Origin of the sequence: Marinobacter xestospongiae, assembly GCF_023156385.1 — a bacterium.
GTDB lineage: Bacteria > Pseudomonadota > Gammaproteobacteria > Pseudomonadales > Oleiphilaceae > Marinobacter > Marinobacter xestospongiae.
Genome location: NZ_JAKZAK010000013.1, coordinates 1 through 114623 on the forward strand (window position 1 = coordinate 1; position 114623 = coordinate 114623).

100 protein-coding genes (1 of these 100 running past the window's edge) are annotated in these 114623 nt (G+C 63.0%); 51 read left to right on the forward strand and 49 right to left on the reverse strand.

Going from position 1 to position 114623, the window contains the following annotated elements:
- The 3 genes from MLD24_RS10415 to MLD24_RS10425 form a co-directional block, all read right to left on the reverse strand.
- Positions 1 to 2237: DUF4347 domain-containing protein (locus MLD24_RS10415; protein ID WP_248166568.1), on the reverse strand; the 2237-nt coding region annotated here is incomplete at its 3' end.
- Between the two features lie 276 nt (positions 2238 to 2513).
- Positions 2514 to 4151 carry a ShlB/FhaC/HecB family hemolysin secretion/activation protein gene (locus MLD24_RS10420; protein WP_248166569.1) on the reverse strand — a complete coding sequence of 546 codons (1638 nt, stop codon included), beginning with the start codon at positions 4149 to 4151 and terminating at the stop codon, positions 2514 to 2516.
- 102 nt (positions 4152 to 4253) lie between these two features.
- Positions 4254 to 8936 carry a two-partner secretion domain-containing protein gene (locus MLD24_RS10425; protein WP_248166570.1) on the reverse strand — a complete coding sequence of 1561 codons (4683 nt, stop codon included), beginning with the start codon at positions 8934 to 8936 and terminating at the stop codon, positions 4254 to 4256.
- Between MLD24_RS10425 and MLD24_RS10430 the strand changes: the two genes are divergently transcribed.
- From MLD24_RS10430 to MLD24_RS10440, 3 genes are all read left to right on the forward strand, one after another.
- Positions 8935 to 9126: a hypothetical protein gene (locus tag MLD24_RS10430; RefSeq protein WP_227172868.1), complete on the forward strand. Its 192-nt coding sequence runs from the start codon at positions 8935 to 8937 to the stop codon at positions 9124 to 9126. The genes MLD24_RS10425 and MLD24_RS10430 overlap by 2 nt on opposite strands.
- Positions 9127 to 9210: 84 nt before the next feature.
- The gene (locus MLD24_RS21675; protein ID WP_248166571.1) at positions 9211 to 10638 is read left to right on the forward strand and encodes a GGDEF domain-containing protein; all 1428 of its coding nucleotides are present in this window, start codon (positions 9211 to 9213) and stop codon (positions 10636 to 10638) included.
- On the forward strand, positions 10635 to 12116 hold the full coding sequence (locus MLD24_RS10440; RefSeq protein WP_248166572.1) for an ABC transporter substrate-binding protein: 1482 nt from the start codon (positions 10635 to 10637) through the stop codon (positions 12114 to 12116). Before MLD24_RS21675 ends, MLD24_RS10440 begins: the two co-directional genes overlap by 4 nt.
- A 22-nt stretch (positions 12117 to 12138) precedes the next feature.
- Here MLD24_RS10440 and MLD24_RS10445 read toward each other — a convergent pair whose 3' ends face one another.
- On the reverse strand, positions 12139 to 13449 hold the full coding sequence (locus MLD24_RS10445) for an NAD(P)/FAD-dependent oxidoreductase (RefSeq protein ID WP_248166573.1): 1311 nt from the start codon (positions 13447 to 13449) through the stop codon (positions 12139 to 12141).
- Positions 13450 to 13860: 411 nt separating this feature from the next.
- On the opposite strand from MLD24_RS10445, the gene MLD24_RS21735 reads away from it, so the two are divergent.
- Both MLD24_RS21735 and MLD24_RS10450 read left to right on the forward strand, forming a co-directional pair.
- Complete coding sequence (locus tag MLD24_RS21735; protein ID WP_425562363.1) at positions 13861 to 14394, forward strand: CbrC family protein; 534 nt, start codon at positions 13861 to 13863, stop codon at positions 14392 to 14394.
- A gap of 89 nt (positions 14395 to 14483) precedes the next feature.
- Entirely contained in the window at positions 14484 to 14945 is a 462-nt protein-coding gene (locus tag MLD24_RS10450; protein WP_248166574.1) for a ClpXP protease specificity-enhancing factor SspB, read from the forward strand.
- Between the two features lie 18 nt (positions 14946 to 14963).
- Here the strand turns inward: MLD24_RS10450 and MLD24_RS10455 are convergent, their stop codons facing one another.
- Positions 14964 to 15455 (reverse strand): hypothetical protein, encoded by a 492-nt coding sequence (locus MLD24_RS10455; RefSeq protein WP_248166575.1) that lies wholly within the window; start codon positions 15453 to 15455, stop codon positions 14964 to 14966.
- A gap of 102 nt (positions 15456 to 15557) precedes the next feature.
- Here MLD24_RS10455 and MLD24_RS10460 point away from each other — a divergent pair, with 102 nt between their 5' ends.
- From MLD24_RS10460 to MLD24_RS10470, 3 genes are all read left to right on the forward strand, one after another.
- Positions 15558 to 16367: a DUF4198 domain-containing protein gene (locus MLD24_RS10460; protein ID WP_248166576.1), complete on the forward strand. Its 810-nt coding sequence runs from the start codon at positions 15558 to 15560 to the stop codon at positions 16365 to 16367.
- A gap of 70 nt (positions 16368 to 16437) precedes the next feature.
- Positions 16438 to 17061, forward strand: a complete 624-nt coding sequence (locus MLD24_RS10465; protein WP_227172864.1) for a YbhB/YbcL family Raf kinase inhibitor-like protein — start codon at positions 16438 to 16440, stop codon at positions 17059 to 17061.
- A gap of 127 nt (positions 17062 to 17188) precedes the next feature.
- Entirely contained in the window at positions 17189 to 17503 is a 315-nt protein-coding gene (locus MLD24_RS10470) for a glutaredoxin family protein (RefSeq protein WP_248166577.1), read from the forward strand.
- 1 nt (position 17504) lies between these two features.
- On the opposite strand, the gene MLD24_RS10475 is transcribed toward MLD24_RS10470, so the two are convergent.
- Positions 17505 to 17771 carry an anti-sigma factor family protein gene (locus MLD24_RS10475; RefSeq protein WP_227172862.1) on the reverse strand — a complete coding sequence of 89 codons (267 nt, stop codon included), beginning with the start codon at positions 17769 to 17771 and terminating at the stop codon, positions 17505 to 17507.
- Positions 17765 to 18385 carry an RNA polymerase sigma factor gene (locus MLD24_RS10480; protein ID WP_248166578.1) on the reverse strand — a complete coding sequence of 207 codons (621 nt, stop codon included), beginning with the start codon at positions 18383 to 18385 and terminating at the stop codon, positions 17765 to 17767. Before MLD24_RS10480 ends, MLD24_RS10475 begins: the two co-directional genes overlap by 7 nt.
- 126 nt (positions 18386 to 18511) lie before the next feature.
- Between MLD24_RS10480 and MLD24_RS10485 the strand changes: the two genes are divergently transcribed.
- From MLD24_RS10485 to MLD24_RS10515, 7 genes are all read left to right on the forward strand, one after another.
- The gene (locus MLD24_RS10485) at positions 18512 to 20725 is read left to right on the forward strand and encodes an FAD-dependent oxidoreductase (protein WP_282450593.1); all 2214 of its coding nucleotides are present in this window, start codon (positions 18512 to 18514) and stop codon (positions 20723 to 20725) included.
- A 51-nt stretch (positions 20726 to 20776) separates the two neighbouring features.
- Positions 20777 to 21739 (forward strand): radical SAM protein, encoded by a 963-nt coding sequence (locus tag MLD24_RS10490; RefSeq protein WP_248166579.1) that lies wholly within the window; start codon positions 20777 to 20779, stop codon positions 21737 to 21739.
- 25 nt (positions 21740 to 21764) lie between these two features.
- Positions 21765 to 23174 (forward strand): sodium:solute symporter family transporter, encoded by a 1410-nt coding sequence (locus MLD24_RS10495; RefSeq protein WP_248166580.1) that lies wholly within the window; start codon positions 21765 to 21767, stop codon positions 23172 to 23174.
- Positions 23175 to 23181: 7 nt separating this feature from the next.
- Positions 23182 to 24129: a metallophosphoesterase family protein gene (locus MLD24_RS10500; RefSeq protein ID WP_248166581.1), complete on the forward strand. Its 948-nt coding sequence runs from the start codon at positions 23182 to 23184 to the stop codon at positions 24127 to 24129.
- A gap of 150 nt (positions 24130 to 24279) precedes the next feature.
- A complete protein-coding gene (ectA, locus tag MLD24_RS10505; RefSeq protein ID WP_248166582.1) occupies positions 24280 to 24801 on the forward strand; it encodes a diaminobutyrate acetyltransferase in 522 nt (173 codons plus the stop codon).
- Between the two features lie 128 nt (positions 24802 to 24929).
- The gene (ectB, locus tag MLD24_RS10510) at positions 24930 to 26198 is read left to right on the forward strand and encodes a diaminobutyrate--2-oxoglutarate transaminase (protein WP_228752826.1); all 1269 of its coding nucleotides are present in this window, start codon (positions 24930 to 24932) and stop codon (positions 26196 to 26198) included.
- Between the two features lie 19 nt (positions 26199 to 26217).
- Positions 26218 to 27660: an aspartate kinase gene (locus tag MLD24_RS10515; RefSeq protein WP_227172855.1), complete on the forward strand. Its 1443-nt coding sequence runs from the start codon at positions 26218 to 26220 to the stop codon at positions 27658 to 27660.
- A gap of 169 nt (positions 27661 to 27829) precedes the next feature.
- On the opposite strand, the gene MLD24_RS10520 is transcribed toward MLD24_RS10515, so the two are convergent.
- The 5 genes from MLD24_RS10520 to pdxH are packed head-to-tail and all read right to left on the reverse strand — an operon-like array spanning position 27830 to position 30623.
- Positions 27830 to 28270 carry a DUF3429 domain-containing protein gene (locus tag MLD24_RS10520; protein WP_248166583.1) on the reverse strand — a complete coding sequence of 147 codons (441 nt, stop codon included), beginning with the start codon at positions 28268 to 28270 and terminating at the stop codon, positions 27830 to 27832.
- Positions 28267 to 28572, reverse strand: a complete 306-nt coding sequence (locus tag MLD24_RS10525) for a DUF6482 family protein (protein ID WP_248166584.1) — start codon at positions 28570 to 28572, stop codon at positions 28267 to 28269. The genes MLD24_RS10520 and MLD24_RS10525 overlap by 4 nt, the downstream gene beginning before the upstream one ends.
- A gap of 57 nt (positions 28573 to 28629) precedes the next feature.
- Complete coding sequence (locus MLD24_RS10530) at positions 28630 to 29220, reverse strand: DNA-3-methyladenine glycosylase I (protein ID WP_248166585.1); 591 nt, start codon at positions 29218 to 29220, stop codon at positions 28630 to 28632.
- Positions 29213 to 30019 (reverse strand): 4'-phosphopantetheinyl transferase family protein, encoded by an 807-nt coding sequence (locus MLD24_RS10535; protein WP_248166586.1) that lies wholly within the window; start codon positions 30017 to 30019, stop codon positions 29213 to 29215. The genes MLD24_RS10530 and MLD24_RS10535 overlap by 8 nt, the downstream gene beginning before the upstream one ends.
- Positions 29988 to 30623: a pyridoxamine 5'-phosphate oxidase gene (gene pdxH, locus MLD24_RS10540; protein WP_227172850.1), complete on the reverse strand. Its 636-nt coding sequence runs from the start codon at positions 30621 to 30623 to the stop codon at positions 29988 to 29990. The genes MLD24_RS10535 and pdxH overlap by 32 nt, the downstream gene beginning before the upstream one ends.
- Before the next feature lie 146 nt (positions 30624 to 30769).
- On the opposite strand from pdxH, the gene MLD24_RS10545 reads away from it, so the two are divergent.
- The 7 genes from MLD24_RS10545 to MLD24_RS10575 all read left to right on the forward strand — a co-directional run bounded on the left by MLD24_RS10545 (position 30770) and on the right by MLD24_RS10575 (position 41390).
- A complete protein-coding gene (locus MLD24_RS10545; RefSeq protein ID WP_248166587.1) occupies positions 30770 to 33688 on the forward strand; it encodes a DUF748 domain-containing protein in 2919 nt (972 codons plus the stop codon).
- Positions 33689 to 33768: 80 nt separating this feature from the next.
- A complete protein-coding gene (gene yfbR, locus MLD24_RS10550) occupies positions 33769 to 34380 on the forward strand; it encodes a 5'-deoxynucleotidase (RefSeq protein WP_227172848.1) in 612 nt (203 codons plus the stop codon).
- 286 nt (positions 34381 to 34666) lie between these two features.
- Positions 34667 to 35482 carry an SDR family NAD(P)-dependent oxidoreductase gene (locus MLD24_RS10555; protein WP_227172845.1) on the forward strand — a complete coding sequence of 272 codons (816 nt, stop codon included), beginning with the start codon at positions 34667 to 34669 and terminating at the stop codon, positions 35480 to 35482.
- Between the two features lie 108 nt (positions 35483 to 35590).
- Entirely contained in the window at positions 35591 to 36631 is a 1041-nt protein-coding gene (locus MLD24_RS10560; protein WP_248166588.1) for a GGDEF domain-containing protein, read from the forward strand.
- A gap of 12 nt (positions 36632 to 36643) precedes the next feature.
- Complete coding sequence (locus tag MLD24_RS10565; RefSeq protein ID WP_227172843.1) at positions 36644 to 37429, forward strand: class II glutamine amidotransferase; 786 nt, start codon at positions 36644 to 36646, stop codon at positions 37427 to 37429.
- 134 nt (positions 37430 to 37563) lie between these two features.
- Positions 37564 to 38652, forward strand: coding sequence for a DUF2156 domain-containing protein (locus tag MLD24_RS10570; protein ID WP_248166589.1), 1089 nt, complete (start codon positions 37564 to 37566; stop codon positions 38650 to 38652).
- A gap of 74 nt (positions 38653 to 38726) precedes the next feature.
- Positions 38727 to 41390 (forward strand): winged helix-turn-helix domain-containing protein, encoded by a 2664-nt coding sequence (locus MLD24_RS10575; protein ID WP_248166590.1) that lies wholly within the window; start codon positions 38727 to 38729, stop codon positions 41388 to 41390.
- 33 nt (positions 41391 to 41423) lie between these two features.
- On the opposite strand, the gene MLD24_RS10580 is transcribed toward MLD24_RS10575, so the two are convergent.
- Positions 41424 to 42338: a metal-dependent hydrolase gene (locus tag MLD24_RS10580; protein WP_227172840.1), complete on the reverse strand. Its 915-nt coding sequence runs from the start codon at positions 42336 to 42338 to the stop codon at positions 41424 to 41426.
- Positions 42339 to 42646: 308 nt separating this feature from the next.
- Here MLD24_RS10580 and MLD24_RS10585 point away from each other — a divergent pair, with 308 nt between their 5' ends.
- Together MLD24_RS10585 and MLD24_RS10590 are read left to right on the forward strand one after the other, a co-directional pair.
- Positions 42647 to 43753, forward strand: a complete 1107-nt coding sequence (locus MLD24_RS10585; protein ID WP_248166591.1) for an AraC family transcriptional regulator — start codon at positions 42647 to 42649, stop codon at positions 43751 to 43753.
- A gap of 113 nt (positions 43754 to 43866) precedes the next feature.
- Positions 43867 to 44271: an NINE protein gene (locus MLD24_RS10590; protein WP_227172838.1), complete on the forward strand. Its 405-nt coding sequence runs from the start codon at positions 43867 to 43869 to the stop codon at positions 44269 to 44271.
- Positions 44272 to 44308: 37 nt separating this feature from the next.
- Here the strand turns inward: MLD24_RS10590 and MLD24_RS10595 are convergent, their stop codons facing one another.
- From MLD24_RS10595 to MLD24_RS10635, 9 genes are all read right to left on the reverse strand, one after another.
- Positions 44309 to 45670 carry a WS/DGAT/MGAT family O-acyltransferase gene (locus MLD24_RS10595; protein ID WP_248166592.1) on the reverse strand — a complete coding sequence of 454 codons (1362 nt, stop codon included), beginning with the start codon at positions 45668 to 45670 and terminating at the stop codon, positions 44309 to 44311.
- 103 nt (positions 45671 to 45773) lie between these two features.
- Positions 45774 to 46145 carry a nitrite reductase small subunit NirD gene (gene nirD, locus MLD24_RS10600; RefSeq protein ID WP_227172836.1) on the reverse strand — a complete coding sequence of 124 codons (372 nt, stop codon included), beginning with the start codon at positions 46143 to 46145 and terminating at the stop codon, positions 45774 to 45776.
- Positions 46146 to 46163: 18 nt separating this feature from the next.
- On the reverse strand, positions 46164 to 48668 hold the full coding sequence (gene nirB / locus MLD24_RS10605) for a nitrite reductase large subunit NirB (protein ID WP_248166593.1): 2505 nt from the start codon (positions 48666 to 48668) through the stop codon (positions 46164 to 46166).
- Positions 48669 to 48700: 32 nt separating this feature from the next.
- Positions 48701 to 49939, reverse strand: coding sequence for an NAD(P)/FAD-dependent oxidoreductase (locus tag MLD24_RS10610; RefSeq protein ID WP_248166594.1), 1239 nt, complete (start codon positions 49937 to 49939; stop codon positions 48701 to 48703).
- A gap of 275 nt (positions 49940 to 50214) precedes the next feature.
- Positions 50215 to 51114, reverse strand: coding sequence for an ABC transporter ATP-binding protein (locus tag MLD24_RS10615; protein ID WP_248166595.1), 900 nt, complete (start codon positions 51112 to 51114; stop codon positions 50215 to 50217).
- Between the two features lie 15 nt (positions 51115 to 51129).
- On the reverse strand, positions 51130 to 52125 hold the full coding sequence (locus MLD24_RS10620) for an ABC transporter permease (RefSeq protein ID WP_248166596.1): 996 nt from the start codon (positions 52123 to 52125) through the stop codon (positions 51130 to 51132).
- Positions 52126 to 52138: 13 nt separating this feature from the next.
- Entirely contained in the window at positions 52139 to 53476 is a 1338-nt protein-coding gene (locus MLD24_RS10625) for a CmpA/NrtA family ABC transporter substrate-binding protein (RefSeq protein WP_248166659.1), read from the reverse strand.
- Positions 53477 to 53801: 325 nt separating this feature from the next.
- Positions 53802 to 54968, reverse strand: a complete 1167-nt coding sequence (locus tag MLD24_RS10630; RefSeq protein WP_227172831.1) for a CmpA/NrtA family ABC transporter substrate-binding protein — start codon at positions 54966 to 54968, stop codon at positions 53802 to 53804.
- A 9-nt stretch (positions 54969 to 54977) separates the two neighbouring features.
- The gene (locus MLD24_RS10635) at positions 54978 to 55610 is read right to left on the reverse strand and encodes an ANTAR domain-containing response regulator (RefSeq protein ID WP_248166597.1); all 633 of its coding nucleotides are present in this window, start codon (positions 55608 to 55610) and stop codon (positions 54978 to 54980) included.
- Between the two features lie 464 nt (positions 55611 to 56074).
- Here MLD24_RS10635 and MLD24_RS10640 point away from each other — a divergent pair, with 464 nt between their 5' ends.
- Complete coding sequence (locus MLD24_RS10640; RefSeq protein ID WP_248166598.1) at positions 56075 to 58747, forward strand: nitrate reductase; 2673 nt, start codon at positions 56075 to 56077, stop codon at positions 58745 to 58747.
- Here MLD24_RS10640 and MLD24_RS10645 read toward each other — a convergent pair.
- From MLD24_RS10645 to MLD24_RS10665, 5 genes are all read right to left on the reverse strand, one after another.
- Entirely contained in the window at positions 58744 to 59442 is a 699-nt protein-coding gene (locus tag MLD24_RS10645) for a hypothetical protein (protein WP_248166599.1), read from the reverse strand. The genes MLD24_RS10640 and MLD24_RS10645 overlap by 4 nt on opposite strands.
- Before the next feature lie 66 nt (positions 59443 to 59508).
- Complete coding sequence (locus tag MLD24_RS10650) at positions 59509 to 60282, reverse strand: energy transducer TonB (protein WP_248166600.1); 774 nt, start codon at positions 60280 to 60282, stop codon at positions 59509 to 59511.
- Positions 60279 to 60644 carry an ExbD/TolR family protein gene (locus MLD24_RS10655; protein ID WP_344816997.1) on the reverse strand — a complete coding sequence of 122 codons (366 nt, stop codon included), beginning with the start codon at positions 60642 to 60644 and terminating at the stop codon, positions 60279 to 60281. The genes MLD24_RS10650 and MLD24_RS10655 overlap by 4 nt, the downstream gene beginning before the upstream one ends.
- Positions 60645 to 60692: 48 nt before the next feature.
- Positions 60693 to 61094, reverse strand: coding sequence for an ExbD/TolR family protein (locus MLD24_RS10660; RefSeq protein WP_248166602.1), 402 nt, complete (start codon positions 61092 to 61094; stop codon positions 60693 to 60695).
- Positions 61081 to 61896 carry a MotA/TolQ/ExbB proton channel family protein gene (locus MLD24_RS10665; protein ID WP_344816995.1) on the reverse strand — a complete coding sequence of 272 codons (816 nt, stop codon included), beginning with the start codon at positions 61894 to 61896 and terminating at the stop codon, positions 61081 to 61083. The genes MLD24_RS10660 and MLD24_RS10665 overlap by 14 nt, the downstream gene beginning before the upstream one ends.
- 226 nt (positions 61897 to 62122) lie before the next feature.
- Between MLD24_RS10665 and MLD24_RS10670 the strand changes: the two genes are divergently transcribed.
- Positions 62123 to 64495 (forward strand): sensor domain-containing diguanylate cyclase, encoded by a 2373-nt coding sequence (locus tag MLD24_RS10670; RefSeq protein WP_248166603.1) that lies wholly within the window; start codon positions 62123 to 62125, stop codon positions 64493 to 64495.
- Here the strand turns inward: MLD24_RS10670 and MLD24_RS10675 are convergent, their stop codons facing one another.
- Together MLD24_RS10675 and MLD24_RS10680 are read right to left on the reverse strand one after the other, a co-directional pair.
- Positions 64496 to 65269, reverse strand: a complete 774-nt coding sequence (locus MLD24_RS10675) for a sulfite exporter TauE/SafE family protein (RefSeq protein ID WP_248166604.1) — start codon at positions 65267 to 65269, stop codon at positions 64496 to 64498.
- A gap of 37 nt (positions 65270 to 65306) precedes the next feature.
- Positions 65307 to 66416 carry a hypothetical protein gene (locus MLD24_RS10680; RefSeq protein ID WP_248166605.1) on the reverse strand — a complete coding sequence of 370 codons (1110 nt, stop codon included), beginning with the start codon at positions 66414 to 66416 and terminating at the stop codon, positions 65307 to 65309.
- A gap of 187 nt (positions 66417 to 66603) precedes the next feature.
- On the opposite strand from MLD24_RS10680, the gene MLD24_RS10685 reads away from it, so the two are divergent.
- Positions 66604 to 68091 carry an amidase gene (locus MLD24_RS10685; RefSeq protein ID WP_248166606.1) on the forward strand — a complete coding sequence of 496 codons (1488 nt, stop codon included), beginning with the start codon at positions 66604 to 66606 and terminating at the stop codon, positions 68089 to 68091.
- A gap of 158 nt (positions 68092 to 68249) precedes the next feature.
- On the forward strand, positions 68250 to 68858 hold the full coding sequence (locus tag MLD24_RS10690; protein WP_227172819.1) for a hypothetical protein: 609 nt from the start codon (positions 68250 to 68252) through the stop codon (positions 68856 to 68858).
- 86 nt (positions 68859 to 68944) lie between these two features.
- Here MLD24_RS10690 and MLD24_RS10695 read toward each other — a convergent pair whose 3' ends face one another.
- Both MLD24_RS10695 and MLD24_RS10700 read right to left on the reverse strand, forming a co-directional pair.
- The gene (locus MLD24_RS10695) at positions 68945 to 70423 is read right to left on the reverse strand and encodes a flavin-containing monooxygenase (protein WP_248166607.1); all 1479 of its coding nucleotides are present in this window, start codon (positions 70421 to 70423) and stop codon (positions 68945 to 68947) included.
- Between the two features lie 124 nt (positions 70424 to 70547).
- The gene (locus MLD24_RS10700; protein ID WP_248166608.1) at positions 70548 to 71981 is read right to left on the reverse strand and encodes an HDOD domain-containing protein; all 1434 of its coding nucleotides are present in this window, start codon (positions 71979 to 71981) and stop codon (positions 70548 to 70550) included.
- Between the two features lie 275 nt (positions 71982 to 72256).
- Between MLD24_RS10700 and MLD24_RS10705 the strand changes: the two genes are divergently transcribed.
- The 3 genes from MLD24_RS10705 to MLD24_RS10715 are packed head-to-tail and all read left to right on the forward strand — an operon-like array spanning position 72257 to position 74752.
- A complete protein-coding gene (locus MLD24_RS10705) occupies positions 72257 to 73264 on the forward strand; it encodes a methionine ABC transporter ATP-binding protein (RefSeq protein ID WP_227172810.1) in 1008 nt (335 codons plus the stop codon).
- A complete protein-coding gene (locus MLD24_RS10710; protein WP_227172809.1) occupies positions 73264 to 73929 on the forward strand; it encodes a methionine ABC transporter permease in 666 nt (221 codons plus the stop codon). The genes MLD24_RS10705 and MLD24_RS10710 overlap by 1 nt, the downstream gene beginning before the upstream one ends.
- Positions 73930 to 73969: 40 nt before the next feature.
- Entirely contained in the window at positions 73970 to 74752 is a 783-nt protein-coding gene (locus tag MLD24_RS10715; RefSeq protein WP_425562359.1) for a MetQ/NlpA family ABC transporter substrate-binding protein, read from the forward strand.
- 77 nt (positions 74753 to 74829) lie between these two features.
- On the opposite strand, the gene MLD24_RS10720 is transcribed toward MLD24_RS10715, so the two are convergent.
- Positions 74830 to 75483, reverse strand: coding sequence for a peroxiredoxin (locus MLD24_RS10720; protein WP_248166609.1), 654 nt, complete (start codon positions 75481 to 75483; stop codon positions 74830 to 74832).
- A 180-nt stretch (positions 75484 to 75663) separates the two neighbouring features.
- Positions 75664 to 77025, reverse strand: coding sequence for an alanine/glycine:cation symporter family protein (locus tag MLD24_RS10725; RefSeq protein ID WP_248166610.1), 1362 nt, complete (start codon positions 77023 to 77025; stop codon positions 75664 to 75666).
- A 275-nt stretch (positions 77026 to 77300) separates the two neighbouring features.
- Between MLD24_RS10725 and MLD24_RS10730 the strand changes: the two genes are divergently transcribed.
- Complete coding sequence (locus tag MLD24_RS10730; protein WP_248166611.1) at positions 77301 to 78230, forward strand: alpha/beta fold hydrolase; 930 nt, start codon at positions 77301 to 77303, stop codon at positions 78228 to 78230.
- A 125-nt stretch (positions 78231 to 78355) separates the two neighbouring features.
- Here MLD24_RS10730 and MLD24_RS10735 read toward each other — a convergent pair whose 3' ends face one another.
- Complete coding sequence (locus MLD24_RS10735) at positions 78356 to 78526, reverse strand: hypothetical protein (RefSeq protein WP_227172804.1); 171 nt, start codon at positions 78524 to 78526, stop codon at positions 78356 to 78358.
- 364 nt (positions 78527 to 78890) lie between these two features.
- Here MLD24_RS10735 and MLD24_RS10740 point away from each other — a divergent pair, with 364 nt between their 5' ends.
- Positions 78891 to 79319, forward strand: a complete 429-nt coding sequence (locus MLD24_RS10740) for a CBS domain-containing protein (RefSeq protein WP_248166612.1) — start codon at positions 78891 to 78893, stop codon at positions 79317 to 79319.
- An 86-nt stretch (positions 79320 to 79405) separates the two neighbouring features.
- Positions 79406 to 79663 (forward strand): DUF2798 domain-containing protein, encoded by a 258-nt coding sequence (locus MLD24_RS10745; protein WP_248166613.1) that lies wholly within the window; start codon positions 79406 to 79408, stop codon positions 79661 to 79663.
- Here MLD24_RS10745 and MLD24_RS10750 read toward each other — a convergent pair.
- Complete coding sequence (locus MLD24_RS10750) at positions 79643 to 80767, reverse strand: HD-GYP domain-containing protein (RefSeq protein ID WP_248166614.1); 1125 nt, start codon at positions 80765 to 80767, stop codon at positions 79643 to 79645. The genes MLD24_RS10745 and MLD24_RS10750 overlap by 21 nt on opposite strands.
- A gap of 247 nt (positions 80768 to 81014) precedes the next feature.
- On the opposite strand from MLD24_RS10750, the gene MLD24_RS10755 reads away from it, so the two are divergent.
- A complete protein-coding gene (locus tag MLD24_RS10755; RefSeq protein ID WP_227172800.1) occupies positions 81015 to 82016 on the forward strand; it encodes a GGDEF domain-containing protein in 1002 nt (333 codons plus the stop codon).
- Here the strand turns inward: MLD24_RS10755 and MLD24_RS10760 are convergent.
- A complete protein-coding gene (locus MLD24_RS10760; RefSeq protein WP_248166662.1) occupies positions 81977 to 83407 on the reverse strand; it encodes an MATE family efflux transporter in 1431 nt (476 codons plus the stop codon). The two genes, MLD24_RS10755 and MLD24_RS10760, sit on opposite strands and share 40 nt — an antisense overlap.
- Before the next feature lie 272 nt (positions 83408 to 83679).
- On the opposite strand from MLD24_RS10760, the gene folE reads away from it, so the two are divergent.
- From folE to MLD24_RS10780, 4 genes are all read left to right on the forward strand, one after another.
- Complete coding sequence (folE, locus tag MLD24_RS10765; RefSeq protein ID WP_248166615.1) at positions 83680 to 84321, forward strand: GTP cyclohydrolase I FolE; 642 nt, start codon at positions 83680 to 83682, stop codon at positions 84319 to 84321.
- 96 nt (positions 84322 to 84417) lie between these two features.
- Positions 84418 to 85284 (forward strand): carboxylate/amino acid/amine transporter, encoded by an 867-nt coding sequence (locus MLD24_RS10770; protein ID WP_248166616.1) that lies wholly within the window; start codon positions 84418 to 84420, stop codon positions 85282 to 85284.
- Between the two features lie 169 nt (positions 85285 to 85453).
- Positions 85454 to 87022, forward strand: coding sequence for a methyl-accepting chemotaxis protein (locus tag MLD24_RS10775; RefSeq protein WP_248166617.1), 1569 nt, complete (start codon positions 85454 to 85456; stop codon positions 87020 to 87022).
- 212 nt (positions 87023 to 87234) lie between these two features.
- Entirely contained in the window at positions 87235 to 88626 is a 1392-nt protein-coding gene (locus MLD24_RS10780) for a sodium-dependent transporter (protein ID WP_227172796.1), read from the forward strand.
- 56 nt (positions 88627 to 88682) lie between these two features.
- Here the strand turns inward: MLD24_RS10780 and MLD24_RS10785 are convergent, their stop codons facing one another.
- Entirely contained in the window at positions 88683 to 89264 is a 582-nt protein-coding gene (locus tag MLD24_RS10785) for a hypothetical protein (RefSeq protein ID WP_248166618.1), read from the reverse strand.
- A 152-nt stretch (positions 89265 to 89416) separates the two neighbouring features.
- Complete coding sequence (locus MLD24_RS10790; protein WP_227172794.1) at positions 89417 to 90337, reverse strand: LysR family transcriptional regulator; 921 nt, start codon at positions 90335 to 90337, stop codon at positions 89417 to 89419.
- A gap of 99 nt (positions 90338 to 90436) precedes the next feature.
- Between MLD24_RS10790 and MLD24_RS10795 the strand changes: the two genes are divergently transcribed.
- On the forward strand, positions 90437 to 92410 hold the full coding sequence (locus MLD24_RS10795; RefSeq protein WP_227172793.1) for a ligand-gated channel protein: 1974 nt from the start codon (positions 90437 to 90439) through the stop codon (positions 92408 to 92410).
- On the opposite strand, the gene MLD24_RS10800 is transcribed toward MLD24_RS10795, so the two are convergent.
- The 7 genes from MLD24_RS10800 to MLD24_RS10830 form a co-directional block, all read right to left on the reverse strand.
- The gene (locus MLD24_RS10800; protein WP_227172792.1) at positions 92407 to 92754 is read right to left on the reverse strand and encodes a hypothetical protein; all 348 of its coding nucleotides are present in this window, start codon (positions 92752 to 92754) and stop codon (positions 92407 to 92409) included. The genes MLD24_RS10795 and MLD24_RS10800 overlap by 4 nt on opposite strands.
- 60 nt (positions 92755 to 92814) lie before the next feature.
- Positions 92815 to 93483 (reverse strand): helix-turn-helix transcriptional regulator, encoded by a 669-nt coding sequence (locus tag MLD24_RS10805; RefSeq protein WP_248166619.1) that lies wholly within the window; start codon positions 93481 to 93483, stop codon positions 92815 to 92817.
- A 52-nt stretch (positions 93484 to 93535) separates the two neighbouring features.
- Entirely contained in the window at positions 93536 to 94462 is a 927-nt protein-coding gene (locus MLD24_RS10810; protein WP_227172790.1) for a branched-chain amino acid ABC transporter permease, read from the reverse strand.
- 44 nt (positions 94463 to 94506) lie between these two features.
- Positions 94507 to 95394 carry a branched-chain amino acid ABC transporter permease gene (locus MLD24_RS10815; RefSeq protein WP_227172789.1) on the reverse strand — a complete coding sequence of 296 codons (888 nt, stop codon included), beginning with the start codon at positions 95392 to 95394 and terminating at the stop codon, positions 94507 to 94509.
- 72 nt (positions 95395 to 95466) lie between these two features.
- Positions 95467 to 96669, reverse strand: coding sequence for an ABC transporter substrate-binding protein (locus tag MLD24_RS10820; RefSeq protein ID WP_248166620.1), 1203 nt, complete (start codon positions 96667 to 96669; stop codon positions 95467 to 95469).
- 62 nt (positions 96670 to 96731) lie between these two features.
- Entirely contained in the window at positions 96732 to 97442 is a 711-nt protein-coding gene (locus MLD24_RS10825) for an ABC transporter ATP-binding protein (RefSeq protein ID WP_227172787.1), read from the reverse strand.
- A complete protein-coding gene (locus MLD24_RS10830; protein ID WP_248166621.1) occupies positions 97439 to 98227 on the reverse strand; it encodes an ABC transporter ATP-binding protein in 789 nt (262 codons plus the stop codon). Before MLD24_RS10830 ends, MLD24_RS10825 begins: the two co-directional genes overlap by 4 nt.
- A 330-nt stretch (positions 98228 to 98557) precedes the next feature.
- Between MLD24_RS10830 and MLD24_RS10835 the strand changes: the two genes are divergently transcribed.
- A complete protein-coding gene (locus tag MLD24_RS10835) occupies positions 98558 to 98977 on the forward strand; it encodes a MerR family transcriptional regulator (RefSeq protein WP_248166622.1) in 420 nt (139 codons plus the stop codon).
- Positions 98978 to 99078: 101 nt separating this feature from the next.
- Here MLD24_RS10835 and MLD24_RS10840 read toward each other — a convergent pair whose 3' ends face one another.
- Both MLD24_RS10840 and MLD24_RS10845 read right to left on the reverse strand, forming a co-directional pair.
- A complete protein-coding gene (locus MLD24_RS10840) occupies positions 99079 to 99624 on the reverse strand; it encodes a hypothetical protein (protein WP_248166623.1) in 546 nt (181 codons plus the stop codon).
- A gap of 88 nt (positions 99625 to 99712) precedes the next feature.
- Entirely contained in the window at positions 99713 to 100372 is a 660-nt protein-coding gene (locus MLD24_RS10845; RefSeq protein WP_248166624.1) for a class I SAM-dependent methyltransferase, read from the reverse strand.
- Positions 100373 to 100553: 181 nt separating this feature from the next.
- Here MLD24_RS10845 and MLD24_RS10850 point away from each other — a divergent pair, with 181 nt between their 5' ends.
- Both MLD24_RS10850 and MLD24_RS10855 read left to right on the forward strand, forming a co-directional pair.
- Positions 100554 to 100967 (forward strand): MarR family winged helix-turn-helix transcriptional regulator, encoded by a 414-nt coding sequence (locus MLD24_RS10850; RefSeq protein WP_248166625.1) that lies wholly within the window; start codon positions 100554 to 100556, stop codon positions 100965 to 100967.
- A gap of 23 nt (positions 100968 to 100990) precedes the next feature.
- A complete protein-coding gene (locus tag MLD24_RS10855; protein WP_248166626.1) occupies positions 100991 to 101842 on the forward strand; it encodes an alpha/beta hydrolase family protein in 852 nt (283 codons plus the stop codon).
- 27 nt (positions 101843 to 101869) lie between these two features.
- Here MLD24_RS10855 and MLD24_RS10860 read toward each other — a convergent pair whose 3' ends face one another.
- Together MLD24_RS10860 and MLD24_RS10865 are read right to left on the reverse strand one after the other, a co-directional pair.
- Positions 101870 to 103756: a protein kinase domain-containing protein gene (locus tag MLD24_RS10860; RefSeq protein ID WP_248166627.1), complete on the reverse strand. Its 1887-nt coding sequence runs from the start codon at positions 103754 to 103756 to the stop codon at positions 101870 to 101872.
- A gap of 5 nt (positions 103757 to 103761) precedes the next feature.
- A complete protein-coding gene (locus MLD24_RS10865) occupies positions 103762 to 104052 on the reverse strand; it encodes a PAAR domain-containing protein (RefSeq protein WP_248166628.1) in 291 nt (96 codons plus the stop codon).
- A 286-nt stretch (positions 104053 to 104338) separates the two neighbouring features.
- On the opposite strand from MLD24_RS10865, the gene tagH reads away from it, so the two are divergent.
- The 8 genes from tagH to tssA form a co-directional block, all read left to right on the forward strand.
- Positions 104339 to 105559: a type VI secretion system-associated FHA domain protein TagH gene (gene tagH, locus MLD24_RS10870; RefSeq protein WP_248166629.1), complete on the forward strand. Its 1221-nt coding sequence runs from the start codon at positions 104339 to 104341 to the stop codon at positions 105557 to 105559.
- 2 nt (positions 105560 to 105561) lie between these two features.
- Entirely contained in the window at positions 105562 to 106026 is a 465-nt protein-coding gene (gene tssJ / locus MLD24_RS10875; protein ID WP_227172777.1) for a type VI secretion system lipoprotein TssJ, read from the forward strand.
- A gap of 62 nt (positions 106027 to 106088) precedes the next feature.
- Positions 106089 to 107411: a type VI secretion system baseplate subunit TssK gene (gene tssK, locus MLD24_RS10880; protein WP_227172776.1), complete on the forward strand. Its 1323-nt coding sequence runs from the start codon at positions 106089 to 106091 to the stop codon at positions 107409 to 107411.
- 31 nt (positions 107412 to 107442) lie between these two features.
- Positions 107443 to 108729, forward strand: a complete 1287-nt coding sequence (gene tssL, locus MLD24_RS10885; protein WP_282450594.1) for a type VI secretion system protein TssL, long form — start codon at positions 107443 to 107445, stop codon at positions 108727 to 108729.
- Between the two features lie 32 nt (positions 108730 to 108761).
- Positions 108762 to 112271 (forward strand): type VI secretion system membrane subunit TssM, encoded by a 3510-nt coding sequence (tssM, locus tag MLD24_RS10890; protein WP_248166630.1) that lies wholly within the window; start codon positions 108762 to 108764, stop codon positions 112269 to 112271.
- 30 nt (positions 112272 to 112301) lie between these two features.
- The gene (gene tagF, locus MLD24_RS10895; RefSeq protein WP_248166631.1) at positions 112302 to 112967 is read left to right on the forward strand and encodes a type VI secretion system-associated protein TagF; all 666 of its coding nucleotides are present in this window, start codon (positions 112302 to 112304) and stop codon (positions 112965 to 112967) included.
- A 2-nt stretch (positions 112968 to 112969) separates the two neighbouring features.
- Positions 112970 to 113755 (forward strand): PP2C family protein-serine/threonine phosphatase, encoded by a 786-nt coding sequence (locus MLD24_RS10900; protein ID WP_248166632.1) that lies wholly within the window; start codon positions 112970 to 112972, stop codon positions 113753 to 113755.
- 32 nt (positions 113756 to 113787) lie between these two features.
- A protein-coding gene (tssA, locus tag MLD24_RS10905; protein WP_248166633.1) for a type VI secretion system protein TssA crosses the window boundary here: on the forward strand, positions 113788 to 114623 show its 5' portion. It continues 310 nt past the right edge of the window; the window shows 836 of its 1146 coding nt (coding positions 1-836); the start codon lies at positions 113788 to 113790; the stop codon falls past the right edge of the window.

Sequence of the window (114623 nt, forward strand, 5' to 3'; positions counted from 1 at the left end):
GTGTTGGCGATGGTGGCGATTACGTTACCGCCAGCGGTCACGGTGCCACCGCCATTGGGGCCGCCGGCGACGGTCAAGTTGCCCCCCGTGACCACACTGAGCAGATCCGACGCATCGGCGCCGCCATTGCGCACCAGCGTCAAACTGGCACCGGAATAGTCGCCATTGCCCCCGTTTAAGGCATCCAGTTCCAGATCGCTGATGGTGGCGTTGGCATCCAGCGGCACCGCCGCAGCGCCTTCGGTATAGCTGGGGGTGTCATCCAGGCCAGTGAATACCGGTGCATCGTTAACGGCATTCACGGTCACACTGGCGGTGTCGGTGGCGCTGGAAAACGCACTGCTACCGCCACCACTGGAGGCATCCGCGGTGCCACCGGCGACACCGGATGAGGTATCCCAGGCGCGGAAGGTAAAGGTGGCGCTGCCGGTGTAATTGGCATCGGGCACAAATCGCACCAACTGCGTGCTGGCACCGCCCAGACTGCCATCGAGCAGCCGTGCAGCGGAGGTGATGTCGACACTGCTGCCCGTGGTGCCGGAAAAACTGCTCCAGCTGGCGCCGTTATCGGTGCTGTATTGCCACACGCCGTTGGTGTTATCCACTTGCGTCACGGCGATGGCTTCCACCGCACCACCGTCGACGTCGGTGATTGAGCCATCAACCACCAGATCGGCCACCGAGGTGCCGGTGTTATTGGCATTGTTCGAACCATCGTCATCGCCATCGGCGCCAGAGCCGTCATCATCCCCGGCGTCTTCATCGATGGCCGTTAACACCGGCGACTGCCCGGCATCCAGCACCGGCGCATCATTGGCGGGAGTAATCGTGATGGTGACGGTATCGGCCGTACCGTTGGAGGTGCCGTCGTTCGGCGTGACTGTAAGGGTGGCTGTCGCGGTATCGTCAGCGGAGGTGGTGAACTCAATATTGCTGGTATTGTCGAGGAAGGTATTTAAATCTCCTTCAGCGCCTGCCAGTGTCATGGTGCCGGTGCCAGAGTTGGTCACGGTTACACCACCAAATGAGCCATCACCAGTGACGGAAGCGATGGTGCCGCGATCTACGGCCAGCGTCAGGGTGATGGTGTCGCCATCGTCATCGGATACGTTGTAGGCGGATAGGTCAATGGCGGTAGCGACGTCTTCGGTTGCGGTATCGTCGGCGGGCGTGCCGCCTAAGTCCGGGGCGGTATTAGCGGGAGCTGCTGTAAAAGTTATATTGTCTATTACAAGGCGAGTGTCATTCGCATTAGCTTCGTTTGCTATAGTAAACCCGGTAACTCCTGTCCAATTTAAACCGGAGAAAGTCTCTATTCTACCGAATAGGCTATCGTCATTGTTGTTGTCGTTATTAGGGTCTTGGTTGTTAATGGTTAAAGTGCTTCCCGATCCACCAATCGGAGTCAAAACCCAATTAAAATCAATATTCAGAGCGCTCCCAAAATCAAGCTGAGTGATATTTATTGGCGAGTTGAATGTAACATTCCATTGCCCTGCGTTAGCGTTAGCGCTAGCAATGCCCGCTACGGCGATTCCACTGCCTCCATCAACGCCGCTTGCATCAAACAACGTAAGACTAGCTGAGTTGGCAGTGCTGATCGAAACTTCAATACCAGATTCGGTTTGCGTGACTGTTGTAGTTCCGCCACCTGAGGTGTTGCTCTCAAAGTCGTAGGCTGCCAACACTCCTTTGTAAGAGCGAATCGCACCACCTGAAAACCCAACGGCGGTGGCAATTGCACCAATCTGCACAGCAAAATCCCAGTCACCACCAAAATCGGCTGCACCGGTCAACGTACGTGATGCGGCGATGTTGGCGCCAGTTGCCTCAGCGAGGGCCACAACAAAAGACTTACCCTTAGCCGTTTTCGCCACTTCACAGCCATACAGCAGGATATCGCCGTCTTTCGCCAGCGCCTGGCCGATCCTGCAGAGCTCATCCTGATAGCGCTTCAGTGAATCCCTGGAAAGGGTAGCATCGCCCAATATCTGAACGCCGCTATAGCCATGTCCCAGAACATGAATAGCGCCAAAACCATGGTGGGTTCGTGCCCATTCGGCCATTACCCGAATACCATCCTGATCCGGGGCAACCAGCACCACCTCGATGCCTTCGGAGACTCCCTCAATCAGGGTTTGATAGTCGTAAAGCCCCGTGTCGATGAACGCGACCTGGCGGCTGGAGGCCGAAGTGGGGATAACGGTGCCATCGGTAGGCAAGGTTCGAACACTCATTCGGTTACCTGCTGATCAGATAATATGGTGTTGTGGGAACAGGGAAGGGGCTGGTCAGCGGTTGCATGGACTTAGAGGCGACACTTCCCTGTTTTTATAACCTGTAGATTAGAAAGGGATTGGTAGAAAACCTAATAAAATATTGTGATTTCTGTGTTGCAGTGGGTGTCGGTGTGTTGCGGTAGGTAGGTCTTACTGTGCTGTCTGTGAGCCGCAGTCGCCGGAGCGCGACTGCGGGAGGTGTCTGGAGTTGGTGCCGGAGGATGTCGAAGCCTTTCAGAACTGGTACCCGAAGCTGGCCCATAGCCGCGGCTCACGTTGGCGGTCGTCGGACTGGGCATCCCCGCCGTCCAGTGTCCAGGCGCTGCTGAGATCGAGGTTGAGGCTGTGGCGACGGTAGCGCAGGCCCAGGCCGGCGCCGGCCAGGGAGCGGGCATCGCCCTCGTCGGCGCCGCCATTGGGAGTGCGGCCCTGGTCGTAGAACAGGTAGGGGGCCAGGCCAAAGTCAGTGTGGTAGCGCAGTTCCAGCTGGGCCAGCCAGCCGCGGCTGTCGGAGCCCTCGCCGTTGGGGTAGGCCCGCACGCCATTGGGGCCGCCGAGCTGGAAGCTCTCGGAGCCGTCCAGGTGTTTGCGGTCCGCCCATTGCCCGGTGACCCGGCCATAGGCCTGCACGCCATCGCCCAGGGTTTGCAGGCGTGCCAGGTCCAAGTTGACCTTGGTGAAGCCGTAGTCGGCCCCGGTCTGCCCCGACAGCGACTGGTCCAGCACGCCGGGGGTCAGCCCGAGGCTGCCGTAGGTGAGGCCGCCCTGGCCAAGGGCGTCGCGGCTATCGAAGCGCAGCACCAGGGGCAGGCTGTGGCTTTCGGTGGCCTTGCGGTAGTCGGCAAAGTCGATGGTGTCGTCCAGGTCCTTGTAGCGGTACTGGGCGCTGAGGGAGAGGTTTTGGGTCTGGCGGCGCACCAGCGGGTAGCTGAGCCCCGTGGTGTAGACATGGGCGGTGCCGGTGTAGCCATCAAAGCCTTTGCCCAGGGAGTAGTCGGTGTGGGCGTAGCCCAGGTCGGCGCGCAGGCCGCTGCTGCCAATGGGGCGTGAATAGTCCAGGTTGCCCAGCCAGGTCTGCTCACTGGAATACAGTGCCGTCACCTGGAGTTCATCCCCCACCGTAAGCAGGCCGCGGGCGGTGGCGCCCACGCGGCCCCGGTAGGCGCCGGAGAAGCGGTTGCCGTGGTTGTCGGCACCCACTTCAAACGCAACACGATCGCTTTCCTGCACGCGGACGTCCAGGTCACCTTCGCCCACCGCCTGGCCGGGCCGCAAGACCGGCGTGACGGCGAGCCCGGGCAGGTCCCCCAACAACAGCATCTGCCGCTCCAGCGGTGCGGAGGCGATGGCCTCTCCACTGGCCAGCGGCGTGAGGTAGGGCTGTGCCGCCGTCACCAACTGCGGGTCGTCGCTGTGGGCGGTGACCTGGCCATAGCGACCTTCCACCACCTGAATGGTGAGGGCACCGTCGTTCAGCGATTGGGCGGGCAACAGGGCGTGGGTGAACGGGTAGCCCTGGTCGCGATAGAACCGGCTGATGTTGTTGGCCAGACGGCGCAGACCGGCCAGGTCCCGGGGGTGGCCAAGGGCACTGGGAATAACCCGGGCCAGTTCGGCGTCGGAGAAGCGCTGGTTGCCCTGGAAGGTGATGGCCGTGAGGATGACCGTGCGGCCGCCCGGGTCGGTGTCGGTCAGCGCTTCACCCTGCAGTTCCAGATCCACCGATGGCGCGGTGGGGCTGAGGGTGTCGGGCTGGTTCTGTTGCAGAATCTGGCCGGCGCCCGGCGCTGTCTGTGCCTGGGCAAGCGGGGCCATAAGCGGTGCTGCCAGCACCAGGGCCAGGGTAAGGGTCTGATTGTTACTTCGTTGCATGAGTGCGGTATTCCCGTGCCAAAATCCGTTGAAGAGCCACTGATTGGCTGCCGATCCTCTCTGAGGGCGCCCGCTGGGCAGCCCTCCGTTCGTGCATTGGCGCTAGTCGGCAGCGCCTAACAGTGTCTGCTCTGGCAGTCGGATACCGCTGCCTTCCACTTCGATGTCGATGCCGGCGTTCACTGATGACGAGCGATCCTGCCGCTGCGCGACCTGCCGTTGCAGCGTGGAGATGCTCTCGCCTGGCGCTGCGTCCATGCTGGGCTCTGGCTCTGGCTCTGGCTCTGGCTCTGGCTCCGGTTCTGGGTCAGGATCTGGCTCCGGCTCCGGCTCCGGCTCCGGCTCCGGCTCCGGCTCCGGCTCTGGATCTGGATCTGGATCTGGATCTGGCTCTGGATCTGGCTCTGGCTCCGGTTCCGGTTCCGGTTCTGGGTCCGGCTCCGGTGGCGGAGTCGGCGGCAGGGCGGCGATCAGCAGCTCGCCCTCTTCAAATGTGATGGCGTAGTTGGGGTTGGCGGCGTCGGTCAGCGAGCCTTGCTGGATGGCGTAGCGACCCGTGCCCTCACCGGGGGCGCGGCTCAGGGTGCCGGTCAGGTTGTCGCCGGCGACCAGGCCGCAGTCAGCCGTTGCGGCGCCACAGCCGGCCTGCCAGGTGAGAGCGGGGTCGGCCTGGCCCTGGCGTTTGCGCAGGTCATCGGCGGTGACGGTGACCGGGCGGGGGGTGATGGTGAGGGTGCCGTCGTTGAAGGTCAGGTCGTACCCCTGTTGGCCGGAGTACAGGCCATCGAGCGCAATCCCATAGCTGCCGGCATCCTGGCCGCCACCGGTGATGCTGGCGGTGCCGAGGATCAGGCCGCTGTCGTGGGAGCCACTGGCGCTCCAGCTCCCCGGGCCGGTCTGGGCGGTGCCGTTGTAGGTGGCGCTGGCATCATCGGCGGCCACCGTCAGCGATGTGAGAAAGCTGCGCAGCAGCGGGGTGGTGTGACCTTCGTAGAGGCGCCAGACGCTGCCGGTGCCGCCCTGGGCATCGATGTCCCAGTTGGCGTCAGTGAAGGTGGAAAGGGTTTGCAGGTCGGTCAGGCTCTTGCCGATTACGCCGGCTGCCGCCGCATCGTTGCCAACGCCAATGCGGCTGGGGTTGGCATCCTGGTTCCAGAACACCTGGCTGAGCGACGCCGAATTCTGCAGATTTCCGACGGCGCCGCCGACAAGAGTACTGCCGGTTACCTGGCCGGTGGCATAACTGTTGGTGATGGTGCCGCCATTGTACTGGCCCACCAGCCCCCCCACCTGTGCGCCGGGGCTACTGACATCGCCGCGGGCATAGCTGTTGCTGATATCCATGGAACCGGCGCCGACCAGCCCACCGGCAACGCCCTGGCCCTCTGACAACACCGCCACATCCGTGTAGCTGTTTTGGATAACGCTATCGTCTCCGAACCCAACCAGCCCGCCAGCCCCAAAAAGCGCGGCCGTTACCTGACCACGACTCGCAAAGCTGCTGTTGATGGCGGTGTTGCGAGCGTGCCCCACCAGAGCACCAACATAGAGATTTCCCGCCAGGCTGACATCCGATAACCCGATATTCCTCAACGTGGCGCCTTCGGTGCCTCCAAACAGCCCAACAAAGCCTTCGGTGGGACGCTGAATGGACAAGCCGTCGATGATATGGCCCCCGCCATGGAGGCTGCCGGTGAAGCGGTTTGCGGAATCGCCAATGGGATCAAAGCCTTCGCCGTCATGCCAGTTGGCGGTGCCGCTGGCGTCGATATCGTTGGCCAGGACGAAGGAAGGGCCCAGCAGGCTGTGAGACCCGATCCCCTGCAGGCCGTAGATGTCGGTTATCACGATAGGGTCAACCCCGCTTCCACCGCCACCGGCGGTCCGCCGGAACGTCGCGTTCGCTGGATCGATACGAAAATCGTGAACAGCGAAGTCTGGCAGATTGCTGGTCTCCTGTTGCCAGCGGCCACCGGCCAGGTCGAAGACACTGCCCGCGCCGCCGTCAATGGCGCCGATGTGGGTGATACTGCCGCTGGTGTCGATGCGCAGGGTGCCGTTGTCCCAGCTCACGCCGTTGGTGAGGGCGACATTGCCGGCGGTGGCTACATTACTGTCGGTGACGGTTCGATCACCGGCAATCAGATCGACCCCCTGCTGGCCGGAATAGAGGCCATCGAGGTCCAGGCTGGCCAGGTATTCGCCGTTATTGGTGCTGCCGGCGAGGGTCAGCGCGGTGTTGGTCTGGCTGCCGGAAATCCGCGGATCATTCAGCGCATCGCCTGCGGCGGCGCCGATATTCGTCAGGTGAGCGCCGCTGCCGTCGTACTCCGGCCGCACCGTCAGTGGAGTGAGGAAACTGCGCAGCAGTGGGGTGGTGTGGCCTTCGTAGAGGCGCCAGGTGCTGCCGGTACCGCCCTGGGCGTCGATGTCCCAGTTGGCTGCCAGAAAGTCACCCAATTGCTGCATATCGACCTCAGACAGGCCAGACCCTCCGGCGGATGAAGTTTGCCCTGTGCCGTCGATGCTGTAAAAGCTGTCCTGGACGGTCTCTCCATTCCAGCCATAGCCAATCAAGCCCCCATGATTCGTGCCGGTTGCTCCGGTTACCCGTCCGGCGGCGTAACTCCGATCAACCGAGCCTCCCTCCAGTTCACCGATCAGGCCTCCCAGGTCGTTACCGGTGCCGGTCACGGTGCTGACAGCGTAGACATCTAAGATCGTGGTGGTTTTTGATTTGCCTATCAGTCCGCCAAGCTGCGATGCGCCGGTGACGGTGCCGGAAGCATAGCTGTTGCGAATCTCGCTGTTCCAGGCGTTGCCGATCAGGCCGCCGCCAAAGTCACCGGCTAACTCGACATCGGCAGTGGCGAAGCTGTTGCTGATGTCGACGCGAGTGGTGTAACCGACCAAACCGCCGACATTCTGGTTGCCACTGATTTGCCCGGTGGCATTGCTGTTGTGGATGGTGGTCTGGTAGCCATCTCCCACCAAGGCACCGACCTGGTTTTCCCCGGTAATCTTGACGTCCACCAGTCCGACATTGCGAATTACGGCGCCGTTGGTTGCACCAAACAACGCGACGTTGTCTTCACCGTAGAACCCACCGGTCGGTGCAGAAACCAAGCCGCTGATAGTATGCCCCAACCCATCGAACCGACCGGTAAAGGTATGGCCATAAGTCACTCTGCCCAGTGGCGCAAAGCCCTTTGCCCAAGCCGCCGTGGCGCTGGCATCGATATCACTGCCGAGTACATAGTTGCCCGAGAGACCGCCTAGAATACCCTGCAGATCCGTGCCGCTATTGGAGCCCTCCGTTCCCAGGTCGGTGATGATGGTGTAGTCGATGGGCGTGCCATCGCTGCCTTGCAACGTGCTGAAATGGCTAGTGCTGGCAAGGTCTACTGGCGCATTGACGTAATAATTGGCGGTATTGCCCGCTGCAAGGCTGTCCTGCCCATACAGCAGCGACAGAGTCCCGGCACCGGTGACACTCACCTCACGGTTGAATTCGATATTACGCTCGGCATTCAGGGTCAGGGTGTTGGCGCTGCTCCAGCTCACCTCATCGTTGACCAGAATGTCGCCATTGCCCCCATCCGTTCCCATGGTGGCAGTTTCGATTTCAAAATCGGTGGTAGCCAGGGCATCACTCACCGCTTGGCCGGTCATGTCACCGCCACTGGCGGCGATGGTGAAGTCTTTGGGGTCGATCAGCCAGGTGCCGGTATCGCCGCTGTCAGCGTGGGTGGTCACGGTGGTGCCGTCGGCCACCTGCACCTGGGCGGCAGAGGTTTCGATAAACCCGCTGTCACCCGCATCGGGGCTCAGGTCAGCCGGCGCGGAGGCATCCAGTGTACCCGCCACCTGCACCCTGCCGCTGGCCATATCGCCCATCAGCATGATCTCGCCCCGGTCATTGCTGGCCAGGGTGCGGGCTTCGGTGATGCCGGTGTGGTTGATGACGCTGCGGGTCAGTTCGTTGGCGGCCCTGGCGGTGAGATAAACCAGCCCGCCATCGGCGCGAATGGCGCCGCCCTGTTCGATGTGGGTTTCCAGTCGGGCTTCGTCGACTTCAATTTTCACCGGCCCGCCGAGATCGAGGGTCACCTTATTGCCCGCGCCCATCAGGGTGCTGCCGTTGGGAGTGGTGATGCTGCCGGTGTGGATGATTTCGGCGGCGATCATCGCCACCGCGCCGCCTGCGGCACTGGTGATGCGACCGGCGTTGATCACCGCATTGCCGCTGTCGCCCTCAAAACGATAGTTGCCCGCCATGAAGTCGTCAGTGGTGATGTCCAGCGTTGAGGCAACCAAGGCGCCCACATCCACCTGGGCGGTCCGGGAGAAGTGAATACCGTTGGGATTGACCAGGAACACCCGGCCATTGGCGGAGAGGGCACCGCGAATGTCGGAGACGTGGTTGCCGGTCACCCGGTTCAGTGCCGCGGCCTCGGCGTTGGGCTGCTGGAAGTGGACCGAGTGACCCTCGGCGATGGAGAAATCGTCCCAGTTGATGGCCAGGTTCTGGCTGTCCTGATGGATGGTGAGCCGGTTGCCCTGATGGTCAAAGCCGCCGTTGCCATCGATGATCCGCCCGCCGGTGGGCAGGTCGCTGGCAAACGCCGGCAGTGTCACCAGCAACAGCCCGCCCAACGACAATGACCGGGTGGGCTGCTTGCCCCGCCCGGCGGAGGGGCTTCGGGTCTGTCGTCGGGCATGCTCTCCCACGGCCTGCCAAACGCCTTTGGTGGCATTCCAGACGGTTCGGTAGGTGTGGTTCATGGCGTCTCATCCTCTGATAACGGGTCGTTTTTTTATAACGGGTGAGGATAAAGAAGCGCTGGTGGGGACGGCTATGGTGGCGCTTTATGACTTTCCCAATGTTTATCATTTTTCCTGGTTAGGTTGCATACTGGTTTCAATGCGCAAGGATTTTCTTGTCGACACCGGCGACTTGCCACAAACTTCATGAGGGGCTCTGGTCAGAGATCCCATAGCTTGGACCCATGTTGCATGCGGAATGTGTATGTCCGGTGATCGGGGCAGAGGGGAAGCAGTGGCCCCGGAACTGACTGCAAAATCACCGTCGCCATCGTCCGGGCTGTTGTCGGGCTTGGCGCTGCGTACCCTGTTGCTCAGTTTGTTGCTGGTGGGTGTGACGCTGGGGGCGATCCTGCTGGCGCTGCATGCCTTTGGTCAGTACCGCGACACCATTGCCGAGCTTGACCAGCAGCAGAACCGCGGCCTGGCAACCGCGCATTTGCTGCTTCAGCAGACCGAGGGTCTGGTCTCCAGCAGCTCACTGCTGTTGCTCGCCAGTACCCACTTCCAGCGCCGTGAGGCGATGTTCGAGATTGCCGACCGTGCCGAGTGGGTGGGCCGGCTGGTCAACCAGCTGGCGGCGCTGCGGGGGGAGTCTTCCCGCGTTGACGACATTCTGGCGGTACGCCAGCAACTGATGGCCAATGTCGCGGCCATGCAGGGGCTGGTACACCAACGGATCGATCTCCGGGCCGCACTCAGCGGTGATTCGCCGCCGAGCCGGGCCAGACTGGAGCAGCTGGCTGACGTGGAGATGCAGCTGGCGGCGATCATTCGCGACAACCGGCTGCTGTCCCGCAACCTGGGCATTTCGGTGGGCTACCACGTGACCGCCATTCGTGAGCAGGTGCAGGGCACCATCGGCGATCTCAACGCGGACATCGCGCGCCTGGAGACACTGCTTAAAGCCTCGGCGGTGGCGGTGATTCTGGCGGTACTGCTGCTCCTGGGCTTCATTCAGTTCGGTGTGGTCCGGCGCCTGCGCCGACTGCAGGCGAGTTTGAGTCGCCCCCGCCCACTGCCAGAACACATCGAGGTTCGAGGCGGCGACGAAGTGGCCCACATGGGCGCCGCGATCCGGCGTTACGTTCACAGCATCAATCTCAACGAGCAGCGCATTCTGGAAATGAACCGGGAGCTGAACTTTCTGGCGACCCACGATTCCCTCACCCGGCTGCACAATCGCCACTATTTCGAACAGGCGCTGAAGGTTCATGGTGAGGCGCCACAGGGCAGCACACTCTGTGTGGCGCTGATGGACATTGACCACTTCAAGGCGATCAATGACAGCTTCGGCCACGATGCCGGCGACAGGGTGTTGCAACACATCGCCCGGTTGATCCGGCGGGAGTTGCCCGATGAGGTGCTGGTGGCCCGCTATGGCGGCGAGGAGTTCGCGCTGCTGGCCCGGGATGTGCCATTCAAGGCTCTGCAGCGGGGGCTGGATGTGCTGCGGCGGGAGATTGCTGCGATGGTGATCGAGGTGGGGTCGCAGCGTCTTGCAGTAACCATCAGCATTGGCCTGGCCCAGCAGCAGCCCGGCTGCGCCCTGGCCACCACAGTCAAGGTGGCTGACGAACGCCTGTACCAGGCCAAGAACGCCGGCCGTAACCGGTTGGTGGCCCATTCTCCCAGACCTTCCGGCAATGAGGTGTCGTTATGATGCGTGTTTTTCTCCGGCTGAGAGTGCCCTGGTTGGCTCTGCTGCTGTTTCTGCCGCCGCTGCTCTGGGCCAACGATACCGTCACCATCGATCGCCAGATCCAGCCGCCCCACCTCGACCCCACACTGACGCCCTCCGCCAGCGTGGCCGAAGTCACTCACATGAACGTTTTCCAGGGGCTCACCCGGCTGACGAGGGAAGCCCAGGTCCAGCCGGCCCTGGCCACTGCCTGGTCGGTCAGCGACGATGGTCTGACCCTGACCTTTAACCTCCGCCGGGGCGTGGTGTTTCATGATCGCCGACCGTTCAACGCCGAGGTGGCGGCGTTCAGCCTGGCGCGACTGGTGGACCCGGACTCCGGCAATCCCCAGCGGCCGCTGTACAGCGCCATCGAGCGGATTGAGGTGAGCGCGCCGTTTGAACTGCGGCTCCACCTGACGCGGCCGGATGCCCTGTTGCCCTATCGGTTGGCGTTCTCGGCGGCGGTGATCGTTCATCCTGACAGTGTCGAAACCAATGCCACCCGGCCGATCGGCACCGGTCCCTATCGGGTGCTGCCCTGGGAGGGTGGGCCGGTGTCATTGACGGCGTTTGAGGAGTACTGGGGGCCCAAGCCGGCGATCCGCCATGCCCATTTCACCTTTACCGCCAATCGCATTGAGCTGGAGAACAGCCTCAGTGCCGGCAAGGTGGATGTCCACGCCGATGCCAGCCCGCTTCCCAGCCATTTGCAACTGGCCTTGCACCACGATTTTTCGGTGTTGCAGGGCAACGGCGAGGGCGAGGTGATCCTGGCGCTGAACCACGCCCACCCGGCGTTGCAGGACCTGCGGGTCCGCCGCGCCCTGGCCCATGCCATCGACCGGCAGGCGCTGCTGTCGATCTACGAACAGTTCACCCCGCAACTCATCGGCAGCCACTTCTCCCCCCAGCACCCGGCCTACGTGGATCTGGTGGATCGCTACCCCTATGATCCCGACCGTGCCCGCGCGCTGCTGCGTGAGGCCGGGGCGGAGTCCCTGAGCCTGACGCTGAGCCTGCCACCGCCCATCTATGCAGAACGTGGCGGGCTACACATCGCCAGCGACCTGGAGGCGGTGGGGATTGCGGTGCAGGTGGAGCGGCTGAGCTGGCCTGACTGGCTGGACCGGGTCTTTAACCGGAAGCTCTACGACATCACTTTGATCTCCCACGTCGAGCCGATGGACATCGATATCTACGCCCGGGACGATTACTACTTCAACTACCACAGCCCCGAGTTCCAGGCACTCTGGCGGCGCATTGAACGAACCCAGGATGAGCCGCAACGCAACAGCCTGCTCGGCGACGCCCAGCGCCTGATCAGCGACGACGCGGTGAACGTGTTCCTGTACATGAAGCCCCAGCACTCCATCCACCGCACCGGGCTGAAAGGACTGTGGCAAAACGCCCCGATTCCCGCGGTGGTGCTGGAGGAAATGTACTGGGCGTCGCCCTAGTGCCCCAGAGCGACGCAGTAGGTCAGTGCAGCTTCAAACGGGGATGCATAGCGCGGCTGATCTTGTCCATCAGCCAGATCACCCCGGTGCGCAGAAAACCGTGCAGGGCAACCTGGTGCATGCGATACAGCGAGACGTAGAACAGCCGGGCAACCTTGCCCTCGATGTACATGCTGCGGCCGGAGAGGTTGCCCATCAGGTTGCCGACGGTGGTGTAGCGGCTGAAGTTGATCAGCGAACCGTGGTCCTTGTAGACAAAGGGCACGTCTTCGCGGCCCTCGAGGCGGTTGACCAGCGTCTTGTAGAGGGTGTCGGCTTGCTGGTGCGCGGCCTGGGCCCGCGGCGGTACCGGACGGTCGGAGTCCGGTTGCGGGCAGGCGGCGCAGTCGCCGAAGGCGAAGATGTCGCGGTCGGCGGTGGTCTGCAGGGTCTGGGTTACCACCAGCTGGTTACCGCGGTTGGTGTCCAGGCCATCGAGTTTGGCGAGGAAGGCCGGTGCCTTGATGCCGGCCGCCCAGATGGTCATGGCTGAGGGCAGCTCGGTGCCGTCTTTCATCACCACGCCGTCGGCTTTCACTTCACTGACCGGCTGGCCGGTGAGTACTTCCACATGCTGGCGTTCCAGTTCCCGGGTGGCGGCGGCGGACAGGCGCCCCGGCAGAGCCGGAAGGATGCGATCTGCCGCCTCGATCACGCGGATGCTGACGTCCTGTGGCTGCAGCGAGTTCATGCCGTACACCGGCAGCTCGCGGGAGGCCAGTCGCAGCTCTGCCGCCAGTTCCACCCCGGTGGCGCCGGCCCCAATGATGGTGATCGGCAATTGCGCCGGCTGGCCGTGCTTGGCTTCGTGGTTGGTGCGCAGGAAGGCGTTGAGCATCAGGTTGTGGAAACGCCGGGCCTGGGCGAGGCTGTCCAGGAACAGGCAGTGGTCCTGGGCGCCGGGCGTACCGAAATCGTTGGCGGTGCTGCCCACGGCGATGACCAGGGAGTCGTACTGGACATGGCGCTCCGGCACCACTTCCACCCCCTCGTTGTCGTAGAACGGTTCCAGGGTGATCTGGCGGTTTTCCCGGTCAAGGTCGCTCATGCGTCCCAGCTGGAATTCGTAGTGGTGTTTGCGGGCGTGGGCGCGGAAGTTGATCTCATTGGTGCTGGCGTCCAGCGACCCGGCCGCCACTTCATGCAGCAGTGGCTTCCAGACGTGGGTGAGGACCGCGTCAATCAGGGTAATACGGGCTTTCTGACGCTTGCCCAGCTTATTTCCCAGGCGCGTTACCAGTTCAAGACCACCGGCTCCTCCGCCGACAACGACGATGTGATGCAGTTTATCCATGGATGCAGTTCCTTAAGTGAAGACAGCGAAAGGCTCTCAATCCATCGACTTGAAAACGCTTCGCTTTCTTCACTTGTCCCGCTCCCGGTGCATCCCCCGGAAGGCGCGCCTATGCTATCCCGATGCCAGCGGGGAAACAATGTCGCTCTCCGGTCTATTAGCACCATACCAATTACGACGATAGTGGCGGGCGAGATGTGACAACAGTGCGGCATGTGCTTACCCGGTGCTCAGTTTCCGTCGGGCTGGGAGGGCGAACTGGTTCGGGTTTCCATCCGGGATTAAGATGCCTGTCTGCACCGCGCCCTTGGACGGGCCTGTTGTGCAGTTGCTCGCTTTAAGCCGCCAAGAAAGGCAGTTTACTGAGAATTATCAGGATGTCGCGTGAGCCAGCTATGGAAAGTAGCGAGAATGATTGAGGATTTTCCCCGCTTCAAGTACCACCCAGACCCGCTAACCACGGGTGTCTTTGTTGCCCTCAAGGGGCAGTGTCCAGTCTGCAATCAACAGACAGCCTATCGTTATGTGGGACCTTTTTACTCCGAAACTGAAGTTGAGGGAATCTGTCCCTGGTGTATCCACAGTGGTGCGGCGGCCGAGTGCTACGATCTGATGTTTGTTGACGAAGACGAGGTTGAGCCTGTCTCCCAACCCGAGCGAGTCTCTGAACTGACGAAGCGCACACCAGGGTTCTTTTTCCCCCAAGGTGACCGATGGCCTGCCCACTGTGGTGACTATTGTGTCCTATTGGGATCGGTAAGTTGGAATAACGATCTCTCCAGCTTACCTGGGGTGAAAGAGGATCTGAGTAGAATCCGGGCTCGACTGGAAGTGACAGATGACCTGCTCCGAGCTGATCTTTGTCGCCCAAACAGCCCGCTTCGGGCCATTCTATTCAGGTGCGAAAAGTGCCTTACTTATCAACTGGTCGCGGATTACGAATAGCTCACTGTATAACTTGTCGCCTGCGTTGGTGATTCTGTGAATCGCGCTGATGGTTAGGTGTGTGACTCCATGGAATTGGGAGTAGGAGAATGAAGGGACTATTGGTTGTTGCCACAGTACTGGCGCTTGTACTTGGTATTGTCTGGTTACAATTCTATCTGAATCGGTTCTGGGCCCGTCGAAGGTTCATCGCTGCGATGAAACGGCCGGTTATTGACTGTGAGTCAGCGACGAAAATTCAGGCTGCATTCCTTGAGATCATGGCTCGAGGGGAGACGCCTTACCTGGTTGTGGCTACTCAGGAAGCCGGGGTTGAGGTGCCGGAACAGTGTATGGAAGGGCCTGCAACCACGCTGGATATCTCGTTTCGGGCGGCCAAACGTCTGCACTGGCAGCGCAACGTTCTGGTGTTCAGAGTGAGCTTCAACGGTATTCCTGAGTGGGTGAGGGTGCCTGCGCCGGCAATGGCAGGATTGTTCTCGGCGGAAACGGGGCGGGGCGTTGTTCTGCGGGAGTCTTTGGTGGACTGTTGCGGCCAGTTAGGGGCTTGAGGGCCCGGATGCTGCTCCTCAGGGCGCGACGTCGACTCTGAGACGGCGATGTGCCCCACCGACCCTTTCCACCAATACCGCATCCGGACTGAACGGATGCAGATGGTCTGGAACGTCTAGCCCCTCGAACCGGTGGCGCACGAAGTCGTACACCTGGGGCTCCAGGATGGGGCCGTAATAGAGATAGCCTTGAGGTTCTCCCCGTTTCAGGAAAAGCACGGAGTAAGGCGGGGCAGCCACATCAAGCTGAATGGGGCGTTGTGCGCTGTTGGCCTGTGAATCGATTCGGAAGAATGCCCAATGGTCACTGGCGGATGCGGCGAAGTCGTTGAGGTAGTAAGCGAAGTCGCTGTAGGTCTCGTCAGCATCGAGGGGTGCAGCATCGATGGCGATGACCAGAGCTTTGCCGGCAGACCAGGCTGCAAACAGCGGGCTGGTGGTTTCAGCTTGAGCTGTGACGCTGAGCAGCAACATCAGGCTGAGGAGGCAGAGTGATCGTAGCGATATCATGGCTGTTCTTGCGCTTGGGTGGATTTTGGTAAGGCTCCCGTTCCCGGTGCGGGTGGACTGACGGTACAGTGACGGCTTGTGTGAGTACAGGGAGTGTTTCAGATGACGTTGATGGGAGTGCTACTGGGCACGCTTGCTCAGCTGGTGTTTGCCCTACTGTTGTTTATGTTGGCCGTCTTTGCCGGAGCGAGCGTTGCCAATAACCGGGAACTGGCACCGCGCCGACTGGCCATGCTGAACTGGGCGATCTACGTCTTACCGGGGCTATGTGTGGTAAGCGCTGTGGTGGTGATTGTCAGCTATCTGCTGGATGCCTCTGCTGGCTATTATCTTTGGTATGGGCTGCCGCTCGCCGGAGTGTTGTTCTATGGCATTGTCATCAGCGATTCGTTGAACGCCGTTGTACTGTCCCGACGTTTCTGGTTGCCGGCGGCCATCATGCTTGCCGCCGTTATGGCAACGGGGGGATACGCTGGGGTGTTTGGATTTCTGAACAAGCAGGATGTGCTGTTGTTTCCGCCTGTGAAAGGGCTCCTTACCCTTGAGGGTGAGCCGGTGGCGGATGTCGAGATCATCCGCGAAGCGACCTATGACGATGTGGACAGTCAAACCGTGAATACGGACGCGAATGGCCGCTTTGCGTTTCCTGAATGGATAACCCGCTCGAGTACGCCGGGGGAGCCGCTGGCCGAAGCCCGTCTGCGTCAGGTGATCGCAGCGAAGTATGAAGGCGAATACTATGTATTGTGGCAGTACACCACCGACCGGGTGGATGAGGAACCGGTAATAGCTCAACGGTTGGCGAATCTGGACTGTGATCTTGCAGATGAAGAAACAGACCACTACTTTCCCATTCCGGACAAGCCGCAGTTTGACCATATTGTTGGCAGTATCTGTCGCTGGTCTTCCTAGCGCCAAGCAGGCCTATCAACGTACGATTACAGAGTGAAAAGACCACTATCCGAGGTATAAGGAGCAACACGTGAAAATCACTGTCAGCGGTATCAGCGAGGGTCAGCCGATTCCCGAATCGTTTGCTTTCGGTGTGTTCAGTGCCGAGGACCACATGAGCTTCGGTCCCAACCGCAACCCGGAAGTCAGCTGGGAAGACGCCCCGGCCGGAACCAAGAGCTTTGCCGTGGTGATGTTTGACCCGGATGTTCCCAGCGTTGCCGACGACGTCAACCAGGAAGGCAAGAGGGTGTCTAAGGATCTGCCGCGGGTGGATTTCTTCCACTGGCTGCTGGTGGACATTCCGGCATCGGTCAGTCGTATTCCGGAAGGCGAGGACAGCGACGGTGTGTTGCCCAAGGGCAAGCCGGCGGGTCCGGGGCCAATTGGCGTGCGTGGCATCAACACCTACACCCAGTTCCTCGCCGGCAATCCGGACATGGCCGGCACCTACGCCGGTTACGACGGCCCCTGTCCGCCCTGGAACGATGAGATCCTCCATCACTACCACTTTGAGGTGTACGCCCTCGACGTGGAGACTCTGGGCCTCAGTGGCGAGTTCGATGGCGAGGCTGTACGTGAGGCGATGGCGGGCCATGTCCTCGCCCAGGCGCGAGTGACCGGGACCTACACCCTTAATCCGGACCTGCGTTAAGCGCTTTCCCGGTCACGCCGATGGGCGGGGCCGGGGCATCTCCTGCCGAAGAAATACCCTTGTGCCGGGTAACAAATCCCCCCAACCGGTGTCAGTGTCTTGGAAGCAATGGATTCCGGAGGCCTGGATGCAACGTCTGAAACTGATTCCCCTGGCCGTGTTGTTGTGGCTGATGGCGGTGCCGGCTATGGCCGGTGACCCGGAACGCAGCGAGGTGGTGTTGTTCTCGCAGCCCTATTGCCCGGGGTGCCTGGCGGCCAAGCAGTTCTTTGCCGAGCAGGGCGTTGCCTATCGCGAATTCGATATCAGCACGTCCGACGCGGCTCGCGACACCTTCGAGCGACTCGGTGGCCAGGGGACGCCGTTCCTGCTGATTAATGGCCGTCGGGTACAGGGGTTCTCGGAACCGGTGGTGGCGCCGTTGCTGTCTGAGAAGCCTTGACTCAACCCTGATCAGGTCCTGAACCGTCTTTGGACTGGCTGGCCAGCGCCCGTTCGATTTCCTCATCCAGCCGGCGGGCGTAGCGGTCATCCAGACGCTGGTCGCTGTGGCCCTTCATCAGCTCGATGCTGTTGCGGAGGTTGGCAACGAAGGAACGGCAGTGGCGGCACATCATCAGGTGGGTGCGCACCGACAGCCGTTGCGTCAGTGGCAGGTCACCTTCGATGTAATCGCTGGCGATCACCGCCAGATCTCGGCACATCAGCATTGGCCAGTCTCCTGAAAGTGCTCCACCATCAGGAAAATCTTTTGTCGCGCCCGGTGGAGCATCACCCGCAGGTTGGACGTACTGACCCCCAGAATGTTACAGACTTCCGCCGACTGCCGCTGGTGGGCTTCGTAGAGCATCAAGGCCGAGCGCTGGGCCTCGGGCAGCTGGGACAGATGTTTGTCCAGGCAGTCGCCAAGGGCGCCGTTTTCCAGCAGGCTCTCGGCGGTTTCCCGGGTGCTCAGCTGGGGTGGCTGGGACCAGCGGCCGTCGCTGCGAAATCGGCTTGCCAGTTGCGGTTCCAGCGCCTCGCTGAAATCGGTCTGAACTTCCCGCTGGCTCCGGCGCAGGCTGTTTTTGGCCTGGTTGGCAACGATGCGATGGAGCCAGGTCTTGAGGCTGGCGCGCCCCTCAAAGCTGGCAATGGCGCTGACCACCCGGGTCCAGCACTCCTGCACGATGTCCTCGGCGCTGCTATGGTCAGTGTAATAGCGCGCCACTGCCAGCATACCGGGGGTGTAGCGGCGCACCGCCTCCCGATAGGCAGCGGCCTCGCCTGCCTGTAGTCGCAACACCAGTTGCTGTTCGTCGTCGTGTTCCCGAGTTGGTGGCATGTCGTTTTCTTTTATTGGTTGCATTCGTGAAGGTAAAGAGACAGAAAAGTGAACTTTGTTCCGTAACATCCTGCAAGAATAGGTGTCCATGGCCGCAGTGATTCCACTCAAAAGGTAGTCGAACCCATGATCAATCGGAAAAAGCTTGTCCTGATCGCCATCATTGCCCTGCTGGTAGGGTTGTTTGTTGTCTTTGATGGCCATCAGCTGTTGACCCTGGCCAACCTTCAGGCCCACCAGGCCTCGCTGGCACAGTGGATTGCCGATAACACCCTCGCTGCGGTGGGTGGGTTCGTGCTGATCTACATCGCGGCCACGGCGCTGTCGCTACCGGGGGCTGCGGTACTGACGCTGGCCGGTGGTGCCTTCTTCGGTAACCTGCTGGGTTTGGCGGCAGCGTCGGTGGCGTCCACCGCAGGCGCGTCGCTGGCGTTTCTGGCGGCCCGCTTCCTGTTCCGGGATACCCTGCGCCAGCGCTACGCCGAGACCGTCAGGCGGATGGATCGGGGGATCGAGAAGGACGGGGCCTTTTACCTGGCCACCCTGCGTCTGGTGCCGGTGTTCCCGTTTTTCCTGATCAACCTGGCCATGGGTCTCACCGGCATGAAACTGCGCACTTACGCTTTGGTGAGCTGGCTGGCGATGCTGCCGGGCACGTTTGTGTACGTGAACGCCGGTACCCAACTGGCGCAGATCGAAACCCTGGGGGACATCGTATCACCGGGCGTGCTGGGGGCTTTTGTGTTGTTGGGGGTGTTTCCCCTGGTGGCCAAGTTTGCCCTCGGTTTCGTGCGTCGGCGCCGGGTATACCGGGGCTTCCAGCGCCCGCAGCAGTTTGACTACAACCTGGTGGTGATCGGCGGTGGTTCCGCCGGCCTGGTGTCGGCTTACATCGCGGCGGCGGTCAAGGCCAAGGTGGCGCTGATTGAGCGTGACCGCATGGGCGGCGATTGCCTCAACACCGGCTGTGTGCCGTCCAAGGCGCTGATCAAGAGCGCCAAGGCCGCTGACACCATGCGCCATGCCGATCGTTACGGCCTGGACTCGGTGCCGGTGCAGGGTTCGTTCGCCAACATTATGGCCCGGGTGAAACGGGTGATCGCCCAGGTGGAGCCCCACGACTCGCCGGAGCGTTACCGCAAATTGGGGGTGGACTGTATCGCCGGTTCTGCGGAGTTCGTCTCGCCCTGGGAGGTAGCGGTCACCCACAGTGATGGTCGCCGGCAAACCCTGACCGCGCGCAGCATCATCATCGCCACCGGTGGCCGTCCGGCAATGCCACCAATCCCGGGGCTGGAGCGGATGGAGCCGTTGACCTCCGATACCCTCTGGTCGCTGACCGAACAGCCACAACGGCTGCTGGTGCTCGGTGGCGGGCCAATCGGTTCGGAGCTGGCCCAGGCCTTCCAGCGTCTGGGCAGCCAGGTGATCCAGCTGGAGCAGGGCGACCGCCTGCTGGCGAAGGAAGACCCCGAGGTGACCGAGCTGGTGCAGCGCCAGTTTGAACGGGACGGCATTGATCTGCGGCTGGGACACCGTGCCCTGGAATTTGCCGAGGAAGACGGCGAGCGGGTGGTCTATTGTGGCCGCGAGGGCGCGGATAACGCTGAGGAGCGGGTCCGTATCGGCTTTGACCGGGTGCTGGTGGCGGTGGGCCGCAGTGGCAATACCCGCGGCCTCAATCTGGAGGCTCTGGGCATTGAGCCGGAACGCAATGGCACGGTGCCGGTGGAGGATGACCTCAGCGTACGCTTCCCCAATGTGTTTGCCTGCGGTGATGTTGCCGGTCCGTACCAGTTCACCCACGCGGCGGCACACCAGGCCTGGTATGCCTCGGTGAACGCGTTGTTCGGCCAGTTCCGGCGGTTCCGGGTGGAGTACCGGGTGATGCCCTGGGTGACCTTCACTGGCCCTGAAGTGGCCCGGGTGGGGCTGAGCGAGACCGAGGCGCAGGCTCAGGGTGTGGCCTACGAAGTGACCCGCTACGGCATTGACGACCTGGATCGGGCCATTGCCGAGAGCGAGGACCATGGCTTTATCAAGGTACTGACCCCGCCCGGCAAGGACCGCATCCTCGGCGCTGTGGTGGTAGGACAGCACGCCGGTGAGATCCTGGCGGAATTCACCCTGGCAATGAAACACGGGTTGGGGCTGAACAAGATCCTGGGAACCATTCACCCCTATCCGACCTGGAACGAAGCGGCCAAGTACGCCGCCGGGGAGTGGAAGCGGGCCCACGCACCGCAACTGGTGCTGCGGCTGCTGGAAAAGCTGCACCGCTGGCGCCGGGGCAAACCCGGGAACGCCGCGTCCACGGCGGTGGAATCACAGCAGCTATAACAAGGGCCGCCAAACCTGAGTTGGCGGCAGCGATGAGAGACAGGAGACAACATGCCCTCTAACGCGAGCAGTGCCCGTCGCATTCCGGCGGTGGAAGTGATTTCGCCGCGCGCGGTGGACAGCTGGACCCACACCCGCTCCGGCGATCCCCGGGGCTACATCGACAGTGACCAACTGCGGGAGCTGTGGATACACACCGGCACCGCCTGCAACCTGGCCTGTCCGTTCTGCCTGGAAGGCTCCCACCCCGGTGACGGGCGTATCCCCGGCATGACCCTGGACGACGTCAAACCGTTCATTCATGAAGCGCTGGAGTTGGGCGTCAGCCAGTTCTCGTTCACCGGCGGCGAGCCGTTTGTGATCCGGGACTTCGTCAACATCCTCAACTACGCCAGCCAGCACCGCCCCTGTTTTGTGCTCACCAACGCCACCGAGCCGCTGCTCAAGCGTCGCCACCAGGTGTTGCCTCTGCTGCAGAATCGCCACGACATCCACTTCCGGGTCAGCCTGGATTACCCCAATGCCCTGCGCCATGACCGGGATCGGGGGGATGGCAGTTTTGCCAAGGCGCTGGAGGGCATTCGCTGGCTCAGGGAGCAGGGCTTTGTGGTGTCGATTGCCCGCCAGTCGGATGAGGGTGAAGACCCGGAGGAAGTGGCGGCCGCGTTCCGTCGCATCTTCCGGGAGCACGGCATTCCCGAAGACCTGGCCTTCACCGCGTTTCCCGATCTGGGAACCCCAGGCTCGGAGGACGGCAGTCCCGAGATCACCGAAACCTGCATGGAGAAGTACCCGAGCCGGGAAAGCCGGGCCCACTTCATGTGCACCTACACCCGCATGCTGGTGAAAAAGAAGGATCAGGTCCGGGTCTACGCCTGCACCCTGGTGGACGATGACCCGGACTACGACCTGGGGGCGACCCTGAAAGAAAGCATGGACCAGCGGATCATGCTGCGACATCACCGCTGTTTTGCCTGTTACCGCTTTGGTGCCAGTTGCGCCGAGCCCACCTGATTGGACCAAGGGAGACCACACCATCATGTCGATTACCGAAGCAACCCTGTTCTGGGGCTTCCTGCTGGTTTACGGCGCCATCATGTACTGGCTGTCCCCCCGCAGCACCACGGCCAAGTCGTTCTATCAGGGGGCAGATGACAAGGGCAATCCGGTCAGTAAGTGGTCACTGACGGCGAGTATCTTCATCAGCTGGATCTTTGCCAAGTCGGTCACCAACGCCGCCAACCTGGGGGCAGCCTACGGCGTGGTCGGTGGCCTGGCCTACGCCACCTACTGGCTGTCGATTCCGGTGGCCGGCTATGTGATCTACCTGATCCGTACCCAGACCGGCGCCACCAGCCTGCAGGACTTTCTCACCTCCCGCTTTGGCCGGCTGGCGGCGCTGAGCTTTGCGGCGGCGATCCTGATCCGGCTCTACAACGAGGTGTGGAGCAACACCGCGGTGGTGGGCGGCTACTTCGGCCTGCCCGGGGAGTGGCAGTACTACGCCGCGGCGATGTTGTTCACCGCCTTTACCCTGGCCTACAGCCTCAAAGGCGGGCTGCGCAGCTCGATCTTCACCGATGCGATCCAGGCGGTGGTGTTCGTGTTCTTCGTTGGCGCCGTGCTGTTCCTGATCGTCCCGGCCAACGATACCGGAACCCTGCTTACCACCGGCGAGTTCCGCCTGGAGGCGGGCATGGACCTGTTGCTGGTGGCCGGGCTGCAGATCTTCAGCTACCCCTTCCACGACCCGGTGCTGACCGATCGGGGGTTCGTCAACCGCGAGAAAACCATGCTCAAGAGCTTTGTAGTGGCGGGTCTGCTGGGCTTTGTCGCGGTGTTTATCTTCAGCCTGGTGGGGGTTCATGCCCAGCTCAATGGTATCGAAGCCATGGGCAACGCGCCGGCAGCGGTGGGGCAGTCCCTGGGGCTGACCGCGCTGTTCTTCATGAGCGTGGTGATGATGACGTCGGCCGGCTCCACCCTCGACTCCACCTTCACCTCGCTGGCGAAATCGCTGGCGGTGGACCTGCCCCGGCTGGCCCGCCGGGCGGCAGACCGGTTGCCGAGCCTGCGGGTGGGGGCCGTGGTGATGGTGGTGTTTGCGATTCTCGGCAACCTGCCAATGTTTGCCGGCACCGACATCCTCAAGGCCACCACCATCTCCGGCACCATGGTGATGGGGCTGGCACCGGTGTTCCTGTTCTACGGCTTTACCCAATGGTCGCCCTGGAGCTTCCACCTCAGCTTCTGGGGTGGCCTGACGCTGGGGGTGTTGCTGGCCATGGGGCTGGTGCCGGCGTCCTGGGCCATCGGTGAGGGCAAGTACGCCATGCTGCTGGGAGTGAACGCCTACGGCTTCCTGATCTGCAGCGCCGGTTTCTTCCTGCCGCTGGTGCTGCGCCGTCTGGCCGGGCGAGCGGTCGAGCCCAGCCGCAGTGCCAACTGAGATGGCAATGAGTCGCGAGGGTGCGGGCCGCAGTTGCCCGCTGCATTACCGTTACCGGCCCGAGCAACTGGGGCAGGACCCGGAAGCCTGGCCTGAGCAGGTGCTGTACGTCGCCGGTGGTTTGTATGGCAATCCTTTCGCCCTCGATGCAATCGAATCCATGGTGGCTCAGGAGCGGGCCGCCGGGCGTTCGGTCAGGCTGCTGTTCAATGGTGACTTCAACTGGTTCAATGCCGACGACACCCTGTTCCGGACCATCAACAACCGGGTGTTGCGACATGATGCCATGCTAGGCAACGTCGAGTACGAACTGGCCCAGCCCAGTGACAGCGCAGGCTGTGGCTGTGCCTACCCGGAGTTCGTCGACGACGGTGTGGTTTCGCGGTCCAATCGCATCATGCAACGACTGCAGGCGGTGGCCGCTGACCAGCCGGAAATTCAGCAGCAATTGCGTGGTCTGGCGCGTTGGCGCTGCGGGATCTTTGGTGGCCTAAAGGTTTTGATTTTACACGGAGATCCCGAGTCCCTGGCGGGCTGGGGGCTGGCCCGGGAACGGTTGCAGGCATCGGGGGATCAGCGGCTACGGCAGTGGTTCCGCCAGACTGGCGCCGATGTGATGGTCTGCAGCCACACCTGCCTGCCGCTGTTGTGGCAGGGCGAGGTGGATGGCCGGCTCTGTCGGGTGGTGAACAACGGTTCCGCGGGGATGGCCAATCTGTATGGTGACAGCCGTGGCCTGATCGCCCGAATCAGCGCCATGCCGCCGTTCGCGACGAATCTGGCAATGCTCGAGGGGCATGCTCAGACGGTCGCGCTGGCACCGGTCTCGTTCGATCTGCACGCCTGGCAGGGGACCTTCGATCGGCTCTGGCCGGCCGGCTCCGACGCCGCCATTTCCTACCGTGATCGCATCCTCCAGGGTACCGGATTAGATGCATCTGACATGCTTCTGTAACCCTTTCTGCAAGCCCGTATGCGATGATAGGCACTGAGGCGATGATCGCTTTTTGATCATTCCCCGGGGTTAGCTCTGCTGATGACCTTGAAATATCTTTCGAGGTCTATATAATTTAGCACTAACTTTTTGAGGCGAATGAATCACGCTATGACCACCGAAGGTTCGAATACCACCGCCATCACCCTCCGGATTCCGGAGAAGCGTGATGGCTTCCGGCTCTACCAGCTGGTGGCCCAATGCCCGCCGCTGGACCCCAACTCCATGTACTGCAACCTGCTGCAGTGCACCCACTTTGCCGAGACCTGTGTTGCCGCCGAACTGGATGGTGACCTGGTCGGATTCATCTCCGGCTACATTCCTCCGCAACAGCCCGACACCCTGTTCATCTGGCAGGTGGCCGTCCACGAGAAAGGACGCGGCCAGGGGCTGGCCAAGCGCATGCTCAAGGCCATCGCCGGCCGTGAGGTGTGCGCCAGCGTGACCCACCTGGAAACCACCATCACCGCGGACAACGAGGCGTCCTGGGCGCTGTTCCGTTCGTTTGCCCGCGACCTTGGGGCAGAGCTGAAGTACCACGAGCACTTCGAGAAGGCGGCCCATTTTGGCGGCGAACACGATTCCGAGTTCCTGCTGCGTATCGGTCCCTTCAGCCAACCAGCCATACCGTGAGCGAGCCGGCGGCTCGCTGAGGTCGGGCTGCCAACAGGCTCCCAATCACGTGCGACGCGCTGGTCGCGACCGACACTGAACAGCCTTCGCACATCTACCTCGAACCTAAAATGCTAAGAGGCAAGACAATGGATATTTTCAAGAGCACCGAATCCGAAGTACGCGTTTATTCCCGCGCTTTTCCGATGGTTTTCAACCGGGCCAAGAACGCCCACATCTACTCCGAGGATGGCCAGGAGTACCTGGACTTTCTCGCCGGTGCCGGCTCGCTGAACTACGGTCACAACAACGACACCCTGAAACAGGCACTGCTGACGTACATCGAGAGCGATGGCATCAGCCAGGGTCTTGACCTGTTCACCACCGCCAAGCACGACTTCATCGCGGCGTACAAGAAGTACATCCTCGACCCCCGTGAGCTGGACTACAAAATGCAGTTCACCGGACCGACCGGTACCAACTGTGTGGAAGCGGCCCTGAAACTGGCCCGCAAGGTGAAAGGCCGCGACGGCATCATCTCCTTCACCAACGGCTTCCACGGTGTGTCCCTGGGTGCGGTTGCCGCCACCGGTAACAAGCATCACCGCGGTGGTGCCGGGGTACCGCTGAACAGCGTGACCTTCATGCCCTACGACGGTTATCTGGGCGAGGGTGTCGACACCCTGGCGATGATGGACAAGATGCTGTCTGACAACTCCTCCGGTCTCGACCTGCCGGCCGCCGTGATTGTTGAGGCGGTACAGGGCGAAGGCGGCCTCAACGCGGCCAGCGCCGAGTGGCTGCAGGGTCTGGAGAAACTGTGCAAGAAGCACGACATGCTGCTGATCCTGGACGACATCCAGGCCGGTAACGGCCGTTCCGGTGAGTTCTTCAGCTTCGAATTTGCCGGCATCAAGCCGGACATTGTCACGGTCTCCAAGTCCCTGAGCGGCTATGGTCTGCCGATGGCGCTGGTGCTGTTCAAGCCGGAGCTGGACGTGTGGGGTCCGGGTGAGCACAACGGTACCTTCCGTGGTAACAACATGGCGTTCATCACCGCCCGTACCGCCATCGAGACGTACTGGAAAGACGACGCCTTCGCCAAGGAAGTGCAGGAGAAGACCGAGGTGCTGGGCAACGGCCTGCAGGCCATCGCTGACAAGTACGGTAGCGATTTCTACCTCAAGGGCCGTGGCCTGATGCGTGGTATTGCCTGCCCCAACGGCGATCTGGCGGACAAGATCACCTCGCTGGCGTTCGAGAAAGGCCTGATCATTGAGACCAGTGGTCCCAACGACGAAGTCATCAAGTGCCTGATGCCGCTGACCACCAGCAAGGATGACCTGAAGAAGGGTACCGACATCCTGGCCGAGTGTTTTGACGAGGTTTTAGGTACAAGTCTGAGCAAGGCATCGTAACGCCAAGGACGAACCGACAATGACTAGCCAACAACATACCGTAGAAAAAATCGGCGGCACGTCGATGAGCAACTACGAGGCGGTCCGGGACAACATCATCCTGGGCGGCCGCACCGAGGACGAGCTGTATCAGCGCATCTTCGTGGTCTCGGCTTACGGCGGTGTCACCAATGAGCTGCTGGAGCACAAGAAAACCGGTGAACCGGGCGTTTACGCCCTGTTCGCCGATGCCGAGTCGGACTGGGCCTGGGGCGATGACCTCACCAAGCTGGTGCAGTTCCTGACCGACCTCAACGGCGAGCTGTTCGAAGACCCGATGCTCAAGCAGCAGGCGGACCAGTTCATCACCGATCGCATCGAAGGCGTTCGCGGTTGTCTGATCGACCTGCAGCGGTTGTGCTCTTACGGCCAGTTCCAGCTCGAGGAGCATCTGCTCACCGTGCGGGAGATGCTGGCGGGTATCGGCGAAGCCCACAGTGCCTTCAACACTGCGCTGAAATTGCAGCAGGAAGGCATCAATGCCCGCTTTGTGGATCTCACCGGCTGGCGTGACAACGAGCTGCTGCCGCTGGATGAAAAGCTCAAGCAGGCGTTCGACGCCGTCGACCTGAGCCGTGAGCTGCCCATCGTGACCGGCTACGCCCAGTGCAAGGAAGGTCTGATGCGAACCTTCGACCGGGGTTACAGCGAGATGACCTTCAGCCGGGTGGCGGTGATCACCGACGCTCGGGAAGCGATTATCCACAAGGAATACCACCTCAGCTCCGCCGATCCCAACATCGTCGGTGAAGAGAAGGTGGTACCACTGGGGCGGACCAACTACGACGTTGCCGACCAGTTGGCCAACCTGGGGATGGAGGCGATTCACCCCCGGGCCGGCAAGGGCCTGCGTCAGAACGAGATTCCGCTGCGAGTGAAGAACACCTTCGAGCCGGAGCATACCGGTACCCTGATCACGCCGGATTACGTCAGTGAGAAGCCGCAGGTGGAGATCATCGCCGGCGCCAAGGGGGTGTTCGCGGTGGAAGTGTTCGACCAGGACATGCAGGGCGAGCCGGGGTCCGATCGCAAGATCCTCGACACCCTGGCCCGTTTCAAGGTGCGCTTCGTGTCCAAGGACACCAACGCCAATACCATCACCCATTACGTCGACAGCACGCTGAAGAACATCAAGCGGGTGGTGAAGGCGCTGCAGGAAGTGTTCCCGAATGCCGAGATCAACACCCGCAAGGTGGCGTTGGTATCAGCCATCGGTTCCGATATGAAAGTGCCGGGTATCCTGTCACGTTCAGTGAAGGCGCTGGCGGATGCTGAAATCAGCGTGCTGGCCATCCACCAGTGCATGCGCCAGGTGGATATCCAGTTCGTCATCGATGAGGATGCCTACGACCGCTCCATTGCGGCGTTGCACGGTGTGCTGATCGAACCTCACAACCACGAGTACGCCATCGTCGCGGCGTAAGTGGTGCATGAGTTGCCCGGAAAGGGAACCGGTCGCTTCCTTTCCGGGTAATGGAGGGTGTCTTGCCTCCCGATCGGGGCGTCCGGCGTTGCCGGGCGTCTCCGATCCCCTTCCGGGCGGCACTCTCTGTTTTCCCTGTTTTCCCTTTCTGCCTTTTGCAGCCTTCTGGCTACAACAGCACAATCCCCACCGCCAGCTGCGTCGCCATGGCGACCGCGGTCAATGCCAGTCTCAGCCGCAGGTACCAGGCGGGCCAAAAACTCTTCATCCACACCGCATCCACCAGGTAGAGCAGCAGATAGGCCAGCGGGAACAGCACCGCCTGGATCGTCATGGGTAGCAGCACCGCGACACCAGCGGTCACAAAGAACGCCTGGCTCAGCGCCATCACCACCACCGGCGAGACCGGATAGCAGTGCTGCTGGAGTTGCAGGCCAATGGGCCAGTAGACCCCGGCCATGAACACCAGGATCCCGGCACTGTAGAGGTAGAACAGGTCCATCATCTGGGCCTGACGCTCAGGCCACAGCAACACGGCAGCGGCACCGGCAAGGAAGGGCAGCAACCCCAACAGGCCAACGGCAACGGCAAGACGGGCAATGGCGATCACGACTTGCGCCTCTGCAGGTCAATGCTCAGCGGCGGCACCGGTGCCGGGTCCATGCCGATCATTTCGTTGTAGGCGGATGGGTGAATGATCACCAGGCGCTGGGGCTCAAACACCGCCAGGGTGTCCTTGATCTCCCAGCTGCTGCGGAACAGCAGGGTCTGGCCATGGTCATCGGACAGCACCTGACCGCGCCCGCCCATGTACAGGGTGGCCATGTAGCGCTGGCCTTCCAGGGACAGGATGTCGACCCGCTCGATGGTAACGTTGGCCGCCTGTCGCAATTCCTCCAGGGTGATACGCATGGCATGCTCCGAAGCCGTGAATGTCCCCCTGATGTACGACCGTCCCGCGGGGCGGGATCAGTTGGATGTGGCTTCGTCGCGACAGGCCTGGTGGGCCGGGCAGCCCACCAGATGGTCATTGACCAGGCCGGTGGCCTGCATAAAGGCGTAGACAATGGTGGGGCCGACGAAATTGAACCCGGCCTTCTTCAGGGCCCTGGACATGGCCTCCGCCTGTGGCGTGGTGACCGGTACTTCCTCAAAGGTTCGCCACTGGTTCTGTACCGGTCGGCCATCGACGAAGGACCACAGAAAGTCACTGAATGATTCCCCGCGCTCCTGGAACCCCAGATAGGCGCGGGCATTGCGGATGATCGACTGGACCTTGAGGCGATTGCGGATAATGCCCGGGTTCGCCAGCAGCTCCGCCACCTTGGCGTCGTCGTAGCGGACGATTTTCTGTGGGTCGAAGCCATCGTAGGCCTCGCGGTAGGTTTCCTGTTTGCGCAGGATGGTGATCCAGCTCAGCCCGGCCTGCTGGCCATCGAGACAGAGCTTCTCGAACAGCGCCAGGTCGTCGTACTCGGGGCGGCCCCAGACGGTATCGTGGTAATGGACATACAGTGGGTCGGTGCCGCACCAGGGGCAGCGTTGGGTGTCGTCAGTCATGGTTGCTTCCGGTTGCCGGCAGAATCGGGCAGGGCCGGGCCGGCTTGTCCGTGCCCTCTGCCGTATGGAAAGGGGTGCCGCCGGCGGCGCTAACCGGCGGCGCGGCAGTGGCCAGGGACAGTTGCGGGTCCGCCACCAGCCACTGTGTTGGCGTAGTGACACCGGTTGGGCAGCGGTACACCAGCGCCAGTTGGAAACCACCGGTGGTGGTGCTGATGGCCCACCAGTCGGGGTCCGACAAATCGCCGTGCAACTGGCCATCGGCGTCGATCTCCAGGGTTTGCAGGTTGCCGGCGATGCCCCGGCCGGTGGCCTTCAACCAGGCTTCCTTCAGGGTCCAGCAGCGCAGGAATGCGCTGGCGTCCGGTTCGGCCAGCAGCCAGGCCTGCTCCCTTTCGCTGAACCAGCGCTGCACCACCCGCCGCCAGCGGCTGTGGCGTCCCAGCGGTTCCAGATCAATGCCCAGCGGTTGCTCCCAGGCGGTGGCACAGGCCACCACGCCATGGCTGTGGCTGAGGGACAGCCGCCACCCGGCCGGCGCAGCCGCTGCCACCGGACGCCCGCTGACCGGTCGACACTGTTCAGGCGGGCGCCCGGCGGCGTGCCCCAGGGCCTGGCGGATCAGCCAGCGACTGTGCAGGAAATCGAGCCGACCGGTGCCGTGATGGCCGGTGGCCCGCTGCTGTTCTTCGCGGCTCAGCCAGCCGGGCAGGGCCTCGGGCTGCTGGTCGGGAACCCGGGCCAGCCAGATTTGTGGTGCCGTTGCCTCAGGGCTGCAGGCGCTGGATGAGCCAGCCATCGTCTTGCCTCAGATATTCAAAACGGTCGTGCAGCCGGGACGGCCGCCCCTGCCAGAACTCGAAGCGTTGCGGGATCACCCGGTAACCGCCCCAGAAACTGGGCAGTGGCACCTCGCCGGCGCTGAAGCGCTGTTTGATCTCCGCTACTTTCTGTTCCAGCAGACCGCGCGAGGTGATTACCTGGCTCTGTTCCGAAACCCAGGCACCAAGCTGGCTACCGCGGGGGCGGGAGGCGAAGTACTTGAGCGACTCGGTCTTGCTGACCTTTTCCACCCGGCCCTGGACGATCACCTGGCGATTGAGACCAATCCAGGGGAACAGCAGCGCCGCCTTGGGGTTTTCCTCCAGCTCCCGGGCCTTGCGGCTCTGGTAATTGGTGTAGAACACCAGTCCCTGGTCGTCGAAGTATTTCAGCAGCACCGTGCGCAGGTCCGGCAGGCCGTCACTGCCGGTGGTGGCCAGTGACATCGCGTTGGGTTCCAGCAGCCCGGCCTCGCGGGCATCGTGAAACCAGCGTTCGAACTGGCGGGTGGGGTTGTCGTCCAGGTGGTCGCGGTCGAGGCCTTCGCTCTCGAACTCCCGGCGCATGTCACCAATGTCCATAGGGCTATCCTTTGGTGGTTGAGCCTTTGAGGGGCTTCAGGGTCTTCGTCATACTGGGGCTGAATACGATGGTGTATTCTTTCAAGATCGTTGGATCAATGGAACCTGGTATCCCTTCAGCCAAGGGAAGGGATAGGGAGACGTCTGTGGCAAGGCAGGTGAGTGGCAACCGCACAATCAAACGGATCGGACTGTGGCTGGCGGTGGTGCTGTTGCTGTACATGCTGGCCGGGTTTGTGGCTCTGCCCTGGTGGCTGGAGCGTCAGGTGCCCGGCCGGTTCCGGGACCAGCTGGGGTGGCAGGCGGAGGTCGAGGACATCCGTTTTAACCCCCTCTCCCTGGCGCTGGAAGCGTCTGCGCTGAGCGCGACGGACAGCCGCGGCGAGTCCGTGCTGACGGTGCCGGAGCTGCGGGTGGATCTGTCGTTTCTGCACCTGTTTACCGGTGTGCTGGCCTTTGACGGCATCCGGGTGACGCAGCCACAGCTGCACCTGGAGCTGTTGCCGGGCGGGCAGATCAGTCTGCTGCAGGACTGGCAGGACCAGCACCCGGCCACCGATGATCCTGAACCGGAGTCCGACACAGAATCTGGGCCGATACCACTGCTGCTGCGGTCGCTGGTGCTGGCGGAGGGGCAGATCGCGCTCTGGGATCGTCGCACGGACACGCCGCGGCACTTTGATATCGCACCCCTCAACCTGAATCTTTCAGACCTGGCCACCTTCCCGCGTGATGACGGGGACAGCTGGTACCATCTCCAGGCCCGAATCGGCGACCAGCACCTGAGCTGGGAAGGCAGCCTCAGCTTGGCGCCGCTCTACTCCGAAGGGCGCCTCACCCTGGACGATCTGGATTACGACACCCTGGCTCACTTCGCCGGCGCGGCGTTGCCCTACACCCTGACCGACGGAGAGGTCAGCGTCAGCACGGACTACCAGCTGGCTTACGACAACCGGCTGTCCCTGGTCACCACCGGGGGAGCGGTGACCGTGGCGGAGCTGGCCATCCGTGAGCCGGCGGGTGAGGACACCGGTCTGGCCCTGGAGCGCCTGACCCTCACCGACATTCGCTTCAGCCTGCTGGAGCGCTGGCTGGAACTGGGACCGATGACCCTGCAGAACCTGTCGCTGGAGCTGGCTCGCGACGCGGACGGCCAGTTGAACTGGTTCAAACCGCTGGTGGCGACAGATCCCGCCGCGAATGACACCCCTGAGGATGACAGCGACAGCGCCCCGGCCTGGCAGTGGTCGCTGGCGGGCATCAACCTGACCGGAGCCAACCTGCGCTGGCAGGATCAGCAACCGCCCCGGCCGGTGAGCCTGGAGGCAACCGACCTGGCGCTGACTCTGGGTCCGCTGAGTGAGCAACTGTCCGAACCGGTGGACTATCTCCTGGAAACCGGTGTTGCCAGTGGTGGCCAGCTGTCCGCCCAGGGCCAGGTGACGCTGACGCCGCTGACCCTGGAGGCGGCCGTGTCCGCCCGTGACCTGGCGCTGGCACCACTGTCACCCTACATCGAACAGGCCAGCCAGCTGGCGATTCGTGACGGCCGCCTGGCCCTGGACGGTGAACTTGACCTGGACGACCAGAAACAGCCCATGACCGGCACCTTCAGTGGCAGCGCCGAGATTGGCGGGCTGGTGACGGCGGTGGTGGACCGGGAAGAGGAGCTGCTGGCATGGCAGCTGTTGCGGCTGGCGCCGATTGAATACAACCTCGCCCCGGCGCGTCTGGAGATCGGCCAGGTAACGCTAACCGGGCCCCAGGCCCAGCTGCTGCGGGAGGCCTCCGGAAACCTCAATATCGCTGCGCTGCTGGCTTCGCCTGCGGATGCCACGGACGCCCCGGCCGACCCCGACACCCCGACCGAGCCTGTCAGTAAGAAAGAGGCACCGGGATTGATCTTCCGCATAGGCGAACTGGCACTGAGCGGTGGTCAGGTGGCCTACACCGATCGCAGCGTCAGCCCCGCCTTCAATACCCGCCTGCGGGCGCTGGATGGCCAGGTGATTGGGCTCAGCAACATTCCGCCACAACAGGGGCGTGTGCAGCTCTCGGGCCGGGTCGGTGAGTCCGGCCAGTTGCGGCTGGACGGCACCCTGTCGCCTCTGGGAGCCGAGGGCGACAGCACCCTGACCCTGGAACTCAGCGACGTCTCCATGCCAACCTTTTCGCCCTACGCTGGCCGCTACCTGGGCTATGGCATTGACCGGGGCAAACTGGGGCTGGGACTGGATTACCAGCTGTCCGGCACGGAACTGAGTGCGGAGAACCGGGTGTTGCTGGACCGCCTGGAACTGGGCCAGGCGGTGGCCAGCGACGAGGCGGTGCAGGCACCGGTCAGCCTGGGGCTGGCGCTGCTGCGGGATCGCCGTGGCGTGATCGAGCTGGATATCCCGGTCAGCGGGAATCTGGACGACCCGGACTTCCGGCTGGACCGGGTGCTGTGGCGCACCTTCGTCAACCTGGTGGTGAAAGCCGCGGCATCGCCCTTCAGCGCGCTGGGTGCGGTGGCCGAAATGGCGGGGCTGAGCGGCGAAGAGCTGGGCGCGGTGGATTTTGTGCCCGGTGACGTCGCCCTGGCCGACGGCGAGGCCGACAAGTTGGCGGTGTTGGCCCAGGCGTTGGTCGAGCGCCCGGAGCTGATTCTCGAAGTGCGTGGTGCGGTGGTGCCGTCCCGGGATGGCCTGGCGCTGCACCGGCAGGCGTTGTGGCAGCAATTGGGTGTGGCGGAGGCCGGTGCTTCAACCCGCATCGGTGCGCTGGAAGGCGCGGTCCGTGACCGGTTCGGCGCGGCCACCCTGGATGCAATGCGCGAGCAGGCGGCTGCAGCCGGCGGCGAACCCTGGGCGGACCGGCTGGTGCGACGCCTGACGGCTGATCGCTCCCTGCCGCCGGAAACCTTGGGCCGACTGGCGGCGGCGCGAGGGGAATGGCTGCACCGTCAGTTGTCGGAACAGTACCACATCCCGGCCAGCCAACTGTTTCTGGCGGAGCCGTCACTGGATGCCCCGGCGTCCGACGACGGCCGGGTGACCGTGCCCTTCAGCCTGCAGGCACGCTGACGGCGTGCCTGCCGCCAGTGGCTGTCATTGCCATCGAGGCCATGATTCCAAGCCATGAATCCAATCCAAGAATCGACTTAATGAAAAGGAACGTTGTGAACAAGCGTCCCCTGAGCCATTTCTTTGCCTACGTTGCCCGGCTGCGCTGGATTCGCCGCTGGGGCCTGATGCGCAACGCCATAGAGGAAAACGTCGCCACCCATTCCTGGGAGGTGGCGACCCTGGCCCACGCCCTGGCGCTGATTCGTAATCGCCACTTCGACGGTGACGTCAATGCTGATCGCATCGCGACCGCGGCGCTCTACCACGACGCCACCGAGGTGATTACCGGGGATCTGCCAACGCCGGTGAAGTACCACTCGAAAGTGATGCGGGAGGCGTTTGGCGACGTTGAACACAAGGCGGAATCGGAGTTGCTGGCGCTGTTGCCGGCGTCCCTGCAGGGGGCGTTTGCGCCTTACATCCGGGAATCAACCTGGCCGGAGCAGGAGCGGGTGCTGATCAAGGCGGCGGACCGGTTGTCCGCCTGGCTCAAGTGCCAGGCGGAGATCCAGGCCGGTAACCGGGAGTTTGAGCCGGCGGCGGACCAGATCCTGGCCCGCCTGCAGGAGGAAGCGTTGCCGGAGGTGCTGTACTTCCTCGAAGTGTTTGCCCCCAGCTACCAGCGTCCCCTGGATCATTTGCTGGAATAGCCGCGGGTTCAGCTGTTGGCGCCGGAGCCGCCGACCATCCCGCTGCGCAGACCGTCACGCTGGCGGCTGCTGCGCACCGCGTCTGCCTCTTCTTCTGCACCGGAATGCGCTGCCTTTCCCACCGGCTCAGCGAGCCCCCTCACACGCGAAGTACCAGAACTGACCGCAGCGCCCAGCTTCGGTGCTGCCTTCTGCCATGTTGAGGTTGCGGACTCTGCGCGATGATGGGGCATACCCTGTGGCGCCGCCCCGGCGAGCCCGGAATTCATAACAAGAGGTCACCCCGATGAAAGATCTGCACAACAAAGTCGCTGTCGTTACCGGTGCCGGTTCCGGCATTGGCCGTGCCCTGGCCAAGGCCCTGGCGGCCAGGGGCTGCCGTCTGGCCCTGTCCGATGTTAACGAGGCTGGTCTGTCCGAAACCGCCGAGCAGTGCGGTGCCAACGAAGTCCGTTGCTACACCCTGGACGTATCCAGTCGTGACGCAATCTACGCCCATGCCGACCAGGTGGCGAAGGACTTTGGCCAGGTCAATCTGGTGATCAACAACGCCGGCGTGGCGCTGTCGGCCTCGGTGCGGGAGATGACCGACGAGGACTTCAAGTGGGTGATGGATATCGACTTCTGGGGTGTGGCCCACGGCACCCGTGCCTTCCTGCCGCACCTGATTGCCTCCGGTGATGGTCACGTGGTGAACATTTCCAGCGTGTTTGGCCTGATTGGCGTGCCCAAGCAGAGCGCCTACAACGCCGCCAAATTTGCCGTGCGCGGTTTCACCGAGTCGCTGCGTCAGGAAATGAAGCTGGAAGAACAGCCGGTGGCTGTCAGCTGTGTTCACCCCGGCGGTATTCGTACCAACATCGCCAACGCCGCCCGCATGGGCAAATCGGAGAACGCCGAAGCCCAGCGCAAGGGTTTCGACAAACTGGCCATGACCACGCCGGCAAAAGCGGCGGAGACCATTGTCAAAGGCATTCTGCGGGACGAGTCCCGCATCCTGGTGGGCCCGGATGCCTGGGGCATCGATGCCCTCAACCGGGTGCTGGGGGCGGCCTACCAGCCCCTGGTCCAGCGGTTCTCCCGCAAGAGCCTCTACAACTGAGGCGGTCTGGTGATGTGGTTCCCGGTTGCTGTTAACCAGGACCCTGCCTGCGGGTTTACTCGCTGGGGCAGCGTCGTATACTGGCGGTATCTGAGGGACCAATTCTCCATGACTTCTTCGACTTCCTGTGACGCCCCGGCGCCGGCCAGCGAAGGCCTGCGCCCCCATTATCGCCGCGATCTGCTTCGCCTGCTTTACGCCGTCACTGCCGGCGCCCTGGTGGCCTTCGCGGCGCTGCAGTTTCACAACGGCAAGCCGGCGCTGGCCGGTCTGGAACTGCTGGCCAGTGTGCTGCTGCTGACCGGCTACCTCCGTCTGGCCCGATGTCGGCATCTGCGGGTCTGGACCTACGGCTACCTGATTCCACTGTTCGCCTTCTTCAACTACGTCATCATCATGCCCCAGGCCTCGGTGGCCTCCTTCGTGTGGGTGCTGATGATGCCGGTGCTGGCGTACCTGCTGCTGGGGCGACAACGGGGGCTGGTGCTCAGCGTGCCGTTCATGGCCGCCGGCTGTGTCAGCTATACCTACTATCTCGGCAGCCAGCATTCCGCCGGCGTTGGTGTGGACCTGCTCAACATGCTGCTGTGCGCCGGCCTGATGCTGGTGTTCATCCACCTGTTTGAGCAGCGCCGGGAGGCGGCGGAAGGGCAACTGCTGGCGCTGACCCAGGTGGACCCGCTCACCGGTCTGGTCAACCACCAGCGCTTCCGTGACAGCCTGGCGCGGACCCTGTCGGAGTGTCAGCGCAGCAACAGCCCCTGCGCTCTGGTGCTGCTGGACATCGACGGTTTTCAGACCCTGCAGGCACACCAGGGGCTGGCGTTCAGCAATCGCCTGGTGGCGGCGGTGACCGAGGTGCTGACCCACCGGTTGCGCTCCACCGACGTGATCGGACGCCTGGGTGACGGGTCGTTTGGCCTGGTATTACGCGACCTTCAGCGTGCCGATGCGGAACAGTTGACGGCCAGTTTGCAGGCGCAGGTGGCCGCGCTGCGGCTGGAGGCGGACGACGGTGCATTCTCGCCGGCACTGGCGGTGGGGCTAGCCCATAGCGATCGTGATGGTCATCAGGCAGACGGTCTGGTGCGTAGCGCCAGTCGCCGGTTGCAGACTGGTGGTGTCATTGACGCCAACGGGCACGGATAGGGAGCGGTACCGATGTGTGAATTGCTGGCGATGAGCGCCAATACTCCCACCGATCTGTGTTTCAGCTTTACCGGCCTGACCCGCCGCGGTGGTGACACCGGCCCCCATCGCGATGGCTGGGGTGTGGCCTTCTATGAGGGCAAGGGCGTGCGGGCGTTCCACGAATCCGGCGCCAGTGCCAGTTCGCGGATTGCCGAGGTGGTGCAGACCCACCCGATCAAGAGCGAAGTGGCGGTGTGCCATATCCGCCAGGCCAATGTTGGCTCGGTGTGTCTGGCCAACACCCACCCGTTCATCCGCGAGCTATGGGGCCGCTACTGGACATTTGCCCACAACGGTCAGCTCAAGACCTTCCAGCCGCAAACCGGATTCTACGAGCCGGTGGGCAGTACCGACAGCGAGGCGCTGTTCTGCGACCTGCTCAATCACCTGCGGGCCTCGGGCAGTCGTGAGGCTGACCTGGATAGCCTGGTCGCCCAACTGGTGGAACGGGCCGCCGATTACGCCCGGCAGGGGGTGTGTAACCTGCTGCTGACCAACGGCGACTGGCTGTTCACCTTCTGCACCACCAAGATGGCCAGCATCACCCGGCGAGCACCTTTTGGCCCGGCAAGGCTGAAAGATGCCGATGTGACGGTGGATTTCGAGGCCGAAACCACCCCCAACGATGTGGTCAGTGTGATCGTCACCGAACCGCTGACCACCGATGAACGATGGGATCTGTACCAGCCCGGTGAGTGGCGGCTGTGGCGTCTGGGCGAAGTGATTCGGCGGGGACGACAGTCGATTACCGATTAACCGGAGACGATGGTGGAACTGTGATCCAGTTCCGCAATCCGGCGCCGGGGTCAGCCATTGGGTGGATGCCGGTGGTGACACCGGAGCGTAGTGTTTTCGTTGCGTCTTCAGCGACAGCTTGAAAGGTAGAGTCCATGACGGTAACCCACATTGCAGCCACAGCCGAGCCCGCAGCCGACGTGCTGATGCCGTCGCAACCCGTGCCAGCGTCGCCGGTGCGTCTGCCGTCGGCGCAACTGGAAAGCTGGTTGTGTCAGCACGGCCGCCAATCCAGCAGCTACTTCTCCCTGCAACAGGGCTGCCGCCACTACAGTCTGGACAGCCTGGGCTTCGTGCCCTACATCCCGGTGCCGACGCTGGCCGGTCCGGTCAACGTGGTGTTTACCGATCCGGTGGCGGCGCCCAACCAATTGCCCCGGTTGCTGCGCCAGTTCGAGCGCAGCGTGCCTGGCCGGCCGCTGTACGTGGGGGTGGGGCCGCAGATGGCCGATACCCTGGCGGGGCTGGGGCATCGCACCAACATCATCGGCACCGAGTTTGCCGTCGATCTGGAGCGCTTCAGCCTGCGTGGGCGGGCGATGAAACAGCTGCGCCATGCCAGCAACCTGCACCGGCGCCATGCCGTGTCGGTGATGGAGCTGCCGGCGGCCGGCGTGGACCAGACCGCGGTGGCGGCCATCTCCGACGCCTGGCGTCAGGGCAAGGCGGTCAAACACCGGGAACTGAGCCTGCTGACCCGGCCGCCGGTGTTTGCTGATGAGTGGGGCGTGCGGAAGTTCTACGCCTACCTGGACGGTCAGTTGGCCGGCTACGTTTTCTTCGATCCCTATTTCGACAACGGCGAGCTGGTGGGGTACTGCGCCAATATCCTGCGGGCCCGGCCGGAGGCCCACCATTCCGGTCTGCTGGACTACATCATCCTGCAGGCGATGACCCGCTTCCGGGAGGAGGGCGTGCCGGAACTGTCTCTCGGCATCGCGCCGCTGCATGGCGTGCGCGCCTGCTCCGGCGAACAGCCGATGGTGCGTCGTCTCGCCCAGCTGTTCTACCGCCATGGCAACCGGCTGTATGCCTTTGCGCCGCTGGCCTACCACAAATCCCGCTATCGTGGCCGCGAAACCCCCTGGTACCTGTGTGCCCGCGATCTGGGTGCGGCCCGCATTGCCGCGGTGCTGCTGCGCGGTACCGGCCTGCTCGGCGGCAATTGGTCGCCAAACCGTTAGCTCTGTCTCACCCTGGCGGCCTCACCGTGGAGCCACCCGCTGTCCGTCGATAAGCTGGAAAGGAATCGTGACGGATGACCTGCCCAATGGTAGCGGAAACCAAACTGATCCGGCCGCGGCTGCCCGCCGGCCTGATTGATGACCCGGATCGCCTGGCCCTGCTGGATCGCTCCCAGGACGCGCCGCTGACGCTGGTGTGCGCGCCCGCCGGCTTTGGTAAGACCACCCTGGTCAGCCAATGGCTGGAGCAGCGCCAGCCCACCCACGCCTGGCTCGCGCTGGAAGCCCGTGACAACGAGCCGGCCCTGTTCTGGACCGGCATCCGGGAAGCCCTGGCACGTATCGACCCGCATTTTGATCGCCGTCATCAGGGCCTGTTCCAGGCGCTTGCCCAGGGTTGGGAGGATGATCCGGTCGACAGCCTGGTTAACGCTCTGTCGGATTACGCCCGCACCTGGCAGGCACCCCAGCGGCTTTACCTGGTGCTTGATGACTTCCACCAGATCCATAACCCGTTGTTGCTGAACCAGTGCCAGCGACTGTTCGACCTGGCGCCGGCGCTGTTGCGAGTGGTGGTGGTGTCCCGCCACGAACCACCGTTACGGCGCGCACGCCACCTGGCCCGGGCCCAGGCGCTGCTGGTGGGTTGTGACCAGCTGCGGTTCAGCGAAAGCCAGTCCTGCCGTTTCCTGCACCAACGCCTAGCGAGCCCGGTGGATGAGGCGCGTGCCCGCAGTCTGCACCGACAGACCGGTGGCTGGCCGGCCGCGTTACAGCTGGCAGGCCAGGTCCCGGCTCACCACGAGGCACCGGTCAACGACCGGACTGACGCGCCGATGCTGTCGGATTATCTGTTGGAGGAAGTATTCGGCCAGCTTGATGATGAGCTGCAGCAGTTTCTGCTGGCGATGGCACCGTTGCCATCGTTCTCGGAAGCACTGGCCAACACCGTGCGCCAAGCGGGTGATAGCGGTGATTTGATTGCCCGTATGCGGCAGCATCGGCTGCTGGTCTGGCACCTCGACGGCATAGCTGACGGCCCGCCCTGGTACCGCATGCACGATCTGCTGCGGGACTGGCTGCTGGCCCGGCCACAGGCGCCGGAACAGGGCCGGCGCCAGCGCTTGGCCGCGGCACGGGCGCTGGCGGACACCGGCCTGGTGGGGGATGCTCTGGAGCTGTACCTGGCGGACCAATGCTATGACGACGCCGAGCGGTTGCTGCCGATGTGGCTGGCGGCGGATGTGCAGCCAATCCATGGTGATCTGCTGCAGCGGTTTCCTGCGGCCTTTCGTCGTCAGTCTCCGGCGCTGGCGGTGGTGACGGCGCTGTTTCATTTCTTTGAGGGCCAGTACGAGCAGGTTCTGGCCAGCCTGGACCACGCCGACCGGCTGTGGGCTGGGAGTGATCAGACGCCGGAGCCGACGCTGGTCCACATTGGCCTGATGTTGCGTTGCCCCAGCGTTCGCCTCAGTGGCCGCCATCAGGATGCTGCGACGCTGGTGCGGCAACTGGAGCAGGGCCTGGACAGCGGCTTGGCTGAGGACCAGAGCCAGTTACGGCGCTGGGCGCTGTACACCCTGGGGGCCAACGCCTTCATGGAGGCCGAGCTGGGCCAGGCCGAGCGTTATCTCCGGGCGGCACTGGACGATGCCCGCCACTGGCGCGATGAGCGTTGCCTGCTGCGTTGTCTGGTGGTGCTGGTTCCGGCCCTGCTGCACCGGGGGGAAGTGGATCGAGCGGCCACGGAGTATCGCACCCTGGCCGGCTGGCTCCGGGATGCCGCCCGCGACACCGAAGCGCAATCGTTGCTGGCGTACCTGCAGGGGTTGCTGGCGCTGGAGGCGAATGACCTGGTGAATGCCCGGCAGCAGCTGGAGCGGGCCTGGGCGCTGGGCAGCGAACGGCTGACGCCACTGGATCAGTTGTACCTGCTGTTCGCCCTGTTCCGGCTGGCGCTGATTGACCATCGCGATGCCGAGGCCCTGGCCCAGGTGGCTCGCATGACCAGTCTGCACCGTCGACTGGATAATCCCTGGGCCTACAACGTGCCGGCACCGGAGGCGCTGCGGGCGCTGGTGGCCTGGCGCCAGGGCGATGCCTCGGCCCTGGTGCGCTGGTCCCAGCAGCCTGCCGAAACCGAGGCCCGGCCGCGTTTTTGTGTGTTGCACGAATCCCTGCTGCGGCTGGCCGGCAGCCTGCTGATGGGGCAGCCCATCGACGAGCCCCTGGCGTTGTTGCAGCAGGCGGCGGCGCAGGGGGACAACCGGCTGTTGCTGGGACGGTTGCAAGTACTGGCGGCGCAGCACAGCTGGTATCGGGAGGAGGCCCAGGGGCAGGCGGTGGCGCTGCTGGCGGAAACCCTGGACGAGTTTGTGCCGATGGGCGCGGTGCGACTGTTTCTCGATGAAGGGGTACTGCTGGAGCCGATTCTGCGGGCCTGCGTGGCCCGTAACCAGGGCCGGACCTCGGCTCAGGCGGTGTTGCGTCAGGGCGGAGATGCCGCGGAGGCGCCGGCGCCGGAGTTGGATTCAGCGCTGCTGTCTGACATCAGCAGCCGGGAGCGGGAAGTGCTGGTGCTGCTGGGATCGGGGCTCACCAACAAGGACCTGAGTGAACGTCTGGGCATCAGCCAGGCGACGGTGAAATCCCACCTCAGCAGCATCTACGGCAAGCTGGCGGTGGCCAACCGCACGGGGGCGGTGGCCCGCGCCCGTGCGTTGGGATTGGTGAGCTAGTTCATTGCTGAGGAATCTCTGATCACTGACTGATCACTGCAGGGTGCGACGGTTACCGTTCTTGAACTGCGGCGCGATGTGTTCGTTGATCTTGGCCTTGAAACGCTCGATCAGCTCGCTGTTGTCGTGATCCCAGGGGTGGAAGCCCGGCTTGAAGTATTCCAGCCAGGTGGGAATCAGGCTGGAGAAGGCGCCGTTCTTGCCCCACATCCGCCACATCCCCTTGGCGGTGTCCTTGAGGCTGAAGTGTTTCGGGTCCTTGATCATCATCTGGGCGGTAAAGGCGGAGGCCACCACGCCCAGCATGGCGGTGCTGAAGGCCAGGTAGAAGGCGCGTTCGGCGTAAGTGCCGCCGACTTCCTGGAAGACGTCAAAGGTGACCGCCTTGTGCTCGGTTTCCTCGATGGCGTGCCAGACCCAGATCGGTTGCATCGACTCGTGCATGTCTTCGCGAATGTCGTTCCGCTCCAGTAGCATGTCGGCCATCATTGCGGTGAGGTGTTCCAGGCCGCAGGTGATCGCCAGCTGATGCCGCTTCGGCAGCTTCTTGGCGATGCCCAATACCACACTCAGCTGCTTCTCCAGTTCTTCCACCGGCATGCCCTGGTCACGCACGTGCTGGTTCATGGCAATGTGTTCCAGCGAATGCATGGCTTCCTGGCCAATGAATCCCCGCACCTCTTCCTTCATCTTGGGATCGGTGATCTGATCGCGGAAGTAGCGTACCGAGTCAACAAAGAACTGTTCGCCCTGAGGGAACAGCACCGACAGTGCATTCATGGTGTGGCTCAGGATGTAGCTGTTGTCGAGCCAGTAACGCGGGTTCTTTTCGTCGAACTCGAAACCCATGCGCTGGGGCTTGATGGACACATTGTCCGGGGTCCGGGTCTTGGCGTTGTCAGAACGATTGTCAGAACGATTGTTGGCGGTGTCTTGAGTTGTCTGCATGTTGGTACTCCTGCGCTGTTCTTTTAATGGTCGCGCTTTGCGCTCAGTGATGAAGTCCGCGCTTTGCGCATCAGTCATGAATTGAGTGTGCCGGGGTCAAACCGGCGGGAGAAGGCGAGAAGGGGACGTCGGTCGTTCAGGTTGGGCCACCCTGGCCCGGATTGACTGGCCTGACGTCAGGGGCGGGCGCCGGAGCCACGGTGCTGTCCCGTGGGGCTTCGTGCTAGCATCCAGACAGGTGTGATGCCTGTGGTGTCCGTCCGGCGCCTGTCCGATCAGTTCGTTCATCCAGTTACGAAGGAAGTACCATGGCGAATACGAGTCCTGACAAAGAACGGCAGATGCTGGGTCTGTTCCTGGTGCCGGGTGTCTACATGCGGGTACTGGCGGAAACCGTCGGCAAGCTGGGCCACAACGAACGTCAGCTCTACGAGGGGCTGAGCTTTTTTGCGGAGGACCTCAAGGCCAACGACAGCCGGGTGTTTGTGACCGACGCCATGGTGATGGCCGAGCGGGCGGTGACGCTTGCCGGTGATCAGGGCCTCAGTTTCCTGCTGGCGCGGGAGCTGCGGCTGACCATCCACGGCACCCTGGGCCTGGCGGCGCTGACCAGTCCCACCATGGGGGAAGCCCTGGACTCGGTGCGGCGCTATCTGCAGTTGCGGGTGCCGTTTCTGACCATGGCCATCAACGACACCGACGACCGTGTTCTGGTGACCACTCAGGCCCAGTTTGACGTACCCGGGCTCTATCACTTCCTGGCGGAAACGGTGGCCACCACGCTGATGCTGCTGGCGGATCAGCTGATTGACCGCTCCAGTGCGGCGGCGATGGGGTTTGAGATCACCGACGGCAAGATCCCCGGGGTTGAGGTGCATCTGACGGCACCGGAGCCGGGGTATTTCCGCAACTTCGCCAACCAGCTGCCGGTGGCGTTCCAGTACCAGCAACCGGCGGAAATGATCATCTTCCCGAAGAAACTGCTGCAGGCGAAGATGCGCCTGGCCGATGCCGATGCCTCCAGGATGGCCCGGGACCAGTGCGAATTCGAGTTGCAGAAGGCACTCAAGGACCAGGGCGACATCACCTACGCCATCCGCAACATGCTGCACATCATGCCCGGGCCGCTGCCGTCACTGGAGGCCATGGCGGAGCGATTCTGTGTATCGTCACGGACCCTCAAGCGGCGGTTGGCGGAGAAAGACACCACCTACCGGGAGATTGTCGAGGGCGTGCTCAAGGACCGCGCCATCCAGCTGCTGCGTTACACCAACCAGTCGGTGAGCGAGATTGCCTACGAGCTGGGGTACGCCGACCTGTCCAACTTCAGCCGGGCGTTCCGCAAGTGGACCGGCAAATCCGCCAGCGAATTCCGCGAAGACGGCCCCGACCCGGCGCCGGAGATGGGGCCTTAAGCGAGGCGCTCGCCAGCTTCACGGGAGCTGTCGCCTTTGTCATCTTTTCCGAGCCAACGCTCGGTTACACTGGGGCCCGTTTAGCGTCCCGTTTCAACACAGGAGGGCAGCCCATGCAGCCTGCAGACACGCACAGCAAGATCATCGGTTACCTGCTCTGGATCTTTGGTTTCCTGGGCTCACACCGGTTCTACTACGGCAAGCCGGTGACCGGCACCATCTGGTTCTTCACCCTGGGATTTTTCCTGATTGGCTGGATCATTGACCTGTTCCTGATCCCGTCCATGGACCGCCAGGCCGGCCTGCGTTTCCGGGAAGGGGGCACCAGCTACAACGTGGCGTGGATTCTGCTCACCTTTCTCGGGGTGTTCGGAGTCCACCGCATGTACATGGGCAAGTGGATCACCGGCATCCTCTACCTGCTGACCGGCGGTCTGTTCCTGATCGGTATCCTGTACGATTTCTGGACCCTCAATGAGCAGGTGTCGATCAAGAACACAGAGTCCTCCGGCTACTGAGGGAGCCTCTGATTAACTCCGAATCGCCCCTGCGCGCTCAGCGCAGGGCCGCCTCCAGTTCCTCCAGCCCCTCGTCGAGGTGGTCCAGCAGCCGTTGCAGGCTGGGCAGGGTGCGCCGGCACCCGGTGAGACCGAATTCCACCTGATCGCAGTAGCTGGTCAGCGTCATGTTCAGCGCCATCCGGTCCATGGCGATGGACACCGGGTACATGCCCTCGAGCCGGGCTCCGTTCCAGTAACCCGGTTGCTGGGGCCCCGGCACATTGGAAATCACCACATTGAAGGTCTGCCACGTTGGCGCCAGCCCGGTCAGCAGGTGGAAGCCCGCCGGCGCCAGGGTCAGTGCGGTGACGTTGACGATCTCTTCCGCCGACAGGCTGGCGTAGCGGGCCTTGGCCTCGCCGACTTCCTGGTGAATGTGGCGCAGGCGCTCGCTGCTGTCGGCCAGGTCTGTGCCCAGAGACGCCAGAATCATCCCCACCTGATTGCCCTCGGCGCTGTCGTCCCGTCGCAGGGACACCGGCACCATGGCAATCAGCGACTGCTCCGGCAGCGCGCTCTGGCTGCGCAGGTAGGCGCGCAGGGCGTGGCCGCACATCGCCATCACCACATCGTTGACGGTGGCATCAAAGGCCTCCCCCACCGCCCGGATGCGCGCCAGGCTGTAGGACTGGGCGGCAAACCGGCGAGACCCGGTGACTTTCTGGTTGAGGATGCAGCGGGGGGCGCGAAACAGCGAGTCGTACTCGGGGTTGCGGCGGGCCCGCTGCACCGTGCGCAACAGTTCCCGTGCCACCGCCGGCAGGGTACCGAGCTGGCGACCGGACTGTCCCAGCAGGTGGCTGAGACTGTCGATCACCGATCCCCGTGGCTGCGGCTGACGGTTCGCTCTGGGCGGCAACGACCAGATCGGCGGCAGCTCGCGCTCCGTCGGCGTGTCCGCCAGCATCCGCTTCATCATCCGCATCGCCGAGACGCCGTCCACCAGAGCGTGATGGACCTTGGTGTAGATGGCGAAGCGCCGGTCCGGCAGCCCTTCAATCAGGTGAAATTCCCACAGCGGCCGTTCCCGGTCCATCAGGTGGCTGTGCTCGGCCGAGACGAACGCCAGCAGTTCGCGGATGCGCCCGGGGGTGGGCAGGGCCTCGAAGCGGACGTGGTGTTCCAGATCCAACTGGGTGTCTTCGGTCCAGTAGGGCTGGCCAAAGCGGCTGGTGAGACGCTGGTTGAACGGTGCCGTCACGGTGGTCTGCTGTCGCAGCTGATCCGCCAGCTGGGCGACGTAGTCATCGGGGGCGTCATCGGGAAAGGAGAAAAGCTGCAGTCCGCCCACGTGCATGGGCTGCTGCCGCTTTTCAAGCCACAGGAACAGCTGGTCGGCCGGGCTGAGAGGTTTCAAAGGGACAGGTCCTTGTTGTCGCTGTTATTGGTCTGCCCCGATACTACCGGCCGCCCGGCAACAATGGCAGTGGCCCAACTGCCCTGAGCCGCTGCCCGGGTCGTCAGGCCACGGCGTCGGCCCGCTGGGTTGCGGGTACTTCCACCAGTACCTGTTCGCCGTCCACCAGCACCTGGAAGGTGGGCACGCGGACGCTGTCGTCTTCCTGGCAGACGCCGCTGCGCAGGCTGAAGTGCTGTTTGTAGATCGGTGAGGCCACCACCGGCTCGCCCTTGAGGTCACCGGTAATGCCCCGGGCCAGCACGTTGGCGTCGGAGAAGGGGTCATGGTGACCTATGGCGTACAGCGACGGAATCTGATGCGGCAGGTAGAAGATCGCCACCGGGCCGGCCGGGGTCCATACCGCGATGCCGGATTCCGGGATCAGGTCCTGAACGTCGCACAGGTGGTGCCATTGGGTTGTCTTGCGGGTCATTGCTGGGTCTCCTCTGGCTTAGGCGGTTTCCGCCACGGGGCGGCGCTGGCCGCGTTCGGTGGTCCATTGCTGCACGGGGTCCTTGCGCTCGTCGTTGACGAACTCGCGGAAGCGCTTGCGCTTCTCGGGGTCTTCCACCGCGGTCTTCCATTCGCACTGGTAGGTGCCGATCACCCTCTGCATGTGCTCGTCCAGCTCCTCGCCGAGACCGAGCTTGTCTTCCAGGATGACTTCCTTGAGGTAGTCGAGGCCGCCTTCCAGATTCTCCAGCCACACGCTGGTGCGCTGCAGACGATCGGCGGTGCGGACGTAGAACATCAGCACCCGGTCGATGGTGCGAATCAGCTCCTCGTCGCTCAGGTCGGTGGCAAACAGGTCGGCGTGGCGCGGCCGCATGCCGCCATTGCCGCAGACGTAGAGGTTCCAGCCCTTGTCGGTGGCGATCACGCCAAAGTCTTTGCTCTGGGCCTCGGCGCACTCACGGGTGCAGCCGGACACCGCCAGCTTGAACTTGTGGGGCGCGCGCAGGCCCTTGTAGCGATTCTCCAGCAGTATCGCCATGCCGACGCTGTCCTGCACGCCGTAGCGGCACCAGGTGCTGCCGACGCAGGATTTCACCGTACGCAGCGACTTGCCGTAGGCGTGGCCGGTCTCGAAGCCGGCGGCGATCAGCTTCTCCCAGATCTCCGGCAGCTCGCTGAGGGTGGCGCCGAACAGGTCGATGCGCTGGCCACCGGTGATCTTGGTGTAGAGGTTGTATTCCTTGGCCACCTCACCGAGCACGATGAGCTTGTCCGGGGTGATCTCGCCACCCGGCACCCGCGGCACGATGGAGTAGGTGCCGTTCTTCTGCATGTTGGCCATGAAAGTGTCGTTGGTGTCCTGCAGCGCGACGTGGTCGGTGGCGAGGATGTGCTCGTTCCACACGGTGGCCAGAATGGAAGCCACGGTCGGTTTGCAGATGTCACAGCCATGGCCCTGGCCGTGTTCCCGAATCAACTGGCGGAAGGTGCGGATGCCGTTGACCTTGACCAGGTGGAACAGCTCCTGGCGGCTGTAGGGGAAGTGTTCGCAGATGTCGGTGCTGACCTCGACGCCGCGTTTCTCCAGTTCGCAGTCCACCACGTTCTTCAGCAGCGCGGCACAGCCGCCGCAACCGGTGCTGGCCTTGGTCTCGGCCTTGACGCCGGCAAGGTCCTGGCAGCCGGCGTCGATGACGCCGCAGATGTCACCCTTGGTGACGTTGTGGCAGGAACAGATCGAGGCGGTGTCCGGCAGGGCGTCCGGACCCAGCGCCGGGGCGCCGCCCTCGGATTCCGGCAGGATCAGCGCTTCCGGGCTGGCCGGCAGGTCGATGCCGTTGAGGGCGTACTGCAGCAGGGTGTCGTAGGGGCCGTTGTCGCCCACCAGAATGGCGCCCAGCAGTTTCTTGCCGTCCTCGCTGATCACCATGCGGCGGTAGACTCCGCTGGCCTCGTCGTTGAAGCGGATGCTGCGGGCGCCCGGGCTCTGGCCGTGGGCATCGCCGATGGAGCCGACGTCAACACCGAGCAGCTTGAGCTTGGTGCTCATGTCGGCGCCGGTGAAGGCGGCCTCGGAGTCGCCGTTGAGTGCGCCGGCGAGGGTGCGGGCCATGGTGTAGCCCGGCGCCACCAGGCCGAAGATGCGCTGGTTCCACAGCGCACATTCGCCGATGGCGTGAATGTGCGGGTCGGAGGTGGTGCACTGGTTGTTGATCACGATGCCGCCGCGCTCACCAATCTCCAGGCCGGAGCTGCGGGCCAGGGCGTCCTGGGGCCGGATGCCGGCGGAGAACACGATCAGGTCGGTTTCCAGGTGGCTGTCATCGCTGAAGTTCATCCGTAGGCGGCAGTCCTCGCCGTCGACGATGGCGGTGGTGGCCTTCTCGGTGTGGACCTGCACCCCCAACTCCTCGATCTTGCGGCGCAGCAGCGCGCCGCCGTCGTCGTCCAGCTGCACCGGCATCAGCCGCGGGGCGAACTCCACCACGTGGGCCTGCAGCCCCAGGCTCTTGAGGGCGTTGGCGGCTTCCAGGCCCAGCAGGCCGCCGCCGACCACCACGCCGACCTTGCCATTCTCGGCACTGGCACGGATCTGGTCGAGGTCGTCGAGGGTACGGTAGACCAGACAGTCGGGCCGGTCATTGCCGTCGATGGGCGGCACGAACGGGAAGGAGCCGGTGGCCAGCACCAGCTCGTCGTAGGCGTAGGTGCCTTTTGGCGTCACCACCTGTTTGGCGTCGCGGTCGATGCCGGTGACCTGCTCGTCCAGGTGCAGGTCGAGGTTATTCTCGGCGTACCACTCAGCGGTGCCCATGGCCAGGTCGGTGTGGCTGGAGCCACCGAAATACTCCGACAGGTGGACCCGGTCGTAGGCCAGCAGCGGTTCCTCGCCAAACACCACAATGTGGTAGTCCGCGGCAGCGTCGGTGGCAACAAACTGTTCCAGGAAATGGTGACCGACCATGCCGTTGCCGATCACTAACAGGTTTTTCTTGCTCATGGGGTGTCCTCTCATCTTAGACCGGGGTCGGTTCAGGCTGCCGCGTTGCAGTACTGTTTGCCGAATGCCAGGTTGGCCCGGTACTCCGTTATGTCGTCGCCCTGGCGAATGCACTCGTGGTACCAGGGGCCGTCGCTGGTTTCGCCGAACAGCACGGCGCCAGTGAGCTTGCGGTCACGGATCAGCAACCGGCAGTAGCGATCGGTTTCGTAGTCCTGCCAGACCACCGAGTCGGTGTGCTCGTCGGCGTCGGTCTGGCCGCTGGAAAAAATGGGGATGCCGCTGATTTTCAGGCGAGTGGCAATCACGGCTGGTGCAAAACGGGCCTGGCTGTCGGGCTGGGCCAGCACCTGCGCCAGCACGTCGGCCTGTTCATAGCCCGGCTCCACCAGCCCGAAGGTCTGGTCGCCAAGCTGGCAGCATTCGCCGAGGGCGTGGATCGCCGGATCACTGGTCTGCAGGCGGTTGTCGACCAGGATGCCGCGGTCGCAGGCCAGGCCGGCGTCACGGCCAATCTCAGCGTTGGGGGTGGTGCCGGCGGCGATCACCACCAGGTCGGTGCTGATCAGGGTTTCGTCGGTCAGTTGCACCGCCCGCAGCTGCTGGTTGCCCAGCAAGGCCATGGGTCCGATACCAGTGCGTATGGACAGGCCCCGTGCGCTCAGGGCCTGTTCCAGCAGGGTGCCACCGACCCGGTCAAGCTGACGGTTGAGCAGGTGAGAACTGCGATGCAGCACGGTGACGGCCATGCCGCGCTGGCGCAGCCCCTCGGCCGCTTCCAGCCCGAGGAATCCGCCGCCAATCACCACTGCCCGCCGGTGGCGCTGACTCAGCTCGATCAGGGTGCGGGTGTCGCGCAGGTCGCGGAATCCCACCACGCCGTTGAGCTGCTCACCGGGCAGGCCCAGGCTGGCGGACCGGGAACCCGTGGCAATCACCAGTTGGTCATAGCCCACCCTATGGCCGCTGGCGGTCACCACCTGGCGGGCCTGGCGATCGATGCCAACCACTGGGTCGCCCTGGCGGCGTTCAATGCCCTGGCGCTGGAACCAGTCGTCGGCCTGCAGCCTGAGGCTGGCTTCGTCCGCATCACCGGCCAGCAGCGACGACAGCAGAATGCGGTTGTAGGCGGCCGAAGGCTCGCCGCTGAGCACCACTATGCGCTCGAACGGGTGGCTGGCCTGGTCGCACAGCCGTTCCAGCAGCCGCTGGGCCACCATGCCATGGCCGCAGATCACCAGGGTTCGGGGTGTGTTTGGCTGAACCGACATCGGTGTTCTCCCAACGAAAAAAGCCGGAGCGTCGGGTTCCCCGGGGAGAACGCGACGGTCCGGCAACTTTGCCAACAACGAAATGCGGATGGTCCGGTCGCAACCGGCTAACCCCATCCTGAGTCTTCTAAAGCGAGTATCGTGCCATTAATGCAACTTGTTGATTTACTGGGTTTTAGGTGGGCTGTGGCGCACAACTCGTCGAAGCCGGCGCCCCGCTCTGGGTCGCCCTGCACTGTGCTGGCGCAGGCGATGGAAGCGGACCGGGCTGGTCATCAGGCGATTGCCTCCCGGCTGGTGCTGGCTTTGCTGTCCTCGGCGGTTTCGGGCGATGGGCCTGCCACTGTCGGCTCTGCTGGCAGCGGGGCCGGTTCGGGTTCGCTGCGTCCCGGAAAGGTCTGTTTCTCGTAGAGGAATGACAGCACCGCCTGACGGTAATGCACGTAATCCGGGTCATCGGCGAGGGTAACCCGGTTGCGGGGGCGGGGCAGGGTAATGGCCAGTTCCTCCCCGACGCTGGCGGCCGGCCCATTGGTCATCATCACGATGCGATCGGACAGCAGCACCGCCTCGTCGACATCGTGGGTGATCATGATCACGGTGCTGTTGAGCTCCTGCTGAATCGCCATCAGCGAATCCTGCAGATGGGCCCGGGTCAGCGCGTCGAGGGCGCCGAATGGCTCGTCCATCAGCAGCACGCTGGGCTTCATTGCCAGGGCGCGGGCAATGCCCACCCGCTGGGCCATACCGCCGGAGATCTCACCGGGGCGTTTGTTGAGGGCGTGCTGCATGTTCACCAGCGCCAGGTTGTGTTCAATCCACGCCCGCTTTTCGCGCTTGCCCATGGACTTTTTGAACACCTGGTTCACCGCCAGGGCAACGTTCTCGTACACCGTCAGCCACGGCATCAGGGCGTGGTTCTGGAACACCACCGCCCGCTCCGGCCCCGGGGTGTTGACCTCTTGGCCGTCGAGTACACAGCCGCCCCGGGTGGCCTGCAACAGGCCGGCGACGATGTTGAGGACGGTGGACTTGCCGCAGCCGGAATGGCCGATCAGCGACACGAACTCGCCCTTACTGATCTTCAGGTTGACGTTATCCAGAGCCAGAAAAGCGCCCGACGGTGTGTCGAAGGCCATATCAACACCGGTTAACTCAAGATGCGATTTACTCATGGCAACCTCCAGATATTATTCATTCCAGGCGACTTTCTTCTGGATCAACAGCATGATCCGGTCGAGCAGAAAGCCGATAAAACCGATTGCCAGCACCGCCACCATGATGCGGCTGAGGGACTGGCTGCTGCCGTTCTGGAACTCGTCCCAGACGAATTTGCCCAGGCCGGGGTTCTGCGCCAGCATCTCGGCGGCGATCAGCACCATCCAGGCAATGCCCAGCGATACCCGCAGGCCGGTGAAGATCATCGGCACCGAGGACGGCAACACCACCTTGCGGGTGTGAGTCCAGAACGACAGTTGCAGCACCTTGGAGACGTTGAGCAGGTCCGGATTGACCGCGGCCACACCGACACTGGTGTTGATCAGGGTCGGCCACAGGCTGCACAGGGTGACGGTGATCATCGAGGTCAGGAACGCCTTCTCGAACATCGGGTCGTCGCTGACGTAGGTGGCCGACACCACCATGGTCACCAGTGGCAGCCAGGCCAGTGGCGACACCGGTTTGAACACCTGGATCAGCGGGTTGACCGCCGCGGCAAAGTGACGGTTGAGGCCCACCACGATGCCCAGCGGCACCGCGATGAGGGTGGCCAGCAGAAAACCGCACAGCACCGTCACCAGACTGGTGCCGATCTGGTCGAAGAAGGTGGGGGCGCCGGGGTAGGGCCGGATACGCACGTCCGCCTCGGGGTTGTCAGCCAGGATGCGGGCATTGCGTTCTTCCTGCATGGTGACGAAGCGATCGGCCCGGGCCCGTTCATCACTGTGCTCCTGCCACAGTTGGCCGGCCTGCTGCCAGACATCGGTGGGCGCCGGGAAACTGCCCAGGGATGTGTTGACCTGGGGCGCGACCAGTTGCCAGAACAGCAGGAACAGGCCGATGCCGATCAGCGGCAGTAGCAGGTTGCGCCCGCCCCGGGCCAGCGCCCGGGGGGAGAGCCGCTCGGTTGCCGCCGCGAACCAGCGCGGCGGCGCCTTGAGGGATTCAGACGAGGTGGCGGTTGTCATGGTGTGTCTCCCATTACTCGGCGGCGACCGCGGTGTCCCGGCCCTTCAGGCCGATGGCGAAGCTGTCGATGTAGGCGTTGGGCTGACGGGGGGTGAAGGCCACGCCGTCGATCAGCTCGCCCTGTCCGGGCCGCTCAAAGTTTTCCGCGCTCAGGTCCGGAAAGTCGTCAGCGCTGAGGGTGCCGTCGTCGATCAGCGACTGCGCCGCCTCGGCGTAGATGTCGGCCCGATAGACCTTCTTCGCAGTGTCCATGTACCAGTTATCCGGCTTGGGCTCGGCGATCTGGCCCCAGCGCCGCATCTGGGTCAGGTACCAGATGGCATCGGACGGATAAGGGTAGGTGGCGTAGTAGCGAAAGAACACATTGAAGTCCGGTACCGAGCGTACGTCGCCCTTTTCATATTCGAAGGTGCCGGTCATGGAGTTGGCGATCACCTGCGGGTCGGCGCCGACGTAGTTGGGGCGGGCCAGCATCTGGACCGCTGCTTCGCGGTTGGCGTTGTCGTTGTCGTCGAGCCAGTAGGCGGCACGGATCAGCGCCCGCAGCAGGCGAACGTGGGTGTTGGGGTATTTCTCGGCCCAGCCCTCAGTCACCCCGAACACTTTCTCCGGGTTGTTGGGCCAGATTTCGTAGTCGGTGATCACCGGGACCCCGATGCCTTTGAACACCGCCTGCTGGTTCCACGGTTCGCCAACGCAGTAGCCCTTGATGGTGCCAGCCTCCAGCGTGGCGGGCATCTGTGGCGGCGGAGTGACCGAGAGCTGCACGTCGGCCTGCAGGGTGCCACTGGTGTCGCCGTTCTCCGGGTCGTAGTAGCCCGGGTTGAGGCCGCCGGCGGCCAGCCAGTAGCGCAGTTCGTAGTTGTGGGTGGAGACCGGGAACACCATGCCCATGGGGAAGCGTTCGCCCCGGTCCCGATAGCTGTCCACCACCGGTTTCAGTGCCTCGGCGCTGACCGGGTGCACCGGATTGCCGTCGGCCTGCTGCGGCAGGTGCTGTTCCATCTGCTGCCAGACATCGTTGGAGACGGTGATGCCGTTGCCGTTCAGGTCCATGCTGAAGGCGGTGATGATATCGGCCTGGGTGCCGTAGCCGATGGTGGCGCCGAGCGGCTGACCGGCGAGCATGTGGGCGCCGTCGAGTTCGCCGGTGATGACCCGGTCGAGCAGCACTTTCCAGTTGGCCTGGGCCTCCAGTTCCACGAACAGGCCTTCGTCGAGGAAGTAACCCTGTTCCCAGGCCACCGCCAGCGGTGCCATGTCGGTGAGCTTGATGAAGCCGAGTTTCAGGTCCGGCTTTTCCGCCGGACCCAGGTCGGTGGCGCCGGCCTCCGCCAGTGCGCCGTGCATCCAGCCGCTGCAGGCCAGGACTAGGGCAATCATGTGAGGTCGTGTCATGGTGTGCTCTCCCGATGGTTATTTCAGGCACAAAAAAAGCGCCGGTCCTCTGCTGGAGGACGGGCGCCGTTGCCTGTGAAATCGCATTGTGTGTGGACGGCAGTCACTGCCGTCAGTGGATGGCTGATCAGTAAGGATGACTTTGCAGGCTTTGTGCCAGGTTTTTTATCTCAGGAATAACAGTAGGTTGTGATTTTTAGAGGGATTGCTTCGGGCAGGGGTGGGCAGAGATTGCACAGTTTCGGGGTGATGCGCTTCAGCAGGGGGCACGGCACGCTTACCACTCGTGCAGCTGTTGCCCCAGCAGCTGGTCACCGGCAATGTCCACCGGACCATGGCGGCCATTGACGGTGAACGGCAGGTGGTGACGGCCTTCGGTTTTGCCATCCATCGCCGGCGCATCAAGGCCGAAGGTGTCGGCGGCCTGGCGGTAGATGTCGGGACGGATCACGGTCTTGATGGCTGCCAGTGAGGCCTGCCTGAGCTGGCCGTGGCAGACCAGGCGGCTGCCCAGCCAATGGGCCTGGGACAACCAGGGAAAATTGGCGCAGCGCTCGAAGAAGTGTTGGTGCAGGCCTGGATGGAACAGTCCGAACGGGTGTTGCGCCAGTTGCTCTACCTGTTCGCCCAGGTACTCCCGACGGCTCAGTATCCGCGCCAGCTGGCGGTGATTCTGGGGGTTGTCGAGCCAGCGGCAGGCCCCCAGCAGGGCACGAATCAGGCCCAAGTGTACGGCCGGGTGCTGCTGGGCCCAATCGGCCCGCACGCCCAGCACCTTTTCTGGAGCGTTCTGCCAGATCTGGTGGCCGGAGTGCAGGATGCGCCCCAGCCCTTCAAGTTCCAGCAGGCTGTTCCAGGGCTCCCCCACGCAACAGCCTTCAATGGCGCCGGCGCGGAAGGCATCAATCATCTGCACTGGCGATACCGGGATAATTTCCACCTCGGCATCCGAAAGCGCTCCGGCGCTGCCCAACCAGTCCCGCAACTGCAGGTCATGACTGGACCAGGGCGCCACCGAGGCCAGCCGGATCGGGCGGCCACGTTCCCGGGCCAGGGCCCGTAGGGCGCTGGCGGAATCGATGGGATGGTCTTCGTCGACGCCGCGGTCGCGCAGTGCCTGGTACAACGGCTGGGCCAGGGTGATGCCGTTGCCGTTGCGGCTCAGCACCATACCGGAGACCACCTGGGTTGCCGGCTGGCCCCGGGTCAGCGACATCGTCAGCGGCATCGGGGCCAGCATCTGGGCGCCGTCGAGCAGGCCAAAGCTGACCTTGTCGCGAACCGACGCCCAGGAGCCCTCTTTCATCAGTTCCACCTCCAGGCCTTCGGCATCGAACAGCCCCAGTTCCCGGGCCATGATCAGCGGCGCGCTGTCCAGCAACGGCACAAACCCGAGGCGGATGTGGAAACCGGGATGGCGGTGGAGCGGGGTCGGTGCGGGCATGAAGGGGTCTCAACTGGCCTGTTGCAGGGCGCGACGTGGCGCCGCGGTGGTGGTTTCGGACTCGAGGATGTCGATCACCCGCTGGGCAATCACCGCCAGGCGTTCGCTGTGGTCCATGGCGGACTTGCGCAGCACCTGGTAGGCGGCGTCTTCGTCACAGCCTTCCCGTTTCATGATCAGGCCCTTGGCGCGTTCGATCAGTTTGCGGTCTTCCAGCGCTGTGCGGGTCTGCGCCAGCTCGGTCCTGAGGGCCTGGAAGGATTCGAACTGGGCCACCGCCGAGTCGATGATGGCGCGGACCTTCTCCGGTTGCAGCCCATCCATGACGTAGGCGCTGACACCGGCATGCAGGGCGGCCTTGATGGTGTCGCGGTCGCCGGGCTCGTTGGTGCAGAACACGATGGGGCGGGGGGCGTGCTCGTTCATCGTGCTCATGTTCTCCAGGGTGTCACGGTCTGGCAGGTCCATGTCGATGATCACCATGTCCGGTTCGTCCCGGGCCACCGCCGCTGTCAGGCCGGTGGCGTCCGGGCGCTGGCTGATGACCTCGTGCCCCTCCAGTTCCAGTGCCTGCTTTACCAGCCGGGCACGATCACTGTCCTTGTCGATCAGCAGTATGCGGAGTGGGTCGGTCGAGTGCATGACGGTCATCCTTTGATAACGTAATCAGGTTTCAGTCGGGGAGCCGTCGATTCACGCCGAACCGCTCTGCTGAGCAGGGCCGGTCCGGCGTGAACCCGTGGCTCTCCCGGGTTTACTGGTGATGGATCTGCAAGAAATCTGCCAGCGCCACGGTCCCGCCCTCCGACACAGGCGGCATCCGGGTTGATGGCGGTTGCCGGAGGCGGACGGCGGGGCAGGCCGTGCCCGGTCGTTGTGCACGCGGCGGGGTTTTTGCACCGTTTTGTGCGGTTGTTTGTCCGTCCAGGGCCTGATGCATCGCTGCGACCGGCGGTAGCGACGGCTGGCCCTGTTATTGCTTTGTATGACGCCAACAACATGACCTTTTACCCATCACCGGCACTGACGCCCGATGGCCCTGGCTTGCAGACGCGACCCCGGGCATCGGGCTTTTTTGTGCCCGGTCAGCGATATCAGGAGTTGCTGTGACTGACACCTGCCGGACCACCTGCCCCTACTGTGGCGTGGGCTGTGGCGTGCTGTTCAAACCCGGAGCGTCCCGGCTCGCTGAGGCCACCGAGACGCCCGGCGCCGTGGCCGGAGACCCGGACCATCCCGCCAACCACGGACGGTTGTGCGTGAAGGGCGCGAGCCTCCATGAAACCCTGGGCGATGACGGCCGCCTGTTGCAGCCGCGCCTGGCGGGGCGAGCCGTCGACTGGTCGGAGGCCCTGGCAGCCACGGCAGAGGCCATTCGCCAGGCCAGGGCCAGTCACGGCCCGGGGGCGGTGGCGTTCTACCTCTCCGGTCAGCTGCTGACCGAGGACTATTACGTTGCCAACAAGCTGGCCAAGGGCTTTATCGGCACGCCCCACGTCGACACCAATTCCCGGCTGTGTATGTCGTCGGCGGTGGCGGCCCACAAGCGGGCCTTTGGCGCCGACGCGGTGCCGGCCTGCTATGAGGATCTGGAACTGGCGGACCTGCTGGTGCTGGTGGGCAGCAATGCGGCCTGGAACCACCCGGTGCTGTACCAGCGCATGCAGGCGGCGGCCCGGACGGGACGGCGGGTGGTGGTGATTGATCCCCGGCGGACCGCCACCTGCGACCTGGCGGACCTGCACCTGCCCCTGCGACCGGGCTCGGACACGGTGCTGTTCAACGGCCTGCTGGTCTGGCTGGCGGACCACGGCGGCCTGGACCGGGACTACCTCGAGCGCCACTGCAGCGGTCTGGAGGCCACCCTGGCCAGTGCCCGGGAGGCGGCGCCGGACAGCGCCAGCGTGGCGCACCAGTGCGATCTGCCTGTCGCTGATGTGGAAACCTTCTATCGCTGGTTCCAGCACACCCCACGCACCGTTACGGGGTTTTCCCAGGGCGCCAACCAGTCAGTGGCGGGGACCGACAAGGGCAATGCCATCATCAACTGTCACCTTGCCACCGGTCGGGTCGGCCGGCCGGGGGCCAGCCCCTTCTCACTCACCGGCCAGCCCAACGCCATGGGGGGGCGGGAGGTCGGCGGACTGGCCAACACCCTGGCCGCCCACCTGGACTACCAGACGCCGGGGGCCCGGGAACTGGTGGCGGACTTCTGGGGAACGGACGCGCTGGCCGATGGCCCTGGCCTCAAGGCGGTGGACCTGTTTGAGGCCATCCATCGCGGCGATATCCAGGTGCTGTGGGTGATGGCGACCAACCCGGCGGTGAGCCTGCCGGACAGCGAGCGGGTCCGCGAAGCCCTGGCCCGCTGCCCCACGGTGATCGTTTCCGACTGCGTTGCCAACACCGACACCGCGGCGTTTGCCGACATCCTACTGCCCGCCGCTGGCTGGGGCGAGAAGGACGGGACCGTGACCAACTCTGAACGGCGTATCTCCCGCCAGCGGGGGCTGATGCCACCGGCCGGGGACGCCCGGCCGGACTGGTGGATTATGGCGGAGGTCGCGCAGCGGCTGGGGTACGGCGAGGCATTCCGCTACCAGGGGCCCGCGGACATCTTCCGCGAACACGCCGCGTTGTCAGGGGTTGGTAACGACGCATCCGCCGCTACCGGCCCGCGTTGCTTCGACATCCGTGGCCTCAGCGAGCTGTCGGACCGGGACTACGATCGCCTGGCGCCGGTGCAGTGGCCGGTCAATGATGCGTTTCCCCAGGGCCGGCAGCGACTGTTTGATGATGGCCGTTTCTGCACCGACGATGGCCGTGCCCGGTTGGTGCCGATCCAGACGGTCTGGCCGGAAAGCCGCCCCGACTCGAACCATCCGCTGGTGGTCAACAGCGGTCGTATCCGTGACCAGTGGCACACCATGACCCGCACCGCGCGGGCACCGCGGCTGTTGCAGCACCGCTCGGAGCCATTCATTGAGGCCCACCCCCAGGATCTGGCCCGCCATCAGCTGGTGGACGGTGACCTGGCGGTACTGACACGGCAGCGTCAGCGGTTTGTCGGACGGGTGCGGGCCAGTCGTGGTCAACGTCCCGGAGAGGTGTTTGTGCCAATCCACTGGAACCGCCAGTTCACCCCCGCCGGGCTGGCATCGGCGTTGATGCCAGCGGTGACCGATCCGCTGTCTGGCCAGCCGGAATCCAAGCACGGGGTGGCGGCACTGACGCCGTTCCGGGCCCGTTGGCATGCCCGCCTGCTGGTTCACCGGGATCGGCCGCGGCGCTGGCGGGCGGAATACTGGTGTCATGTGCCTCTGGCGGGTTGCGACAGCTGGTGGCTGGCAGGCACCGATCAGCGTCATTGGCTGGACGATGCCGATGACTGGCTGGGCGGCGCCCCGCAACTGGTGATGAGCGATCCGGCGGAGGGCCGTTTTCGGGCGGCGCGGCTGAAGGATGGCCGACTGGAAGCCATGCTGCTGGTGGAGCGGCAGCCACAGCAGCTGCCGGATCTGGCCTGGTTGGAGCAGTGCTTTCTCAGTGAAGCCCTGGAAGAGAGCGAACGACGGGCGTTGCTGGCGGCCCGGGATGTAGCGCGGGAGGACGTAGGCGCCATTGTCTGCAGCTGTTTTCAGGTGGGGCAGCGGCAGATTGCGTCGGCGGTGGCTGACGGTGCCGACTCGGTGACGGCGCTGGGGCAACAGCTGCGTTGCGGCACCAACTGTGGCTCCTGTGTGCCGGAACTGAAGGGCCTGCTGGCGGAGCTGACCTAATCCACTTTGTGCAACATCGCCAGCGGTACCCGGTAGCGCACCTCACGACCACGGTGGGTGTCGTCACAGCACACCGTGCAGGTCTTGCGGTTGACCCGGAGGATGCGGCCCTGGTGCTGGTTGGCGCCGTGGCCGAAACGGACCCGGTCGCCGGCCTGCCACCGGGCCCGGGCTGATGCCTCCCGGGGCAGGTCGAACGGCGTGGTGGCCAGTGTCAGGCCACGCTGACCGGCTGCAGCCAGCAGGTACTGGCGCACCGCGAGGGCGCGGCCACTGTGGTGCAGCTGGTCGAGGATGCGGTAGAAATGGCCGTTGTGTACCGAGCCATGGAAGCGTTTGCCCGCCACCTGTTGCAGCAGGTGGGCAAACTCGTGACAACAGGTGTGGGCCAGCAGGTTGGCGCTGGAGAGTTCGCCGTTGAAGTACCGGCGTTGCTGGATCTCGCGGCTGGACAGCCAGGTCACGGCGGTGGTGGCGCTTTGCTTGGCGGCGATCATGCGGGCACCGTAGGTGATCAGGTGCTGGCGGTCACGGGGATCGTAGCGGTGATAGGTTGCCTGGCCATGGCCAACCCGGCAGGTCAGGCTGGTGCCGGACTGGCGTTCACGGATGTGCCGGGCCTGGGGCGACCACAGCAGTTCGTGGGTGGCTTGGCAGAGCAACTGGCCCAGTTGCTGATGAGGGCTGGGAGCCATCGGGCAATATGTCCGGCCGGGTGATGGGTTCGAGACGCATCATACCCGCCCGGTCACTCGTTGTCGTCAGTGCAGCTTGAAGGCCACCGGCAGGGTGAAGGTGAACGTCTGGCCTTCCATGGAATCCGGTACCGGTGGCAGCGGGCTGGCTTCTTCCAGCAGATCCATGGCGGCCTGGTCCAGCAGCGTGAAGGACGATGAGTTCTTCACCCGATGGCTGACCAGCTCACCGTTACGATTGAACTCGAACTCCACAATCGGCGTACCTTCCTGGCCCAGGCGGCGGGCACGGCGGGGGTACTCGTAGTGGCGCCGCAGGTGCTGGTTGAGCGCGGTGAGGTAGGCGTCCACGTTCTCTGAAGCACCGGCCTGGAGTTCCACCTGCTCCGCCTGCTGACGGTTGGAGGTGTTCTCTGCCGCCGGCGCCTCCACTTCCGAGGTCGGCTGTGGCGCCGGTTCGGTAACCGGTTGCTGTACCGGTTCCGGTGTTGGTTCCGGTACCGGCTCTGGCTCTGGCTCTGGCTCTGGCTCTGGCTCAGGTTCCGGTTTGGGCTCGGGTTTGGGTTCTGGTTTGGGTATCGGCTCCGGCTCAGGTTCTGGTTCCGGTTTGGGCTCCGGGGGTGGTGGCTCCACCTGTGGCTGGGGTTCGGTAACCGGCTCCGGCTCCGGCTCTGCCTGTGGCTGGCCGGCCAGCGAGATCTTGATGGCCGCGGCGGTGGTGACCATGGTTTCGCCTTCCTGGGTTGGCGGTGTCGGTGCGTGCGGTAACACCAGCGCCAGTGCCAGCGCGGATAGGCCCAGGGCGATCAGCAGGAACAGCCATCGGACGCCACGGCTCATGATGCCGGCTCCGTCAACAGGACCACGTCCTTGTAGCCCGCCTCTTCCAAGTGCCGCAGTACTGACTCCAGATCGGCCATGGCCAGCTCGTTGGCTGCGGCGATCTTCAGCGGCGTGGTCTCATCGGGTTTTGGCAGTTGTGACACCAGAGTCTCTTCACTGACATCCTGCCCCCCCACCTGCCAGCGGCCGTTGGCATTAAGCACCAGATCCGCGGCGGGTTTCTGGTCTTTGGCATCGTCTGCCACCCCAGGCAGTTCTGGCAGTGGGGTATCCGACAACTGGCCGGCCACGATAAAGAACATCAGCAGCAGGAAGACCAGATTGATCAATGGCAGCAGGCTGTCCTCTACCCGATCCATCAGGGTCTTCCCGCTTCCGGGAGGAGGCGGTACCAGGGATTCCATAGCTTACTCGCTTTCTTGCGCCGGGGCGGATCGTTGCCAGTGAGGCTCAATGCCCGCGGTTTTCAGGGTCGTGAGGGTGCGGGTGAAGTCGGTCAGCTGTGCCTCACCTGTGGTCGCCAGATTGACTTCGGTCACCTGGGTGCGCCGTAATTCCTGCAACAGCGCCGGCAGGGCCCACTCCTGGTCCTGCCAGCGAATCTGGCCGGAGGCCTCCACCACCAGTTCCGGCAAGGGATCGCCGTCTACCGACTGCCCCGGAGCGGTGCTGTTGTCCAGCTCCAGGAAACTGGTGGGCAGCAGGCGGCTGGTGAGCATGAAGAACACCAGCAGGATAAACACCACGTCGATCAGTGGTGTAATCCGTATTGGGATGGGCCGGGATGGCCGTGGATCAACCAGCTGCATGGGCGACGCGGGCCGATGCAGTGGCGGTGCTGGTGTCCTGTCTGGCGGCCGGTTTCTGGCGTGCCGGGGCTTCCGGCTGACGCTCCACTTCTTCCGCCGCAGCCGGCATGTCGATGGCGGTTGGCTGCTCCGGAATTGCCGGTGCCAGAACGGTGACCAGGGCGCCATTCACCAGATTGTTGAGACGGCGCAGACGGAACTCCACCCAGGCCGCCAGCGCGGCGAACGGGATCGCCACGATCAGGCCCGCAGCGGTGGTGGTCAGGGCCTCGTAGATGCCGCCGCTGAGCTGGCTGGCATCGGCCCGGCCTTCGGTGGCGGCCATGGCGCTGAACGCGTCCATCATCCCCAGGACCGTCCCCAGCAGACCCAGCAAAGGCGCCAGAGCGGCGATCACTTCGAGGATTTTCAGTGGTCCCTCGAACGGTTCCAGGGCCGCACGGGCGTCCCGGGCCAGGGTTTCCCGAACGATGTTGGGCTCGTCATGGTTGAGGCGGGCGGCCATGGTGTCGGCGGTCAGTCGGCGCAACGGGTTCTGGCGCTGGAACCAGCCGATGCCGGCCATCACCCGATCGGCACAGGCCTGGCTGGGGCTGTGGTGCCAGTCGTCGATCACCCGGCGCAGGGAACGGGGCAGACGGGGGGCATAGATTGCGCCACACAACATCAGGTAGACGAAAGTAACCACCCCGGCGGCGGCCAGAACCAGCAGGACCATAATCACCGGTCCGCCCATGTCGATCAGTTGCTGCAGCGGTCCGGAGAGAAGGTCGGTCGATTGAGTGAGAGTGTTGTCAGCCATGACTGCCCCAACGAGAAAACGGAAATGAGCGAAAATGATAACGATTACTGTTAGAGATTTGAAGCCGTAAACTGCAGAAACCTGCTCATCTGTTAAACTGGGAACGCATCGGCGGGGAGTCCGTGAGCCTCTCTACGCCCCTCGGGAATGCTGTCGTCCGGCTCTGCGGGTTCAGGATGGCGGTTGCGGTTCCCATCGATCCATGCCGGAGTAGTCTTACTGAGTTATGTTGCGTCGCTGGCTTGATAGTCTGGTCAATCGGGCCGTGCTTCTGGTGGTAGGGGCCATCCTGTTGACCGCCCTTGCGGTGAGCCTGTCCAACTCCCTGGCCAGCCGGCAGGAGCTGCAGGCCCAGGCGGAAGCCCGGGTAGCCATCATGGCCGGGCTGATGGCCTCCGAGCTGGACCAGAAACTGTCGGTCCGGCTGGAAGCCATCTCGGACGTGGCCGCCCACCTGGCGATGGACCGTGTGGCCTTCGAGAGTCGGGCCCAGTTACTGGTAGACCGGCAGGTGGCCCTGCGGCATCTGTTTGATGGCATTTACCTGTTTGACGCCAAAGGCACGCTGATTGGTGCCTACCCGGAGGGGCGGGAGCACCTAGGCACCGATATCCGTGATCGACCCTACTTCCGCCAGACCCTGGGGCAGCTGACGCCGGTGATCTCCGAACCCTACCGGGCCTACGGCACCGACCTGCCGGAGATCATGGTGGCCGCGCCGGTGTTTGATCACCAACGCCAGTTGGTGGGGGTGCTGGGCGGCGCCATTCACCTGGATGGCGAGAACTTCATGGCCGACATTGCCAGCGTTCACATCGGGCGCACCGGCTATGTTGGAATTGGTACCCAGAGCGGTATCACCCTCGCCCATGGCGACGACACCAGCCAGGTGATGCAGCCGATCCCCGCCAGCAATGCTCCGGTCACCGCCGCTCTGCAAGGCTTTGAGGGTACTCAGATTTCGCCCAACAAGGATGGCAAGCGCTCTCTGGTGTCGATTCGCCAGCTCAACCAGGCGCCCTGGTTTGTCGGGGTGATCTGGCCCCTGCAAGAAGCCTTCGCCCCGGCCTCCCGCCTCACCGATATGCTGGCCTGGGTGCTGTTGGCGGTGATGCTGGTGCTGGTGCCGATCGCATTGTGGGGCTTCCGCCTGCTATTGGCACCATTGACCGACCTCTCCCAGCAGATCACCGATCGCCACCTGGGGTTGCGATCCCGCCGGGTCAGCGTTGGTGGTGGCCGGGAGATCCGCCAGGTGGCCGACACCTTCAACACGGTGATGGATGAGCGTACCGAGGTGGTCAACTCGCTGGCGGATCGTGAGGCCTTTTTTCGCTCGCTGTCCCAGCGCTCCCCCATTGGCATCCTGCAGGCGGATGTGCTGGGCCGGGTCGAGTTCGTCAACCCCGCCTGTGAGGACATCGTCGGCGTGCCTGCAGATCAGATCCGCCACCTGCCGCTGACGGCGCTGATCCACTCCGCTGATCGCCACACGGTGGTTGCGGATTGGCGTCGTATTCGTCAGCAGGGCGGGGTCTACCGCGGTCGTTTCCGGGTGGAGCACAAGCAGGGGCGGGGCACCCGCTGGGTGGATGTGATGACGACGGTGATCGACGCTCCCGGCAAGACCCTCGGTACCCTCACCGTCATTCGCGACATCACCCACGAGCTGGCGGTGGAAGCCGAGCTGAAAGCGGAGCAGAAACGCGCCGAGAGCATCCTCAGTGTGCTGCGCGAAGGGGTGTTGTTGACCGATCCCCAGGGTGCGGTTCGCTACGCCAACCAGGGTGCCTGCGAATACATGGGCAGTCCGTTGCTATGTGAGGGCAGCAATTTCTTTGATCGGGTCATCATTGAGGCCGACGGGATGCGCTGGCGCCGTGAGCGTTTCCTGGCACAGTCGGAGGTTCCGGTGCTGGACGCGGTGTTGCGCAATACCCAGGGCCAGAAGTTTGATGTTGAGCTGACCATGCTGCGGTTGAGCCCTGGCGGAGACAACGAACGTCTGGTGTTTGTGTTGCGGGATGACAGCGAGCGGCGGCAACAGGAACGTCAGTTGTCCTGGGAAGCCAGTCACGATGCCCTGACCGGGGTGATGAACCGACGCGGCTTCTCATCCACGCTGATCAAATGGCTGGAGCGGGCGGAAGAGCTCACAACCCCCAGCGTGCTGATGCTGATCGACCTGGATTATTTCAAACCGGTCAACGATCACGGCGGCCACCTGCTGGGGGACGAACTGCTGCGACGGCTGGCGGAGGTGTTCAGCCAGGCGGTGCGGCAGTCTGATTGCGTCGCCCGTATTGGCGGTGACGAGTTCGGGGTGATCCTGCCGGGCTGTGGCCTGGAGCGGGCGGAGTTGCTGGCGGAAGAGATCCGGGCCAAGGTGGAGGCGCTGACCATCGAACATGAGGGGCAGTCCTTCGGCGTCACCGCCAGCATTGGCCTGACGGTGTTGTCACAGGACGATTCCGGGCCCCGGGAAACCATCGCCCGGGCCGATGAGGGCTGCTACGCCGCCAAGGCCCAGGGACGCAATCAGGTGGTGTCGGTACCGCTGCCGCCGGAATACGAGGAAGTGACGGAACCGGGCAGTTAGTCAGAGGCTCCCCGGCCAGCCGGCAGACTGGGCGGCCTGCCACAGCAGCCGCAGCGCCAGCACCGTCAGCAACAGGTTGAACAGCTGCTGGAAGCGGCGGTTGTCCAGTTTTTTCAATACCTGCAGTCCCAGCCGGGTACCCACCAGACCACACACAATCATCGCCGCAATAAACACCAGCCACTGCTGGAAGACAAACCCGGCCAGGCCGAACACCAGGGCCTTGGGCGCGTGTTGCAGGGTCATGGCGGTGGCAAAGGTGGCCACGGTGGTGAAACGGTCGCGGTGGATCTGTTTGACGAAGGCGGCCACCAGCGGCCCGGTGGCGCCCACGAACAGCGACACAAAGGACGTCAGTACCGACGCCAGGAACACCCCCGGTGTGCCCAGGGCCCGGCCTGGCAGTGGCGGCCCCCAGCACAGGTAGAGCACGAACAGGGCAATGGTGAGCTGCCACAGGTGCTGGGGCAGGTCCACCAGCAGCCAGGCCCCCACTGCGGCACCCACCAGAACCCCGGGGGCGAAGGCGGCAATCACCCGCCAGTCCACCTTGCGCCAGGTCATTGCTGCACGGCCGGCGTTGGAGCCCAGTTGCACAAGGCCATGTACCGGAATGATCGCCGCCGGCGGCAGCCACATGGCCAGCAGCACCAGCAACAGCACGCCACCACCGGCACCCAGGCTGGCGGTAATCATTGAGGTGATCGCCGATGCGGCCAGCAGCAGCGCGGCGGTGGTGACACCAAGGCCTTCCGGTAACAGGGCGATGTCCAAGGCAGCTCCGATCAGGGGTTGTTGAGGGTGGTGCGGGCTACTCCGGGGCTGCCGTACACAGCGGGTCTTCCCGGAGAGCGGAGGTTTGGCACAGGGCTTCGGTGGCCAGCTGCACGTCGGCGACGTAATACAGTGATGCCAGCCCCAGCCGGTCCCGGCCCAGGTTGTGGTAAATCATGCCGAAAGCGATGTCTCCGGCGGAGAAACGGTCGTGGTGGCGGGCAAAGTAGCGTGCGGCCTCGGCCCGCTGGTCATCGTTGAGCAGGGCTTCGACCCGGCCCGCGCCGCCGTGGTAGGCCTGGATCAGTAACAGCGTGAACAGTCGCTGACGCTTGCCTTCGGGCAGGCTGCCGAAGCGCTGCTCGAAGGCCGGACGCAGATTGCGGGCGTTCTGGTTCATCAGTTTCAGGGCGCAGTCGAACTGGGCCAGCCGATGCCAGTGATGCTTCGGCGTGATGCCGCAGTCCCCCAGTGCCGAGCTCGACAGCTGCAGGATGCCGCGGGCGTTGGCGGCCGAGTGGGCCCGGGCCCTGCCGCCGCTTTCGATCAGCAACTGGCCGGCGAGATAACGAGGCAGCTCCGGAGGCAGTTGCAGGCGTTGTTGGGCCTGGCGGGTGGAGACCACCAGTGAGAGTGCCTGGTGCAGGTTTCCGGGCTGCTGTGGTGAGGCGAAACTGAGGTCGTCCCAGCTGCCCCAGAGGCGGGCATCCGGGTCGTTGCCAAGGTAGCGGCTGATGGCGTCGTCGAGCTCGGCGTGGGGCTGGTCACAGGCCAGTGCGAACGGGTAGCCGGTGACATCGGGGGCACCTTTGATCCAGGTATGGGCCTTGCCCCGCTGCGCCATGGAGGCCCGGGCGTCGTTAATGCGCCGCTGGGTGCCAAGTCGCGACACGCCGTTATCGATGTAACCCAGAAAGCGACCGCGACGGTCGAACAAAATGTGACGATCCGGCTGCGAGCAGTAGCCGGATGAGGACAGCACCCAGCGGCGGATGGTGACGATGTTCTGGTACACCCCTTGGCTGACCCAGTAGGGCGATGACCGCACCACCTCGGTCCAGTCGGCCTCGGTGTCCTGGGCGGCGACGGGCATCGTTACGGCAAGCAGCCAGCCGAACAGCAGCGACAGCAGTAGCCGGTCTCGCATGGTGAGGGTGTCCTTGCTGATTGTTGTGGGAACGGGCTCGACCTGTTGGCATCCTAGCCAGCGCCGCGGTGCCTTGTCCACGGCTTTGCGCTGGGGGCGGGGTGATCAGGCCAGGGCGTGGGAACAGTCCCTGTGCCCACCATGTTAGGGTATGCTGTCGCCAGCCGACCATGACGAGGGAGCCGCAATGAAGGAAGCCGAATACCTGCGATTTGATGCCGTCGCCCTGGCGGACCTGATCCGCCGAGGCGAGGTGCGTGCCGAGGAGGTCTGTGCCGCCGCCATCCGCCGTGCCGAGACCGTGGACCGTCGTATCAACGCCATCTGTCAGCCCCAGTTCGAGCAGGCCCGCCGCCATCCGCTGCCGCAGGATGCGCCTTTTGCCGGCGTGCCGTTCCTGCTCAAGGACCTGGCCCAGGAGCAGGAAGGGGTATTGTGTTCCTATGGCAGCCGGGGCTTCCGCCACAACATTGCCCGCACCGATTCTGAGTTTGTCCGTCGCAGCCGCAGCGGCGGGCTGGTGTTCCTGGGACGCACCGCAACGCCGGAGCTGGGCCTGAAAGCGGTCACCGAATCGAAGTTGTGGGGGCCGACCCGCAACCCCTGGGACCTGAGCCGGACGCCGGGAGGCTCCAGCGGTGGCTCGGGTGCCGCGGTGGCGGCGGGGATTGTGCCCATCGCCGGTGCCAACGACGGTGGTGGCTCCATACGTATTCCTGCGGCCTACAACGGCCTGTTCGGTCTCAAGCCCTCCCGCGGCCGGGTGTCTGCCGGTCCGCTGGTGGGCGAGGCCTGGACCGGCGCCTCGGTGGACCATGTGGTCAGTCGCACCGTCCGTGACAGTGCCGCCATGCTGGACCTGCTGGCGGGCCCCGCCGAGGGCGACCCGTTCCGCATCGCACCTCCGGCGCAGCCCTACGCCGAGCTGATGCAGCAGGCGCCCCGGCCGCTGCGTATCGGCCTGTTCACCGAGTCGCCCTATCACACCGAGGTTGACCCCGAGTACGTCGAGGCGGTGGAAGCCACCGGACGCCTGCTGGAAAGCCTGGGCCATGAGGTTGAGCTGGCTCGGCCCCACTATGATGGCCCCGCCCTGGCCCGCTGCTATCTGGGGCTGTACTTCGGTGAGGTGGCTGCGGCTATGGCACGGGCCCAGGACGACTGGGGAGCGAAAGACGGCGATTTTGAGCTGGAAACCCGGCTACTGGCTATGCTGGGACGGGCCCTGCCGCTGCCGGACTACGTTCGCATGCGCCAGCAGTGGAACGATTTCGGCCGCGCTCTGGGAGAGTTCTTCGGGCGCTACGACCTCTACCTCTGCCCCAGCGCCGGGCAGAAGCCGGCGCGCATCGGCGAGATGAACACACCGGCGCACCTGCAGCTGATGGCCAGGTTGATGCTCGCGCTCAAGGCTGGACGTCTGGTGCACCGCAGTGGTCAGGTTGATCAGTTGGCACTGGAAAGCCTGGCCCGGACCCCGTTCACCCAGCTGGCCAATCTCACCGGTACCCCGGCGATGTCGGTGCCACTGCACTGGAGCGCCGATGGTCTGCCGGTTGGGGTGCAACTGGGCGCCCCCAGCGGCGATGAGGCGACCCTGCTGCAGGTGGCGGCGCAGCTGGAAGAGGCGCTGCCCTGGTTCGGTCAGTACGAGCGCCTGGACACCCTGGGCTGATTGCAACGTGGGCGCTGCAGAGCCGTCCGGGTGATCCGCTTGCGGGCACCGGGCGTTTATCTTTGCAGGGTGAACAGGCTATGCTGTTAGTCAGGGTCCCGGCCAATTGGTAACGAAGCGGCCCTGACACCTGATGGCATCGAGGAGGCGAGTGAACGATGAACCAACCGATGGCAATCGAAGAGCTGGTATCCGTAGCGCAGGCTGAGGCCATGGGGGAGCTGGATGCCCCGATGATGGCCATAGTGCTCACCAATGAGCAGAGTTATGACCTGCCCATCAACTCACTGGACACCGATGCCGACAAGGCACGCTGGGCGCTGATCCTGAGGGCGGCGCGTGAACACGTGGAAGCCGATGCCGTGGCCCTGCTGTATCCGGCCTGGACCACCATCCGCAAGAAACCCGCAGTGGCTGCGGACGCCGAAGTTGAGGCTGAAAGCGGGCGTAGCGACGACGAGCAGGCCGAGCCTATCGACACCCTGTTCGTGCAACTGCATACCCGTGACCGGGTCTACTGGCGGGGGTTCGAGCAGATTCGCGATCCGCGCCACCAGCGCATCATTGGTTTCCGGGGCATTGGCGCCCTGTCGACCGATTACGGTCGCGACGATGCGCCCCAGGTCACGGCCTGGCTCGATACCCTGTTCGAGCCGCTGCCTGAAGAGGGCGAAGAAACCGAAGTGGATCGTGAACTGGCGGATCTGCTGGAAGAGCCGGAAGTGAGCGCGGCGCTGTACCCACGGCAACTGCGGGCACTGCACTGAGGCCCTTCTCCAATCCCCCCCAATCGTGCGTAATAACCGCACAATCCTCCCAGAAGCCCGGCCAGACCGGGCTTTTTCATACCCGTTCAGCCCCGGGCCGGCACCGGCTGAAGGTGATAGTCCTGCAGGTCCAGCTTGCTGGTCATCAGCCGGAAGCTGAAGGTGAAGCCTGGCCAGTTGTTGGTGTTGCGGCCGGAGGCGGTCTTGTACCAGGAATCGCAACCGGACTCCCAGACACTGTGGCTGAGCTGGTGCTGAAGCCCGGAGACATAGTCCCGCTGGCGCTCGGCCTTGACGTCGATGTAGTGCAGGCCGGGGTCCTGCAACAGGCGGACACACTGCATGACATAGCGGATCTGTGACTCCAGCATGAACACAATGGAGCTGTGGGCCAGGTTGGTGTTGGGGCCATAGAGCATGAACAGGTTGGGAAACCCTGCCACGTTCATGCCCTTGTAGGCCTCGGCGCCGTCCTGCCAGGCGTCGTTGAGGGACTGGCCGTTGAGTCCGGTGATGGTGATCGGGCTGAGGAAATCGGTGGCCTTGAAGCCGGTACCGTAGATCAGGGTGTCCACTTCATGGTGCTGGCCATCGGTTGTGACCACACCGCGCTCATCGATGTGGTCGATGCCGTCGGTAATCAGCGCCAGGTGATCCTGGTCTATCGCCTGGTACCAGTCGTTGGCGATCAGTACCCGTTTGCAGCCCACCGGGTAGTCCGGGATCAGCTTGCGGCGTTTGTCCGGGTCCCGGACGTGCTTCTTCGCCAGGTGTTTGGCCTGCCACTTGAACACATTCAGCAGAAAACCGAAGCGGGTAAACGCCAGCGCCCGGGACTCGTTGCGCCAGTAGATCTGGGTGCGATAGAGCCGGTCCAGTACCGGGTAATGGTTGAACAGGTACTGCTCAAACCCGCTGAAGGGCCGGTCCGGTTTGGGGATAACCCAGGCGCCGGAGCGCTGGAACAGCTTTAGCTCGCGCACCTTGGGCAGAATCTGGGGCACAAACTGGATGGCACTGGCGCCAGTGCCGATCACCGCCACCCGTTTGTCGCTGAGGTCGTGGCGGTGGTCCCAGCGGGCGGAATGGAAAGCGTGCCCCTGGAACCGCTGCAACCCGTCAAGGTGTGGGTAGGCGGGCTGGTTGAGCTGGCCAGTCGCAGTCACCAGAATGCGGGTCAGGAAGCGGTCACCGGTGGCCGTCTGCAGGCGCCAGAGACCGGCGTCCGCGTCGAAATCGGCGGCGGTCACTTCCTGGTTGAAGTGGATGTGGCGCTGCAACTGGTACTTGCTGGCACAGCCTTCCAGGTAGGCGCGGATTTCCGGCTGCAGACCGAATTTGCGGGTCCAGTCGCTCTTGGGCTCGAATGAGAACGAGTAGAGATGGGACTGCACATCGCAGGCGGCGCCCGGGTAAGTGTTGTCGCGCCAGGTGCCACCGACGCTGTCGGCCTTCTCCAGCAGGGCAAAGTTGTCGATACCGGCCTTCTTGAGCTGCATGGCCATGCCCAGGCCACCGAAACCGGTACCGATGATGGCGATATCGAGGGGGGTGTTCTGGGTCATGGCGGGTGTCCTGTCCGGGTAGGTTTGGAGGTTCAGCAAACAGGGTAGTCAACCTTGGCCGTGGTCACGAGGGCCAAGGGGGACAGATATCCGGGGCTTGCCAAACAGACTGGCAGAAACCGCATCAGGGCGGGGTGGTGTCCCGGCGGGAGATCAGCGTCAGGCACAGCTGGGCATGCTGGATAAAGTGGTCGAAGGCGGCGCGTTGGGCTTCAGACGGTGTGGTGGGGGCGCCGGCGTTGTCGGCGTAGAACATGCCCAGCAGGCGGCCATTGGCCACCAGGGCGCCGGTTAGCGCTGGCACCCGCCCCAGCCAGGGATCTGCGGCGGTGCCGGGGGCATCCGATGGTGGCCGGTAGATCGCGGTACCATGGGGCAGCAGTTCGCCCAGCTCTCCGTGGCCGTTCCGGGGTACCCGGAAGTCTGCCTTCCAACCTTCGGTGTGGGGACCGGCCACCCGGCGCGGGACCAGGGCGTCGCCGCTACGGTCGGTCATCAGCAGGGCCACCCGTTGCAGCCCCACCGCCCGCTGGATGCCATCGCTCACCAACTGGCACACGGTGTTGATGTCGGGTTTTTCCGTCAGCACCCGGGTCAGTTCCCGCAGCAGTTGCAGTTGTACGTCGGCATCACGCACCGGCGCCTCCTGGCGGGGCTGGTCGGTGCTCTCGGGCTGGTTGCCCGGCAACAGTTGGGCAACCTGGGGAATGCCCAGGGACGAGGCAATCTGTACCACCTCCTCGGCGTTGCTCGTCAGTTGTTCTGGCAGATCGGTGACCGACTCACCGGTCGCCCGGGCCAGGGGCGTCAGTACCCGCGCCACCGCCTCGCTGTGCCAGCCCTGCTCGGCCGCCCGTGCCAGTTCCACCGACAGCTGCACCAGATGGGCTTCCGGCGATCGTGCCTGGCCGGGGGCGACCGCTTCGCGGATGAATGGCCCCAGGGCCCAGGCTTCCACCAGCCCCCGGGTGAGCGTGACAAAGGTGGTGTGCAACACCGCCCGCTGGGCGTCGGCCTCGCTTTCATCACCGTGCAGGCGCAGTTCCAGCTCATCGGCCTGTTCGGTATCACAGGACCAGAACGTCAGCTCGCCAATGTTCATCAGCAGGGCGCCGATGAACACCTCTTCCTGGGCCTGGCTGCTGCGCCTGGGCAGCAGGCAACGGGCCTGGACTGCGGCATGGAGAGCACGTGCCAGACACCGAAGCAGGTGTGGGCGATCACTGCGCTGCAGCAGGGTGTCGACGATCAGCGAGGAAATGGCCATGGATTTGACCGCATCGAACCCGATCAGGGTGATGGCCCGACTGACGGTGCTGACCTGGGTCCGGGTCTGGTTGTAGAACACGGTGTTGGACAGTCGCAGGACCTGGGAGGTGAGCTGGGCGTCGTTGAGGATCACATGAGCCAGCTCGTTCACCGTGCTGCTGGTGCTGTCGGTGAGCTCGCCGATGTTACGCAGGGTATTGGCCAGAACAGGGAGTTCGACCTTGCTCAGGTAAGCGACCCATGCCTGGGCAGAATTCATCCGTGCGGGAACGTCGGTACGGTCGGTCAATACAGGCTGTCCAGTCACTCGCCGGGAGACATCGGGAAACCGCTGCACCACCGGGTCGGTGTGGCGCAGGGTCTCTTAATGCACAGTCTAGTTCAGTCAACCCGCGGCGTCAGGGGCGGTTAACCGCCTTTTGCATTTGGGCCGCTGCATCATTTTAGTACCTGGCCCGCAATGCCGGCGGGTAGTGGCATTCAACGACCTTCCGTGCTCGGGTTTGACCACGGTTTAGTCTATAATCCCACCCCATTTTAACGCTGCACTCACAAGGCTGCTCCGTGATTGAATTTGACCAGGTCCAGAAGTCGTACGAAGTGGGCGGCCGGGCGATCCCTGCGCTGAAGGCCACCAGTATGACCGTTGCGGCCGGCGAGGTATTTGGCATTGTCGGGCACTCCGGTGCCGGCAAGTCCACCCTCGTCCGGCTGATCAACCTCCTTGAGCGCCCCACCGGTGGGCGTATCCTGATTGATGGCGAGAACGTCACCGATTACAACGCTGAACAGCTGCGGGGATTCCGTCGCAAGGTCGGCATGATCTTCCAGCACTTCAACCTGTTGTCGTCGAAAACTGTGGCGGACAACATCGCCTTCCCGATGAAGCTGGCAGGGATCTACTCGCGCCAGCAGATCCGTGACCGGGTGGACGAACTGCTGGCCCGGGTCGGCCTCAGCGACCATGCCAGCAAGTATCCCTCGCAGCTGTCCGGTGGCCAGAAACAGCGGGTGGGCATTGCCCGGGCACTGGCGTGCCGGCCGTCAATCCTGTTGTGTGACGAGGCCACCAGCGCCCTGGACCCCCAGACCACCCAGTCGGTACTGAGACTGCTGGCGGACATCAACCGCGAGCTGGGCCTGACCATTGTGCTGATCACCCATGAGATGGACGTGGTTCGCCGGGTCTGTGACCGGGTGGCGGTGATGGATGCCGGCGAAGTGGTGGAGCTGGGTGCGGTCAGCGATGTTTTCCTGCATCCCGAACACCCCACAACCCGGGATTTCGTGTTCGAGAGCGAGAACATCGATCGCGACGAGTTGCAGGAAGACCTGTCCCACGCTGAAGGCCGCATTCTGCGACTGACGTTCCGGGGGGAATCCACCTACAAACCCCTGCTGGGCAAGGTGGCGCGGGAGTCCGGGGTGGATTTCAGCATCCTCTCCGGGCGCATTGACCACATCAAGGATACCCCCTACGGGCAGCTCACTCTGTCCCTGGTGGGGGGCGACCTGGATATCGCCATGGCCGCCCTGAAAGCCGCCGACGTGCATGTGGAGGTGCTACGCTGATGGAAAATCTACTGTCCAACGTCGACTGGCTGGAAATCGGCTGGGCCAGCTGGGATACCCTGGTGATGGTCGGCCTGTCGCTGCTGTTCAGCGTGCTGATCGGCCTGCCTCTGGGGGTGCTGCTGTTCCTGACCGGCAAGCGTCAGCTGCTGGAGCAGCCGATGGCCTATGCCGTGCTGTCGTTTGTGGTGAATGTGCTGCGTTCGGTACCGTTCATCATTCTGTTGATCGTGATGATCCCGGTGACGGTGATGATCATCGGTACCTCCCTGGGGGTCGCCGGCGCGATTCCGCCGCTGGTGGCCGGTGGTGCGCCGTTCTTTGCCCGCCTGGTGGAGACTTCGTTGCGGGAAGTGGACCGGGGCATCATTGAGGCGACCCAGGCCATGGGCGCCACCGTCCGCCAGATCATCTTCGGTGCCTTGCTGCCGGAGGCGCTGCCGGGCATTATTGCGGGCATTACCGTGACCGCCATCACCCTGGTGTCCTACGCCGCCATGTCCGGTGTGGTCGGGGGCGGTGGTCTTGGCGATCTTGCCATCCGCTTTGGCTATCAGCGCTTCCAGACCGACGTGATGGTGATTACCGTGGCGTTGCTGGTGGTGTTTGTACAGCTGCTGCAGATGGCCGGTGATCGCCTGGTGACCTATTTCAGCCGTCGCTGAGCGGGTTTGAATAACGACTCCAAAACCAAGAGGTAAGGATATGAAACTGAAAAACGTCCTGGTGGCCCTGGCCGCCGTCGCCGCTGCTTCCGCCGCCCAGGCTGCGGACAAACTCAGTGTTGCCGCCACTGCCGTGCCCCACGCCGAGATTCTGGAGTTCGTTAAGCCCCAGCTGATGGAGCAGGGCGTGGATCTGGATGTCAAAGTGTTTACTGATTACGTTCAGCCCAACATCCAGGTGGATCAGGAGCGGATGGACGCCAACTTCTTCCAGCACCAGCCTTACCTGACCGAGTTCAACGATGGCCGTGGCACCAGCCTGGTCAGCGTGGTGGGTGTGCACGTTGAGCCGTTTGGCGCCTACTCCAGCAAGATTGAATCACTGGATGAGCTGACCGAAGGCGCGACCATCGCCATCCCAAACGACCCCACCAATGGCGGCCGTGCCCTGTTGCTGCTGCAGCAGGCCGGCGTGATCACCCTGGAAGACAGCAGCAAGATCACCGCCACGCCCCGTGACATTGCCGAAAACCCCAAGGATCTGGAGTTCTACGAGCTGGAAGCAGCCACCCTGCCGCGGGTGCTGGATCAAGTGGACGTGGCCATGATCAACACCAACTACGCCCTGGAAGCCGGCCTGAACCCGTCTGAAGATGCCCTGATCATTGAGGGTGCGGAGTCACCGTACGTCAACATCCTGGTGTCCCGTGAGGACAACAAGGACAGCGAAGCGATGCAGAAGCTGGCTGACGCCCTGACGTCCGAGGCGGTGAAAGGCTTCATCGAAGAGAAGTACGAGGGTGCCGTGGTGCCGGCATTCTGAGCCAGTCGCCTGGCGAGTAAAGAAAAACCGGTCGGGTTCCGACCGGTTTTTTTTGATCTGCAGAAAAGGTTGCGCGGTCAGTCACCGCTCCAGTTGCTGTAGGGGTCCGGCGTCATGCGCAGATAGTGACGGACTTTCTTGTAGCCCTGCGGGAAGCGCTTGCTGATTTCGTCCTCATCCTGCAGGGAGGGCACTATCACCACGTCCTCGCCTTTCTCCCAGTTGCCCGGGGTTGCCACCTTGTGCTCATCGGTCAACTGCAGCGAATCGATCACTCGCAGGACTTCCTTGAAATTGCGACCGGTACTGGCGGGATAGGTGATGATCAACCGCACTTTTTTCTGCGGGTCGATCACGAACAGCGAGCGCACCGTCAGGGTGTCGTCGGCGTTGGGATGGATCATGTCGTAGAGGGTGGAAACCGTACGGTCGGCATCGGCGATGATGGGAAAGGTCACCGTGCATTCCTGGGTTTCATTGATATCGTGGATCCACTCCCGGTGGGAATCCAGCGGATCGACGCTGAGGGCGATGGGTTTGACGTTACGGCGGGCGAACTCCTTGTGCAGTTTCGCCGTCAATCCCAGCTCGGTGGTACACACCGGGGTGAAGTCGGCGGGATGCGAGAACAGCACCCCCCAGCTGTCCCCCAGCCAATCGTGGAAGCGGATGGTGCCTTCGGTGGATTCCTGCTCGAAATCCGGCGCGGTATCTCCCAGTCTCAGACTCATGCGGTGTCCTCCTTCATTGTCGGGTCAGGCCGGCCCGACCCCGGACCGGCCAGTTCACCAGTGTCCTCTGAGTTACCATGGGGATGGCTGTCGGAGAACACAAGGGAAGCGCTGAAGAGCGGACGTAAATCAACGTTCATCAGAACCAACGTTCAACAGCGGCTCCCCCGTGAATCCATATCAGGATTTCACTCCCAGTTCGCGCTGGCGGTTGAAATGCTCCTTGGTCAGCTTGAACACCACTGGGCTCAGCAGTGCCAGGGCAATCAGGTTGGGCAGTGCCATCAGGGCGTTGAGGGTGTCGGCCAGCAGCCAGATGAAACCCAGGTCCGAGGTGGCGCCCAGGGGAATCGCCAGCACCCACAGCACCCGGTAGGGGATGATGGCCTTGACGCCAAACAGGAACTCAACGCTGCGCTCACCGTAGAACGACCAGCCAAGGATGGTGGTGAAGGCAAAGATCGCCAGGGCAATGGCCACGATGTAGTTGCCGATACCGGGCAGGGCGTCGGCGAACGCCATGGAGGTCAGGGCCGCGCCTTCGGTACCGCTGGTCCAGGTGCCGGAGGTGATGATCACCAGGCCGGTGATGGAGCAGATAATAATGGTGTCGATGAAGGTTCCCAGCATGGCCACCATACCCTGGTTGATCGGGTTGTTGGTCTGGGCGGCCGCATGGGCGATGGGCGCTGAGCCGAGGCCGGCTTCGTTGGAAAAGATACCCCGGGCCACACCGAATCGCAGCGCGGCCCAGATGGCGGCGCCGGCAAACCCGCCCTGTGCGGCAATGGGGGAGAAGGCGTGGGTGAAGACCAGTTGCAGAGCACTGGGAATCTCACTGGCGTTGATGGCCAGCACCACCACACCGGCGGTGACGTAGGAAATGGCCATCAGCGGCACCAGCGCGCTGGCGACCTGACCAATGCGCTTGATGCCGCCGATCAGTACCAGCCCGACCAGCACCATCAGGATGCCGCCCGAGGCCCAGGTGGGCAGGTTGAAGTTGGCTTCCAGCACATCCGCCACCGAGTTGGACTGCACGGTGTTGCCGATACCGAAACCGGCAATGGCAGCAAACAGCGCGAACAGTACGCCGAGCCAGGCCCACTTGGGGCCCAGGCCGTTGCGGATGTAGTACATCGGGCCGCCAACGTGGGCACCACGCTCGTCCACCTCGCGGTAGCGAACCGCCAGTACCGCTTCGGAGTACTTGGTGGCCATGCCCACCAGTGCGGTCAGCCACATCCAGAACAGTGCACCGGGCCCGCCCAGAAACACCGCTGTGGCGACACCGGCGATGTTACCGGTACCCACGGTGGCGGACAGCGCCGTCATCAGTGCCTGGAATGGCGGAATCTCGCCGGCCTGGTCGGAGCCGCTGCGGCCCTGCCACATCAACCGGAAGCCGGCGCCGAGTTTGAGAATCGGCATGAACTTGAGGCCAATGCTGAGGAACAGCCCTACCCCCAGGATCAGCACAAGCATCGGCGGCCCCCAGGCCAGCGAGTTGATCTGTCCCACAAAGTTTGAAATCGCTTCCATCTGCGTCTCCTGGTCTGGTTCACGCAGGCGTCACCCGTTTCTGAAGGCGGGCTGTGATGGCGCCTGCGCCGGTTTTAATTGTTGGCAAGGTCAATAAAAGATTGAGTTTAGCTGTTGAAACGCTGGTGTAAACCATTGCTGTAACAGGGGATTGACCGAGGTGCCGGGATCGGGGACGGCAGGGGCATTGGCAAGCAGGCATGGGTGTCGTACAACATCGTCTGGTTTCAGTGGGAGCTGTGATCCGCTCCCTTAGCCCAGTTCAGGAGTTTGCCATGACCACCACGCCCAGCCATTACCTGCCACAACAGCGCGAGGTGACCACCCGAGGCCTGCGTTTCTGGGTGGAAACCCGGGGCAATCCGGACGGCGAACCGGTGCTGTTCATCATGGGGCTGGGGGCGCAGATGACACTGTGGCCGGAGGCCCTGCTGGATGCCTACGCCGACGCCGGGTTCCGGGTGATCCGCTTTGATAACCGCGACATCGGTCTGTCCAGCCACCTCAAGCAGCACCTCAGCGGCCACCCGATGATGATGATGGCCCGGCACCGGCTGGGGCTGTCGGTGGACGGTCCCTACAGTCTTCATGACATGGCCGGTGATGTCCGCGATCTGATGGATGCGCTGGCGCTGGAGCAGGCGCACCTGGTTGGCGTCTCCATGGGGGGCATGATCAGTCAGCTGGCGGCGGCGCGATGGCCCGAGCGGGTGCGCTCGCTGGCACTGATCATGACTTCAACCAACAGCCCGCGGCTGCCTTTGCCCCAGCCCAGGCTGGTGTGGAAACTCGCCGGAGTCGGTGCCAAGGGGCACGATGAGGCCTCGGTGGTGGCCCGCAGTCTGGCGTTCTGGCAGGCGATCCAGAGCCCGGGGTACCCCACGCCGGCGCCGGACGTGCGGGCGCGGCTGGTGGCGGACTACCGTCGTAGCTACCACCCGGCTGGTATTCTGCGGCAGACCCGGGCGATTCTGTCCACGGGCAGCCTGACGCCCTGGACCCGGCAGATTCGCGTGCCTGCGGCGATCATTCACGGTCGCCAGGACCCGCTGGTGCGGCCGGTGGCCGCGGAACAGCTCAAGTATCTGTTGCCACAGGCGCGGCTGGAACTGATTGAGGGTTTGGGGCATGACCTGCCGGTGCCCTTGCTGGCCCGGATTGCCGATATTGGTCTGGCGGTGGCGTCCCAGTCGCGGACGGGGTGAGCAAAACCCAGCGCTCAGAAACGAAAATGGCCAGCCGGATTGTCATCGGGCTGGCCATCAGGTCGAACTCTCCACGGGGGTGGTCCTCCGTGTTGGTTATTTTTCTCTGGTGTCGTCAAGACCGCTTAGCGTACACGCATGCCGGCTTTCAGGCTGCGGGTCTGGGCCGCACGGTTCAGTGACTCCAGGGTCATGCTCTGGCGACGACCCAGGGTGAGCGCCTGCGGCTGCTCAACGGTGTCAGCAACCACAGCGCGGTTGCGACGAAAACGGATAGCCAGGCTGTTCAAACGCATGGTACACCTCCTAAATGCATTAGCCATCCCAGGAGTCCGATAAGGCTCCTGTGGTTTCCGGGTTTGCCAAAGTTTCAGTCCATCGATAGGACGCCGTTGCCGGGATCGGTCGGCGCCTTCCTGGAGGGCCTCCAGGAGTGTTCGGAGGGGTCTCCGGAACACAGTGCTACTGTATAGTAAGTGACCATCTATCAACAATACGTAGGGGCACTGATTCTGCGTAAATTTTTATTGCAGAGTGCATGTAAGTGTGTCCCGTTGAGGGGCAGAATTGCAGGCTGTGACCTTCCTGTTTGTGGTGCCATTGCCTATGGTTATAGAGAGCCCCACTCCAACCTCGTCTCAACCCAGGAGGTCGCGTTTCATGCGCTCACTGAAAGTATCCGATGTGATGTGGAACCATATCGAGCCGATCCGTTGCAGTACTCCCCTGGCCAAGGTGGTCAAGGCGTTGCTCAGTAACCATGTGTCCGGACTGCCGGTGGTGGACGATCACCGCAAAGTGATCGGGTTTGTGTCCGAGCAGGACTGCATTCATGCCCTGCTGGTCAGCAGTTACCACTGCGAGGGTGAACCCATCGTCAATGATGTGATGTTTCATGCCCCGGTCACGGTGACCCCGGAAATGGCGGTGGTGGACCTGGCCCAGAACCTGGGGGCCGGCAAGCCCAAAGTCTATCCGGTGGTGGACCATGACCGTCTGGTGGGCATCGTCACCCGCAGTGCGATCCTGGCGGAACTGGCAAAACTGGGCTGCGGCCTGGAGACGGGCCGTTACGCAGAGACGGACTGACCGTCGGCCGAGTTGGTAGTTACACGTATCATCCTGATCGGAGGACTCTGGTAGAACATAGCGTCCTATCCAATCAGAGGTCCCCTATGTCCAAAACTGCCCATCTCGGTGGCCGACGCCGCAACCTGGTGTTTGCGTTTGTGATGTCGGGGTTGATGTCGCTGCTGATGTCAGCCGTGGTGACCCTGATCAATACCGGCCTGGACGCCGGTTTTCCGCAGCGCTGGTTGCATGCCTTCATTGTGGCCTGGGCTGTCGCCTTCCCGTTGGTGTCGGTGATTGCTCCGCTGGCCCACCGCATCACCGACGCGGTGATGGCTCGCCTAACCAAACCCCCACAGTAACCCGAAGTCCATGGACGGCATCACATCGGGTTCTACCTGGGCGCGAATGTTGTAGTCCAGTTCCTGACAGTGACGCTGGAAGGCCCCCAGATAGCGGTCACCCTGGGCGCTGATGATGGCCTGGGCGCGATGGCCGCTGGCGACCTGGGGCCGGTGGGTGACCACCGCCACTTCGTTGTTGGCGAGCCGCACCAGGCAGCCCGGTGGGTAGGGCGTCAGGGCCGCCAGCAAGGCCTGGCACAACCGTGGCCGGGCACTCAGACTGCCGGCTTCCCGCAGCGATTTGCGGGCGTCGCCGATCGACAGGCGGGGACGGTAGCCGCGCCGGGTGATCAGTGCCACGTACAGTTCCGCGTACGACAGCAGTTCCGCTTCCGGCAGCAGGTCGCCGCCTTCCAGCCCCCGGGGATAGCCGGCGCCGTCCGCCCGCTCATGATGCTGACGCACAATGTCGAGCAACAGGCTGTTGTCGATACCGGCCTGGCTGAGGGCCTGGGCGCTGCGTTCCGGGTGGCGGTGGATGATGTCGCGCTGGTCATCGCTCAGGGTTCTTGGTGATGCATTGAGCCGGTCGAGGATGGGGTGCAGGGCGATGTTGGCGGTCAGCGCCGCTGCGACCAGGATACTGGCGCGGTTGTTGTCCAGGCCGAGTTGGTCCGCCGCCATCTGGCAGACAATGGCGTGAAACAGGGTGTGCTCGAAGGCGGTGGGTTCCACCGAGTACAGGTGCACCAGTGCCAGGCACGGGTCGGGGGCTTCCTGACAGCTGCGCTGCACCAGCCGGGTGAGACCGAGCAGGCGCTTGAAGGCACTGGCCTCGCCGGCGGTAATGGCGTTGAGGGTCGCTTCCAGGGTGTTCAGCAGTACCGGGTAATCGTAAAACGGGTTGCGGTCGCGAACATCCTCTGTGGCTTCCGGCGTCTCCTTTTTCTCCGGCATACGGGGGTGGAACAGACCCTGTTCGAACAGCTGCTCCAGTTGGGCGTTGCTGTGGATCACGTAGCCCTGGGTCAGCAGCACCCGGCCGTGGGCATCGTACACCGTCCAGGGCAGTGGCTTGCCGACCACCAGTGCACCGGGGGCGACACGGACAAGATTGGTCACAACGTTCCTTTCCCTTGTGATGAGGTTCCCACCGGGTAACGCAAATTATTGTAATGTAGTTGAAAGCTACTCTACCGGATCTGTGGGGGGACGGACAGGGCGCACGCTGGCAGAAACTTGAACAAATGTCATATTTTGTCGGCGGGGGATTTCCAGTCTGGCCCTTTCGGATATGCTGTGGTTTGGCCCATTGATCATTGCGGTACACGGACAGTTCCCAATAACAACACCAACATGGACTCCTGGCATGTACTCCCGGCTTCGCAGTAACTTCCGCCTCTCCATCATCACCCTGCTGGGTGCCAGTGCGGTGCTTGGAATCACCCCGTTTGCCCTCTATCGGTTCTGGCAGGGCACCATCCTGGCGGGGCTGATCGATCTCAGTATCCTGGTCAGCATCTGTGGCGCGGTGGTGTACGCCTGGCGTACCAGTGACACCTACCGGTCCGGGTTCTTCCTGGCCATTGTCGCCTGTGGCGGCGGCGTTGCGGTGGCAACGGTGCAGGGGGAAGTGGGGCTGTTCTGGCTCTATCCCTCGCTGATTACCAGCTTTTTCCTGACGGTGGCGCCGGTGGCGGTGCTGATCAACCTGGCGGCGGTGATGGCGCTGATCATCCATGGCGCGGCGTTCTCATCCCAGGAGCAGATGTGGTCGTTCGTGACTACTGCCGTCGTGGTGAGTTGCTGTGCCTACGTGTTTGCCCTGCGCAACGAAAACCAGCGTGCCCGGCTGGAGCAGTTGGCCACCCTCGACCCCCTGACCGGTATCAAGAACCGTCGCTCCATGGACCGGGAGCTGACCGCGGCGGTGGCCAGCCATCGCCGTAACGGTCTGTCCTATGCCCTGACGTTGCTGGATCTGGATCATTTCAAGCGTATCAACGACCAGTTTGGTCACAGTGTTGGCGACGAAGTGCTGGTGGAGTTTGTCAGCCTGCTGGAGCGGCACACCCGCAAGAGCGATCAGCTCTTTCGCTACGGTGGTGAGGAGTTTGTACTGCTGTTGCCCGGGGTGGACGAATCCGGCCTGCAGGCGGTGATGAACCATCTCCAGCACAGCCTGCGACGTTCCCTGAAGAGCCCGGCGGGGCCGGTCACGGCCTCCATCGGCATCGCCCTGCTGCGGGAGGGAGACGACGCCGCCAGCTGGCTGGCCCGGGCCGATGAGGCGCTTTACCAGGCCAAGGCCGCCGGCCGTGACCGCATCATCTACGCGGAAGCACTGGCGCCGGTTACCGTTGCTGGCTGATCGTCGGCCTGTTCCGGCGTAAACAGAAACAGTCGGCTCATCAGCAGCACCGAGGCTGAGGTCAGGCCTGCGGTGAGCCCGATCCAGAAACCGGCGGCCCCCATCGCCGGTACCAGCCAGTCGGTAAACGTCAGCACATACCCCAGTGGCAGGCTCACGCCCCAGAAAGAGAACAGCATGATCAGCATCGGGATGCGGGTGTCCTTGTAGCCTCGCAGGGCACTGATGCAGGTAACCTGGATGACGTCGACGATCTGGAACAGCGCCGCCCACAGCAACAGCGCGATGGTGACCGCCTGAACCTCCGGGTCACTGGTGTAGAGCTGGGCGATCAATCCCGATCCAAGCCAGAGTCCGCTGGCAAAAACCAGCGCGATGGCACCGGCCAGCAGCAGCGAGCTGCGGGAGATCAGCCGGGCGGTGTCCGGAGCCCTGGCGCCCACCAGGAAGCTGACCCGCAGGGTCAGTGCCATGCCCAGGCTCAGTGGCACCATGAACATCAGCGAGGTGACGTTGAGTGCAATCTGATGGCCGGCCACCACCACCGGTCCAAGCGGAGCCAGGAACAGCGCGATCACCGAAAAGATGCTGGCCTCGACAAAGATGGTGAAGCCGATGGGTACCCCGATCGCAAGGATGTAGCGGATCTGGGCACCATCCGGCCGGCACCGGCTGGCCAGCAGGTGAAAGCGGCGATAGGCCGCGCTGCGGTTGAGATAGATCACCAGGGCCAGCGCGGCAATGCCGTTGGCAATGGCGGTGGCCCAACCACAGCCAACCCCGCCCATGGCCGGCAGTCCCAGCTTGCCGTAGATGAAAATGTAGTTCAGCGGCAGGTTGCACAGCGTGCCCAGCAGCGAGAACACCATGATCACCTTGGTGTGGCCGAGGCCATCGGTCAGTCCCCGCAGAGCGACAATCAGGAACAGCGCCGGCACGCCCCAGATAAAGGCATCCAGATAGCCCTGGGTGATACCGGCGGTGGTGCTTTCCAGTTCCAGCATCGCCAGGATCGGTCGCACGTTGGCCAACGCCACCATCATCAGCACCGCACCGACCGCAGCAATGTACAGCCCCTGCCAGGTGGCGGGCATGATGCGATGATTGTCGCCCGCGCCACGGTAACCTGAAATGATCGGTTGCAGTGCTCCCAGCAGCCCCATGAAGAACAGGAACAGGGGCATCCACAGACTGCTGCCAATGCCCACGGCAGCCAGATCCTCGGCGCTGGCGTGTCCGGCCATCACGGTATCGATGGCGCCATTGGCCATCTGCGCCAGTTGCGCCACCAGAATCGGCGCGCCCAGGCGGATCAGCGTGCCCCACTCCGACAGCGTGCGCTGAACCAGCGGCTGGCGGCTGGCGGGGAGAGGTTGATGGGTGTCGTCCAGGGTCTGCACGGCGAAGGTTCCAGGTCTTAGTGTTTGAGGGGCGCGGTCCGGTGTCACGGCGACGGATCAGGGTGACATCCGCGGTGATGGGTCGGCGCCCCGGGGAAGACCGTCCATGATAGCTCGTGGCGCCTACTTAGTGCATAAGGGAAGATGCTTGTGGATAATAACCGGCTCGTCACAGAGCGGACACGCTGTTGTCATCAACCCGTGATCCCGGATGCGCAGATGGGCGTATGCAGGGAGAATGGTCGTCACTAACGGAATTCGACATGCTGAGCCCAGAAGCGCAAGCGGTGCAGGCCGCCCTCATCGAGCAGGGCCTGGAAACGCCCCTCAACGAAAACGTACTGACCCGGGATCAGAAGGTGACACGCATCACCGAGCTGATGGCGGAGGTGGTCGCCACCCTGGGTCTGGATCTCAACGATGACAGCCTCCATGACACCCCGCAGCGCATTGCGCGGATGTACGTAGACGAAGTGTTCGCCGGCCTGGACTACCACCAGTTTCCAAAGATCTCCCAGATCGACAACAAGATGGGGGTGGATGAGATGATCCGGGTGCGGGACATCGCGGTGCTGAGTACCTGTGAGCATCACTTTGTCACCATTGATGGCCTGGCACGGGTGGCGTACCTGCCCCGGAACAGGGTGATCGGCCTGTCCAAGATCAACCGCATCGTGCGTTTCTTTGCCCAGCGGCCCCAGGTTCAGGAGCGGCTGACCCACCAGATTCTGGTGGCGTTGCAGACCCTGCTGGAGGTGGACGACGTTGCGGTGCAGATCCAGGCGACCCATTACTGCGTCAAGGCGCGGGGGGTGATGGACGTCAGTTCCGAGACAGAGACCCTGGCTCTGGGCGGGGTGTTCAAGAGCGATCGCGACCGCCGTCGGGAGTTTCTCGCTGGCTGATGCCCCGGGTGTGGGCGGCTGACAGTGTGGTAAAGTGCGCTTCCTTTTCGCAGGCAACCGGAGGGTTGCCGCTATCCGGTCGGGGAGTTGCGTGGTATGGCACTGCTGGTTGTTGTCACGGTCCTGTGGGCATTTTCGTTCAGTCTGATTGGTGAGTTCCTCGCCGGCCGGGTGGACAGCGATTTTGCCGTGCTGACCCGGGTTCTTCTGGGCGGGCTGGTGTTCCTGCCGTTGCTGCGCTGGCGCGGTATTCCGGCGGGGCTGCAGCTGGGCACCCTGGCCGTGGGCGCGCTGCAGTTCGGGATCACCTACCTGTGCCTGTATCGATCCTTTGCCTACCTCTCCGTACCTGAGGTCTTGCTGTTCACCATCTTCACGCCGCTCTATGTCACCCTCATTGACGATGCCTTCTATCGCCGGTTTACCCCGATGGCGCTGGTGGCGGCGGCGATTGCCACCGTGGGCGCGGGCATCATCCGCTACGATGGCCTGAGTGAGGACTTCATTGCCGGTTTCCTGCTGCTGCAGCTGGCCAATGCCACCTTTGCCGCCGGTCAGGTGGGCTACAAACACTTGATGCGGCACTACGCCGGCGTGGCCAATCCCCGGCACACCTTCGGCTACTTCTTCCTCGGCGCCCTGCTGGTGGCGCTGCCTTCCTTCCTGATCTTCGGTCAGGCCGACAAACTGCCCTCCACCGGGCTGCAGTGGGGCATCCTGGCCTGGCTGGGTCTGGTTGCGTCCGGTCTCGGATTCTTCCTGTGGAACCGGGGCGCCTGCGAGGTGGACGCCGGCACCCTGGCGATCATGAACAACGCCCTGGTACCCGCCGGTCTGCTGGTGAACCTGCTGATCTGGAACCGCGATGCGGATCTGCTGCGCCTGGCTCTGGGCGGCAGCGTGATCCTGCTGTCGTTGTGGGTGAACGTCCGGTTCCGTCCCCATCGCCTGCAAACCGCCTGATACGGCGCGGCGTCCAGGCGCCCAGGTTGATCTTTCACACTTTTTAACCATCTTTATTCTAAGGTCTTAAGAATCGGCCTTGGCGTGTTTGGTAAACTCGCCTTGATAAAAATCAATTCCTTGCGAGGAAGTTGGCTCTTGGCAGCCAACCAGCGTGGAGACGCCCAGAATGCGTAAGAACCTGCCGGTGACCCAGCAAGAAGTCCGGATGAGAGAGGGTGGGCGGCTGATCACCACCACCGACCTGAAAGGGGTCATCACCTACTGCAACGACGAGTTTGTCGAGATCAGCGGATTCTCACGCGAGGAGCTGGTGGGCCAGGCCCACAACATCATCCGTCACCCTGACATGCCCCAGGGCGTGTTCAAGGGTATGTGGGATACCCTGAAAGCGGGGCGACCCTGGCTGGGTATCGTCAAGAATCGCGCCAAGAACGGCGATCACTACTGGGTCAGCGCCTATGTCACGCCGATCTGGGACGGCAAGACCATGGTGGGCTTTGAGTCGGTCCGCACCGCACCCAGCCGGGAGCAGGTGTCACGGGCTGAGAAACTCTATCGCCGGCTGTCCGCTGGCCGTCACAGTGATCACCGTGGCCGGGTTGCATCGATTGTCCGTTCCGGCTGGCCGCTGCTGGTCTCGCTGGCGGCTTCCCTGGTGGCGCTGGGGCTGGATCACAGTGGTCTGGCGCTGGCGCTGATCGTCGCCGGGCACCTGGTGGCCGGCGGACTGCTGACCCAGTCGCTGTCCAGTCGCCTGCGGCGGTTGATCGATCTGCGACCGGATGCCTTCAAGGACCCGGTGGTGGCCAAGACCTACACCGATGAAGACGGCCTGTTCGCCCAGTTGGCGATGGTGCTGATGAGCGAGGAGGCCCGTATCCGCACCGTGCTTGCGCGGATCGAGGACCACTCCGATCTGTTGCTGGAAAAAGCCCGCTATAGCCATCGGCTGATCAGTGAGGGCGCCGATTCCATCGCCCTGCAGCGCGCCGAGACCGATCAGACCGCCTCTGCGATCAATGAGATGACCGTGTCGATCCAGGAGGTGGCCGAGAGCGTGTCCAGCAACGCCCGGGATGCCGAGGAAGCCAATCGTTCGGCGTCTTCCGGCAGTGAGCTCAGTGCCCAGGCGCTGGCGGCGATTGAACAGCTGGTTGGTCAAGTGAATGCCATTGGTGGTGCCATTGGCAAGCTGGGGGAATCCACCGAGAGCATCGGTGAGGCAACCCGGCTGATTTCCGACATCGCCGAGCAGACCAATCTACTGGCCCTCAACGCGGCCATTGAAGCCGCCCGTGCCGGTGAACAGGGCCGGGGATTCGCGGTGGTGGCCGACGAGGTACGGTCGCTGGCAGCGAGAACCCGGGAGTCCACGGTCAGCATCCAGAACATCATCGACGATTTCCGCGAGCAGGTGAGCCAGGCGGTGCAGGCCACCCGGGAAGGCGAGAGCATTGCGGGTGTTGGCCTGGAGAAGGTGCAGTCCGCAGAGCAGTCGCTGCAGGCCATCGTGTCCGCCATTGGCCGAATCTCCGACAGCTTCATTAGCATGTCGGCCGCCTTTGAGCAGCAGAGTCAGGTGTCTGATGAAATCAACCAACAGGTGGTGAGCATTGCCGAACTGGCGGACAACAGCACCGAGAAGGCGGATTCCGCCAAGACCTACAGTGAGGAACTGAGCAATATGTCGGTGGGTCTCAAGGATCTGGTGGCGCGCTTCATCACCCGCAACTGAGCCCGCCCGCCATGCTTGCGAAGGGGGAGCGAGCGGCCCGCCGGGTACGAATTGGCGGGCATTGGCCTGGTTGACTGGCATCCTGTGTGGGGGACTGGCAGAATTTCGCTCCAATTGCCGTTTGCAACGGTACCCCGGGTCAGCCCTGGCGTGCGGTGGCGGCAAGCCATAATTGATATTAATAAGCTAGCTTATACACACAGGATAACAATATGACTGACTCCAACATGGCGTCGGACGGATCGGCCAAGCGTGGCCTCTGGTCGTCCCGACTCGCCTTTATCCTCGCTGCCACCGGTTCGGCGGTCGGCCTGGGTAACGTCTGGAAGTTCCCCTACATCACCGGCGAGAATGGCGGTGGCGCCTTCGTGCTGGTTTATCTGCTCTGTATCGCGGTGATCGGCATTCCCATCATGATGGCGGAAGTCTTTATCGGTCGCAGTGGTCGCCACAATCCGGTGGCCAGTATGCGTCTGGTGGCCGAGCGTAACCTGCGCTCACCGTTGTGGCGGGTGTCGGCCATCATCGGTGTGCTGGCGGCATTCATTATCCTGTCGTTCTATTCGGTGATCGGTGGCTGGGCGGCGTCCTACATCACGCACGCCGCAAGCGGTGACTTCACCGGCCAGAGCGCTGAGGTGGTCAACCAGATCTTCGGCGATCTGCTGGCCAGCCCGGGGCAGCTGCTGATGTGGCATTCACTGTTCATGGCGCTGGTGATCCTGGTGGTTGCCCAGGGCCTGAAATCCGGCCTGGAGCGTGCGGTCAATATCCTGATGCCGGCACTGTTCGCGCTGCTGCTGCTGGCCGTAGGCTACGCCACCACCACCGGCCACTTCATGGAGGCGGTGAGCTTCCTGTTCAGACCCAACTTCGGCGCCCTAACGGTTGATGGGATACTGATCGCCCTGGGTCACGCCTTCTTCACCCTGAGCCTGGGTATGGCAATCATGATGGCGTACGGCTCCTATCTGGGGCGCGACATCTCCATCGGCAAGACCGCGGTGACGGTGTCGGTGATGGATACCGGTGTTGCGCTGCTGGCGGGTCTGGCGATCTTCCCGGTGGTGTTCGCCAACGGCCTGGAAGCCGGCGCCGGTCCCGGTCTGATCTTCCAGACCCTGCCGCTGGCCTTCGGTCAGATGCCGATGGGTACCTTCTTCGGCACCCTGTTCTTCGTACTGCTGGTGTTTGCTGCCTGGACCTCCGCCATCTCCCTGCTGGAGCCGGTGGTGGAATGGTTTGAGGAGAAGACTGTGGTGAGCCGCGGTGGCAGTGCCATCATCGTCGGGATTGCCTGCTGGTTGCTGGGGATCGCCTCGATCCTGTCCCTCAACCTGTGGTCAGACGTGACCCCGCTGGCGATGTTCGAGCGCTTCGAAGGCAAGACCATCTTTGATCTGCTCGACTACTTCACCGCCAACATCATGCTGCCGCTGTCCGGTCTGCTGACGGCTGTGTTTGTTGGCTGGTTCGTGGCCAAGGAAAGCCTGCAGCAGGACATCAACCTGTCCAACAGCGCGTTCGGCCTGTGGCTGAACCTGCTGCGTTTCGTCACCCCGGTCGCGGTGGTGATCGTGTTTGTCTACAACCTGATGAGTTGAAGACCTGTGCCACGACCGGCCATCCGGTCGTGGCACGCCTCTCCCTGAATTGGTTGCTACTCCATCTCCGTTGCCCGGCGGAGGGTGTCCCGATGGGGACGCACGGCGGCAATATCGCCTTTGGGCGCACTTTCCAGCATTTTTCTCACCGCCATCATCTGCTCCACCGATGCTCGTATCTGGGCTTTCTGGGCGTCGCTGAGGTTGGGGTTGTTCTCCAGCTGTGACAGCATCGCCGACGGGTCTGCCGGCATCTGGTTCATCTGCTCGGCCACCTCGAGCGCCATCCAGGCGCGGAAGACCCGGTCGCCAACCCGCCCCCATTCCGGTACATCGTCAAAGCCGTGATCTTCCACCACGTCTTCCAGCAGGCCGTAGGAGGGGTGGTCGGTGACCTTGGCCAGGGTGCTGCTGAACAGGTGCTCAAAGTTCGGCAGTTCGTTGCCATTGGGTCGGGCCTGGCGTTCCAGCTCCTGGTCGAGGTCGGCGAACTCTTCCTCCATGGCGTTGATTTGCTCCATGACGTCGATGAAACGACGAACCTGGTCGTCGGACAGGCTGTCGGCGAGGGCAGTCCCGGACAGGGACCAGGTCAGAGCCAGCAACAGGCTCAGGGCGAGTGTTTGTAAGGGGGACATTTCTTTCTCCAGGCAGTGTGAGGATAGACCGGTGTTCCGGCCCGCTATCGTTCCCCCATATTGCCACCACCAGGACAGTGCCTCCACTCGGATAGCGCGACCCCCAGATAGCGCCACCACCCGGGTGCGGCAAGCGGTTCGCGACGCCCGGCTCAGCTGGCTGGGCGCTGATTCGGCTGCAACCAGGCGGCGGGGACGGATGCCCGCAGATGCTGGAGAAAGGCGCGCTGGCGTCGGGCCAGCTGGCCGTGGGGGTAGATCAGCCAGATCGGCAGCGAAGGACCCTGCCATTCCGGCAGGCAGGGCACCATGGTGCCCGGGTGGCTGCGCAGGCGTCGGGCGGTGAGCCAGTGGGGCAGCAATCCCAGCCCACGGCCGCGGGCAATGGCGTCGCCCTGTAGAGTGAACTGGTCCACCCGCAGGCAGGACACCGGCGGGTTGAGGGGGTAAAGACCCTCGCGGGGATGCTGGAGCACCAGGCCGTCATTGCTGTCCCCCAGCAGGTCCACCCAGTCGTAGTGGATCAGTTCCCGGGGATGCTCGGGGTGGCCATGGCGCGCCAGATAGTCTGGCTGGGCGTACAGGCCCTGGCTCAGGGTACCGATGGGCTCCTGGCGCAGGCCGATGTCATCCAGCTGGCCAAGCCACAGGCAGGGGCCATCGATGGTGTCGGCGCAGGGGCGGGCCACCTGGGTGTGGATCACCACCCGCACGCCACGGTGCCGGGCCATGAAGGTCTCCACCAGGTCGGGGAACCAGCCCCGGGTGAAGGCGCCGTGACAGCGCAGCACCAGGTCGCCGCGGATTTCCTCCTGCAATTCATCCAGCGCGCTGCGGCCCTGCCGAGCAAGCTGCAGAATGTCGTCGCAGTAGCGGTAGAACAGTCGTCCGGCTTCAGTGGCACTGAGACGGTTGGATTCCCGTCGCAGCAGAGCCTGGCCCAGCTGTTTTTCCAGCTGACGGATGCGCCGGCTGAGGGTGGACTTGGGCAGGTTGAGATCGCGGGCGCTGGCGGTGAGGCTGCCAGACTGGATCACAGTGGCGAAGGCCTCCAGTTCCTTGAGGTCGAACATGGGGTGTTCCGGTATTTGCAACAGATCGTGCCAGTTTATCACCTGCCTGAATTTAACGCGAACCATTATCATTCGCCTTTTTTAACGCAGGAGAGTGTCATGGTTGCGGATAGCCTGAAGCGCGCAGTGGCCCTGAATCGGGCCGGTTGGATCGGAATGGCACTGGTATCGGGACCGGTGCTGGCCGCTGACCCGGTGGCTCTGAATGAGCTGGTGGTGACTGCCGCCGGCTACGAGCAGGAGGCGACCAAGGCGCCGGCCTCTATCAGCGTCATCGACCGGGAAACCCTCGACAAGGGCGCCTATCAGGACGTCACCGACGTGCTCCGGGACGTGCCCGGTGTGGTGGTTCTGGGGGGCGGTTCCGGCGACGGTGGCAGCGACATCACCATGCGTGGACTGCCGGCCAGCTACACCCTGATTCTGGTGGATGGCCGCCGGCTGTCCAGTCGCGAGAGCCGGCCCAATGGCAGCGCCGGCTTCGAGCAGGACTGGCTGCCGCCGGTGGAAGCCATTGAGCGGGTGGAAGTGGTGCGTGGCCCCATGTCGACCCTGTACGGCTCCGATGCCATTGGCGGCGTGATCAACATCATCACCCGCAAGGTGCCGGATGCCTGGGCCGGCAGTGTCCAGATGGAAACCATCATCCAGGAAGATCAGGCGTCCGGTAACGTCCAGCAGGCCAACTTCAGCATTGGCGGGCCTCTGGTGGACGACCTGCTGGGGCTGCAGATCTACGGCCGTCAGCACAGTCGGGAGGAGGATGAGATCATCGGTGGCTTCGAGGAGAAGGAACTGCAGAGCATCACCACCCGCCTGGCACTGACCCCGAACCCGGATCACGATGTGATCCTGGAAGCCGGCGTGACTGACCAGCGGCGGCGATCTTTTGTCGGCGTGTCCGGCCAGGCCGACGGTTGCCGCGGTGGCTGTACCGACTCCGACAACAAGCACCAGCGCCAGCACTACGCCCTGTCCCACACCGGGCGCTGGCAGCTGGGCACCTCCGACACCTTAGTGCAGCGGGAGACCACGGAGAACCGCAGCCGCGAAATGGAAATCACCAACACCGTCGCCAAGAGCAGCCTGGTGACCGTGCTGGGGGATCACATCGTTACCGTGGGCGCCAGCTACGAGGAAGAGTCGCTGGACGACCGCACCTCCAACCGCATTTCCGACCGCACCCGGGTGGATGGCTCCAAGTGGGCGCTGTTCGCCGAGGACGAGTGGATGCTCAGTGACAGCCTGTCGCTGACGGGGGGCGCCCGGCTCGATGATGACGAGAACTACGGCAGCCACGTCAGCCCCCGTCTTTACGCGGTGTGGCAGCTGTCGCCATCGGTCACCGTCAAGGGTGGGGTCTCCACCGGTTTCCGTTCCCCCAACCTGCGGGAGATTACCCCGGACTGGGGGCAGATCAGCCGTGGTGGCAACATCTATGGCAACCCGGATCTGGAGCCGGAAACCTCCCTCAACAAGGAGGTCGGCCTGCATTACCGTGGCGCCACTGGTGTGGCCGCCGGCCTGACCCTGTTCCACACTGATTTCGAGGACAAGATCACCCGGGTGGCGTGCCCTATCAGCATCTGCACCGACGGTCCCAACCAGTTCGGCTCCGACCCCACCTACCGGGTCAACGTTGATGAAGCCATCACCCGCGGTGTGGAGATGAATCTGTCGACGCCGCTGGGGCAGTCCCTGGCGCTCTCCACCAGCTACACCTATACCGATTCCGAGCAGAAGTCCGGAGCCTACGATGGTCAGCCGCTGGTGCAGGTGCCAGAGCACCTGGTGAGCCTCGGGCTGGACTGGCAGGCCAGCGACCGTCTGGCGCCGTGGTTGAAGGTGCGCTACCGCGGTGAAGAAAGCCAGCCGGTGACCGGACCTTCCAGCCGTTCCGTCGTGGCGCCGTCCAACACCCTGGTGGATGCCGGTATGGTCTACGACCTGACCGAGCGCACCCAACTCAAGGCCGGCGTCTACAACCTGATGGACAAGGAAATCCGCGACGACGAATACGGCTATCACGCCGATGGCCGCCGCTACTGGCTGGCCCTGAACGTCGGCTTCTAAAGGCGCGCTTCCGGGCCTGGCAATTGGCAGAGCCGGGTCCAGAAGCTCATGTCGGCGGAACCCTCATCAATCAGCGCCAGATACCGTTGGGTCTCCGGTTCACTAAGCCATTGCTGGCAGATGGCTTCCGCCAGTGCCTGAGTGCGGGCCAGCGTGACGTCGGCGTAGAGGCCGTCTGCACCCCGCAGCAACCAGTGGCCCAGCAAGCCGTCGCGATGCAGGAAGAACCCTTGCTCCGCGGCCTGGGCCCGCGCCAGCAGCTGCGCTTCGGTGATGCCGGGACGCAGCCTGAACAGCGCAAACTCCATGCCCTGAAACGTTTCAAAACCGGATTTGATCAACACGATGGACTCCTTCTGTGAGTGAAGTGTCCAGTCTGATGGAGGCCTCCTGACACCCCTGTGTCAGAGCCGCTTCAGATAATCGTCAAGGCTGACGTGCTCCGGGCTCGCCAGGGTTGCCGGTGTCAGCTGCAGAATCCGGTCCACCCGAAAGTCCCGGTAGTCCTGCCGCAGTCCGCACCAGCTGCCCAGGGTCCACTTGTTTCCCCAGTAGAACAGCCCCAGAGGCCGGATCGGACGTTGGCTGATGTCGCCATTCAGTGCCTGGTAATGCATCGCCAGTGCGGTGCCCTGGCTGATGGCCTGATGCAGCGTCTCCCAGTAGGGTGGTGGGGTGGCCTTGGGGGTTGCCGGTGCCTGTACGGTGCGGGGCGCCCGGGCATGCTCGCTGGCGAGGGTGGCGGGCAGGGCGGCTTCGATCTTGCTCTGCAGTGATCGGGCGCTGGCGGCCAACTGGCCGCTGGTGCGTGAGGTGGCCAGGTTAACGGCCAGCACCAGCGCATCCAGCTCGCCGCCGGTCAGTTGCAGCGGGGGTAGCTCAAACCCTGGCGTCAGCCGGTAGCCCACTCCGGCTTCGCCGTACACCGGTACTCCGGACACCGACAGGTCGTCGATGTAGCGGTACACCGTGCGTTCGGACACCGCCAGCCGCTGGGCCAGGGCCCGGGCGGTAATGGGCTGATGGGCCCGTAACAGGTTGGTGAGCTGGAACAGTCGATCGGATTTGCGCATGGCACCTTCCTGGTGTTGAGCGGTTGGGGCGTCCCTGCCCCAGGTACTGGGGTCAGCCGAAGTTGCGTTTTACCAGCTTTTGCAGCTCACCGACCAGGCCGCCGCGAAATGCCAGCACGCAGATAACGAAGATGGCTCCCATAATGATGTGAATGTAGTTGCCCAGCTCGCCGCCGGACAGGTAGTTCTGCATGGTGACGATGGCGCCGGCGCCCAGCAGCGGGCCGAACACCGTACCGACACCGCCCACCAGGGTCATCAGCACCACCTCGCCGGACATGTGCCAGTGCACATCGGTGAGAGAGGCAAGCTGGAACACCAGGCTCTTGGTAGCGCCGGCCAGCCCCGCCAGGGCCGCGGAGATCATGAACGCCACCCACTTGTAGTCGTTGACGTTATAACCCAGAGACACCGCCCGGGGCTCGTTCTCGCGGATGGCCTTGAGCACCTGACCGAACGGCGAGTGGATGGTGCGGTTGATCAGCCAGAAGCCGAACAGGAACACCGCCAGTACAAAATAGTACATGGTGAGGTTGTCGGACAGGTCGATCAGGCCGAACAGTTCACCGCGGGGGATGCCCTGCATGCCGTCTTCACCGCCGGTGAATGGCGCCTGCAGGTAAACGAAGAAGATCAGTTGCGCCAGCGCCAGGGTTACCATGGCGAAGTAGATGCCTTCGCGTTTCACCGCCAGCTTGCCGTAAAGCGCGCCCAGCAGGCCAGCGGCGGCGGTACCCAGCAGAATGGCCAGCTCCGGGGTCAGGTTGGCGTTCATCATCAGCCAGCCGGTGATGTAACCGCCAGTGCCCAGGAAGGCGGCGTGACCAAAGGACAGCAGACCAACGTAACCCAGCAGCAGGTTAAAGGCGCAGGCAAACAGCGCGAAGCACAGGATCTTCGCCAGAAACACCGGATAGAGCACAAAAGGTGCCACCAGGGCGACCAGCAACAGGGCGATGTGGAGTTTCGACAGTTTCATCGTGAGTTACCTTCTCTCTTATTGTTGTGGCTGATGCCGCCGGCTCAGGCTTCCTTGCCGAACAGGCCAGAGGGTTTCAGCAGCAGCACGATGACCATCACCAGGAAGATGACGGTGGTAGACGCTTCCGGGTACAGGTATTTGGTCAGCCCTTCAATCACCCCCATCGCGAGACCGGTGAGGATGGCGCCGCCGATCGAGCCCATGCCGCCGATCACCACAATGGCGAACACCACGATCAGCAGGTTGGAGCCCATTTCCGGGGACACTGAATACACCGGTGCGGCCATAACACCGGCAAAGCCGGCCAGGGCAACCCCGAAACCGAAGGTCAGGGTGACGATCAGTGGCACGTTGATGCCAAACGCCTGCATCAGCTGGGGGTTTTCGGTACCGGCCCGCAGGTAGGCGCCCAGTTTGGTTTTCTCGACCAGCCACCAGGTCAGCCCGCACACCACCAGCGAGGCAACGATGATCCAGGCGCGGTAGTTCGGCAGGTACATGAAGGGAAGTCGGGTGCCGCCCTTGAGTTCCTCCGGAATGGCGTAGGCCAGCCCTGAGGAGCCATAGACGTGGGTGAAGATGCCCTGCAGCATCAGCGCCACGCCGAAGGTCAGCAGCAGGCTGTAGAGGTGATCTTCATGGGCAATCGGCCGCACCAGGAAGCGCTCCATCAGGATGCCGATAAAGCCCACCACCAGCGGCACTACCACCAGTGCCACCCAGTAGTTCATGCCAAAGTAGCTCAGCGCCATCCAGGCGAAGAAGGCCCCCAGCATGTACATCGCGCCCTGGGCGAAGTTGATGATCTTCAGCAGCCCGAAGATGATCGCCAGCCCAAGGCTGAGCAGCGCGTAGAAGGAGCCGTTGATCAGCCCCACCAGCAGCTGCCCGAACAGTCCGAACAGGTTGATTCCAAGAAACGTCATCATAGCCTTTGCTTGCTCTTGCCAGTCACTGTCGACGGCCCGCCGGCACCGGGGTGCGGCGGGCCGATGGGGCGCTTAGTCGGCGAAGTTGCATTCCGGCAGCATCGGCGCAAAGGCCTGGTCACCCGGAATCACGCTCAGCACATTGAGGATGTCGTCGTTGTCGCGGCGCTGGTCGGCGGGCTTGATCTCGGCGTAGTACATGTCGTGGACCATGCGGCCGTCGGCGCGCAGGTAGGCGTTGCGGGCGAAGAAGTCGTCAGGCTTGAGCTCCCGCATCTTGGCCATCACCGCGTCGGAGTCGTCGGTGCCGGCGGCTTCCACCGCGCGGAAGTAATGCATCGCCATGGAGTAGGCGCCGGCGTGGCCCATGGCCGGGATGCTGCCATGACGTTCCTTGAAGCGGTTGCTCCAGGCCCGGGTTTCATCGTCGTAGTCCCAGTAGAACCCGGTGGTCAGGCGCATACCGGCGGCGGTGTCCGGGTCCATGGCCTGGGCGGCGGGAGTGAACACCAGCAGGCCGGCCACATCGACCATCTCGGTCAGCCCGAACTCGGTGGCGGCCTTGAGTGAGTTGACGGTGTCGGCACCGGCGTTGGCCAGGGCCACCACGTCAGCACCGGAGGCCTGGGCCTGCAGCACGTAGGAAGAGAAGTCGGTAGTGGCCAGCGGCGCGCGCACCACACCCACCACTTCACCGCCGTTGTTCTCAATCACCTCGGTGGCAACGGATTCCAGGGCATGGCCGAAGGCGTAGTCGGCGGTGATGAAGAACCATTTCTTCTTGCCGGAATCCACCATCGGTTTAACGGTACCGTTGGCCAGCGCTGCCACGTTGTAGGTCCAGTGAACGTTGTAGGGCGAGCAGGAGGCGGTGGTGAAGGCGTTGGATGCGGCGGTAGAGATCATCGCGATCTTCTTGGCATCGGTCAGTACCTTGGTGGCGGCGCCGGTCACCGCTGAGGAGACCAGGCCACCGACGGCGTCGACCTGCTCATCCTCGACCCATTTGCGGACAATGGCGGAGCCGACGTCGGCCTTGAGCTGGTCATCGGCACTGACGATCTCGATCGGGGCGCCGAGCACTTCGCCGCCAAAGTCTTCCGCGGCCATTTCCAGGGCCGTCACACAGCCAGGGCCACAAAGGTCAGAGTAGACACCGCCCATGTCGGCGAGCACGCCGATCTTGATCTTGTCATCCGATACGTTGGCGACAGCGGCGGTGGAGGTGGCAGCGGCGACAGCCACAGCGGCCAGGGTCTTGGTGAACCGGTTCATGTTGTTTCTCCAATTGAGCAAGTTGTTGTTGTTTCTCAGGTATGGTGGCCGGGAGTGCCGGCTCAGACACCCAGGTAGGTGTTCAGTAAGGATTCTTTTTCCGCGAGTTCGTGGGCCTGGACTTCCTCCACCACATGGCCGTGTTCCATCACGTAGTGACGGTCGGCGATGGGGGCGGCAAAACGGAAGTTCTGCTCCACCAGCAGGATGGTCAGCCCCCGCTCTTTCAGGGCGATCAGCACGTCCCCCAGCTTCTGCACGATCACCGGCGCCAGACCTTCGGTGATTTCATCCAGCAGCAGAATGTTGGCGCCGGTCCGCAGGATGCGGGCCAGTGCCAGCATCTGCTGCTCGCCGCCGGACAGTCGGGTGCCCTGGCTGAAGCGACGCTCGTAGAGGTTGGGGAACATCTCGAACAGTTCCTCCACACTCATGCCGTCGGAACGGACGGTGGGGGGCAGCATCAGGTTTTCCAGCACATTGAGGCTGGAGAAAATGCCGCGCTCCTCGGGGCAGAAGCCCAGGCCCAGATGGGCTATGCGGTGGGCGGGCATGTCGATGGTCTCAGTGCCATTGACGGTGATGGAGCCGGTCCGGCGTCCCACCATGTTCATGATGGCCCGCAGGGTTGTGCTGCGGCCGGCGCCGTTGCGTCCCAGCAGGGTGACCAGCTCGCCCTGGCTCAGGTGCAGGTCGATGCCGTGGAGGATGTGGGACTCGCCGTAGAAGGCATGGACATCCGCCAGACGAAGTTTCTCTCGATGGGTGCTCACGCCGTCTCCTCCTGCTGCGCATTGGCCTCGGCCGCGGCGGCGGTGCCCATGTAGGCTTCCTGCACCCGCGGGTCGGTGGACACAGTGGCGTAATCGCCTTCAGTGAGAATGGCGCCGCGCTGCAATACGGTGATACGGTCGGCCAGCTTGGACACCACGTGTAGGTTGTGCTCCACCATCAGGATGGTGCGGCCGGCGGACACCTGCTTGATCAGGTCCGCGACCCGGCCAACGTCTTCGTGGCCCATGCCCTGGGTGGGCTCGTCCAGCAGCATCAGCTCCGGGTCCAGTGCCAGCGTGGTGGCAATCTCCAGTGCCCGCTTACGGCCGTAGGAGAGGTCCATGGTGCGGGCATCGGCAAAGCTCTCCAGCCCGACCGAGGTCAGCAGCTCCATCGCCCGGTCGTTGAGGCGGTCGAGGATGCGTTGCGGTCGCCAGAAGTGAAAACTGTTGCCCTCCTTGCGTTGCAGCGCCACGCGCACATTCTCCAGCACAGTGAGCTGGGGAAAGACCGCGGAGATCTGAAACGACCGTACCACCCCGGCCCTGGCGATGGCGGCCGGTTTCATCGGTGTGATGTCCTGGCCATTGAACAGGATGCGGCCGGAGGTGGGGCTGAGAAATTTTGTGAGCAGGTTGAAGACGGTGGTCTTGCCGGCGCCATTGGGGCCAATCAGCGCATGGATGTGCCCCCGGGTCACCTTCAGATTGACGTCATCGACGGCGGTAAATCCCTTGAACGCTTTCACAAGGTTCCGGGATTCGAGAACATAGTCTGCACTCATTTGAGAATCCAAGTTCGTTTGTTGTTGTTGTATTGAGTTCCTGGCGACCTGTCGCGAGCCGGTGGTGCTGCAGTTTGCAGACTATCCGGCATGCCCTGGTCTACAGGTGCTTACGTTAACGTAAGGTTTCCGCCAACGTAGCAACGGGAATCACGCTGACACAAGTACGACTTTGGTCGAAGTCTCTGTTGAAAAAAGCGACAAAAGCTTGTGTTGCCGTGGGTTGGGGCGTGTTGTATTGGATGAGCAAGTGAATAGGTCGCAGGAATATACTTTACGTTTACGTAAATGCCATCTAGCCTGATTGTTAACCATCCAGACAGAAGAGCCATGAGCAAAACCTACTCCATCAGTGAACTGGCAAGCGAATTCGACGTCACCGTGCGCAGCATCCGTTTCTACGAAGACCAGGGCCTGCTGCACCCCAGCCGGCGTGGTCAGACCCGGGTCTACTCCAGCAAGGACCGGGTGCGCCTGAAGTTGATTCTGAGGGGCAAGCGGCTGGGTTTCTCCCTGGCCGAGTCCAAGGAACTGTTTGATCTGTGGGACAACACCCATCGGGGCAGTGAGCAGCAGCTCAAGCTGATGTTGGATATCATCGAGAAGAAGCGCGAGGGGCTGCGTCAGCAGCTCAGCGACATTGCCATGGCCAACCTGGAGCTGGACAACGCTGAGGCCCGCTGCCGCAGTGCCCTGGAGGAGCTTGAAGCAAATCAGGGGGGCGTTGTCCGGGACAATTCTCCGGCCTGACATGTTCGCCGCCTGTCGTCGGTCACACCCTGTCGTTGGCCTCACCCTGTAGTTGGTTGCACCCTGTAGTTGGTTGCACCCTGTAGTCGGGCAAAGCTTCGTTAACGGTTGCGATTGGCGCGGAAAAAACAGAGTTCGTCGCTGTTCATGCCCTGTTCCTGCACCGCTGTCAGGTACGTTTTGACCCGGGCCCGGTAGCGCAATGAGCGGTTGATCACCAGTCCCTCCCCCTCATTGCCGGGCAGGATGTTGGCCGGGTCCATGAGCGCCTCCAGCGGCATCAGCAGGAGTCCCCACAGCAGGCCATAAAAGCGGTGAACCCGGGTCCGGTACTGGTACTCCGCCAGCAGCGTGTCACCCTCAAAGACCTGGGCCTGGGTGGTTTCCGATTTCATCCAATAGGTTGGAATCAGTCCAAAGGTCCAGCCCGAGATTTCCCCCGCCACAGTCTGGTCGAAGTAATCGTCCTCGGCGTCGGTGGTGACGGTGAAGCGATAGCGACTTTCGGGATGATCGTCACAGAACGGCACCTGCACCTCGTCCAATGGCTGATCGGCCAGATCTCCCCCAATGAAACCGGCACAGCCGGACAGGCTTGCGATCACCAGCAGTGCCAACGGCAGGCATACGTCACGTACCCCGAACATCTTGCGACTCCTTGTCTGAACAACCGCTTACCTTACGGGCCTGACGCGCAATTGGGAATGCCCCGGCGTGGCGCTGGCGGTATTTGAATCACTGGGCGATGAACAGGATCGACGCCGGGTCACCGGTATCCGGGTTCCTGGGTTCCTGTTGCTGCAGTGATCGGAAACCGCTGTCCCGCAGCAGCGTCTGCCAGGAGGGCAGGCTGCGGTAGTACCACGGCGCGGGGTCGCCAAAGCCGGGGCCGGCTCCGCCCCAGCTGCCCGTGCGCCAGCCATCCTCGTCCGGGTGACTGTGCGGGCCGGGATGCAGGGTTTGGATCACCAAGTGGCCGTCACTATTCAACCAGTTCGGCAGGGCTGCGAGCAGGCGGGCAACCGGGCGGTCTCCCAATAGCGAAAAGTTGCACACCGCGAGGTCAAACCGCTCCTCGGGAGCCTTGGCTGGCAGATCCTCGTAGCTCAGGACCTGATAGCGACCCGGGCCGGCGTCGCGGGCATGCCGGATCAGTGCCGGCATGGCGTCAATGCCAAGGCAGTCGATGCCGTCGTCTGCCAGGGTGCGAGTCAGCCAGCCTTCGCCGCAGCCAACATCAAGCACCTTCGCTGGCGCAAGATCGCGGATGGCTTGCACTATCGCCCGGTTGGTCACCCGCTCGCGGCTGGCGATGCGGTGTTCCCGGATCGCCCGGGCCCAGGGCTCGGCGTTGTCGTGCCAGGCACGGAGGATATCGTCGTCTGGGGTGCTCATAAGGGTCCTTCCTTGCCGGAAAACTGAATCTACCAAAAGCCGCACAGGGCCGAAAGCGCGCCATATTTCCGGCGGATTGCTCGGAAGGGGTTGAAAGCTGGTTTGCTTGCGAACTATATTGTTCGTGCGTGAACTAAATAAGTTCGTGATCGCGCTTGCCTCAGTGTTGACCGGAGATGCCATGGACCGCCGCCTTTTCCTGCTGTTAAACCGTGCCCAACACCGGGTGTTTCGCCACGTCGAGCGACTGAGTGACGAACAGTTCGGTGCCTCCGTCAGTCAGCTGGGGGTGCTGCTGGTACTGGCGAATAATCCCGCTGCCCGGCTGACCGAGGTGGCCAGGGAGCTGGGGCTCAAGAAGCCAGCAGTGACCGGCCTGGTCAACCGTATGGAGGCCTCGGGCCTGATCGCCCGTGAGCCGTGTCCGGAGGACGGTCGGGTGTCGCGGTTGCTGCTGACCGAGCAGGGGCGTGCCCGCGCCGCGATGATTCCGCCGTTCATTACCGAACTGAACGAACAGATGATGGCGGGCTTCAGCGATGATGAGATCGATGTGGTGCTGAAATTTCTCAATGCATTGCTGACCCGTTTCTGATGGCCCAAGGCCAGGAGGTAGAAATGAGCTATCTGACCCAGACACTGCAGACCGAGGCCGGTCACCAGATTGTGGCCCGAGTGTTTCCGCCGGCAACGGACAGCCGGGCCGTGGTGATTGTCGCCAGCGCCACCGGCGTGGCCCAGAGTCACTACGAAGACTTCGCCCATTGGCTGGCTGAACAGGGCTACACCGCCGTCACCTTCGATTACGACGGTATTGGTTTGTCGATCGATGGCCATGTCCGCAACAGCCGTTCCACCATGCTGAGCTGGGCCCGCTACGACTGCCCCGCGGTGCTGGATTTTGTTGAAGCGCGGTTTCCCGGCCAGCGCCGTGTCTGGATTGGTCACAGCGTTGGCGGTCACCTGTTGGGCATGATGGACAGCACCGATCGCATCGATCAGGCAATTACGGTGGCCGCCGGTACCGGCTATTGGTGGCATAACTCGCCGCCCACCAAGCGCATTGCGTGGCTGTTGTGGTACGGCCTGGTGCCGACCGTGGTGCCGCTGGCAGGCTACTTTCCGGGGCGCAGGCTCAACATCATGTGTGACCTGCCCAAGGGCGTGATGATGCAGTGGCGGAAATGGTGCCTGCATCCGCAATACGCGGTTGGTGTGGAGGGCGAGGTGCTGGAGCGTCGGTTTGCCAGTGTGCAGACGCCGATCACTGCGCTCGCCTTCAGCGATGACGAAATGATGTCCGCCCGCAACATCGAAACCCTGCATGGCTTCTTCACCGCCGCACCGAAGAAGATGCTCACCGTGCGGCCAGACGACATCGGCTGTCGCCGCATCGGCCACATCGGCTGGCACAAGGCCCGTTACCGGGCCCTGTGGGAGCAGGTGTTCAGAGAGGAGTTGGCGGCCTGACTCGCCGTAGCGGCAGGCCTCTCCGGATCAGCGCATCAGCTCGGTTGCCCGTTTGAGCAGGGGCTGGGCCTGTCGGGTGCGGTTGCGGGCAAGCAGGGCGTCTGCCCGTGACAGATAGGCATCCGCCAGCGTCTTCTCGGTTTCGACAATGATGTCGAAGCCCTCGGGGAGCTTGGGCTTGAGGGACTGGACGTCGTCATAGACGGTGTCCAGGTCGCGACTGCTGCGGGCGGCCTTAATGGTTTTGCCCCATTGCTCAAACCGCTGCGCGTAAAAGATGCGAGCTGCATCGGCGGGGAAAGGCAGGCCTTGCTCACCGGCCTCCACACGCTCTCGGTAGCGATTGAGGGCGTAGACGGCATCTTCAAGCGCGGCCAGCTTGGCCAGGTTGTCCTGCACTTCCGGTACGTCCTGGAAGAAACGGTTGCCAGTGGCGAGCAGATGAGACTGGGTCTCGGCGTCGTTGGACTCAAGCGCCGTTGCAGTCTGGCGGTTGAAACTCTTGCTGGCCTCTTCAGACGGTAGCGGCAGCGTGCCGCCCAGGAACTCAAGGTTGGAGGCCAGTTGCTCCAGGTTCTGCGCATCCTCGGTGGTTTTGAAGTCGCCCTGGTTCAGGCTGGACAGCAGCTCCTCGGCAATGGCCTGCTGCAGGGTGGCCTGACGGCGCTCAATGCGATCCTGAACCTGCAGTAGTTGCTGGTCGCGGGGGAACAGCTTGGCGGCTTCGCCCGCAATCTCGAGCGCCTTGGGAGTATCTGGCAGCCCGGTGGTCTCCGACGGTTCCAGGGCTCGATCCATGCGGTCAAGGTAATGGCGCATCAGATCCGGTTGCCGCAGCTTCAACAGTCCGGCCCGCTCGATGTCGGGTAAGTCGGTGATTGCTGCAAGCAGTTGCCTTGGCGGCAGTTCGCGTACTTCGTCCAGCTGTTCGGTGGCCGATTCCAGCTGGCGAATCTGGTTGGCGGCTTCAACTGACTCGGCGGAGTTGAGCTGCCAACTGACAATGGCGGCGGTGATCGCCGCGGCGGTTGCGGTGGTCTGCCCGATCATCGTCCAGGGAATGGGGGCGAGGGCTTTGTCCAGTTGCTTGAGTGACAGGGCCTTTTCGTCGCCCAGCAGTTGCCGCTTTACGGTCAGCCACAGTTTGATGGGCATGTTGCCGGGGCGGCTCAGCTTGGCGGCCCGACGTTCTTCCAGGGTCAGCGGTTTGCGATCGAACGGGTGCCTGGAGCTGAGCAGCTCGTAGAGAATACATGCCAGTGCATAGAGATCGCCGCGGGTGGACGGCTCGCCGCCTTCTGCCAGCTCGGGCAGGGCGTACGCCGGGGTGTAGCCGTAAATCGACGTTTCGTCGTGTGCCGGATTCAGGAAGTCTTCGTGCAGTGGGTCGGTCAGGGCCCGGGAGACGCCGAAATCCAGTAGTTTGACCTGGCCATTCTTGGTGAAAAAGATGTTGGATGGTTTCAGGTCGGCATGGATCACATCGTGCTGATGGGAGTATCTCAGCGCCGACATGATCTGCTCCAGAATGGCTTTGACGCCGGTCCACTTCAGCCCGTTGGGGCGTGAGCGCTGGATCACCCGGGATAGCGACTCACCTTCCAGCAGCTCCATCACCATGAACCAGGTCTCGCCGTCCTGCTCCAGATCCTGCACCCGTACGATGTTGGGATGGGAGAGCCGGCGGGTCTTGGCGGTTTCGCGGGCAAGCAGGCCAAGGGAGGCGGTTTCCTTGGCGGTCTCGGGTTTGAGGATCTTCAGGGCAACGTTACAATCGGTTGCGCCGGCCCGTTCCAGGTGGGTATCGACCGCGCGATAGACATCGCTCATGCCGCCGGAGGCAATCAGTGCCTCGATGCGGTAGCGATCATTGAGGACTTCGCCGAGCCATTTGTGCTTTGCTGCCGTGGTCATGGCCGTTATCCCCCGACCAGTACGGTCGGGTTGCCAACCACGATCTTGCCGCCATGGGCGGTGGAATCGCCCAGTCGGGCGACTGGCAGGCCATTGGCGAATACCGTGGCCGACCCCTGGACAATGACGTCGGGCGGTCCAACGCACACCAGCTTATCGGTCAGTCTCGCGATGGGAAGTCCACCCACGAATACATTGGGTGATGCAGCAAGGGTCGGGCCACCTACGTGTGCAACCGGACCGTTGAATGCAGGACAGGCGTGAAAAGCGCCCAGGTAAGCAGCAGGCTTGCCCATGGAATCAGTCCCTGATTGATCAATCTCCGTTAACGCACAGGATGATCGGCTATTCCGGGCAGAGGGTCAACCCTGGCACGTGAGCGGCTTCGCAGAACCGGTGGGTGCGGGTTTCACATAAATTGACACTCTTGCAAAAATTGAATAGCCTCGCTGTCTCTTATCTTTAGACCTTGGATGTCCCTTACATTCCAGTTGCCATCAAGCAAGTTGCCATGGATTGGTTGGTTTGCCCGTTCTGTTCCCAGCGAACGGCAGACCACGCTCAGAGGGAAGGACGAAATCGATGCAGCTAGAGCTTTCCATATCCAGCTATCAGCGTTTGTCGCCGAGCGTTACCGGCAGCCACCGCGTCGGCGTGGGGCAAACGGTGGTCGTGGGGCGTGCGCCCGAGTGTGACTGGCATCTGCCGGACCCCAACAAAATCCTGTCTTCGCGGCACGCCGAAATCCGCAGCGAAGGCGGTACGTTCTCCATTGTGGATACGTCCACCAATGGCGTGTTCATCAACGACTCCCAATCCCCGATAGGCAAGGGCAACGCCGCCGCAATCAGTGACGGTGACCGATTGCGTCTGGGTGATTTCGAAATATGTGCGACAGTTCACGCTTCGGGAGATTCGTCGCCGGCGCCGGCGACTCAGGTTGAGCCCACCCCCGACCCCGCTCCGATTCCCGAGCCTATTGGCGTGACCAGCCCATCGGCGATCCCGGAGCCTGCTGCTGCCAGTCAGCCAGTAGAGGATTTCCCCGATGTGCTGGCGGCAGGTCTGGGGGAAAGAATGATGGCGGATACCCATGTACCGATGCCGGAACCGTCGATTCCCGGTGGCTGGAGCTGGGATCAGGAGCCAGCTCCGGGGGCGTCGCAACCGGCGGCAACGAAAACTGCCCGGCCGGCGCCGGGGCGTGCGCCAACCAGCGAGGCCCCGCCACGACAAACCGCTGAGCCGGATGCGCTGGAAGCCCTGTGGGACGGTCTTGGCATCAGCCCAGAGCGGGCGTCCGGTATGGGGACCGAGTTTTATCGGGAACTGGGTGGTCTGACCCGGGCCCTGCTGGATCGATTGCTGGACATGATCCATGCCCGGGCACGTCAGAAGCAGCAATTGCGGGTGGCTCAGACCCTGTTCCAGAGAAGTGAGAACAACCCTCTCAAGTTCTCGGCGACACCCCAGGATGCGCTGGACAGCTTGCTGCTGCGTCCGCATGCTGCAAACCTGAAGGCGCAGCAGGCGGTGAATAACGCCTTTGACGATATCATGTCCCACGAGCGGGCCCTGATGAAGGGGATTGAGGCGGTCGTGGCCGATATTCTGGCCGAAACGCCCGGCGCGTCCGGAGCCGAAGGTCGTGGCCTGTTCTCACACCGTAAAACGTTGGAAACAATTCGGCGTCATCGTGCGTGGCAACTGGAGGCCTACGGTGACGGCGACAGGATGCTCAGAAGTGATGTCTTCATCGAAGCCTATGAACGGGAAGTGGATCAGAAAGACGGGAGTCCCTAGTGATGACGAAAACAATGCGGTTGGTAAGCGTATTCGCAGCCTTGCTCACCCTGGCCGGTTGTGTGGTTGCCAATGCGATTGTTGAACCCTATACCAATCTGCATTTCCGGGCGTTGGGCAGCATCAACCCGGACGACAATGAACGCGCTTCGCCATTGGTGGTTCGCGTATATGAGCTGAGCTCGGCTGACGGTTTCGAAGGGGCGGACTTCTTTGATCTCTACGATAACGCGGAAGCCGTTCTGGGCGAAGATCTGTTGAGTTCCACCGAAATGGTGCTCCGCCCCGGCCGCAGTGTGACCCACGAAATGCGGCTTGATGAGGCGACCACCCATATTGGCGTTATTGGCGCGTTTCGTGACATCGAGAATGCCGACTGGAAACTCAACCTGAAGGCGAATCCACAGGAGTACAAGAATCGTGACATCATGATTGATCGGCGCTCGATCACTCTGATTCGCGATTAAGTCGGGACCATTTTTATCCCGGCGGTATCTGCTGGGCCCGTATTACACAGGAATCTGACATCATGGAACGATTGGCCAAAGTCGCCTGGTCTGAGGGTATGCTGCTCAGGCCGCAGCATTTCCAACAGCAGGACCGCTTTCTCTATCAGGTCGCCAGGGAGCGTCATACCCGCACCGATGTCCATGGCTATGGTCTGTCGGAGGTGGAGCTGGACCCGCAGGCGCTGGGCCTGGGTCAGGTATCGGTGGTTCGTGCCGCGGGCATTTTTCCGGACGGCATGCCGTTTGAGTTCGATCAGGGCAACGCTCTGGTGATGGAGATTCCCGCCGACGCCCGCGATGAACTGGTGTATCTGGCGTTGCCCATGGAAAAACTGGCCGGTACCAACATCGCCGCTGATGCAACGTCCCAGACGGCCCGTTATCGCTTCGAGGAAGGTCGTCTTCTGGATGACTCCGCCGACGATGGCGAAGAAGAGGTACTTGGGCTGGCCCACCTCAACCCGCGTTTGAAGTTGGGTCGTGATGACCTGGCCGGGTTCGCCTACCTGGCAGTGGCGCGCATTGTCGAAGTGGTCAACGAGAAAGACGTTAAGCTCGACCGCAGTTTTATCCCGCCCTGTCTGGATGTTGCGGCCATGCCGCCACTGGCTTCGTTCCTGCGGGAAACCCTGGGCATGGTCAAGCAGCGCGCCAAGGCGCTGGCGGTTCGCATGCAGAAAGGTGCTGAGCAGTCCTCCACCCTGTTTGACGTGCTGATGCTACAGACACTCAACCGTTGGCAGCCGATGCTGGAGCACCTGAAGATTTCTTCCCAGGTCCATCCGGAACGGTTCTACGAGTTGGCCATCACGCTCACCGGTGAGCTGGCACTGTTCACCCGGACGGAAAAGATGGTGCCGGCATTGCCGCCCTACCGACACGAACAGCTGACCGAGACCTTTGGTGACCTGGCGGCGTTACTGAGCCAGTCCCTCAGCACCGTGCTCGAGCAAACCGCTATTGCCCTGCGCCTGGAGGAAGCCCAATACGGCATTCGTGTGGCGCCATTGCCGGACGGCAGTCTGTTGGATTCCGCGCAGCTGGTGTTGGCGGTGAAGGCGGATCTTACCACCGAAGACATTCGCCGACGGCTGCCGGCTCAGATCAAACTGGGTGCGGTCGAGCACATCCGCGATCTGGTCAACAACCACCTGCCTGGGATTCCGGTCAGCGCCCTGCCGGTGGCTCCGCGCCAGATTCCCTACCATGCCGGGTATCACTATTTCCTGCTGGACGGCAAGAGCGAGCGTTGGCAGCATCTCAAGCAGAGTGGCGGATTGGCCATTCATGTTTCCGGCAACTACCCGGGGCTCGAACTTGAGCTGTGGGCCATTCGGCAATAGCCGTTGACGGATATTCAGCAGGGATTGCTCTATGAACGACAGCACCATCATCAAGCCGCGCCCGGGAGCCAAGCAGGTTCCCACCTCCGCACCGGAAGCGGCCGCTGCACCAGACCAAACGGTGATGGCCGATGCCGCTTCGGCAACGCCTTCCTACAGCCGTTTCAAGTTGCCGGAGACCAGTCTGGGAGCTGTGTGCGACCAGGCCTCAAGGCTGCTGTCCCTGGCCGTTCGGTTACTGGGCGCGGCCCGGGTTGATGACGTCGCCGACCTCCGTCGTCAGTGCATGGATTTGGTTCGCGAGTACCAGGCCAATCTGAAAGCCGCAAACCTGACACCGGATACGGTGGAAACTGCGTCCTACTGTGTCTGCGCGTTGATTGACGAGATTGTACTGAACAGTGAGTGGGGGCAGAGCGGGCATTGGGCGGCGCATTCGCTGTTGTCTGAGTTCCATTCCCAGACCTGGTCCGGTACGCATTTTTTCGACCTGGTTGCTGGCGCCCGGCGCACCACCAATACCGAAGTGATGATGCTGCAGTACCTCTGCCTGTCGCTGGGCTTCAAGGGCAAGTACCGGGTTGAGGAACGGGGCCAGGAAGAACTCGATACCCTGCGGGATTGCCTCTATCACGAGATCTGCGCCAAACATGGCCGCTTTGCCACGCCCTTTGAAAAGTCCTGGGAGCAGAAGATTGAGTCTGGCCCCGGCGTTACCCGGGGTGTGCCAGTCTGGGTTGGGGCGTCCGTTTGTGCAGTGGTGCTGTTACTGTTCTATCTGGGTTTTTCCCACACCCTCGATTCCAGCTCGGAGCCGGTACTGGAGGCGATGAACCAGCTGGCAATCCCGGCTGTTCAGGAGCCGACCGGCAACGCCAACCCGAATCAGGCGAATTATCTGCGCCGTATCCTCCAGACCGAGATCGATAAGGGGCTGGTTGAGCTGGATGCAGAGGACAATGGCCGCGTTACCTTGCGCATTGGCAACGAGTCGCTGTTTGAGTCCGGCGGCTCTGAGTTGCGTGAGGACACCCTGCCATTAATGAACAAGATTGCCCGGGCACTGGAATCCACGGAAGGCTCCGTGATGGTGACTGGTCATACCGACAATCAGCCCATATCCACCTCCCGCTACCCCTCCAACTGGCACCTGTCGTTGGCTCGTGCCACCGCCGTGTCGGATGAATTGGCCGGTGCCGCCAATCTGGAGGGCCGGTTGTGGCCGGAAGGTCGTGGGGAGGCTGAGCCCCGGTTCGACAATGCCACGGCAGAGAACCGGGCCCGCAACCGACGCGTGGAAATCAGTCTGATTCCCTGAGACCCATGACGGAGTATTTGAGGTAAAACCCTATGGCATGGATTCGCCGGATGCTGTCCAAGATTACGCTGCGAGCCCTTTTTATTCTGTTGGGCTTCGTTGCGCTCGTTATTCTGGTCTGGTTTGGTGGCCCGTTGCTGGCTATTGCCGACTGGAAGCCGTTTGAGTCCGTGCTGGCCCGGGTGACGTTCCTGCTGCTGCTGGTGATTTCCTACTTGGCGATTCAGTTGTGGCGGACCCGTCGGGAGCGCAAGGACAACGAACGGGTAGTCAGCGAAATGATGGCCTCCGAGGAAGGGGATGAGCTGTTGCGGGAGGAGCTGGAAACCCAGCGCAATAACCTGCGTAAAGCACTCGCCCTGGTCCGTAAGTGGAAGCCGGGTCGCTTCCGCTCTGTCTATGAGTTGCCCTGGTACATGATTGTGGGGGCGCCGGGGTCTGGCAAGTCCACGGCGTTGCTCAATTCTGGCCTGGAGTTTCCGCTGAAGAGCGAGATGGGGCTGGATTCGGTCAAGGGCGTGGGTGGTACCCGCTATTGTGACTGGTGGTTTACCAACCGGGCGGTCATTATCGATACCGCCGGCCGCTACACCACTCAGGAGTCTGGCGACAAGCGTGATGCCAAAGGCTGGAATGCGTTCCTGGGCCTGCTGAAGAAGTACCGTTCACGCCAGCCCATCAATGGTGTCATTGTAGCTGTGAGTGTGGCGGATCTGCTGGAGCAGACGCCGACCGAGCAGGCGCTGCACGCCCGGGCGATCAAACAGCGGGTTCAGGAGCTGAAAAACCGCCTTGGCGTGGTGTTTCCGGTCTATGTGATGCTAACCAAGTTCGACCTGCTGGACGGCTTTGTTGATACCTTCGGCATGCTGTCCGAGCAGGAGCGGGAAGACGTGCTCGGGCTGACCTTCGAGCTGGATTCGGTCAAGGACCCCGAGCGTCTGCCGGTGGTGTTCGACGAGGAGTTCAACCAGTTGCTAGGACGGCTCAGCCACTTCCTGCTCCATCGTTTGCAGCAGGAGCGGGCCCCGGATACCCGCCGTCGTGTCTATGAGTTCCCCAAACAGGTCGCCCTGCTCAAGGCGCCGTTGTGGAATCTGCTCAAAGACGTGTTCTTCCCCTCCGCCTACGAGGAAGTACCGTTGCTGCGAGGGGTGTACATGGTGTCCTCCGAGCAGGGGCAGCCGGCGTTCGACAAGGTCTCTGGCCTGGTCGATCAGCAGTTCAAGCTTCAAACTCCGAAAGAAAAACGCGATCTGCGGGGCGTCCCCGACGATGGTTTCTTCCAGCGCAAGCTGTTTGACCAGATCATCTTTTCCGAGCATGGCCTGGCGGTGACCGACCGCAGCAAGGCCAAGCAGATGACTCTGACCCGCCGGATTGCCTTTGCCGCCATGGCGGTGCTGACGGTGGGGCTGGCAACTGCCTGGTACCTGGACTATGCCAAGGCGCGGGATTCCATTGACCAGTTCGCTGCCCGCACTGAGTCTCTGGATCAGCACCTCGAAAAGGTGCCGGAGGAGGCCGACTGGCTGGTGCTGGAAGGGCTGCTGGACGAATCCGCCCAACTGGTTGGCGGTGAGGCGGAAACCGCCATGCCGGGGTTCTCGTCGTTGGGTTATTTCCAGGTCCAGGGCCTGCGTCAGGCTGCCGAAGGCGTGCATGGCCGGGTGATGCAGTACCGTTTGGGCGGCACCCTGAAGCGGACGCTGGAAGAGGACATCCGGCTTCACCTCGACAACCCGGAATACCTGTACGAGGCCCTCAAGAGCTACCTGATGATGGGGGACCGCAGTCGCTACAACGAGCAGCAGGTGGCGCTGTGGCTGGAGTATCTGCTGAGCCAGCAGTTGCCGGGCGAGATCAACCGGCCCCAGCGTGAGGCTCTGCTGGCCCATCTGCAGGACTACCTCGCCCTGGAGCAGCCTTTGCGGGTCTCGAACTCGCTGGTGGAGCAGGCGCGGAATGAGTTGACCGCTGTGCCTCTGGCGGAACGGGCTTACCAGCGCATCAAGATGGATGCCCAGGCCGCCGGTCTGCCGGAATTCCGACTGCCGATGGTGCTTGGCACCGTGGCGTCGGAAGTGTTTGAGCGCCGTTCCGGCGAAAGCCTCCATGAGGGTATTCCGGCGCTGTACACCAAAGCTGGTTACCAGGGTGTGTTTGAGCCGGAGCGTGATCAGATCGTCAGTCACCTGCTTGAGGATTCCTGGGTTTATGGCGAGGACTCCAAGGACTATCGCAATCTGGATGAAGCTCGAATCAAGTCGCTGGTCGAGGACCAGTACTTCCGGGACTACATCTACACCTGGGAGTCGTTCCTGTCGGATCTGAAGATCCGTTCCTTCGGCAGTCCTGAGCAGGGGCGTTACCTGACCAACCTGCTGAGTGGACCTGACGCTCCGCTTAACCGCCTGGTATCGGCGGTGAAGTACAACACCCAGCTGTCACTGGATACCGGTGATAACTCGGCCCAGATGGATGCCGCCAAGGATCAGGCGATGGATGAAGCTGCCCGTAAAAGCCGGGCCTTCGACCGACTCAACCGTCTGATGCCTCTGGCCGGTGAGGAGCCGCAGCAGACCACGCTGGTGGATGATGCCTTCAAGGTCATGCACAACATCAAGGAAGAGACCTTCCAGTCGCTGCAGGACAAGACACGCATCATGTCCCGATACTTTGCCGAACAGGCCAGCGGCGGTAACAACTTCCAGACCGTGTCCCGGGCGGATTTCAACGCTGCGGTCACCGGTTTCTATGCCACCGTCAGCAACACCCAGTCGTCCCACCTGGAGTCGATTGTTTCCGGCTTTGCCCGCGAGTCCCGGGGCCTGGTCCGCACGTCCGCGACCCAGAAGATCAATGGTCTCTGGCGTAACGAGGTCTACCGGGAATACAGTTCGGCGATTGCCGGGCTGTACCCGGTTGATCCGTCGGCGAGTGAAGAGATCAGCCTGGCCGACTTCAGCCAGTTCTTCGGCTACGGCGGCACGGTAGACAACTTCTTCCAGCAGTATGTGGCCGAGCATGTGGATACCTCCCGGACGCCCTGGAAACTGTCCACGGACCTGAACATTCGTGGTTCCAGTCTGCGCTTCTTCCAGCGGGCAAGCCGCATCCGGGAGGCCTTCTTTGTCGAGGGAACCAAGACCCTGCGGGTGCCGTTCTCAGTGCAGACGGTTTACCTGGACAACCGGGTCACCCAGTTCTCGTTTGAGGCAGGTGGTAGTGAACTGAATTACCGTCATGGACCGGCTCGTCGCCACCCGTTCGTGTGGCCTGGTGACACCAATGGTGGCGTGCGGGTTGCTGTCAATCCTGGCTCGACCTCGGATGCCGTGGTGCAGCGGTCTTTCCAGGGTGAATGGGCGCTGTTCCATATGCTGGATGCCTACGACGGCCTGTCCGGTGAAGGCCGTGAGCTGACCCTGGAAGTGATGCTGAGTGACTATCTGGCCCGCATCAAGGTCGAGCCGTCCTCTGTGAAACACCCCTTCCGTAGTGGGCTGGTCCAGAACTTCACTCTGCCGTCCCGGCTGTAGCGCGAGGAGTATCGATTGATGTGGGGATACATGGGGAAAGTACCTGGACGTGGTGATTTTATCACCGTGGATGTCCGCCCCGATGTCCGGGACCTGTTCTTCGAGTGGTGCCAGGCATCCCTGGCCGTGAGCCGGGACCAGTTGGCGGACCGCTGGATGGATGCCTACCTGACATCACCGATCTGGCACTTTTGCGCAGCGCCGGGTGCGATTCTTGATGTGGGCCTGGTGGGCACCCTGATCCCGTCAGTGGATCGTGTCGGCCGCCATTTCCCGTTTCTGGTGGTTCGGGAGTTCAGCGGCCAGACCCTGGATGGCTGGCGTCAGCCGGAATGGGCCTCGGAGATGGAGGACTGCATCCTGGCGGTGCTGGACGATGGTTGGCAGGAAGAAAGCTGGCAGCAGCGCCTGGCCGAGGTGGCCGCCCCTGAGCCGTCACCCGCCACCATGAAGTGGCCCGCGGGGGAGGGCAATCTGGTATTTCCGTCCGCGGGCAGCGAGTCAGACTGGCTGCAGGCCATGTTGAAGAAAGATCGCCGTAACACGGTCTGGTGGACCCAGGGATCAGCGTTTGTCGAGCCTGTGACCCTGTTGACAGACGGGCTGCCAAAAATCGGCCAGTTTGTCTCAATGATGGTGGGCCAATGGCCCAGTCATGGCTGGCTGGAAGCCGAGTTCTACGGGGAGGGACGCTAGGCGTGCGATTGTCTTCAGCCCAGTTTACCCACACGGGCGCCGTGCGGGATCACAATGAGGACGCGTTTCTGTCGTTTCCCGAGGACGGTCTCTGGGTGGTCGCCGATGGTATGGGCGGGCACCAGGCCGGCGACGTAGCCAGTCAACTTATTTGCGACACCGTGACCTCTGAGCGTCTGCGACATGGTAACGCCCTCGCCAATGAGGATCTCAAACGGGCATTCCTGCTCGCCAATGAGCGGATTCGCCAGTATGGCGAGCAGCAGCACCCGGGCGCGACCATGGGGTCGACTCTGGTAGCGTTGAAGATCGTCGATGAGCGCTATCAGGTCTTGTGGATCGGTGACAGTCGGGCCTACCTGTTACGTAATGGTCGTCTGCAGCGTCTGTCCAGGGACCACAGTCAGGTGGCGGATTTGGTGGAGCAGGGGGTGTTGTCAGAAGAAGAGGCAGAGAGCCATCCGCTGTCAAATGTTATCACCCGGGCGCTGGGCGTTGAGGATGAGCCAGTGATTGATGTGGTTGAAGGTGAGGTATTGCCTGGTGACCGCTTCCTGTTGTGCACCGATGGCATCAGTAAGGAGTTTGAACTGCAGGAGCTTGAAGCCCTGCTTGCTGGCGAGCCGATCGATGACATCAATCAGGCGATCCGTCACTCCGCGCTGGTCAAAGGCTGTCGGGATAACATCACCTCGATCATCGTACAGGTGGATCATCAGATGGCGTGGAACGATCGCCCCGCCGTACAGGGGGATTCCACGCTGCCGCTGGGTCAGTGGAACGTGTAACGGACTATGAATGAAGTGGATGCAGGATTGCTATGACCGACGTTGATTCCCGCCTGTTGCCGTTTGAGGCCCTGCTGGCTGACATCTCAGAAGATGCACCTTGCGGTGATGACACCCGTGAGGATGCATCGCCGCTGTCGCCCTATTTTACCCTCAAGGATGTGCGGAACCAGGCTCGTGCTCTGGAGCGGCAGGTGTTCTCTGATGAGGATCCGCCGCAGATCTCCCAGTGGCGTCAGTTATTGGATGATATCCCGCCGCTGCTGAAAAGCCGTTCCAAGGACCTTGAGTTTGTGGCCTGGCTGATTGAGGCCCTGTGTCGCGAATACGGCTTTGACGGGGTCAGGGAAGGTTTTGATCTGGCCCGTGAAATGATTGAACGCCACTGGGATCAGATCTACCCGTCACCGGATGAGGAAGGTCTGGATACCCGGATCTCGCCACTGGTTGGCCTTAATGGGGTCGATGGCGAGGGAACCCTGATTCGTCCCATCATTTCCGTGCCTTTGTTCTTCAGCAGCGACGGACACTATACCTTTGCCACCTGGCATGCCGAACAGGCCGCCGAGGTAGCGCGGCTAGATGAGGACAAGGCCGAAGCCCGTATTCGCAGTGGGTCGGTTTCACCGGAGGCGCTGGAAACCGCGGCCAAGGAAACACCGATTGAACACTTGGTGGCGATGCGGGTTGCCATTGAAGCTGCCAGCCAGTCCTTCGCTGCCCTGTCCGATGCCATGGACGAGGCCATGCACGGGGAGCCGCAGCCGACCACCAATATCCGTAAGGCGCTGGAACGCTGCCTGCTGATGCTCAACCACCACGCTGGTGAGCGTATTGATCAACATCTGTCCCAGCAGGCGGATGAAGC

Excerpts from the sequence above, each read along its gene's own strand:
- MLD24_RS10420 (WP_248166569.1), bottom strand. The coding sequence starts at position 4,151 with ATGCAACGAAGTAACAATCAGACCCTTACCCTGGCCCTGGTGCTGGCA.
- MLD24_RS10430 (WP_227172868.1), top strand. The coding sequence starts at position 8,935 with ATGGCGTCTCATCCTCTGATAACGGGTCGTTTTTTTATAACGGGTGAG.
- MLD24_RS10425 (WP_248166570.1), bottom strand. The coding sequence starts at position 8,936 with ATGAACCACACCTACCGAACCGTCTGGAATGCCACCAAAGGCGTTTGG.
- MLD24_RS10440 (WP_248166572.1), top strand. The coding sequence starts at position 10,635 with ATGATGCGTGTTTTTCTCCGGCTGAGAGTGCCCTGGTTGGCTCTGCTG.
- MLD24_RS10445 (WP_248166573.1), bottom strand. The coding sequence starts at position 13,449 with ATGGATAAACTGCATCACATCGTCGTTGTCGGCGGAGGAGCCGGTGGT.
- MLD24_RS21735 (WP_425562363.1), top strand. The coding sequence starts at position 13,861 with ATGATTGAGGATTTTCCCCGCTTCAAGTACCACCCAGACCCGCTAACC.
- MLD24_RS10450 (WP_248166574.1), top strand. The coding sequence starts at position 14,484 with ATGAAGGGACTATTGGTTGTTGCCACAGTACTGGCGCTTGTACTTGGT.
- MLD24_RS10455 (WP_248166575.1), bottom strand. The coding sequence starts at position 15,455 with ATGATATCGCTACGATCACTCTGCCTCCTCAGCCTGATGTTGCTGCTC.
- MLD24_RS10460 (WP_248166576.1), top strand. The coding sequence starts at position 15,558 with ATGACGTTGATGGGAGTGCTACTGGGCACGCTTGCTCAGCTGGTGTTT.
- MLD24_RS10470 (WP_248166577.1), top strand. The coding sequence starts at position 17,189 with ATGCAACGTCTGAAACTGATTCCCCTGGCCGTGTTGTTGTGGCTGATG.
- MLD24_RS10475 (WP_227172862.1), bottom strand. The coding sequence starts at position 17,771 with ATGCTGATGTGCCGAGATCTGGCGGTGATCGCCAGCGATTACATCGAA.
- MLD24_RS10480 (WP_248166578.1), bottom strand. The coding sequence starts at position 18,385 with ATGCCACCAACTCGGGAACACGACGACGAACAGCAACTGGTGTTGCGA.
- MLD24_RS10485 (WP_282450593.1), top strand. The coding sequence starts at position 18,512 with ATGATCAATCGGAAAAAGCTTGTCCTGATCGCCATCATTGCCCTGCTG.
- MLD24_RS10490 (WP_248166579.1), top strand. The coding sequence starts at position 20,777 with ATGCCCTCTAACGCGAGCAGTGCCCGTCGCATTCCGGCGGTGGAAGTG.
- MLD24_RS10495 (WP_248166580.1), top strand. The coding sequence starts at position 21,765 with ATGTCGATTACCGAAGCAACCCTGTTCTGGGGCTTCCTGCTGGTTTAC.
- MLD24_RS10500 (WP_248166581.1), top strand. The coding sequence starts at position 23,182 with ATGAGTCGCGAGGGTGCGGGCCGCAGTTGCCCGCTGCATTACCGTTAC.
- ectA (WP_248166582.1), top strand. The coding sequence starts at position 24,280 with ATGACCACCGAAGGTTCGAATACCACCGCCATCACCCTCCGGATTCCG.
- ectB (WP_228752826.1), top strand. The coding sequence starts at position 24,930 with ATGGATATTTTCAAGAGCACCGAATCCGAAGTACGCGTTTATTCCCGC.
- MLD24_RS10515 (WP_227172855.1), top strand. The coding sequence starts at position 26,218 with ATGACTAGCCAACAACATACCGTAGAAAAAATCGGCGGCACGTCGATG.
- MLD24_RS10525 (WP_248166584.1), bottom strand. The coding sequence starts at position 28,572 with ATGCGTATCACCCTGGAGGAATTGCGACAGGCGGCCAACGTTACCATC.
- MLD24_RS10530 (WP_248166585.1), bottom strand. The coding sequence starts at position 29,220 with ATGACTGACGACACCCAACGCTGCCCCTGGTGCGGCACCGACCCACTG.
- MLD24_RS10535 (WP_248166586.1), bottom strand. The coding sequence starts at position 30,019 with ATGGCTGGCTCATCCAGCGCCTGCAGCCCTGAGGCAACGGCACCACAA.
- pdxH (WP_227172850.1), bottom strand. The coding sequence starts at position 30,623 with ATGGACATTGGTGACATGCGCCGGGAGTTCGAGAGCGAAGGCCTCGAC.
- yfbR (WP_227172848.1), top strand. The coding sequence starts at position 33,769 with ATGAAAAGGAACGTTGTGAACAAGCGTCCCCTGAGCCATTTCTTTGCC.
- MLD24_RS10555 (WP_227172845.1), top strand. The coding sequence starts at position 34,667 with ATGAAAGATCTGCACAACAAAGTCGCTGTCGTTACCGGTGCCGGTTCC.
- MLD24_RS10560 (WP_248166588.1), top strand. The coding sequence starts at position 35,591 with ATGACTTCTTCGACTTCCTGTGACGCCCCGGCGCCGGCCAGCGAAGGC.
- MLD24_RS10565 (WP_227172843.1), top strand. The coding sequence starts at position 36,644 with ATGTGTGAATTGCTGGCGATGAGCGCCAATACTCCCACCGATCTGTGT.
- MLD24_RS10570 (WP_248166589.1), top strand. The coding sequence starts at position 37,564 with ATGACGGTAACCCACATTGCAGCCACAGCCGAGCCCGCAGCCGACGTG.
- MLD24_RS10575 (WP_248166590.1), top strand. The coding sequence starts at position 38,727 with ATGACCTGCCCAATGGTAGCGGAAACCAAACTGATCCGGCCGCGGCTG.
- MLD24_RS10580 (WP_227172840.1), bottom strand. The coding sequence starts at position 42,338 with ATGCAGACAACTCAAGACACCGCCAACAATCGTTCTGACAATCGTTCT.
- MLD24_RS10585 (WP_248166591.1), top strand. The coding sequence starts at position 42,647 with ATGGCGAATACGAGTCCTGACAAAGAACGGCAGATGCTGGGTCTGTTC.
- MLD24_RS10590 (WP_227172838.1), top strand. The coding sequence starts at position 43,867 with ATGCAGCCTGCAGACACGCACAGCAAGATCATCGGTTACCTGCTCTGG.
- nirD (WP_227172836.1), bottom strand. The coding sequence starts at position 46,145 with ATGACCCGCAAGACAACCCAATGGCACCACCTGTGCGACGTTCAGGAC.
- nirB (WP_248166593.1), bottom strand. The coding sequence starts at position 48,668 with ATGAGCAAGAAAAACCTGTTAGTGATCGGCAACGGCATGGTCGGTCAC.
- MLD24_RS10610 (WP_248166594.1), bottom strand. The coding sequence starts at position 49,939 with ATGTCGGTTCAGCCAAACACACCCCGAACCCTGGTGATCTGCGGCCAT.
- MLD24_RS10615 (WP_248166595.1), bottom strand. The coding sequence starts at position 51,114 with ATGAGTAAATCGCATCTTGAGTTAACCGGTGTTGATATGGCCTTCGAC.
- MLD24_RS10620 (WP_248166596.1), bottom strand. The coding sequence starts at position 52,125 with ATGACAACCGCCACCTCGTCTGAATCCCTCAAGGCGCCGCCGCGCTGG.
- MLD24_RS10625 (WP_248166659.1), bottom strand. The coding sequence starts at position 53,476 with ATGCACGGCGCACTGGCGGAGGCCGGCGCCACCGACCTGGGTCCGGCG.
- MLD24_RS10630 (WP_227172831.1), bottom strand. The coding sequence starts at position 54,968 with ATGCCCGCACCGACCCCGCTCCACCGCCATCCCGGTTTCCACATCCGC.
- MLD24_RS10635 (WP_248166597.1), bottom strand. The coding sequence starts at position 55,610 with ATGCACTCGACCGACCCACTCCGCATACTGCTGATCGACAAGGACAGT.
- MLD24_RS10645 (WP_248166599.1), bottom strand. The coding sequence starts at position 59,442 with ATGGCTCCCAGCCCTCATCAGCAACTGGGCCAGTTGCTCTGCCAAGCC.
- MLD24_RS10650 (WP_248166600.1), bottom strand. The coding sequence starts at position 60,282 with ATGAGCCGTGGCGTCCGATGGCTGTTCCTGCTGATCGCCCTGGGCCTA.
- MLD24_RS10655 (WP_344816997.1), bottom strand. The coding sequence starts at position 60,644 with ATGGATCGGGTAGAGGACAGCCTGCTGCCATTGATCAATCTGGTCTTC.
- MLD24_RS10660 (WP_248166602.1), bottom strand. The coding sequence starts at position 61,094 with ATGCAGCTGGTTGATCCACGGCCATCCCGGCCCATCCCAATACGGATT.
- MLD24_RS10665 (WP_344816995.1), bottom strand. The coding sequence starts at position 61,896 with ATGGCTGACAACACTCTCACTCAATCGACCGACCTTCTCTCCGGACCG.
- MLD24_RS10670 (WP_248166603.1), top strand. The coding sequence starts at position 62,123 with ATGTTGCGTCGCTGGCTTGATAGTCTGGTCAATCGGGCCGTGCTTCTG.
- MLD24_RS10680 (WP_248166605.1), bottom strand. The coding sequence starts at position 66,416 with ATGCGAGACCGGCTACTGCTGTCGCTGCTGTTCGGCTGGCTGCTTGCC.
- MLD24_RS10685 (WP_248166606.1), top strand. The coding sequence starts at position 66,604 with ATGAAGGAAGCCGAATACCTGCGATTTGATGCCGTCGCCCTGGCGGAC.
- MLD24_RS10690 (WP_227172819.1), top strand. The coding sequence starts at position 68,250 with ATGAACCAACCGATGGCAATCGAAGAGCTGGTATCCGTAGCGCAGGCT.
- MLD24_RS10695 (WP_248166607.1), bottom strand. The coding sequence starts at position 70,423 with ATGACCCAGAACACCCCCCTCGATATCGCCATCATCGGTACCGGTTTC.
- MLD24_RS10710 (WP_227172809.1), top strand. The coding sequence starts at position 73,264 with ATGGAAAATCTACTGTCCAACGTCGACTGGCTGGAAATCGGCTGGGCC.
- MLD24_RS10715 (WP_425562359.1), top strand. The coding sequence starts at position 73,970 with ATGAAACTGAAAAACGTCCTGGTGGCCCTGGCCGCCGTCGCCGCTGCT.
- MLD24_RS10720 (WP_248166609.1), bottom strand. The coding sequence starts at position 75,483 with ATGAGTCTGAGACTGGGAGATACCGCGCCGGATTTCGAGCAGGAATCC.
- MLD24_RS10725 (WP_248166610.1), bottom strand. The coding sequence starts at position 77,025 with ATGGAAGCGATTTCAAACTTTGTGGGACAGATCAACTCGCTGGCCTGG.
- MLD24_RS10730 (WP_248166611.1), top strand. The coding sequence starts at position 77,301 with ATGACCACCACGCCCAGCCATTACCTGCCACAACAGCGCGAGGTGACC.
- MLD24_RS10735 (WP_227172804.1), bottom strand. The coding sequence starts at position 78,526 with ATGCGTTTGAACAGCCTGGCTATCCGTTTTCGTCGCAACCGCGCTGTG.
- MLD24_RS10740 (WP_248166612.1), top strand. The coding sequence starts at position 78,891 with ATGCGCTCACTGAAAGTATCCGATGTGATGTGGAACCATATCGAGCCG.
- MLD24_RS10745 (WP_248166613.1), top strand. The coding sequence starts at position 79,406 with ATGTCCAAAACTGCCCATCTCGGTGGCCGACGCCGCAACCTGGTGTTT.
- MLD24_RS10755 (WP_227172800.1), top strand. The coding sequence starts at position 81,015 with ATGTACTCCCGGCTTCGCAGTAACTTCCGCCTCTCCATCATCACCCTG.
- folE (WP_248166615.1), top strand. The coding sequence starts at position 83,680 with ATGCTGAGCCCAGAAGCGCAAGCGGTGCAGGCCGCCCTCATCGAGCAG.
- MLD24_RS10770 (WP_248166616.1), top strand. The coding sequence starts at position 84,418 with ATGGCACTGCTGGTTGTTGTCACGGTCCTGTGGGCATTTTCGTTCAGT.
- MLD24_RS10775 (WP_248166617.1), top strand. The coding sequence starts at position 85,454 with ATGCGTAAGAACCTGCCGGTGACCCAGCAAGAAGTCCGGATGAGAGAG.
- MLD24_RS10780 (WP_227172796.1), top strand. The coding sequence starts at position 87,235 with ATGACTGACTCCAACATGGCGTCGGACGGATCGGCCAAGCGTGGCCTC.
- MLD24_RS10785 (WP_248166618.1), bottom strand. The coding sequence starts at position 89,264 with ATGTCCCCCTTACAAACACTCGCCCTGAGCCTGTTGCTGGCTCTGACC.
- MLD24_RS10790 (WP_227172794.1), bottom strand. The coding sequence starts at position 90,337 with ATGTTCGACCTCAAGGAACTGGAGGCCTTCGCCACTGTGATCCAGTCT.
- MLD24_RS10795 (WP_227172793.1), top strand. The coding sequence starts at position 90,437 with ATGGTTGCGGATAGCCTGAAGCGCGCAGTGGCCCTGAATCGGGCCGGT.
- MLD24_RS10805 (WP_248166619.1), bottom strand. The coding sequence starts at position 93,483 with ATGCGCAAATCCGATCGACTGTTCCAGCTCACCAACCTGTTACGGGCC.
- MLD24_RS10810 (WP_227172790.1), bottom strand. The coding sequence starts at position 94,462 with ATGAAACTGTCGAAACTCCACATCGCCCTGTTGCTGGTCGCCCTGGTG.
- MLD24_RS10815 (WP_227172789.1), bottom strand. The coding sequence starts at position 95,394 with ATGATGACGTTTCTTGGAATCAACCTGTTCGGACTGTTCGGGCAGCTG.
- MLD24_RS10820 (WP_248166620.1), bottom strand. The coding sequence starts at position 96,669 with ATGAACCGGTTCACCAAGACCCTGGCCGCTGTGGCTGTCGCCGCTGCC.
- MLD24_RS10830 (WP_248166621.1), bottom strand. The coding sequence starts at position 98,227 with ATGAGTGCAGACTATGTTCTCGAATCCCGGAACCTTGTGAAAGCGTTC.
- MLD24_RS10835 (WP_248166622.1), top strand. The coding sequence starts at position 98,558 with ATGAGCAAAACCTACTCCATCAGTGAACTGGCAAGCGAATTCGACGTC.
- MLD24_RS10840 (WP_248166623.1), bottom strand. The coding sequence starts at position 99,624 with ATGTTCGGGGTACGTGACGTATGCCTGCCGTTGGCACTGCTGGTGATC.
- MLD24_RS10845 (WP_248166624.1), bottom strand. The coding sequence starts at position 100,372 with ATGAGCACCCCAGACGACGATATCCTCCGTGCCTGGCACGACAACGCC.
- MLD24_RS10850 (WP_248166625.1), top strand. The coding sequence starts at position 100,554 with ATGGACCGCCGCCTTTTCCTGCTGTTAAACCGTGCCCAACACCGGGTG.
- MLD24_RS10855 (WP_248166626.1), top strand. The coding sequence starts at position 100,991 with ATGAGCTATCTGACCCAGACACTGCAGACCGAGGCCGGTCACCAGATT.
- MLD24_RS10860 (WP_248166627.1), bottom strand. The coding sequence starts at position 103,756 with ATGACCACGGCAGCAAAGCACAAATGGCTCGGCGAAGTCCTCAATGAT.
- MLD24_RS10865 (WP_248166628.1), bottom strand. The coding sequence starts at position 104,052 with ATGGGCAAGCCTGCTGCTTACCTGGGCGCTTTTCACGCCTGTCCTGCA.
- tagH (WP_248166629.1), top strand. The coding sequence starts at position 104,339 with ATGCAGCTAGAGCTTTCCATATCCAGCTATCAGCGTTTGTCGCCGAGC.
- tssJ (WP_227172777.1), top strand. The coding sequence starts at position 105,562 with ATGACGAAAACAATGCGGTTGGTAAGCGTATTCGCAGCCTTGCTCACC.
- tssK (WP_227172776.1), top strand. The coding sequence starts at position 106,089 with ATGGAACGATTGGCCAAAGTCGCCTGGTCTGAGGGTATGCTGCTCAGG.
- tssL (WP_282450594.1), top strand. The coding sequence starts at position 107,443 with ATGAACGACAGCACCATCATCAAGCCGCGCCCGGGAGCCAAGCAGGTT.
- tssM (WP_248166630.1), top strand. The coding sequence starts at position 108,762 with ATGGCATGGATTCGCCGGATGCTGTCCAAGATTACGCTGCGAGCCCTT.
- tagF (WP_248166631.1), top strand. The coding sequence starts at position 112,302 with ATGGGGAAAGTACCTGGACGTGGTGATTTTATCACCGTGGATGTCCGC.